This is a genomic window from Paenibacillus oryzisoli, from assembly GCF_050467285.1.
Classification (GTDB): Bacteria; Bacillota; Bacilli; order Paenibacillales; family NBRC-103111; genus Paenibacillus_E; species Paenibacillus_E oryzisoli_A.
Window position 1 is genome coordinate 1 of the sequence record NZ_JBCMUN010000020.1, and the last position, 115,343, is coordinate 115,343.

General features: G+C 54.8%; 86 protein-coding genes, 16 tRNA genes and 1 riboswitch (1 of these 103 running past the window's edge). Of the genes, 84 read left to right on the forward strand and 18 right to left on the reverse strand.

Annotated elements, in window-relative coordinates:
* Nucleotides 1–78: 78 nt before the first annotated feature.
* From ABE504_RS27645 to ABE504_RS27730, 18 genes are all read left to right on the forward strand, one after another.
* Nucleotides 79–154: transfer RNA gene (locus ABE504_RS27645), tRNA-Asn, on the forward strand.
* 3 nt (nt 155–157) lie between these two features.
* A tRNA-Ser gene (locus tag ABE504_RS27650) sits at nt 158–249 on the forward strand.
* Between the two features lie 43 nt (nt 250–292).
* A tRNA-Glu gene (locus ABE504_RS27655) sits at nt 293–367 on the forward strand.
* A gap of 15 nt (nt 368–382) precedes the next feature.
* Nucleotides 383–455 (forward strand) — tRNA-Val (locus ABE504_RS27660).
* 56 nt (nt 456–511) lie between these two features.
* A tRNA-Met gene (locus ABE504_RS27665) sits at nt 512–588 on the forward strand.
* An 11-nt stretch (nt 589–599) separates the two neighbouring features.
* Nucleotides 600–676: transfer RNA gene (locus ABE504_RS27670), tRNA-Asp, on the forward strand.
* Between the two features lie 16 nt (nt 677–692).
* Nucleotides 693–768 (forward strand) — tRNA-Phe (locus ABE504_RS27675).
* 16 nt (nt 769–784) lie between these two features.
* Nucleotides 785–857 (forward strand) — tRNA-Thr (locus ABE504_RS27680).
* Between the two features lie 10 nt (nt 858–867).
* Nucleotides 868–949: transfer RNA gene (locus ABE504_RS27685), tRNA-Tyr, on the forward strand.
* A 10-nt stretch (nt 950–959) separates the two neighbouring features.
* Nucleotides 960–1,033: transfer RNA gene (locus ABE504_RS27690), tRNA-Trp, on the forward strand.
* Nucleotides 1,034–1,047: 14 nt separating this feature from the next.
* Nucleotides 1,048–1,120: transfer RNA gene (locus tag ABE504_RS27695), tRNA-His, on the forward strand.
* Nucleotides 1,121–1,139: 19 nt separating this feature from the next.
* Nucleotides 1,140–1,211, forward strand: a tRNA-Gln gene (locus ABE504_RS27700).
* Between the two features lie 14 nt (nt 1,212–1,225).
* Nucleotides 1,226–1,300, forward strand: a tRNA-Gly gene (locus ABE504_RS27705).
* Nucleotides 1,301–1,312: 12 nt separating this feature from the next.
* Nucleotides 1,313–1,386, forward strand: a tRNA-Cys gene (locus ABE504_RS27710).
* A gap of 6 nt (nt 1,387–1,392) precedes the next feature.
* Nucleotides 1,393–1,481: transfer RNA gene (locus ABE504_RS27715), tRNA-Leu, on the forward strand.
* A gap of 19 nt (nt 1,482–1,500) precedes the next feature.
* Nucleotides 1,501–1,579, forward strand: a tRNA-Leu gene (locus tag ABE504_RS27720).
* A 159-nt stretch (nt 1,580–1,738) separates the two neighbouring features.
* Nucleotides 1,739–3,526 (forward strand): histidine kinase, encoded by a 1,788-nt coding sequence (locus ABE504_RS27725; RefSeq protein WP_430095102.1) that lies wholly within the window; start codon nt 1,739–1,741, stop codon nt 3,524–3,526.
* Nucleotides 3,501–5,102: a response regulator transcription factor gene (locus ABE504_RS27730; RefSeq protein WP_430095104.1), complete on the forward strand. Its 1,602-nt coding sequence runs from the start codon at nt 3,501–3,503 to the stop codon at nt 5,100–5,102. Before ABE504_RS27725 ends, ABE504_RS27730 begins: the two co-directional genes overlap by 26 nt.
* Nucleotides 5,103–5,161: 59 nt before the next feature.
* On the opposite strand, the gene ABE504_RS27735 is transcribed toward ABE504_RS27730, so the two are convergent.
* The 6 genes from ABE504_RS27735 to ABE504_RS27760 all read right to left on the reverse strand — a co-directional run bounded on the left by ABE504_RS27735 (nt 5,162) and on the right by ABE504_RS27760 (nt 16,845).
* The gene (locus tag ABE504_RS27735) at nt 5,162–7,378 is read right to left on the reverse strand and encodes a helix-turn-helix domain-containing protein (RefSeq protein WP_430095106.1); all 2,217 of its coding nucleotides are present in this window, start codon (nt 7,376–7,378) and stop codon (nt 5,162–5,164) included.
* A gap of 117 nt (nt 7,379–7,495) precedes the next feature.
* Complete coding sequence (locus tag ABE504_RS27740; RefSeq protein ID WP_430095107.1) at nt 7,496–9,163, reverse strand: extracellular solute-binding protein; 1,668 nt, start codon at nt 9,161–9,163, stop codon at nt 7,496–7,498.
* Between the two features lie 104 nt (nt 9,164–9,267).
* Nucleotides 9,268–10,143, reverse strand: a complete 876-nt coding sequence (locus ABE504_RS27745; RefSeq protein WP_430095109.1) for a carbohydrate ABC transporter permease — start codon at nt 10,141–10,143, stop codon at nt 9,268–9,270.
* A gap of 12 nt (nt 10,144–10,155) precedes the next feature.
* Nucleotides 10,156–11,151, reverse strand: coding sequence for an ABC transporter permease (locus ABE504_RS27750; protein WP_430095111.1), 996 nt, complete (start codon nt 11,149–11,151; stop codon nt 10,156–10,158).
* Nucleotides 11,152–11,269: 118 nt separating this feature from the next.
* Nucleotides 11,270–12,394: a glycoside hydrolase family 88 protein gene (locus ABE504_RS27755; protein ID WP_430095113.1), complete on the reverse strand. Its 1,125-nt coding sequence runs from the start codon at nt 12,392–12,394 to the stop codon at nt 11,270–11,272.
* Between the two features lie 851 nt (nt 12,395–13,245).
* Nucleotides 13,246–16,845 (reverse strand): polysaccharide lyase family 8 super-sandwich domain-containing protein, encoded by a 3,600-nt coding sequence (locus ABE504_RS27760; RefSeq protein WP_430095115.1) that lies wholly within the window; start codon nt 16,843–16,845, stop codon nt 13,246–13,248.
* A gap of 348 nt (nt 16,846–17,193) precedes the next feature.
* Between ABE504_RS27760 and ABE504_RS27765 the strand changes: the two genes are divergently transcribed.
* The 3 genes from ABE504_RS27765 (at nt 17,194) to ABE504_RS27775 (ending at nt 20,793) form a co-directional block, all read left to right on the forward strand.
* Nucleotides 17,194–18,177 carry an ABC transporter permease gene (locus ABE504_RS27765; RefSeq protein ID WP_430095117.1) on the forward strand — a complete coding sequence of 328 codons (984 nt, stop codon included), beginning with the start codon at nt 17,194–17,196 and terminating at the stop codon, nt 18,175–18,177.
* Between the two features lie 18 nt (nt 18,178–18,195).
* Nucleotides 18,196–19,149: a carbohydrate ABC transporter permease gene (locus tag ABE504_RS27770; protein WP_430095119.1), complete on the forward strand. Its 954-nt coding sequence runs from the start codon at nt 18,196–18,198 to the stop codon at nt 19,147–19,149.
* A gap of 87 nt (nt 19,150–19,236) precedes the next feature.
* Nucleotides 19,237–20,793, forward strand: a complete 1,557-nt coding sequence (locus tag ABE504_RS27775; RefSeq protein ID WP_430095121.1) for an ABC transporter substrate-binding protein — start codon at nt 19,237–19,239, stop codon at nt 20,791–20,793.
* Nucleotides 20,794–20,841: 48 nt separating this feature from the next.
* Here ABE504_RS27775 and ABE504_RS27780 read toward each other — a convergent pair whose 3' ends face one another.
* A complete protein-coding gene (locus ABE504_RS27780) occupies nt 20,842–20,955 on the reverse strand; it encodes a YjcZ family sporulation protein (protein WP_430095123.1) in 114 nt (37 codons plus the stop codon).
* Between the two features lie 236 nt (nt 20,956–21,191).
* On the opposite strand from ABE504_RS27780, the gene ABE504_RS27785 reads away from it, so the two are divergent.
* Both ABE504_RS27785 and ABE504_RS27790 read left to right on the forward strand, forming a co-directional pair.
* Entirely contained in the window at nt 21,192–21,917 is a 726-nt protein-coding gene (locus ABE504_RS27785; RefSeq protein ID WP_430095125.1) for a class I SAM-dependent methyltransferase, read from the forward strand.
* 80 nt (nt 21,918–21,997) lie between these two features.
* The gene (locus ABE504_RS27790) at nt 21,998–23,212 is read left to right on the forward strand and encodes an ROK family protein (RefSeq protein WP_430095127.1); all 1,215 of its coding nucleotides are present in this window, start codon (nt 21,998–22,000) and stop codon (nt 23,210–23,212) included.
* Between the two features lie 363 nt (nt 23,213–23,575).
* On the opposite strand, the gene ABE504_RS27795 is transcribed toward ABE504_RS27790, so the two are convergent.
* A complete protein-coding gene (locus tag ABE504_RS27795; RefSeq protein WP_430095129.1) occupies nt 23,576–24,376 on the reverse strand; it encodes an alpha/beta fold hydrolase in 801 nt (266 codons plus the stop codon).
* 175 nt (nt 24,377–24,551) lie between these two features.
* Here ABE504_RS27795 and ABE504_RS27800 point away from each other — a divergent pair, with 175 nt between their 5' ends.
* From ABE504_RS27800 to ABE504_RS27890, 19 genes are all read left to right on the forward strand, one after another.
* Nucleotides 24,552–24,929 (forward strand): hypothetical protein, encoded by a 378-nt coding sequence (locus ABE504_RS27800; RefSeq protein WP_430095131.1) that lies wholly within the window; start codon nt 24,552–24,554, stop codon nt 24,927–24,929.
* 300 nt (nt 24,930–25,229) lie between these two features.
* Nucleotides 25,230–29,591, forward strand: a complete 4,362-nt coding sequence (locus ABE504_RS27805) for an S-layer homology domain-containing protein (protein ID WP_430095133.1) — start codon at nt 25,230–25,232, stop codon at nt 29,589–29,591.
* Between the two features lie 447 nt (nt 29,592–30,038).
* Nucleotides 30,039–30,983, forward strand: a complete 945-nt coding sequence (locus ABE504_RS27810; RefSeq protein ID WP_430095135.1) for an ABC transporter permease — start codon at nt 30,039–30,041, stop codon at nt 30,981–30,983.
* Nucleotides 30,983–31,849, forward strand: a complete 867-nt coding sequence (locus tag ABE504_RS27815) for a carbohydrate ABC transporter permease (protein ID WP_430095137.1) — start codon at nt 30,983–30,985, stop codon at nt 31,847–31,849. The genes ABE504_RS27810 and ABE504_RS27815 overlap by 1 nt, the downstream gene beginning before the upstream one ends.
* Nucleotides 31,850–31,951: 102 nt before the next feature.
* Nucleotides 31,952–32,965, forward strand: a complete 1,014-nt coding sequence (locus ABE504_RS27820) for a response regulator transcription factor (protein WP_430095138.1) — start codon at nt 31,952–31,954, stop codon at nt 32,963–32,965.
* Nucleotides 32,962–34,818 carry a cache domain-containing sensor histidine kinase gene (locus ABE504_RS27825; RefSeq protein ID WP_430095140.1) on the forward strand — a complete coding sequence of 619 codons (1,857 nt, stop codon included), beginning with the start codon at nt 32,962–32,964 and terminating at the stop codon, nt 34,816–34,818. Before ABE504_RS27820 ends, ABE504_RS27825 begins: the two co-directional genes overlap by 4 nt.
* Nucleotides 34,819–34,854: 36 nt before the next feature.
* Complete coding sequence (locus ABE504_RS27830) at nt 34,855–36,867, forward strand: alpha-L-arabinofuranosidase C-terminal domain-containing protein (protein ID WP_430095141.1); 2,013 nt, start codon at nt 34,855–34,857, stop codon at nt 36,865–36,867.
* A 100-nt stretch (nt 36,868–36,967) separates the two neighbouring features.
* The gene (locus ABE504_RS27835; RefSeq protein WP_430095143.1) at nt 36,968–39,082 is read left to right on the forward strand and encodes a hypothetical protein; all 2,115 of its coding nucleotides are present in this window, start codon (nt 36,968–36,970) and stop codon (nt 39,080–39,082) included.
* Between the two features lie 17 nt (nt 39,083–39,099).
* The gene (locus tag ABE504_RS27840) at nt 39,100–40,656 is read left to right on the forward strand and encodes an extracellular solute-binding protein (RefSeq protein ID WP_430095145.1); all 1,557 of its coding nucleotides are present in this window, start codon (nt 39,100–39,102) and stop codon (nt 40,654–40,656) included.
* A 261-nt stretch (nt 40,657–40,917) separates the two neighbouring features.
* Nucleotides 40,918–43,806 carry a fibronectin type III domain-containing protein gene (locus ABE504_RS27845; protein WP_430095147.1) on the forward strand — a complete coding sequence of 963 codons (2,889 nt, stop codon included), beginning with the start codon at nt 40,918–40,920 and terminating at the stop codon, nt 43,804–43,806.
* A gap of 84 nt (nt 43,807–43,890) precedes the next feature.
* A complete protein-coding gene (locus ABE504_RS27850; RefSeq protein ID WP_430095149.1) occupies nt 43,891–45,333 on the forward strand; it encodes a LamG-like jellyroll fold domain-containing protein in 1,443 nt (480 codons plus the stop codon).
* Between the two features lie 162 nt (nt 45,334–45,495).
* A complete protein-coding gene (locus ABE504_RS27855; protein ID WP_430095151.1) occupies nt 45,496–46,209 on the forward strand; it encodes a response regulator transcription factor in 714 nt (237 codons plus the stop codon).
* The gene (locus tag ABE504_RS27860) at nt 46,206–47,429 is read left to right on the forward strand and encodes a sensor histidine kinase (protein WP_430095153.1); all 1,224 of its coding nucleotides are present in this window, start codon (nt 46,206–46,208) and stop codon (nt 47,427–47,429) included. The genes ABE504_RS27855 and ABE504_RS27860 overlap by 4 nt, the downstream gene beginning before the upstream one ends.
* Nucleotides 47,430–47,975: 546 nt before the next feature.
* Nucleotides 47,976–48,500 carry a stalk domain-containing protein gene (locus tag ABE504_RS27865; protein WP_430095155.1) on the forward strand — a complete coding sequence of 175 codons (525 nt, stop codon included), beginning with the start codon at nt 47,976–47,978 and terminating at the stop codon, nt 48,498–48,500.
* 133 nt (nt 48,501–48,633) lie between these two features.
* Nucleotides 48,634–49,986 carry a molybdopterin-dependent oxidoreductase gene (locus tag ABE504_RS27870; RefSeq protein WP_430095157.1) on the forward strand — a complete coding sequence of 451 codons (1,353 nt, stop codon included), beginning with the start codon at nt 48,634–48,636 and terminating at the stop codon, nt 49,984–49,986.
* A 120-nt stretch (nt 49,987–50,106) separates the two neighbouring features.
* Nucleotides 50,107–50,712, forward strand: a complete 606-nt coding sequence (locus ABE504_RS27875; RefSeq protein WP_430095455.1) for an MOSC domain-containing protein — start codon at nt 50,107–50,109, stop codon at nt 50,710–50,712.
* Nucleotides 50,709–51,341 carry a molybdenum cofactor guanylyltransferase gene (gene mobA, locus ABE504_RS27880; RefSeq protein ID WP_430095159.1) on the forward strand — a complete coding sequence of 211 codons (633 nt, stop codon included), beginning with the start codon at nt 50,709–50,711 and terminating at the stop codon, nt 51,339–51,341. Before ABE504_RS27875 ends, mobA begins: the two co-directional genes overlap by 4 nt.
* Before the next feature lie 75 nt (nt 51,342–51,416).
* Nucleotides 51,417–52,424: a GTP 3',8-cyclase MoaA gene (moaA, locus tag ABE504_RS27885; protein WP_430095161.1), complete on the forward strand. Its 1,008-nt coding sequence runs from the start codon at nt 51,417–51,419 to the stop codon at nt 52,422–52,424.
* Between the two features lie 22 nt (nt 52,425–52,446).
* Nucleotides 52,447–53,715: a molybdopterin molybdotransferase MoeA gene (locus ABE504_RS27890; RefSeq protein WP_430095163.1), complete on the forward strand. Its 1,269-nt coding sequence runs from the start codon at nt 52,447–52,449 to the stop codon at nt 53,713–53,715.
* A gap of 409 nt (nt 53,716–54,124) precedes the next feature.
* Here ABE504_RS27890 and ABE504_RS27895 read toward each other — a convergent pair whose 3' ends face one another.
* Both ABE504_RS27895 and ABE504_RS27900 read right to left on the reverse strand, forming a co-directional pair.
* Nucleotides 54,125–54,232 carry a YjcZ family sporulation protein gene (locus ABE504_RS27895; protein WP_430095165.1) on the reverse strand — a complete coding sequence of 36 codons (108 nt, stop codon included), beginning with the start codon at nt 54,230–54,232 and terminating at the stop codon, nt 54,125–54,127.
* Nucleotides 54,233–54,388: 156 nt separating this feature from the next.
* The gene (locus ABE504_RS27900; protein WP_430095167.1) at nt 54,389–55,180 is read right to left on the reverse strand and encodes a stalk domain-containing protein; all 792 of its coding nucleotides are present in this window, start codon (nt 55,178–55,180) and stop codon (nt 54,389–54,391) included.
* A 6-nt stretch (nt 55,181–55,186) separates the two neighbouring features.
* Nucleotides 55,187–55,340, reverse strand: a riboswitch (cyclic di-AMP (ydaO/yuaA leader).
* Nucleotides 55,341–55,497: 157 nt separating this feature from the next.
* On the opposite strand from ABE504_RS27900, the gene ABE504_RS27905 reads away from it, so the two are divergent.
* The 5 genes from ABE504_RS27905 (at nt 55,498) to lepB (ending at nt 59,416) form a co-directional block, all read left to right on the forward strand.
* On the forward strand, nt 55,498–56,151 hold the full coding sequence (locus ABE504_RS27905; protein ID WP_430095169.1) for a PspA/IM30 family protein: 654 nt from the start codon (nt 55,498–55,500) through the stop codon (nt 56,149–56,151).
* Nucleotides 56,152–56,402: 251 nt separating this feature from the next.
* Nucleotides 56,403–57,065, forward strand: a complete 663-nt coding sequence (liaF, locus tag ABE504_RS27910) for a cell wall-active antibiotics response protein LiaF (RefSeq protein ID WP_430095171.1) — start codon at nt 56,403–56,405, stop codon at nt 57,063–57,065.
* 25 nt (nt 57,066–57,090) lie between these two features.
* Nucleotides 57,091–58,155 (forward strand): histidine kinase, encoded by a 1,065-nt coding sequence (locus ABE504_RS27915; protein WP_430095173.1) that lies wholly within the window; start codon nt 57,091–57,093, stop codon nt 58,153–58,155.
* A gap of 44 nt (nt 58,156–58,199) precedes the next feature.
* Nucleotides 58,200–58,850 carry a response regulator gene (locus tag ABE504_RS27920; protein WP_430095174.1) on the forward strand — a complete coding sequence of 217 codons (651 nt, stop codon included), beginning with the start codon at nt 58,200–58,202 and terminating at the stop codon, nt 58,848–58,850.
* 17 nt (nt 58,851–58,867) lie between these two features.
* Entirely contained in the window at nt 58,868–59,416 is a 549-nt protein-coding gene (lepB, locus tag ABE504_RS27925) for a signal peptidase I (protein ID WP_430095176.1), read from the forward strand.
* Between the two features lie 731 nt (nt 59,417–60,147).
* Here the strand turns inward: lepB and ABE504_RS27930 are convergent.
* Nucleotides 60,148–60,843 carry a hypothetical protein gene (locus ABE504_RS27930; protein WP_430095178.1) on the reverse strand — a complete coding sequence of 232 codons (696 nt, stop codon included), beginning with the start codon at nt 60,841–60,843 and terminating at the stop codon, nt 60,148–60,150.
* A 129-nt stretch (nt 60,844–60,972) separates the two neighbouring features.
* Between ABE504_RS27930 and ABE504_RS27935 the strand changes: the two genes are divergently transcribed.
* Entirely contained in the window at nt 60,973–61,419 is a 447-nt protein-coding gene (locus ABE504_RS27935; protein WP_430095180.1) for a GNAT family N-acetyltransferase, read from the forward strand.
* Between the two features lie 36 nt (nt 61,420–61,455).
* Here ABE504_RS27935 and ABE504_RS27940 read toward each other — a convergent pair whose 3' ends face one another.
* The gene (locus ABE504_RS27940; RefSeq protein ID WP_430095182.1) at nt 61,456–61,836 is read right to left on the reverse strand and encodes a hypothetical protein; all 381 of its coding nucleotides are present in this window, start codon (nt 61,834–61,836) and stop codon (nt 61,456–61,458) included.
* A gap of 190 nt (nt 61,837–62,026) precedes the next feature.
* Here ABE504_RS27940 and zwf point away from each other — a divergent pair, with 190 nt between their 5' ends.
* The 3 genes from zwf (at nt 62,027) to ABE504_RS27955 (ending at nt 66,440) form a co-directional block, all read left to right on the forward strand.
* Nucleotides 62,027–63,562: a glucose-6-phosphate dehydrogenase gene (gene zwf, locus ABE504_RS27945; RefSeq protein WP_430095183.1), complete on the forward strand. Its 1,536-nt coding sequence runs from the start codon at nt 62,027–62,029 to the stop codon at nt 63,560–63,562.
* Nucleotides 63,563–63,713: 151 nt separating this feature from the next.
* Complete coding sequence (locus tag ABE504_RS27950) at nt 63,714–64,796, forward strand: metallophosphoesterase family protein (protein WP_430095185.1); 1,083 nt, start codon at nt 63,714–63,716, stop codon at nt 64,794–64,796.
* A 45-nt stretch (nt 64,797–64,841) separates the two neighbouring features.
* Entirely contained in the window at nt 64,842–66,440 is a 1,599-nt protein-coding gene (locus ABE504_RS27955; RefSeq protein ID WP_430095187.1) for a peptide chain release factor 3, read from the forward strand.
* 676 nt (nt 66,441–67,116) lie between these two features.
* Here the strand turns inward: ABE504_RS27955 and ABE504_RS27960 are convergent.
* Entirely contained in the window at nt 67,117–68,295 is a 1,179-nt protein-coding gene (locus ABE504_RS27960; RefSeq protein ID WP_430095189.1) for an ROK family protein, read from the reverse strand.
* Nucleotides 68,296–68,375: 80 nt separating this feature from the next.
* Here ABE504_RS27960 and ABE504_RS27965 point away from each other — a divergent pair, with 80 nt between their 5' ends.
* The 4 genes from ABE504_RS27965 (at nt 68,376) to ABE504_RS27980 (ending at nt 74,901) form a co-directional block, all read left to right on the forward strand.
* The gene (locus ABE504_RS27965; protein ID WP_430095191.1) at nt 68,376–69,167 is read left to right on the forward strand and encodes a glucosamine-6-phosphate deaminase; all 792 of its coding nucleotides are present in this window, start codon (nt 68,376–68,378) and stop codon (nt 69,165–69,167) included.
* Complete coding sequence (locus ABE504_RS27970) at nt 69,164–70,333, forward strand: N-acetylglucosamine-6-phosphate deacetylase (RefSeq protein ID WP_430095193.1); 1,170 nt, start codon at nt 69,164–69,166, stop codon at nt 70,331–70,333. Before ABE504_RS27965 ends, ABE504_RS27970 begins: the two co-directional genes overlap by 4 nt.
* Nucleotides 70,334–71,625: 1,292 nt before the next feature.
* The gene (locus tag ABE504_RS27975) at nt 71,626–73,659 is read left to right on the forward strand and encodes a hypothetical protein (protein ID WP_430095195.1); all 2,034 of its coding nucleotides are present in this window, start codon (nt 71,626–71,628) and stop codon (nt 73,657–73,659) included.
* A gap of 93 nt (nt 73,660–73,752) precedes the next feature.
* On the forward strand, nt 73,753–74,901 hold the full coding sequence (locus tag ABE504_RS27980) for a GNAT family N-acetyltransferase (protein WP_430095197.1): 1,149 nt from the start codon (nt 73,753–73,755) through the stop codon (nt 74,899–74,901).
* A 7-nt stretch (nt 74,902–74,908) separates the two neighbouring features.
* Here ABE504_RS27980 and ABE504_RS27985 read toward each other — a convergent pair whose 3' ends face one another.
* Entirely contained in the window at nt 74,909–75,790 is an 882-nt protein-coding gene (locus tag ABE504_RS27985; RefSeq protein ID WP_430095199.1) for an AraC family transcriptional regulator, read from the reverse strand.
* Between the two features lie 186 nt (nt 75,791–75,976).
* On the opposite strand from ABE504_RS27985, the gene ABE504_RS27990 reads away from it, so the two are divergent.
* From ABE504_RS27990 to ABE504_RS28000, 3 genes are read left to right on the forward strand one after another with little or no spacing between them, the layout of a single operon-like run.
* The gene (locus tag ABE504_RS27990) at nt 75,977–76,690 is read left to right on the forward strand and encodes an SDR family oxidoreductase (RefSeq protein ID WP_430095201.1); all 714 of its coding nucleotides are present in this window, start codon (nt 75,977–75,979) and stop codon (nt 76,688–76,690) included.
* 3 nt (nt 76,691–76,693) lie between these two features.
* A complete protein-coding gene (locus ABE504_RS27995) occupies nt 76,694–77,509 on the forward strand; it encodes an alpha/beta hydrolase (protein ID WP_430095203.1) in 816 nt (271 codons plus the stop codon).
* Entirely contained in the window at nt 77,509–78,846 is a 1,338-nt protein-coding gene (locus ABE504_RS28000; protein WP_430095205.1) for a hypothetical protein, read from the forward strand. The genes ABE504_RS27995 and ABE504_RS28000 overlap by 1 nt, the downstream gene beginning before the upstream one ends.
* Before the next feature lie 44 nt (nt 78,847–78,890).
* Here ABE504_RS28000 and ABE504_RS28005 read toward each other — a convergent pair whose 3' ends face one another.
* Nucleotides 78,891–80,291 (reverse strand): extracellular solute-binding protein, encoded by a 1,401-nt coding sequence (locus ABE504_RS28005; protein ID WP_430095207.1) that lies wholly within the window; start codon nt 80,289–80,291, stop codon nt 78,891–78,893.
* Nucleotides 80,292–80,543: 252 nt separating this feature from the next.
* Between ABE504_RS28005 and ABE504_RS28010 the strand changes: the two genes are divergently transcribed.
* From ABE504_RS28010 to ABE504_RS28040, 7 genes are all read left to right on the forward strand, one after another.
* Nucleotides 80,544–81,878 (forward strand): ABC transporter substrate-binding protein, encoded by a 1,335-nt coding sequence (locus ABE504_RS28010; RefSeq protein WP_430095209.1) that lies wholly within the window; start codon nt 80,544–80,546, stop codon nt 81,876–81,878.
* Between the two features lie 63 nt (nt 81,879–81,941).
* Nucleotides 81,942–82,823, forward strand: a complete 882-nt coding sequence (locus ABE504_RS28015) for a carbohydrate ABC transporter permease (protein WP_430095211.1) — start codon at nt 81,942–81,944, stop codon at nt 82,821–82,823.
* Nucleotides 82,820–83,635, forward strand: a complete 816-nt coding sequence (locus ABE504_RS28020; RefSeq protein ID WP_430095213.1) for a carbohydrate ABC transporter permease — start codon at nt 82,820–82,822, stop codon at nt 83,633–83,635. Before ABE504_RS28015 ends, ABE504_RS28020 begins: the two co-directional genes overlap by 4 nt.
* Before the next feature lie 36 nt (nt 83,636–83,671).
* Nucleotides 83,672–84,994: a neutral/alkaline non-lysosomal ceramidase N-terminal domain-containing protein gene (locus ABE504_RS28025; RefSeq protein ID WP_430095215.1), complete on the forward strand. Its 1,323-nt coding sequence runs from the start codon at nt 83,672–83,674 to the stop codon at nt 84,992–84,994.
* On the forward strand, nt 84,994–85,746 hold the full coding sequence (locus tag ABE504_RS28030) for a sugar isomerase domain-containing protein (RefSeq protein WP_430095217.1): 753 nt from the start codon (nt 84,994–84,996) through the stop codon (nt 85,744–85,746). The genes ABE504_RS28025 and ABE504_RS28030 overlap by 1 nt, the downstream gene beginning before the upstream one ends.
* A 29-nt stretch (nt 85,747–85,775) precedes the next feature.
* Complete coding sequence (locus ABE504_RS28035; RefSeq protein ID WP_430095219.1) at nt 85,776–87,890, forward strand: beta-galactosidase trimerization domain-containing protein; 2,115 nt, start codon at nt 85,776–85,778, stop codon at nt 87,888–87,890.
* A gap of 548 nt (nt 87,891–88,438) precedes the next feature.
* Entirely contained in the window at nt 88,439–89,275 is an 837-nt protein-coding gene (locus ABE504_RS28040) for a YheC/YheD family protein (RefSeq protein ID WP_430095221.1), read from the forward strand.
* Here ABE504_RS28040 and ABE504_RS28045 read toward each other — a convergent pair.
* Nucleotides 89,270–90,628 carry a putative bifunctional diguanylate cyclase/phosphodiesterase gene (locus ABE504_RS28045; protein ID WP_430095223.1) on the reverse strand — a complete coding sequence of 453 codons (1,359 nt, stop codon included), beginning with the start codon at nt 90,626–90,628 and terminating at the stop codon, nt 89,270–89,272. The genes ABE504_RS28040 and ABE504_RS28045 overlap by 6 nt on opposite strands.
* Nucleotides 90,629–90,900: 272 nt before the next feature.
* Here ABE504_RS28045 and ABE504_RS28050 point away from each other — a divergent pair, with 272 nt between their 5' ends.
* The 12 genes from ABE504_RS28050 to ABE504_RS28105 all read left to right on the forward strand — a co-directional run bounded on the left by ABE504_RS28050 (nt 90,901) and on the right by ABE504_RS28105 (nt 105,382).
* Nucleotides 90,901–91,947: a LacI family DNA-binding transcriptional regulator gene (locus ABE504_RS28050; RefSeq protein ID WP_430095457.1), complete on the forward strand. Its 1,047-nt coding sequence runs from the start codon at nt 90,901–90,903 to the stop codon at nt 91,945–91,947.
* 66 nt (nt 91,948–92,013) lie between these two features.
* Entirely contained in the window at nt 92,014–93,174 is a 1,161-nt protein-coding gene (locus tag ABE504_RS28055; protein WP_430095225.1) for a Gfo/Idh/MocA family protein, read from the forward strand.
* Nucleotides 93,175–93,197: 23 nt separating this feature from the next.
* Nucleotides 93,198–93,827 (forward strand): ThuA domain-containing protein, encoded by a 630-nt coding sequence (locus ABE504_RS28060; protein WP_430095227.1) that lies wholly within the window; start codon nt 93,198–93,200, stop codon nt 93,825–93,827.
* A gap of 101 nt (nt 93,828–93,928) precedes the next feature.
* A complete protein-coding gene (locus ABE504_RS28065; RefSeq protein ID WP_430095229.1) occupies nt 93,929–95,023 on the forward strand; it encodes a Gfo/Idh/MocA family protein in 1,095 nt (364 codons plus the stop codon).
* 1,186 nt (nt 95,024–96,209) lie between these two features.
* Nucleotides 96,210–98,075, forward strand: coding sequence for a 3D-(3,5/4)-trihydroxycyclohexane-1,2-dione acylhydrolase (decyclizing) (iolD, locus tag ABE504_RS28070; RefSeq protein WP_430095231.1), 1,866 nt, complete (start codon nt 96,210–96,212; stop codon nt 98,073–98,075).
* Nucleotides 98,076–98,091: 16 nt separating this feature from the next.
* Nucleotides 98,092–99,000: a myo-inosose-2 dehydratase gene (gene iolE, locus ABE504_RS28075; protein ID WP_430095233.1), complete on the forward strand. Its 909-nt coding sequence runs from the start codon at nt 98,092–98,094 to the stop codon at nt 98,998–99,000.
* A gap of 6 nt (nt 99,001–99,006) precedes the next feature.
* Entirely contained in the window at nt 99,007–100,017 is a 1,011-nt protein-coding gene (gene iolC, locus ABE504_RS28080; RefSeq protein ID WP_430095235.1) for a 5-dehydro-2-deoxygluconokinase, read from the forward strand.
* Nucleotides 100,018–100,053: 36 nt separating this feature from the next.
* Nucleotides 100,054–101,499, forward strand: coding sequence for a CoA-acylating methylmalonate-semialdehyde dehydrogenase (locus tag ABE504_RS28085; RefSeq protein ID WP_430095237.1), 1,446 nt, complete (start codon nt 100,054–100,056; stop codon nt 101,497–101,499).
* Nucleotides 101,500–101,545: 46 nt separating this feature from the next.
* Complete coding sequence (fba, locus tag ABE504_RS28090; RefSeq protein ID WP_430095239.1) at nt 101,546–102,421, forward strand: class II fructose-1,6-bisphosphate aldolase; 876 nt, start codon at nt 101,546–101,548, stop codon at nt 102,419–102,421.
* Complete coding sequence (iolG, locus tag ABE504_RS28095; RefSeq protein ID WP_430095241.1) at nt 102,422–103,465, forward strand: inositol 2-dehydrogenase; 1,044 nt, start codon at nt 102,422–102,424, stop codon at nt 103,463–103,465.
* Nucleotides 103,453–104,268 carry a 5-deoxy-glucuronate isomerase gene (iolB, locus tag ABE504_RS28100; RefSeq protein ID WP_430095243.1) on the forward strand — a complete coding sequence of 272 codons (816 nt, stop codon included), beginning with the start codon at nt 103,453–103,455 and terminating at the stop codon, nt 104,266–104,268. The genes iolG and iolB overlap by 13 nt, the downstream gene beginning before the upstream one ends.
* A gap of 100 nt (nt 104,269–104,368) precedes the next feature.
* Nucleotides 104,369–105,382: a LacI family DNA-binding transcriptional regulator gene (locus ABE504_RS28105; protein WP_430095245.1), complete on the forward strand. Its 1,014-nt coding sequence runs from the start codon at nt 104,369–104,371 to the stop codon at nt 105,380–105,382.
* Nucleotides 105,383–105,418: 36 nt separating this feature from the next.
* Here the strand turns inward: ABE504_RS28105 and ABE504_RS28110 are convergent, their stop codons facing one another.
* Entirely contained in the window at nt 105,419–106,294 is an 876-nt protein-coding gene (locus ABE504_RS28110) for an AraC family transcriptional regulator (protein WP_430095247.1), read from the reverse strand.
* A 152-nt stretch (nt 106,295–106,446) separates the two neighbouring features.
* Here ABE504_RS28110 and ABE504_RS28115 point away from each other — a divergent pair, with 152 nt between their 5' ends.
* Nucleotides 106,447–108,423 carry a beta-galactosidase trimerization domain-containing protein gene (locus ABE504_RS28115; protein ID WP_430095249.1) on the forward strand — a complete coding sequence of 659 codons (1,977 nt, stop codon included), beginning with the start codon at nt 106,447–106,449 and terminating at the stop codon, nt 108,421–108,423.
* Nucleotides 108,424–108,477: 54 nt separating this feature from the next.
* On the opposite strand, the gene sspI is transcribed toward ABE504_RS28115, so the two are convergent.
* A complete protein-coding gene (gene sspI, locus ABE504_RS28120; protein ID WP_430095251.1) occupies nt 108,478–108,681 on the reverse strand; it encodes a small acid-soluble spore protein SspI in 204 nt (67 codons plus the stop codon).
* 166 nt (nt 108,682–108,847) lie between these two features.
* Here sspI and ABE504_RS28125 point away from each other — a divergent pair, with 166 nt between their 5' ends.
* The 6 genes from ABE504_RS28125 to ABE504_RS28150 all read left to right on the forward strand — a co-directional run.
* A complete protein-coding gene (locus ABE504_RS28125; protein WP_430095253.1) occupies nt 108,848–109,513 on the forward strand; it encodes a potassium channel family protein in 666 nt (221 codons plus the stop codon).
* Between the two features lie 14 nt (nt 109,514–109,527).
* Nucleotides 109,528–110,355: a TrmH family RNA methyltransferase gene (locus ABE504_RS28130; protein WP_430095255.1), complete on the forward strand. Its 828-nt coding sequence runs from the start codon at nt 109,528–109,530 to the stop codon at nt 110,353–110,355.
* 985 nt (nt 110,356–111,340) lie between these two features.
* On the forward strand, nt 111,341–112,468 hold the full coding sequence (locus ABE504_RS28135) for an amidohydrolase family protein (RefSeq protein ID WP_430095257.1): 1,128 nt from the start codon (nt 111,341–111,343) through the stop codon (nt 112,466–112,468).
* 4 nt (nt 112,469–112,472) lie between these two features.
* The gene (locus ABE504_RS28140) at nt 112,473–112,847 is read left to right on the forward strand and encodes a Rieske (2Fe-2S) protein (protein WP_430095258.1); all 375 of its coding nucleotides are present in this window, start codon (nt 112,473–112,475) and stop codon (nt 112,845–112,847) included.
* A 112-nt stretch (nt 112,848–112,959) separates the two neighbouring features.
* Nucleotides 112,960–114,705: a sensor histidine kinase gene (locus ABE504_RS28145; RefSeq protein ID WP_430095260.1), complete on the forward strand. Its 1,746-nt coding sequence runs from the start codon at nt 112,960–112,962 to the stop codon at nt 114,703–114,705.
* Nucleotides 114,706–114,720: 15 nt separating this feature from the next.
* On the forward strand, nt 114,721–115,343 hold the 5' portion of the coding sequence (locus tag ABE504_RS28150; RefSeq protein ID WP_430095262.1) for a response regulator transcription factor. 121 nt of this gene lie beyond the right edge of the window; the window shows 623 of its 744 coding nt (coding positions 1–623); the start codon lies at nt 114,721–114,723; its stop codon lies beyond the right edge, outside the window.

Sequence of the window (115,343 nt, forward strand, 5' to 3'; positions counted from 1 at the left end):
CAATGTAAACCTAAAGTTAAAACAACGTTTCGTATCTAGTTTTCAAGGTGCAAGCCTTGAGTCTAATAGCATGTTTATTCCCTGATAGCTCAGTTGGTAGAGCACTCGACTGTTAATCGAGTTGTCACAGGTTCGAGTCCTGTTCGGGGAGCCATATGGAGAGGTGTCCGAGCTGGCCGAAGGAGCACGATTGGAAATCGTGTAGGCGTCACAAGCGTCTCGAGGGTTCGAATCCCTCTCTCTCCGCCACTAACTTCATATCAAAACGTGAAGTTTAGTTGTGAAATAATATGGCCCGTTGGTCAAGTGGTTAAGACACCTCCCTTTCACGGAGGTAACAGGGGTTCGAGTCCCCTACGGGTCACCATTTAGTTTAAATCATGGAGGCTTAGCTCAGCTGGGAGAGCATCTGCCTTACAAGCAGAGGGTCGGCGGTTCGATCCCGTCAGCCTCCATCATGTATCTTAAAGTAAAGCTTGATTTACTTCGATACATCACTTATACTTAACGACGCGGGGTGGAGCAGCTCGGTAGCTCGTCGGGCTCATAACCCGAAGGCCGCAGGTTCAAATCCTGCCCCCGCAACCAATAATGACTGTGGAGCCGTGGTGTAGAGGCCTAACATGCCTGCCTGTCACGCAGGAGACCGCGGGTTCGAATCCCGTCGGCTCCGCCATTATAATATCAAGTAAGGCTTTGTAGCTCAGTCGGTAGAGCAGAGGACTGAAAATCCTCGTGTCGGCGGTTCGATTCCGTCCAAAGCCACCATTTTTCAACTTAATAAGCCGTTGTAGCTCAACTGGTAGAGCAACTGACTTGTAATCAGTAGGTTGGGGGTTCAAGTCCTCTCGACGGCACTGTATGTATGGAGGCTTAGTGAAGTGGCTAAACACGGCAGACTGTAAATCTGCTCTCTCCGAGTTCGGTGGTTCGAATCCATCAGCCTCCATATCCTTTCTAGGGGCATAGTTTAAAGGTAGAACAAAGGTCTCCAAAACCTTTGGTGTGGGTTCGATTCCTGCTGCCCCTGCCAACTAACTTCATATGGCGATCGTGGCGAAGGGGTTAACGCACCGGTTTGTGGATCCGGCATTCGTGGGTTCAAGTCCCATCGGTCGCCCTCTATTGGTTAACCATAATGGGGATTAGCCAAGCGGTAAGGCAACGGACTTTGACTCCGTCATGCCAAGGTTCGAATCCTTGATCCCCAGTTTTATACAATTATGCGGAAGTGGCTCAGCGGTAGAGCATCGCCTTGCCAAGGCGAGGGTCGCGGGTTCGATCCCCGTCTTCCGCTCCAATGTTGCAATGAGGCGCCATAGCCAAGTGGTAAGGCAGAGCTCTGCAAAAGCTTTACCCCCAGTTCGAGTCTGGGTGGCGCCTCCAACACTTGCCGGAGTGGCGGAATCGGCAGACGCACAGGACTTAAAATCCTGCGGTAGGTGACTACCGTACCAGTTCAAGTCTGGTCTTCGGCACCATTGTTTTACAACTGAATATGCCGGCGTGGCGGAATGGCAGACGCGCTCGACTCAAAATCGAGTGGGAAACCGTGGAGGTTCGAGTCCTCTCGCCGGTATCAAAAAACGTATGAAATCATCAGATTTCATACGTTTTTTCTTTTTATACAATTGTCTCAAAAGTGCTATGTAAGTGCCTCTGACTGGTAGTAAAATAAGATTAGCTGCTCTACAATGGAAGCGCAGGCCCACTATACAGGATCGAGGCGGGGAACGCATTGCAACTGGTTAATTCGGTGAGATTTAAGATTTTTGTAGGCTTCGTGTTGGTGGTGGCGCCACTCGTCATTTTTTTGATTTTTAATAATGTATATTCGATGAATGTGGTGCGGGATCAAATCTCACAAAACTACAGCAAGCTGCTAATTCAGTACGTGGAGGACACGGATAATACGCTGAAAGAGTTTGATAACTATTTGTTCCACTTGTACAGCGATCCGGATGTCATCAATATGGACTTATATGCGATTGAGACGGATGATTATGTGCTGGCCAAGCAGCGGGTGTTTAATAAGCTCAGTCGGCAGCTGGATATTTACAACCTGGTGAATACGTTTTTTGTGTATTCGCCGGTGACAGGCGATTTACTGGTTTCGACGCGTGAGAACACGTACTACTATGATCGCGTACAGACAGTGAAGCAATTTATAAGCGAAAACGCTGCCACGCGGCCGAACGACAGTTCGAACGGGAACTGGCTTGTCATGACGGCGGCGAGCGGCGATAACTATTTGATGAAAATCAACAAAGATTTGGGAGCGGGCCTGTCCGGCGGCATTTTGATTAAGATGAGCAGCTTGGCGGAGCCGCTCAGCCGATGGAATACAGGGCAGGGCGGAGGCGCCCTGGTGGTTGCGCCGTCGGGGGAGCCGCTCACGACGATGTATTTTCCGCTGGAGCGCTATCGACAGTTTAGCGATCAGCTGCAGTTGGAGCCTTCACGCACACGCATCGTGAAGGATAAGGAGCAGGACGAACAATTCCTGATTGTTCGGGAAGCTTCTACGCATGCCGCGATGGAGTTTGAGCTGATCGTCGCGGAGAAAAATATGCTGCAGAATTTGCCGAATCTGCAGCTGTTGATTTATTTTTTACCGGTAGGCGGAGCGGTGGTGCTGGCCTTGTACTTGCTCTACTTGCAGCGGATTCTGGTGAAGCCGCTGACGCAGTTGATGCGCGGGATGCGCAGAATCGGGCAAGGGGAGCTGTCCGTGCGCCTGCATGAAGGGGGCTCGACGGAGTTTGCTTTTCTGATCACGACGTTTAACAACATGGTGGATCAGATCGAGCATTTGAAAATCTCCGTGTACGAGGAGAAGATACGGGTGCAGCAGGCGGAGTTTAAGCATTTGCAGGTGCAGATTAATCCGCATTTTTATATGAACAGCCTGAACATTATTTACAATCTCGCGGCGCTCAAGGATACGAAGGCGGTGCAGAAGATGGCGCTGCATCTGGCAGACTACTTCCGCTTCATTATGCGGACGAACCGGACGACGATGACGCTGGAGGATGAAATTGCGCATATTCGTAACTATCTCGAGATTCAGGCGATACGGTATCCGGATGATCTGGTTTTTCAGCTGGACATTCCTGAGCCGTATAAGCACGTTGAGATTCCGCCGTTGGTGGTGCAGCCCTTTGTAGAGAATGCGATCATCCACGGCTTTACGAAGGCGTACGGAGCGTTTGAGATTCGAGTGAGGGCGGAGAGGGATGCCCAGGCGCCGGAGGATTTTTTTCTGCTGCGCATTGAGGATAATGGGAAGGGCTTTCAGATGGAGCTATTGCCGCTGCTCAATTCGGCGCAGTATCTGGACCAGTCCGGGGACGAACATTTGGGGATCTGGAATGTCAGGCATCGGCTGCAGATGAATTTTGGGCGTGAGGTTGGCATACATTTTGGGAATCGCGGAGATCATGGAGCGGTCGTGACGCTCAGGCTGCCTTGGCTTAAACACGGGGAAGGGAAGAAGGATCATGATGAACTTGCTGGTCGTGGATGACGAGAAGTTTGCGGTCAAAGGCATTACGGTCGGTATCGACTGGTCGGAGATGGCGATTGGCGGCATTTATGAGGCGCTGGATGTCGAGGAAGCGAAGCGTATCTTGTCGACGCAGCGGATTGACATTATGATCTCCGACATCGAAATGCCGGGCGCGAACGGGCTGCAGCTGCAGGAGTGGGTGCGAGCGAATTCGGCGCATACGGAGACGATTTTTCTCACGGGGCATGCGAACTTTGAATATGCCCAGCAGGCGGTCAGGCTCGGGAGCTTTGACTATGTGCTGAAGCCGGTGGACCATGACCGTTTGCAGCAGATTGTTGGCAGCGCGATGGAGAAGATTCGGGCGGACCAGGAGCAGCAGGATTTCCACGAGACGTATAAGACGTATTATCAGCACTGGGTGAGTGAGCTGCCGGCGATTGTGGAGCGGTTCTGGCAGGAGCTGCTCGGCGGCAAGATACCGGCGAATCCGGAGCGGTTAATGCGGCATTTTCAGATGTATGAGCTGCCGCTCCAGATGACGAGCACGATTTTGCCGATCCTCATTTCCGTGGAACATTGGAAGGAGACGCTGAATGCCCGTGACGAGGAGATCATGGAGTACGCGATTCGCAAGGCGGCGGCAGAGCTTATTGTCGCGGAGCAGAAGGGCTGCGTGATCCAGGAAAGCGGATCGACGCTGGTGCTGCTGTACGATGCGGCGGCACGCTTGTCGCAGCAGGAAGTGAAGATGAGGTGCGAAGCGTTCATCGCGGCGTGCAATCGGTATTTTCAATGCAGCTTATCGTGCTACATGGGCGCGTATACGGCGCTGACGGATGTAGCGGTGCGGGTGGCGGATCTGTGGCAGGCGGAGCGGAATAATGTGACTCGGAGCAACTGTGTGCTGGCGGAAGCGGAAGCGGCGGATGGGGCGAGCGGCAGAAAGCGGGAAGCGCCGTCTTTTGGCGATTGGAGCGTTTTGCTGGAGGCTGGGAAAAAAGAGGAACTGATTCATCGCATTCAGGAAACGATTGCCCGCTATCAGGGGGAGGAGATCGGCTCGGAGACGGTGGAGGCCTTTTACTATGGCTTGCTGCATCTGGTGTACCAGGTGTGTCATAGGAAGGGGCTGGCGGTGCATGATTTGCTGCCTGCGCAGGAGCTGCAGGATTACGCGGGGGCGACACGTTCGCTCCATCAGTTGCTGAGCTGGGCGATCCGCGTCGCAGGGAGCTGCTGTGACTATATGAACGAGCATTTGAAGGACGTATCGGCGGTCACGATGCGCGTCTGCCAATATATCGAGGCGCATCTGCACGAGGAGCTGAGCCGCGAAGAACTGGCCGCTGCGGTGTATCTCAACCCAGCGTACTTGTCCCGGTTGTTCAAGAAGGAGACTGGGCTCTCGATCTCGGAGTTCAGCCTCAAGGTTCGGATGGAGCGCGCGAAGAAACTGCTCGCGGAGTCCAATGACAAGGTGAGTGCTGTGGCCGAGCAGACGGGGTATTCCCATTTTTCCTTTTTCGCGAAAATGTTTAAAAAGTATACTGGCTTGTCCCCGCAGGAGTATCGGAAGAGCTTTCAGGGGTAGAAAAAACCAGCAACCGCAGAGGGTTGCTGGTTTTTTGGCGTGGAGCGCGCGGGAGACGCTTACTGATGGACTTTGCGGTAGTCCCCGGGCGTGACGCCGACGGTTTTTTTGAACGTTCGGATAAAGGACATCGGGTGCAGGTAGCCGACTTTGCCGGAAATGTCCTGAATCGGGAGATCGGTGTTACGCAGCATGTCTTTGGCATGCTCCATGCGCACCTGGCATAGATAGACGACGAATTTTTCGCCGAATTCTTCTTTAAAGAGCGTGCTCAGGCTGGAGGTGTTCATGTTGAACTGTTCGCCCAGCATTGCGAGCGACAGATCGGGATTATCGAAGTGCGACTCGATATACTCGCGAACCCGGCGGACGACGGCGTGGTTGCCCTTCTCTTCGCGAAGGCTTCGCATGAGGCGTGTGCAAGCGGTCAGGCGTTCCTGATAGAACGATTCCAACTCATCGAGCGTTTCGAGCGAGTCCATGCGGGCTTCCCATTTGGCGCGGAATTCGGTGTTCCATAGTTCCTGGTACTCGGGCGGCAGCTCCATCATTTCTCTTTGGAAGAAGAAGTTCATATAGATGAGAACGCCGTCGATTTCTTCCTTCGGCAGCAGCAAGGAACGGAGGCCGTTAAAGAGCAGGGTCAACTGCTCCTGCCAGCCGTCGTTGCCGACGCGGAAGGACTGTGCGATGGTCCGCACGTACTGTAAGTACACGAACAGATCGTCGTGGGAGAGCACTTCGATTTCCCAATGGCCGATGACGCGGTTACTGCCGAGCGCCGATTTGTAGCTGAGTGCTTTATTGGCCGACTCATAGGACTGCGCAATGGCGCGGGCATCCGAAACGGCTGTTCCAATGCCGAAGGTGACGGTCAGCTTCAGATTCTCGAGCAGCCAGACGCGAATCTGCTCAGATTGCGCCAGGATTCGGCTGCCGCCGTGCAGCGGTTTCTCTTCGTCGGAGTCAAAATAGATAACGCACAGCCGATGATTGGTCACCCATTCCTGCCAGATGCGCAGGGAATCGGCTTTGGCGGTCTCGTCCACAACCTTGGTCAGGATGTATTTGAACAAGCCCTGATCTTCATGTGAATACTGCCGGATAAACTCCGGATATTTATCGATTTCGATGATGCTGACCGAGGCGCCTTTCAGCGTTCCGATCTTCATCTCGCTGAGCTCCTCGCGCCACTCGCTGTCGCTGAGCGAGCCGTTGCCTTCGACGAGCTCCTGAAACACGCGCAAGCGGCGATAGCGCTTGTTCTCTTGCGCGCGGTGCTCATAGTCCTGCGTAGCCTCGATCATATTGCTGAGCGTAAAGTCGATATAGCCGAGCTCGTCCGTGGAGGGCTCTTGAATAGCGGCATGTTGATGCTGCTGGTTGTACTTCTGAATGCGGGACATCATCGTCTCGATCGGCTTGTAGTTTTTACGGGAAATGTAGACCATCCACCAGATGCCTAGAACGAGCCCGAGGAAGCCTACAATCAGCCAGCCGCTGGTTAAGTAGCTGAAGAGGTTGCCGAAGGACTTCTCTTTTAATCCACTGTGATAGGTCCAACCAGTGTAGGCGGAGGTGAGGATGATGTCTTCGGTACCCGCAGGACCTTTGTCTTGATGGAACAGAGCGTTGCCTTGCTGGTCCGTGACTGAGATGTAGCTGACGTCAGAACTGGCGAAATTGCTTAAATACGACTGAATAGCTTCTATATTAACGTTGACCACCATCAGGGCAATCCCTTTGCCGCTGAGGGGAACGCCTTTGGCGATGGTAATGACGCTTTCTTTCTCGGTACTGTCAGGGAAAATCTGGAATGTGCGCGGACTACTCCAACCGTTCGGGCGCTCGCTCAGGTTGTCTTCGATAAAGGCGCGGTCAGCGAACTGATCTATGATGAGCTTGGTCTTGTCCGTAACGATCGCGCCGTCACCGGCGCGATAGATGTAGACCGAATCAATCCAGCTATTCGTGTTAAGCATGCTTTCCAGCAGCCGCGAGAGGTCGATGATGAATTCAGGAGAGCTCTCCATGCCGGCAAAATACGTCAATTTGGCGTTACGGGATATGGTTTCCATCATCATAAGCTCGATGGAGCGCAGTGTGGTGTCGATATTGTTTTGCAGATTTTGCGCATAGACGCGGCTTGATTTGGTGGCTTCCTTCTGGGAAAGCTCACTTAGCTGGACGATGCCGATAAAGGCAAACAGGCAAACAAGCAGAAGCAAGACGGGCAAATACGAGAGAAGCAGCCGGTGGAACCAATTTTTGCTCATAGTTGTAACACTCCTTCGAATAGGACCGTCTTCAGTCTACCACATAATTCTGCGTGCATAGAAGGCAGTGGAAATGAGAGAGAAGGCGAGTGAGGTGCTCGCCTTCGAGATGATGCTTTACTTTTTCATATATTGGTAAAAATCTTTGGTGAAGATGACGCCGTTATTTTTGTAGTCGGTATAAGCTTTCTGTTGGAAATCGTCAATTTTCTTGCCGCCGCTCTTGTCCCAAGCTTCTTTCGCGTCTTTGATCGCTTGCTCGGTCGTGTAGCTGCTTCCGCTGACGATCGCTTTCGTGATCGTGTTCGTGATCGTTGTTGTTGCGGTGTTATTGATGACAACGAGGTCATCGGTAAGTGTCACCGGCAGTGTCAGGTCGTAGTAGAGCGGACGATCCGGCGAAATGTAAGCATCGCGGCCTTGGGCGATCAGGTCGGCATACTGTTTGTCGATCGGCTTGCTCAAGTTGAGCGACGTGTTCACGAACTCGGCGCATTTGCCGAATTTATACGTTTGGCTAAGCATGGAGAAGTCGGCGTTCCATGTGAGCTCTTTCTTGTTCTTCTCGACATCGATCGGTTTCGGGCAGCCGGTTGTCGCGTCTTTCTGATAGTGGACGCCTTCCATACCGTACTGCAGCGTATTCGCTGTGGCATCGCTCATTAACCAATCGACGTATTTGATGACGGCTTCGACGTTTTTGGTCGTTGCGTTGATCGCCGCATCAAATTGGAACGGCGTTGCGCCTGCCGGGGAATATTGCCCGAATTCCGTTTTGGGCAGCGGGATGATGGAAACCTCGGCATTTGGATTGTTTTTCATTAGCGTATCGTAGATGCCATAACCTTTCGTGCCTTCCAGGCCATCGCCTACGTACATGCCCAGCTTGCCGTTGACCCAGTCCTGTTGGGCTTTCGCGCCAGTTTTATCTGCGAAAATATCTTTATCTACCGTTCCGGCATCATAGAGACGCTTTTTCAGCTCGGTAGAAGCTTGGAGACGGTCCCAAGAGCGAACGTACTGGTCGCCTTGAAGGTGGTACATCCAAGCAGGCGAGCTCGGCTCAAAGCCATAGAACATATCGATGTCTGTGAAAATAGAACCGAGTGTATCCTTCTTGCCATTGCCGTCTGGGTCCTGCTCGGTAAATGCTTTCGCGACTTGGAGATATTCTTCGGGCGTTGTTGGGGCTTTCAGGTTCAATTTTTTGAGCCAGTCATTGCGAATCATCAAATAGTGGTTCGTGGAAGCGGGCAGCAGGCGTCCGAAGAAGAACGTTTTGCCGTTATAAGATGTCAGCGTTTTAATAATCGGGTTATCTTTCAAGAACTGCTTATACGTTGTGGAATACTTCTCAATAGCGTCGTCGAGCGGGATGATTTGACCTTTCGCAGCAAGATCTTTCATATACGCATTGGAGAATTCTAAAATGAGATCAGGCGCATCGCCGGATGCGAAGAGCACGTTCCACTTTTCCTGCGAATTCGTTCTAGGGACCGGTACAAACTCGACGTCAACCGGCGCATTTTCATTAATCCATTTGGTCCAGCGGTTGTCGGTAATTTTACCTTCACCTTCAGGGACGTTATTGCGATCGTAGATGGACACTTTAATTTTCGGCTTCGGCCCTTTGGTCGCTGCTGCAGTTGCGGAAGAAGTGGAAGCTGCGCCGGATGTACTTGTCGCTTCATCGGACTTGTCACCGCATGCTGTAAGCAGTACACTTCCTATCAGCATAAGTGCGAAAGAGGTTGTAACGGTTTTGTTGAGCAGTTGTTTTTTCATTGTGTAGACACTCCCCTTGTCATATTGTCGCATATTTTGGACTGCTTTCAAACTGTCTTACACGGAATGTGTGTGATCACCACCTAGGCAAAGTATGGAAGCCATTAGCCTTTCACGGCACCGATCATAACGCCCTTCACAAAATAACGCTGCAGGAACGGGTATACGATCAGCATCGGAACCGTCATGACGATAATGCCAGCGGCTTTAACCCCTTCCGGTGTGAGCGAGAGGGCAAGATCAGGTTGAACGTTGGCCATTTCCTGCATGAGGCTGGAATTTTGAATCATTTGTTGGATCAGCACAGCCATGTTATGTTTGCTGGAATCGTTGATGTAAATCAGAACACTCATGAACGAGTTCCAATGGCCCACCGCATAGAATAAAGAGAGCGCTGCCAAGACTGGCGTGGAGAGCGGCAGCACGATTTGGGTGATCAGCCGCCATTCCGAACAGCCGTCAATTCGCGAGGCCTCTTCGAGTTCCTCGGGCATCCCTTCAAAAAAGCTCCGCAGCACCATCATGTTCCAGACGCTGACGAGGCCGGGCAGCCAAAGCGCCCAATACGAATTGATGAGGCCGAGGCTTTTGAGCAGCAGGTAGCTGGGGATGAGGCCCGCGCCGAACAGCATGGTGAAGATGATGCCGAACGAGTAGACTTTGCGTCCGATGAAGTAGCGTTTGGACAGCGGATACGCCGCCATAATGCTGGCGACCATATTGAGCGCCGTCCCAACGACGGTGATGACGACGCTGTTGCGGAACGCTTCCACAACCGGCGTTTCCTTCAAGAGCGCTTTATAGCCGCTGAGCTCCAGATTCACCGGCCAGAAGGCGATGCTTCCAGAGGCGATGGCGTGCTTATCGCTGAGTGAAACGGCCGCGATATGAATGAGCGGAAGCAGGCAGCTCAGCCCGACGAATGCGAGAATCAGATAGTTGACGGTGTAGAATATTTTTTCACCGGTCGTATGCTTCATGGTGGTTCCTCCTTACCATAGGCCTTGGCCGAAACGTCTGGCGATTCGATTAGCGATGACGACCAGCAGCAGGCCGACCAGCGATTCGAATAAGCCCATTGCGGTAGCGAGACTGAATTGCGCTTGCTGAATACCGGTTTTGTACATAAAGGTTGAAATGACCTCGGAAATTTCGGCAACGGTATTATTTTGCAGAACAAAGACTTGATCAAAGCCGACTTCCATCAGATGGCCGATTTTGAGAATGAGCATAATAATGGCCGTAGGGATGATGCCTGGCACGGTGATTCGTATGAGCTGCTGCCATTTGTTCGCCCCGTCGATGCTCGCGGCTTCGTACAAGCTTTGGTCGATGGAGGTAAGTGCAGCCAGATAGATGATGGCGCCCCAGCCCGCTTCTTTCCAGATGCCGGACGTCAGGAAGATCGTGATCCACGATACGTCTTTGTAGAGGAACGGGTACGTGAAGCCAAACAAGCTGTCCAGGACATGGTTGATAGCCCCTGTGCTTTGCGAGAAGATGGTCACGACGATGCCACCGATAATGACCCAGTTCAGAAAATGGGGCAAGTACACGAACGTTTGCACGATGCGTTTAAACCACATTTTCCGGACCTCATTCAACAGTAAGGCGAGAATAATCGGCATCGGAAAGCCGACGATGATGCTGAGTCCGCTCAGGCGAAGGGTGTTCCAGATAATGTTCGTCATCTGTTTCGTAGAGAAAATCAGCTTGAACATATCCAGTCCTGCCCAGGGACTGCCCCAGATGCCTTTGATGAACGTGTACTTTTTGAACGCGATCACAAGGCCCGTCATCGGATAGTACTTAAAGATGAGAAAGTAGATCAGAATCGGTATAAACATGATGTAAAGCGGAATGTTTTGTTTCAGTACCCGTTTGGTGTATTTGCGCTGCAGCCAACCGGTTCTGACAACTGGCTTCGCATCGGTGGCTGGCGGGATGGTGGTGGTCACGGAAGAGACCGAGTCGTCCATCGATTTCATTGCTGCTGTCACTTCCTCTCGGTTGAAGTAAGGCTATCGTATAGCAGGCGCGCCTTGGCGCTCAATATACATGATTTTGTGCGATTAACAGGGGGCGAAAAGCGCTCTGCTATGCGATTTATCTCGTCCATGGCCCCCAGAATCCGGACTTGCCTTTCAGCTTGGCCAGCGCTTCCATGTAGTAGTAGTCGCCGTAGATGAGCGGCCGGTCGACGTTCTGGTTCATCGGCAGGTTGCCGGTGCCGTGAAGCAGGATCGCTTCTTCGGTGTCGTCGGCCTGGTAGTTCGTATACAGCGAGTTCAGGATGCCGAGTGCCTGCTCGTGGTAGTAGCGGCCTTTCTCGCCGCCGACGATGTCGGCCAGGTCGAGCAGCCCGGACGCTGTAATGGCGGCGGCGCTGGAGTCGCGCGGCGCGCCTTCCTGCGTCGGCAGGCGGAAGTCCCAGTAAGGGACGACGCGGTCTTCCGGCAAATGGTCCAGGAAGAAGGCAGCGGCGCGTTCGGCGGCATCGAGGAATTCCCGGCGCCCTGTGTGCCGGCAGCCGAGCGTCCAGCCGTAGATGCCCCAGGCGGCGCCGCGTGCCCAGGCGGACCCTTCGGCGTAGCCTTGGCCGCCACCGGCACCGGTGCGTTCACCCGTCTCGGGATCGAAGAAGACGACGTGGTGGACCGAGCCGTCGCTGCGCAGGAACTGCTGCGCAGCGGTGAGGGTGTGCGCGACCGCTATGTGGCGGAAGCGGGGATCATGGGTCTGTTCCGTGGCCCAGTACAGCAGGGGCACGTTCATAAGGCAGTCGATGATGGCCCAGCCGATGCGCTCGGGTTGATTCCAGGCGCGGATGAAGCGGCCCTGGATGTTGAAGCGGCCGGCGAGATGGCTGGCGGCCAGCATGCCTCTGCGGTGAGAGGCTTCGCTCTCCGTGATTTGCCACTGCGCGAGCGAGCTCAGCGTCCACATAAAGCCGATGTCATGGCTTAATGCGCTGTAGTCCTGCAGCAGCGCGTCGAGCTGCGCTTCGCAGTCTTCGGCGATGGCACGAAGCTCTTCGTCACCGTGCTCGCGGTAGACGAGCCACAGGAGGCCGGTCCAGAAGCCGGCTGTCCAGTACACTGGCGGCATAAGGTGGTACTCGCCGTCGATGGAGCCATGCGGGAAGCGTGCGCCGATGCGCAGGCTTGCTTTTTTTATTTTGCGGGCACCTGCGTCCCAGGCTTGTTCGATCCATTCAGGTGTCGTATGCATAAGATGATCTCCACTCCTTCTCTTGTTGCGTTCCGCGGCTGTGCTTCTGTGTGAGCGGTTTGGCTTGCTGCGGGAACACGCTTAGCTTACTGCGCCTGGGTGGGAGCGCTCAATATACATGTTTTTGCAGGATATACAGCGGGGAGAGTACGGGGGGGATGGCGGGGCGTGCGGAGTGAATGGGGAGGGGGAGAGCTGTAGGCGTGGCAGTAGGTAAGGCTGTTGGGCGAGGCATATAGTGGGTAAATAGACATGTTAATTCCTGAAAAATTGTTAATCCCGGATACTTCCAGGGGATGGCCGGCTGGTGTGATGCGAGAGCTGTATTTTGTACAGTAAAGTGTGGGGAGGTGGAGGGAATTTTGAGTGTTTTCCTGCAGAAAGGTAGGCGTAAAATAGCCGACAGATTCCACCAGACGAGTTGCTGCCCGAATAAGCCGACAGACGAGTGCCACCCGAATGGTTCCTTACGAATAAGAGGGGTAAACCGCTACTATTCCTGCGAACTACGGCAAATCCGGAGAAATAAGAGTGGCCAACCACTTCTATTTGTGAAAACGCACTGGATTTACCGCCTATCTTCTCCCAATAGAAGTGGTTTAGTACCCTTATTTCCGGGAGACAGATGGATGCGAAAGAAATAGAAGTGGTCTACCGCTTCTATTTCGGGAAGCCTACACCGACTTCGCATCCACTAGCTGGAAGAGCTGCTCATTCGTCGTGGTCAACATAGGTCTTCCCCATCCAGTAAAAAAGAAGGGGGAGCCAATCCCCCTTCTTCCAACAGCAGTATCATGTTTCTAGCAACGCAACGCGTGCATCCGGTCTATCCCGTTAATGTAACGTGCCGCTCACGGTTTATAGCTGACCTTCACATCGTCGATGCTCATCGAGCTGGCGTTGCCGGCGATGGAGGAGATGAGTTTATCCACTTTCGTCAGTCCCGAATAGCGGTAGTTCCACTGCGAGCCGCGCAGTTCGCCGTTGATGTAGACGTCGAATTTGTGGGTCGCGGTGTTGATGACGACTTTCAGGCGGTACGGCTCCCCATTGGTGGTGGAGGTCAGCAGGTTCGTCTGTGTGCCGCCATTGTAGCCCCAAATCTTGCCGTTCTGCATGATGATGTGCGCGGCGTAGCCGTTCGAGGTCAGGCTGCTGTCGCCGAGGACCAGCGCATTTTTCCAGTTGTTATCGTCTGCGGTGACGGTCGCTTCTGCAATCAACGTGCTGCCGGCCGGCGCGGTAAACACTTGATACGCCTCGGCTTTGCCGGTGGTGGAGACGGTCGTCAGTTTGGCCGCTTTGTTCCCAGCGAGGCCGCTGGCATTCTGCACGACGCCCGTATTCCCGGAGACGCCGCCATTATCGAACGTCCAGCCCCCTTGCCCGTTCAAGTTGCCGAGCGCGAGGCCGTCAAAGTCCGTATCGATCAAGGTGTCCAGCGTTAGCGGCGCATACGAGATTTTCACGTCGTCCACGCTCATGGAGCTGGCGTTGCCGGCAATGGAGGTGGAGAACTTGTTCAGCGTGTTCACCCCCGCATACCGGTAGCTCCAGTTGGAGGCGCGGAGCACATCGTTGACGTAGACGTTGAATTTTTTCGTCGACGCGTTGATGACGACTTTCAGATGATACGGCTGGCCATTCGTCGTGCCTGTTAAAATATCCGTTTGGGTGCTGCCGTTATAGCCCCAAATTTTGCCGTTTTGCATGATCAGATGCACAGCCGAGCCGCCACTGGTCAAGCTGTTATCCGCGATAACCAGCGCATTTTTCCAGTTATTATCGTCTGCGGTAACTGTAGCCTCTGCGGTAATGTAGCCATCTTGCGGCGCGCTAAAGATTCGATTCGCGACTGCACCGCCGCTGGTGGAGGTGGTTGTCACTTTCAGCGACTTCGCGGCATAAGCGCCGTTTACCGGCGAGACGATAACGGATTGCCCAGTGGCGCCGCCGTTGTCGAAGGTCCAGCCGTTGTGCCCGTTAAGGGAACCCAGGGTCATGCTGTTAAAATCTTCGTTCACGGCATAGCCCGTGACCGCTCCGCCGACAGGCGCTGCGAAGAACGCCTTGATGCTTTTGCCGGCAGCACCGTTCACGTTAACGGTTAGCATCGTCGTGCCGCCGCTCGTGCTGACGGTGATGCGGGAATCTTTGTAAGCCAGCGGGCCAAGACTCTGCGTCAGCGTCAGCTGGATCGTGCCCGTGTTCTCCATCGTCGGGTCGGAGACAGAGACTTCGGTGCCGTTCTCGCTCGTACGAACCATGACTGACGCTTTTTTATTGGATGTAACGCCGCTCACTGTTTTCGTCGCGTTCTGCCAGAAATTGATGCCGAGGGCATTCAAATTATTTTCCCGGACCGCTTGCGCCTGCGTGCTGTTCTCGATGATCGTCACGTCCGGTGCCGCGGCGTAATTCGCAACTTGCGTCGTTGTTTTATTCGGCAGCAGCACATACGCATACGTTCCGGCCGTCGGTGCATTGCCGTGATCCAGCCATAAGGTCATAAAGTTCCGAGTGTAATTAACGAAATATTCAGGGGTCAGCGCCGGATCGCTGTAGTAGGTGTTGATGCTGTTCCAGTTGGCGGTGCGGGCTTGACGCAGCCCTTTCACGGTTGTCGCACTCGGGAAGTAGTAGCCGATGTCCGCGCCTGCCGTGTTGCCGGCAAGGTGCATCCAGTTTACGCCGGACATTGTCTCCGACCAGCCGAGCGAGGAGGATTTCGTCGTGCCGCCGACCGTCAGCGCGTTATTGCCGCTGCTATTCAGCTTGCGGTTCTCGATAATGGTCTCGACCGGCTTCGTCGTTACGGAAGATTGAATACCGGCGCCAAGGTTGACGATTTCATCGTCGAACTGGAACCAGGACTTGTAGGCGGACATGGACGAGTCCGGAGCGATAACTTGCATGCCGGTCACGCCGTACAAGCCGCCGACGTCGGTACCGCCGACCCAGTTAGAGCCGTTCTTCAGCTGTCCGCCGGGCTCGCTGTTCTGTACGACGGTCGTGCCTGCCAAACGATGGCTGTCGACTGTCGGCCAGAACGCATCGTGATACTGGGCGATGTCGGTATTATACAGGTAGGTCATCCCGTCGCCGGTGTGCCAGCCTTTTATATTCTCCGTATTGACATTCTCGTAGTTGCCGACACGCCCCGAGGACATGCCGACACCGAATGCAAAGCCAGGTCTGCGCTGCACGGCCCTCGCCATATTCGGATACTGTTTGTTCCCGTATAGATCGCCAGTGGCCACGATGGAAGCGTCATTCATAATCGCTTTCGTCTGCTGGATAAGCTGAATCGAGCCCAGACTCGCATAAGGCGTCGGGGACGTGGCATCGCCCATCCACTGCTTCACCATGGACTTATAACGTGCGGCGTCGGCTGGGTTTGGAGCGGAGTAGGCCAGCCGCACCAATGATGAGCCTAATGCGCCCACTGTCGTGACGCCCAGGTTGTCGTTGGCGACGCGGGCGATGTTCCGTCCGTTCACCATTTCCATCATATTATCTTTATAGAGGAGCGGCTCGTAAGCGTTGTAGATCCACTCATACACATGGCTGAGATCCGTATCGGTAAAATCCCAGGTCGAGCCGGCAATCAGGTACATGATTTGCGTCAGATTATCGAGCAGCGAACGACCGTAGCCGGCGTTATATGGAATTAGCGCCGTGTGCTGAAGGAACGAGCCGTCGCTGTAGAAGCCTTCGCCTGATGTGACATAGTCGAAGACAGGGCTCATGCCGTTCACGCCGTTCGTGATTTTGGTGCTGTTCTTGGCCAGAATGCCTCCGGTAATCATAATATTGCACGTCCAGACGCGGTTAGCGCCCGTGTTGGAGGAGGTGAACGGCAGGATCTGCCAATCGATGACGGCCTGCCAGTTATTGATTTGCGTCGTGCTCAAATAGGGATAGAGCAGGACGGAGATGGCATTGATCGAAAGGGGCGAAGAGATTTGCCAGTCGAACCAGTTGCCGTAACCGCGCTTAGGCACGCTGGTGTTGTAGCGGTTCGTGTACATCCAATCCATGGCGCTGATGATGTCGGCGCGCAGCGTCGCGTTCTGATATAGGGCGGAGCCGTTCGTACTGTATGCCGTGGCCATCGTTTGAAGCCGGCTGTAGCTGCCGGAAACGTGGGTGGAGTTCATGCTCGCGCCGAGCGGATCTCCGAGCTCACTCCACAGATAGGTGCGGCCTGCGGATTTGTTCATCGTGCTCCAGAACTGCTGAGCATTCGTATCCAGAGCCGTAATCTTCGGGGCAATATCGGGATCCAGCGGGTTAAACGAGGTGCCGCCGGTAATGACGTCATACAGCTTGAGGCGCAGCGTATCATACTCATCGCTGGCATAAGCGGTACGGTTTGGAACGAGCAGCAGACTGCATAATAAAGAAGCAACAAGCAGCATAGCGGTGATGGTGGACATTTTACCTTTCAAATTCCTTCCTCTCCTTCGCTTGGGTGTTGGGACAACTTGAAAGCGATTTCAAATCTAACGAATTCACCTCCCCAGACGCGATAGCACACAGCCAAATGTGCCCATTCAACATACAATTCGCCGTCTCGATCCGGCAATATACAAATTTTTGAGCCATATACAGAACGACAGCCATGTGACGATAACGCCTGCCTGCAGTACTCGTGCCTCGGAGCAGTTAGATCTGATCATTCATCGCCCATGTCACAGAACTGCTGATTCGGTCATTTCCAGGATAGAGATTTGGCTTGGGAAAATTTACAATAAGCTTACAGAACAGGAGCAAGCAGAAAGGAGCGCAAGAAGCAGATGGAACATACGCCCAAAGCGGCAGTGCAGACGATGCCTGCGAAAGCTGTGAAGCGGGAGCGGGTGAGATCGACTTTTTTACGGACGGTCCGAAGATACTGGATCTTCTACATCATGATGGCGCCGGCGGCTCTGCTGCTGATCATCAATAATTACATTCCCATGGCGGGCGTTCTGATCGCCTTCAAGAATGTCAACTACACGAAAGGCATCTGGGCGAGCCCTTGGATCGGTTTCGATAATTTCAAATATTTGTTCGCCAGCGAATCGGCCTGGGTCATTACGCGAAATACGATTTCGTACAATGTCGTGTTCATTGCGCTGAATCTGGTGATCGCCGTCGCCATGGCTGTCCTTTTTAATGAAATGCGAAGCAAGTTCCTGGCGAAATTCCACCAAAGCGCGATGTTCCTGCCATTCTTTCTCTCGATGGTGTGCGTGGCTTACCTTGTATACGCTTTCCTTGGGGCGGAGCATGGCTTCTTGAACACGGTGCTGCTTCCGAAGCTAGGGATTCAGCCCATCGATTGGTACACGGAGCCGAAATATTGGACGGTCATCCTGCCGATCGTGAACACGTGGAAAAACCTTGGCTACTACACGGTCATTTACATGGCGGCCATTCTTGCCATCGATCACGAGTATTATGAAGCCGCCTTAATGGACGGCGCGAGCAAATGGGCGCAAATCCGTCGTATCACCATTCCGCTCATTATGCCCGTCATGATTACGATGACGCTGCTGCAGGTCGGGCGCATTTTCTATGCGGACTTCGGGCTCTTCTTCCAAGTAACGAAGAATGCCGGCGCGCTGTTTCCGACGACGCAGGTTATTGACACGTATGTGTACCAGACGTTTCTGACGATGGGCGACATCGGGATGTCGTCTGCGGCGGGACTGTATCAGGCGGTCGTCGGCTTCCTGCTTGTCCTGGTCACGAACTTGTTCGTTAGAAAAGTGAGCAAAGAGAACGCCCTATTTTAAAAGGAAGGAGTGTCTGTTGTGCGTGAAACCTCCATCACAGCGACGTCCAGCCAGCCCCGTATCCGCAAGACGAGGGGGCCGAATGAGCTGTCCGCTCCGGCAAACTTGCTGGTGAACGTGTTTTTCTGGCTGTACACGGCGGCTTGTCTAATGCCGCTGGCCCTGGTCATCATCGTTTCATTCTCGGATGAGAAAGGCGTGCTCATTCACGGGTACAACTTCATTCCTGAGGCGTGGAGCTTGGAAGCGTATAAATTTATGTTTAAGGATTGGCATCAAATCCTGCGATCCTTTGGCATCTCGGTGTTTCTGGCGACCGTCGGCACGGCGATCTCCCTTATCTTGATGTCGCTGTATGCTTATCCGATTTCCCGAAGCGATTTTCCGCATCGTAATTTCTTTTCATTCTTTATGTTTTTCACGATGCTGTTTAATGGCGGACTCGTTCCGTGGTATCTTGTATACACCCAGCTGCTGGATCTGAAAAATACGCTGGCCGCGCTCATGCTGCCGCTGCTCGTCTCCGCGTTCTTCGTGCTGCTGCTGCGCACGTTTTTCGCCAGCTCGATTCCGATGCCGCTGATTGAAGCGGCCAAGATCGATGGCGCCGGCGAGATTCGCATCTTCTCCCGGATTATCCTGCCCTTGTCGATGCCGGTGCTGGCGACGGTGGCGCTGTTCCAGGTGCTTAACTATTGGAACGACTGGTTCCTCAGCCTCGTGTTCATCTCGGGCAGCAAGAACATCAATCTGCAGTTCATGATGTACAAGACGATGCTGGACATTCAGTTCCTCAGCTCTAATTTGCAGGCGAGCCAGGGGTTGTCGCAGGCCGGTGGGATTTTGCAGCTGCCGACGGAGACGGTGCGCATGGCAATGGCCGTGCTCGGCATCGGGCCGATCGTGTTCGCGTATCCGTTTTTTCAGAAATATTTTAAGAAAGGTCTCACGGTAGGTGCGATCAAAGGGTAATTTCCGCAAGGCTTGTCCCGGTAAACGGTCATCCCGCTTGCCGGATCAGCATACAGATCGATGATAAAAAAGGGAGGAACATGTTCCATGAAAGTGTTCAAAAAAGGCACGATTGTCGGTTTAACATCCCTGTTTGCACTATCGCTTACTTTGGCCGGCTGTTCGTCTTCAAACAGCAACGAGCCTACGACCAGCACATCTGCGGCTCCTGCCGCATCCGAGAAACCCGCTGCGACGAAAGCCGCAACAGGCTCGGACTTGAAGCCGTATGAAGTGAAGCTCGTCTATCCGGGGACGCCGCAGCCGGACCAAGCCAAGGTCGAAGAGGCGATGAACAAAGTGCTCAAGGACAAAATCAATGCGAGCATCAAGCTCATGCCGATCGATTGGGGGCAATGGGACAACAAGACGAATCTGATGATTGCGTCTCGCGAGGAATTTGACATTTTGTTCACGGCGCAGTGGAACGGACATGCGGTGAACGTCGGTAAAGGCGCGCTCATGCCGCTGAATGATCTGCTTACGCAGTACGGCAAAGGCATTACGGATGCGCTCGACCCTGCTTTTCTCGAAGGCGCCAAAATTAACGGTAAAAATTACGGAATTCCAACCAACAAGGAATTGGCCGCTTCCGGCGGTGTCGTGTACCGCGCCGACATTGCGAAGGAGCTTGGCATTGATATGGGCAAGGTTAAAACGATGGCAGATCTCGGGGATGTGCTGAAAACGGTTAAGGAGAAAAAGCCGGAAATGACCGCCCTATTCCTGCGAGACGGAGATAACCTTAATGCGCACTATATGGCACAGTACGATTATCTCGGCGACAGCACGATCCCGGGTGTGATTCTGAAGGATGGCAGCGACACGAAGGTTGTGCCGAAGTGGGATCAGCCGCGTTATAAGGAGATTTTGAAGCTGACGCGCGATTTTATGCAAAAAGGCTTCATTAATAAAGATGCGGCGACCACGCAACTGTCCGGTCAGGATGCCATGAAATCCGGCAACGTGTTTATGATTACCTCCTCGCTCAAGCCAGGCAAAGATGCCGAACTCGCGAATGCGACGAATCTTGTCGGCAAGCTGGGGCAAATCGAGCTGACGCCGCGCACCATTTCCACTGGCGATACGGCGGGTTCGATGCTGGGCATCTCCGTGACATCCAAAGATCCGGCGCGTGCGATGATGGTCATTAGCCTGCTGCATACCGACAAGCAATTGAACAATCTCATCAACTTCGGTATCGAAGGCGTGCATTACACGAAAGTGTCCGACAACATTATCAAAGCGACGGATGCAGGCAAAAACTATGCGCCGGGTGCGGCGTGGCAGTTCGGCAATGAGTTCCTGAACTATCTATACGACAACGAAGATCCGCAGAAGTGGGAGAAATTCAAGGAATTTAACAAGTCGGGCAAAAAGTCCCCGGGACTCGGCTTCACCTTTGACTCCGAGCCTGTGAAAACGCAAGTCGCCGCTGCGGTCAACGTCGGCAAAGAGTTTGATGCGACGCTGGACACGGGCTCCGTCGATGTCGATGCGTCCTTACCGAAGTATCAGGAGAAAATGAAAGCGGCCGGTATCGATAAAATCATTGCCGAGAAGCAGAAGCAGCTCGACGCGTTCCTGGCAGCCAACAAGAAATAGCCTTATGTAGAAGGAGCCGGGTTCCTCAGAACCCAGGCTCCTTTACGATTACCAAGCGTAAGTCATCGTTACGATAACGAGCAAGATGAACAATACAAGAACAGCAGCAGCGGATGTATATCCACCTCCACAAGCAGCACCAGTACCTACACCAACACCCATTCACGTCACCCCCCATCGCAAGGAATGCTCTCTGTCGGAATCGGATGAGAGACAATACTATCCTATGGAGATGATCCCTTGAATGTTTGGGTGTTTTGCCTATATGCGGGGAAGAAGATTTCCTCACGTAGGCAGGCGCCCTTTTTGCGCGAAAACGGGGAACGCGCCGAACCAGTGGCTGACGCCCTCCATATGGTAGTTAAAGAAACGTTATGCCATCATGGAGGTGTAGGGCGATGGAATATTTGGATATGCTCGCCAAGCTCGGCATCGGCAACGCCCATCCCGGCGGCTTCGGGGAGACGGTCGAGCAGCTCAAGCGGTATCCGATCGAACAGGGGAAGCGGGTGCTGGAGGTTGGATGCGGCACAGGCAGAACTGCCTGCTACTTGGCGGAGCAGGGCATTGAGGTGACCGCCGTGGACATCCGGCCGGAAATGATTGCGAAAGCGAAGGTTCGGGCAGAGAAACAAGGTGTATCAGTGAATTTTATCGTCGGCGATGTATGCCGCTTGCCTTTTGAGGACAGTACTTTTGATGTTGTGCTAGTGGAGTCGGTAACCAATTTCGCCGATGCGGAGAAAGCGGTCTCGGAGTACTATCGGGTGTTGCGTCCGGGCGGCAAGCTTTACGATCGCGAGGTCATTCGCATTAAGGAGATGAGCCCCGCCATTCACCGCGCGCTGTGCAGCTTCTACGGCGTAAATAAAATATACAGCCAGGAGGAGTGGCAGGCGCTGTTCGAGGGCAAGCGGTTCGATCCAGTCGAATCCTCGGGGGTTCACGCGTTCCCGCTGGCCATGTTTGAAGACCAGGTGCAGCATCCGGACCCTGTTCATTTATCCGACAAGCAATCGTTCATGGATCCGCGCATTTGGCAAATTACGGCGCGTTATGATGAACTGGTGAACAAATATCATGCCTATCTGGGCTATACGCTCATGATTGGCACGAAAGGGTAAGCGGTTTAGGACGGCCAAGCAGGAAATTCATTCGTGAATGGCGAACATGTGAGAAAGATTATCAATGGAGGCTGCTTCTTTTGAACGTAGACGTCATATCTGAACGTATTTCCAACCGCAAGGCGAAAGAGATTTATGAGCTGATTTGCAGGCAAACGACCGTTTCCAAAATAGAGCTGCTGGAGCAAAGCGGCATGACGGTTTCGACGTTAACCCGGCATCTGGAGGAGCTGACGGCGCAGGGCCTGATTCTCGAATCGGGCTTTGGCGTATCGACAGGCGGGCGCAGGCCGATTCTGTATGAGACCAATCCGGCCTATGCCTATGTCTTCGGTCTGGAGATTTCGCGAACGCTATCCAAGCTCGTATTGGTCGATCTCGGAATGACCAAGCTGGAGGCCAGAAGCTGGGCGATGACGGCGGAAATGACGCCGGAGGTGCTCATCGGCCTGATCGTGAGGGAAGCGCAGGCGATGCTGGCGCATCACGGGATTGCGATGGCCGACGTGCTCGGCATCGGCATCGGGTCGGTCGGCCCGGTCGACCGTCATTCCGGCGTGATCCTCGAGCCGTCGTATTTTCCGTCCAAAGGCTGGCAGCAGGTGCCGATCTGCAAGATGCTGAGCGAGGAGCTGGGCATTCCGGCGATGCTCGACAACGGGGCGAATACGGCGATTCTGGCGGAGTCGTGGCACCAGCGCTCGCAGAGCTTCAAGCATCTGCTGTACATCCATGCGGGTGTAGGCCTCCGTTCCTCGATGGTTTCCGAGGGGAAGGTCATTTACGGTGCTGTGGATATGGAGAGCTCGGTCGGTCAGATGATCATTCAGACCGACGGCGTCGCGCCTCGGGACAAGTCCGGCAATTATGGCGCGCTGGAGTCGTATGTCTCGCTGCATGCGATTGAAACGAGGGCCAAATCGGCGATCAAGATGGGGAGAACAACGCTGCTGACACAGCTGGTGGCCGATCCGGAGCAGCTGAGTTACGTACATATGATGGATGCTCTCCAGAAAAACGATCCGCTTGTCGTAGAGATCGTGACGGAAGCGGCGACGTACTTCGGGATCGGGCTGGCGAATCTGCTCAATATTTTGCAACCGGAAAAGGTCATTCTCGGGGGGCCGCTCCTGGCCGGCGGAGATTTGTTCTTCCAGACGGCGACCGCGGTCGCGATTCGAAAAGCGTACTACTACCCCGCGTATCAAGTGATATTCAGCCGAGGCGGGCTCGGCGAAGAGGCGCTCGCGATTGGCGCGGCGGTGCTCGTGATGAACCGGCTTTTTAAAGTGTAAGGGACTGCGTTGGAGCGCTCACTTGGTGGTGAGCGCTTTTTTGTGTGGGGTTGCCAGCACTCTCACACTGGCGCCGTCACCCCTTACTCACTCGATACGATCTTGTAAAAAGTACATGAAAATTTTGCGATAGAGGCTACTTTCTTGCGAAGACCTGCAAAAAGTGCAGCTAAATTCGGCCATCCAGTGCGTGAAAGGGCTTACATTCGAGTGCGAGCTTTATTTGGATGTAGGAAATGCAGGTTTTCATCTGATGTCAGCCTTTTTGGAGAGGATTTACTGTAGGTTCTGCAGGTTGTGGTAAGGGGGAAAAGATGCAGAAGCACCGAACGTTGGTCCGGTGCTTCTATTTGTGAGACGTTGTTAGCCTGCAACAACGTTACGCAGAAAATCAAGCAGCAGCGCGTTGAACGCTTCCGGCGCTTCCATCGGCGCGAGGTGCGAGGCGCCTGCGACGACCTCGAAGCGCGCGCCGGGGATTGCGTCCGCCATCTTGCGCATGACGTCGGGCGGCGCAATGGCGTCGTGCTCGCCGGCGATGACGAGCGTCGGCACGCGGATCTCGCCGAGCGACGCGGCGGAGTCCGGGCGGAACGCCATCGCCAACGCGGCGTGCACGAGCCCTTCCGCCGGCATCGCGTCCATCATCGCGCGCAGGCGGTCGACCAGCGCAGGCTGCGCTTCCAGCGTCGCCGGCGTCAGCAGCTTCGGCAGCATCGCGTCGCGCGCGGCCGCGGGGCCTTTCTCGTACAGCGAAGCCGCCATGTTCATGCGGTTCTTGCGGGCTTCGGGGCTGTCGGCCTCTGGCCGGGTGTTGGCCAGGATCAGCCCCGTAAAGCGGGTTGGCGCCTTGCGCATGAGCGCAAAGGCGACGTAGCCGCCCATGGAAAAGCCGCCGAGGGCGGCTTTTTCGATACCGAGGCTGTCCATGATGGCCAGCACATCGTCGGCGTAGCGCTCAATCGCGATCGCTTGCGCAGGTACAGCCGACTGCCCCATGCCGCGTAAATCCGGCGTTACGACGCGGAATGAAGTGGACAGCGCGTTCGCCTGCGCCTCCCACATGCCGTGATCCAGCGGGAAACCGTGCAGCAGAATAACCGCGGCTCCTTGCCCTTTTTCCTCTATAAACAGCTTTGCGCCTTCGACATCGATCTTCATCATTCAACAACTCCCTTGGCAAAATTGTGACAAAATCTTCTCCTCATACTTTCTATACGTGAACCTTATACTTACTTAACATTTGATTGCTATTCTTTGATTATACAGTGATTGCTTCGAGAGAAGAAACTGAGCAGGAAAATTTTTGACGATGAGTGTAAAAGGGAGTTGGTTGATGATGACCAAAAAACCTTGGTCGACACAAGAATTAGACAAATTGCTTCGTCTAGCCACGGAATGCCCACCGGTTGTCATCGCGCGAGAATTGTCTCGGCCAGTGACATCGGTCCGCAAAAAAATGAGGGAACTGGGCGTCAGCTACGTATCCGGCGAACAATGGAAAAAGAATCAGTTTCAGTTTTTGATTTCGGATGACGGTAACGACTACAAGCATCTTTGCAACCAAACACCAAAAAGCAGCGATTTTGATTCCCCGGTTTTGGACGAGTTCTGGACGACACTTGTGAAAATGGCGCGTGTGGCGAAAAGCAGAGGAAAGCGCGTGGATGTGCTCTCGTTTATCGATACATATCGGAAGATTCGGATTGGCGGATAGTTGACGGTGAAAGGGATTGCCTTAGGCGAGACTAAGGCGTTTGGATATAAGGCTGAGTACGCTCTTGGGGCGGACTCGGTCTTTTTTTTTATTTTTGCTAAAGCCTTTAGCTACCGCGGCCAGACGGGAAACGATCAAAATAGTCCAAGCCCTGCAACAAAATGCAAGGCCAGTTCGGCGCTGTGCAAGCGCAGTTAACACTGTTTTTTAGAGATTTGCCTCGGTTTATTGCATTGTTGCGAGGTTAGATCTGGGTGAATAATGAGGGAGTATTTTACATGAGAGAGAGGTTGAGAGAATATGAGCTTTTGGCGGAAAATGGCCGGGACGGCTTCAGTCAAACTGCTGCTTGCGGCGGCCATCGTTGTACCGTGGCTTCCTATGAAAGCGGTTCCTGCGTTCGCGGCGGATACGGCTATCGTCAGTGATGACTTCAGTACGTACTCGCTTGGTGCGCTTACGCTTGGAAGCGGTAACAAATGGGCGTCGGAGGGGGCGGTGCCGGCGGTTAATGTTGTGCAGGATTCTGTGACAGGCTTGACTTATGGAGCCGTTAGCTTCACCAGCGCAGCCGACAGTTCGTCCTATTTGGGGCAGCGTTTTGCTCCGGATAGCGGAGGAACGATTCTGCAGTTCGATGCTAATATGCCGACATCCACCAGCACATCGTTCTGGGTCATGGATGGCAAGGTCAATGCGACAAGTGCGCCAGCCGTGCGGCTTCAAATTGAAAACGGCACCATTAAGAAGATGATGACGAGCTCCTCTAGCGCGACGCTGGTTAATTACGATGCTTCTCACTGGTATCGGTTCACGATGATTATGAACGTGCCTAACCAGAAGTATACGCTGACAATTAAAGATTTGAACACAGGAACGGAAGTTGCGACAGATCAGGCTTTTTACAGCACCAGAGAGAGAATTAGCAGCTTTGCTTTCCATAATAATAAGAAAGCAAACGGAAAAATCAATATCACAAACGTCAAGTTGACGGCTTTGGATTTGATGTTAAGTGATCTAGGTGTAAACGCGGGCGACTATGTGCCTTCCTTCTCCTTCGATCCAGCCGTGCAAAACTATGCACTCGAGGTACCTAACTCGACGGCCAATGTTACGGTAGTGCCGTCAGCTAGCAACGTGGGGCATGTGTCGCTGAAAGTAGGGACTGAAAGCGTAAATAGCGGAGCCTCGACTACAGTGCCGCTTACAGGATTGTCCACGACGGTCCCTATTTCGGTTACTTCGCTCACGTACACAGACGTCGCAAGGACGTATAACCTAACGGTCAATAAGCTGGAGAAATCTCCGAAAGTGACGGATGTTGTCGCGGAAGGGCACGACGGCAAGGTGCAAATCGGCTGGAAGCCGCCTATCGATCCTGCGTATCAAGCAGCTCGGATTTATGCGGTGGGCAGCGATCAATCCTTGACGCTTGCGGCGACGCTGCCGAAAGGCACGTCGATGGCAACGCTGGACAACCTTGTGAATGGAACGGCCTACAATTACAAAGTTACAGCCGTCTATGCCTATGACGGTGAAGGTGAGTCCGAGTCTGCCGCGGTGGACGTGAGTGCGACGCCGACCCCGTTTCCGGCCAGACAGATGGAGAAGCTGGATCGCGGTCTGGTTGCGATTCAAGATGGCGGACATATTTTCGTCAGCTGGCGATTGCTGGGAACGGATCCTGCCGATACAACCTTCAATCTCTATCGTGATGGCGTGAAGCTGAACACTGCGCCGATTGCCGGCAGCACGAATTATGTAGATGCCGCAGGAACAGCGGATTCTTCTTATTACGTGCGTGCCGTTATGGGCGGTGTGGAGCAGAAGAAGTCTGAGACGGTGAAGTCTTGGGCTAGCAATTATTTGAACGTGCCGCTGCAAAAACCGGCCGACGGTGTGACCACAGCGGGCGAATCGTACACGTATCGTGCCAATGATGCATCGGTCGGTGACCTGGATGGCGACGGCCAGTATGAAATTGTTTTGAAATGGGATCCTAGCAATTCCAAAGACAATTCGCAGTCGGGCATCACAGGTAATACGTATGTCGATGCCTATAAGCTTGACGGCACGCGGTTGTGGCGGATTGATATGGGCGTGAATATTCGCGCTGGCGCGCACTATCTGGATCTGATGGTGTACGATCTGGACGGCGACGGCAAAGCGGAAGTTGCGCTGCGTACGGCTGACGGTACCATCGACGGTACAGGCGCGGTCATCGGCGACGGGACTGCGGATCACCGGAATGGCACGGGGTATGTTTTGGAAGGGCCGGAGTATTTCTCGATCTTTGAAGGCTTGACAGGCAGGGAACTTGCTCGTGAAGATTATGATCCCTCTAGAGGCGATGTCGGCGGTTGGGGCGATACGTACGGCAACCGTGTAGACCGTTTCGGTGCGGCGATTGCGTATCTGGACGGGCAAAAACCAAGCCTGGTACTGCAACGCGGATACTATACAAGAATGGCGATCGTGGCTTATAACTGGAGAGACGGTCAGCTTTCCAAGCTGTGGGCGTTTGACAGGCCAAACCCTGGCTATGGACAGGGGAACCATCAGTTGAGCGTGGCGGACATCGATGCCGATGGCAAAGATGAAATTGTGACAGGCAATACGGCAATTGACGATAATGGGCAGTTGCTCTGGGAAACGAAGCTTGGGCATGGCGATGCGATGCATCTCAGCGATTTGAATCCAAACCGTCTAGGCATGGAGCTGTGGACGATTCAAGAAGAAACGAGTGCGCCGACTTCGGCTACGATGATCGATGCCCGTACAGGCAAAGTGCTGTTCGGTCAGCCGCAAGTTGGGGCGGATACGGGACGCGGTCTTTCGGCCGACGTTGATCCGCGCTATCCCGGTGAAGAAGTTTGGGCGATTGATGCGACCAAATCAGCGGCAACCGAGAACAATTCAGACGGCTTCATGTTTACGAGTGCAGGAACTAAGATTTCGAACAAAATACCAACCTCCAACTTTGCGATCTGGTGGGATGGCGACTTGAGCCGTGAGCTGCTGGATCATAATTGGGATGGAAGCAACGGTGTACCGAAAATTGACAAATGGGATTACGCGAACAGCAGTCTGGTGAATGTAGTTAAATTTGACGGGACATATTCAAATAACGGCACTAAAGGCAATCCTTCGCTGCAAGCCGATATTCTCGGCGACTGGCGTGAGGAAGTCGTGGCTAGAACGGAAGACAGCACAGCACTTCGCATCTATTCCTCGACGGCTGTAACGGATTATCGCTTCGTCACTTTGATGCACGATCCGGTATACCGTCTGGGCATCGCATGGCAAAATACCGGCTACAATCAACCGCCGCATCTGAGCTACTATTTGGGTAACGGCATGCAAACGCCGCCGGCGCCAAATATGTATACAGTACCTGCGACGGAAGCACCGGATACAGGGAGCGGTTCTGATGGGGATACCGACTCCAACGGGAATGGATCAGGGACCGTTTCCGGCAGTGGGCAATCGGGCGCTGGGCAATCAAGCGGAACAACAACGTCCCCAACGATAAAAGAGGGCGAGCTTTCGCTGACGGCGCAGCCGGATGCAAGCGGTAAAGCCGCTGTGACGATCCAGAAGGATGATCTTCTAAAAGCTGCGGGCAGTCAGGCGGGCAGCGTACGTCTGCAAGTAGCGCCGGCGGCAGGTACGAAAGAAGTTCAGGTGGACGTCCCTGTACAAGATTTGCTGAAAACAGGTTCTGTGAAGCAACTGGTGATGAACGTCGGGTTGGCGGAGCTTGCTCTCGACACCGACTATCTGAAATCCGGAGTATCCAATCTGCAGCTCCAGGTTGCTAAAGTTGAACCAGCTTCCTTGCCTGCAGGCGCAGCAGCGATTGTCGGCAATCATCCGGTGTATGAGCTGAACTTGAAGGTTGACGGCGAAAAAGCGGCAAATCTTGACGGCAAAGTAACCGTCGGCTTCCCGTACGAGCTGCAAACGGGCGAAGATCCGAATGGCATTGTCGTGTATTACATCGACGGCAGCGGTCAAACGCAAGTCGTGAAAAACGGCAAGTGGAACAGCGCGACTGGCAAAGTTGAATTTAAACCGGCACATTTCAGTCTATATGCAGCTGCCTATGTGTCCGTAAACTTTAACGACTTGTCCGGCGCGGCATGGGCAAAAGACAGCATTGTGAAGCTGGCTTCCAGAGGCATCGTGGACGGCATAAGCGAGCATGCATTCAATCCGAATGCGCATGTGACGCGTGCCGAATTTGTTAAAATGCTGATGCAGGCGTTCGATCTTGCCGATGCGACAGCGACAAGCAGCCTGACAGACGTGCAGGCAGGGGCTTGGTACGCCAGCTCCATCGCGGCAGCGCAGAAGCTGGGCATTGTGCAAGGCAAAGCGGACGGCAGCTTCGGTGTGAACGATGAGATCACACGCGAAGATATGTCCGTGCTGATCTACCGCACATCCGAGCTGCTTGGCGTGAAGCTGGGCGGAACATCCACGGGCGGCGCGTTTGCGGATCAGGCGAATATTTCGCCGTACGCCGTGAAGGCGGTTGAACAGATGAAGGCAAGCGGCATCGTGAACGGTGTGGACGGCGGCAAATTTGCGCCGCAGGACGCAGCGAACCGCGCGCAAGCGGCGGTTATCATTGATCGGTTGTTTCAATTGAATGAATAAAAGAAGGCTGACCGAGGATTGCATCGGTCAGCCTTTTCTTTATTTTGGGAGGTGGGCACGCGAATTCCTGCGAAAGGGCAGGCTTTCTTCACAAAAAGGACAGCTTTCACAAAATGCCTGCGATAAAGCAGGTTTTTTAGGCCAAATTCCCTAAAAAAGGAGTTCTCGCCCCAAATGCCTGCTTTTTTGCAGGCATTCATCGAATCTAGGGAAGGAAGGAGGGAAATTCCTGCTTTTTTGCAGGCTTAATGCTCCATCCCCCGAACTCTTTTACGTTTCCGTCTTCCCCTCCGCAGCGCTGAAAATCAGCCTCCTGGCGCATGCTTGTTCCACCCCTCCCCGCCAACACAGTGAAATCGGTTAAGAAATCGAGAATCCGGTCAACGAAATCCGACATGCGAATCCGTATAATGAGGTCAAATGAACGCTCAACTACTGGAGGTAACCATGAGGAACGCCCTGACCGCATCGCAATCGACCGTACGACAGCCTCGCCGTAAAGCATGGAAGCTGCATCATCTGCCATTTTATATGATGATTATTCCGGGCTTGCTCTATTTTATCGTGTTCAAATATATTCCGATGTTCGGGCTGCTCATTTCGTTTCAGCGTTATGACCCGTTTGTCGGCATCCTGCAAAGTCCGTGGGTGGGGCTGGACAATTTCCAACGGTTTTTCACGGACGCGGACTTTCCGCTGCTACTCAAAAATACGTTCCTGTTCGCCGGACTGGACATTCTGCTCTTCTTCCCGGCGCCGATCGTGCTGGCGCTGCTGCTCAATGAGGCCAGAATCAAGTTCATTCGCAACACGGTGCAAACGATCATGTACGCGCCGCACTTCATTTCATGGGTGGTCATCGTATCGCTGACCATGACGTTATTCGCCTCAGAAGGGGGCGCGATCAATCAATGGCTCGTCTCGGCGGGCTTTGGACCGATCGAGCTGTTCACCAAAGCGGAGTGGCTGCGCCCGATGTGGCTCCTGCAAAACATTTGGCAGGGCGCGGGCTGGGGCTCTATTCTGTATCTGGCGACGATGGCGTCAATTGATCCGTCCCTGTATGAAGCCGCGAAGGTAGACGGCGCGGGCAGGCTGCGCCAAATCTGGCACATCACGCTGCCGGGCATCCGCTATGTCGTCGTTGTGCTGTTCATTCTCCGGCTGGGCAACTTCATGGACATCGGGTTCGAACACATCTATCTGCTGCAAAATCCGCTCAATACGCATGTCTCGGACGTATTCGACACGTATGTGTACCGGACGGGGATTCTCCAGCGGGATTACAGCTACTCGGCGGTGGTCGGCATGTTCAAGTCATTGGTCGGATTGGCGCTGGTGCTCGGTGCGAACCGGCTGGCGCGCAAATTCGGCGAGGAGGGTGTCTACTAATGGTAAAATCCTGGAGAGAAGGTCTGTTTAACAGCGTCGTTATTGTGCTGCTGCTGATCGCGGCGGCGATTGTCGCCATTCCCTTTCTGTTCACGTTCTTCAGCTCGTTCGCGACGGCGAAAGAGCTGCTCATGAAGGGGGTTGTCCTCTGGCCGGAGACATGGACGCTGGAGGCGTACCGCTTCCTACTCGATAATGAGCAATTTACACGCGCTTTTCGAAATGCAGTCGAGCTTGCCGTCATCGGCACAGCGATCAATATGGCGCTCTCGATCATGATGGCATACGGCTTGTCGCAGCCGGGGGTCAAAGGCCGATCCCTCGTCAATTTCCTCGTCGTGTTTACGATGCTGTTTCACGGCGGCATGATTCCGACGTATCTCGTCGTCAATAAGCTCGGCCTCATTAATTCGTACTGGGCCATCTGGCTAGTAACGGCGATCGCACCGTTCAACATGATTGTGATGCGGAGCTACTTTCAGACGCTGCCTGCCGAGATCAAGGAATCTGCGAGAATCGACGGCTGCGGGGAATTTAAAATTTTATGGCGCATCATCCTGCCGATTTCCTTGCCGGTGATCGTGACGTTCACGCTCTTTTACGCCGTGGCGAACTGGAATACGTACTTTCAGGCGATTCTCTATCTGAACGATTCCAAGGCGTATCCGCTGCAAGTGTTTTTGCGCCAGGTGCTGATCGTCAATCCTTCCGAGCTCGGACTTGCCGTGACGGATAACGGTTACGGATATACGCCGGCCGTCCAGCATGCCGCGATCTTACTGACGGCGCTGCCGCTGATTGCCGTGTATCCGTTTATGCAGAAGTATTTTAGCAAGGGGATGATGATGGGCTCTGTAAAAGGGTGAGGAAAAACTTTCAGCTAGCCGCCTCTATGCACAGCCAACTCGCTATAGTACGCTTGAAGGATAACACACCTTGAGAGAATGAATGGGCATAGGGGGATTCGCATGTATCATGTGCTGGTTGTCGAAGATGAATTATTAATCCGCGATGCGGTGGTCGAGATGGTGAATCAGCTTGACGGGTTTAAAGTGACCGGAGAAGCGGGGAGCTGCGAGGAAGGCTGGCGTCAACTTCGGGAGCTGTGGCCGACCGTGCTCATCACGGACATTCAATTGCCGGACAGCGACGGTCTGGAGCTCATTCAGCGCATCCGCAGCGATAAGCTGCCGGTCGTCACCATCATTATCAGCGGGCACGACAGCTTCCCTTATGCGCAAAATGCGATTCGGCTGCATGTTTCGGAATATTTGCTAAAGCCGATTTCCGAAGGGGAGCTGCACGAGGCGCTGGCCCGCTCAGTCAGCAGGTTGGAAGCGATTGCAGACAGCAATGTGCTGCTTCGCGAAATTCAAAGTTTTATCGACGACCTGCAGGATAACGCGTCCATCGCCTTGTTCGAGCAGGCCGACCGGCTGCTAAGCCGGATCTATCATCTGCGCGGCCTGGAGCCTGGCGTGAAGGCTAGTTATTATCGCATTTTTTTAAGCAAACTGGTTGAGGTTGTCAAAGTCATTCACCCTGACTTGCCCCAAGTGGACGTTCCCGAGGACGGTTCTGAGCATCAGGTGAAGCAGGTGTTTCGCGATGTGCTGCATGAGTGGATTCGCCGCTATCCGCATTTTGCGAACAATCAGATGCGGCTGGTCATTAAGCGGGCCTGTGACTATATTGAAGCGCACTTGCAGGACGAGCTCGGCTTAAAGCAAATGTCCGACTATTGCAATCTCAGCCCCTCTTATTTCGGCGTTCTGTTCAAGCAATATACCGGCAAAAGCTTCGTCAACTACGTCAATCAGATTCGGATGGACAAGGCGATGGAGCTGCTGCGCGATTCGGATATGAAAATTTACGAGGTGGCGGAAGAGGTGGGGTTCGCTTCGCTGCCTTATTTTAACCGTGTATTCAAAACGGTGACGGCTCTGACGCCGAACGAATACCGCAGGGGACTCGGCGTATGATCAAGGGCGGCTTGCTCAGCAGGTTCTCGATTCGCGTCAAGCTCATCGTCATTTTGCTTGCCGCTACGCTGACGTCCATTCTGCTTGCGGGCGCATTCTCGCAGTATTTCTATACGAAAGCGGCTCGCAACGATTTCTTCCAATTTGGCGAGGATGCGTCTTATCGACTCAACCGGCAAATTGAACTCTACATTCAGCAGATGAAAATATCCGTCTCTTCCATGCTCGCTGGTCCGCTCCCGAAGCGCAACGAGCTTAACTTGCAAACCGGCTCGGTCGGCGTCATTCAGCGCTGGCTGAACGATGAGAATTCCCTCCCACCTACGCAGCTTGCGGAGTTGGAGGACGTGCTGAACAATTACGTCGCGCTCAACTACAGCGAGGTCGACAGCCTGTTTCTCATGTCGCTGAGCGGGAGAATCGCTTCGAATATTCAGCATTTTGATGAGCTATCAAAAACGTATCTGAACGAGCCTTGGTACGCCATGCCGATGAGCGGCACGTTGACCGTGGTGCCGACGCACCGTTCGGAAGTGACGGGCAAGCAGGTGCTTTCGCTGTTGGTGCCGGTCTACTCGCTGGACGCCGTCAAGCTGGCCGGCCGCTTGGTCATCAATTTGCGTATCAACGAGCTGGAAAAAACGATTGTCCGTTCCTCGCTCGCGAAGAAAGGCTACTTCTTCATCGTGGCGAATGACGGGACGATCGTTTATCATCCGGATACGAATTGGATCGGCCGCCCGATCAAGGACACAGGACTCGCTTCCCTGCAGCTGGCCGAATCCTCTTCCGTGCAAAAGCTGATGGGCGAGGAAATGCTGGTATCCAGCAGCTATTCGGAGCTGGCCGAATGGAACGTCGTCGCGATGGTTCCGTTCGCGGAGATGGCGAGCGGCATGACCGTTGCGCGCAATGCGGCGTTGGTATCGATGTTTATTTTGGCCTTGTTCGTCCTCATTCTGGTTCCGCTCGTCGCCCAATGGTTCATTCGGCCGCTCCGCAGGCTCAAGAAGCTGATGGAGCATGTGGAAAAAGGCAATCTGGACGTCCGCGCGGATGTGCTGCCCGGCAAAGATGAGATTCAACTGCTCAGCCGCAGCTATAACCGGATGACCGATCAGTTGTCGCAGCTGATTGAGACGGTGAGCTCCATGAAAGTCAATGAAATGCATATCCAGCTGCGTCAGAAAGAAGCGAAGATTCAAGCTCTGCAAAATCAGATCAACCCGCATCTGCTCTATAACACGCTGGCCATTATCAACAGCATTGCTTATGTGGAGAAGAACGAGCGCATCGAGGTCATTACCAAAAACCTCGGCGACTATTACCGATACACCGCCTCGATTGTGGAGCCTTTTGTTACGCTAAGAGAGGAACTCGATCAGCTTCGAAAATATTTGGAAATTATTAAGATTCGGTTTCCGAAATATTTTCAAAGCCATTTTTATGTGAATGAGAAGTACCTGGATGCCAACATTGTCAAATGCTCGCTGCAGCCGATCCTCGAGAACGCCATTAAGTATGCGGTGGAGCCGAAAAGCGGGCATGGCACCGTGCTGGTCAGCGCCTACAATGAAGGGGAAGCGCTGATCATTGAAATTGCCGACAACGGGGACGGCATTGAAGCGGGGCGGTTGGCGGAGCTGCAAGAGAAGCTGGCGTGGATCTCTTCGGCGGAGAACAGCGCTTTAATGAAAAGCGAATCCGTCGGGATTGTCAACGTTCATGCCCGTCTGGTGTTGCAATATGGCCCGCCATATGGGCTTTCGATCACATCTTTTGAAGGTCGGGGAACGGTGGTTTCCGTTCGTATTCCTTTTCGGACGGCGAGCGGGGAGCTGCAAGAGGCATGACCTAGTCAACAGCAAGGATTGTAAAGGAGGATACCTATGAGCGAAGCACACATTATGATTGGGAGCGGCAGATCGCGTCATACGATTCATCCGTATATTTTCGGCAGCTTCATCGAAGATATTGATGATCATATGACGGCGATGCTGGCGTATCCCTTGCGCAGTATGGATTTTGAGGAAGAAGATCAGAATGGCGACGGTGTATCGGGGCCTTGGTATCCGCTGAACCTCGGCAAGCATACGCAGTATGCGCTAGAGCCGGCGGCCAAAGGACATGGCGGGCACAGCCAGAAGGTGCGCCTGTTCAATAAAGACCGCTGCCAGGCAGGCATTGGGCAAAAGATTCAGCTTGAAGCGGGCATTCCGCACAAGCTGCGGATCGTGATGCGGGCGACGCGCGAGATTGCAGGCTTGCAGGTGAAGATTATCGACACCGCGAGTCAGGAAGTGCTGGGTGCGGCGGAAATCGCTGTGACCGGGCACCGCTGGTTCGAGGCTGTGCAGCTCCTCGACGTCGCCGGCGCCTCTCGCTCGGCCGAGATGCAGGTATGGGCGGTGCCGCTTCCGGCAGCGGAATGGGAGGACTCCGTCTCGACAGGGATAATCTGGTTCGATCATATCTCGCTGCTGCCGGAACAAGATACGGGGCTGCTGAAAGGGGAAGTCTTCGCCATGGCGAAGGAGCTGAACAGCGGCATTATGCGGCTTGGCGGCAACTATATCTCCTTGTATCACTGGGATGATTTCGTCGGTCCTACCGACTTGCGGCCGAATTACATCAATGAGGCGTGGGAGCAGGCGGGGCACGTGCATAAATATTTTGGCACGGATGAATTTATCGCCTTGTGCCGGTTGCTGGGCGTCGAGCCGCAAATTTGTGTCAATATGGGTACCGGGTCGGCACAGGAAGCGGCGGATTGGGTGGAGTATTGCAATGGCGCTGCGGATACGCCGATGGGGGCGCTCCGGGCGCAGAACGGTTTTCCATCACCATATGATGTAAAATATTGGGAAATCGGAAACGAAATGTATGGCCCGTGGCAGGCCGGTGTTTGTTCGGCGGAGCAGTATGCGGAAACATATCTAGAATTCGCTGAAGCGATGCGTGACAAGGATGTGAGCATTCGGCTGCTGGGCTGCGGCACGGCGCGGGAAGACCTGGTGCCCGGATGGAATCGCACGGTGCTGGAGCTGGCCGGCCATGCGATGGATTATGTGACGCTGCATATCTATCAGGGGCAGAACTTCTTTCCGATACATGCTAAAACCCCGGCGGAAGAAAGATTTCGGGCGATGCTGGCGTTCCCGGAGGTTGTGCGGGAGCTTTTCGGGCAGCTGGCGAGCATGATTCAAAGCAATACAGGGCTCCAACATCTGAAAATCGCAGTGACCGAGTGGAATACGATGTATTTTCCGAATCCGGATTTGGCGAATGCGCATACGTTGGAGGCTGCCCTTGCGAATGCCTGCATGCTGCATGAAATGATCCGGCAAAGCCATCTCGTAGAAATCGGAAACTTTTCCGATCTCGTCAACGGCTGGGTCGGCGGCTGCATTCGCGTCGGCGATTCGTACGAGCGGATGAAAAAGCCCGGCTGGAGCGGGCGGGGCGATGTTGTTTTCGGCACGGCAACGTATCACATGCTGAAGCTGTATGCGAATTTGCTCCTCCATCGTCTGGTGGATACGACAGTTGATTGTGAATCGTTTCATCCCGGCACGGCCAAGGTGAATCTCGCATCCAAGTCGCTCAGTGAGCTTGATGTGGTTGCCTGTGTCTCGGAGACCGGCGATACCTTGACGCTGTGTATCGTCAATCGCAGCTTGGAGCCCGTCCCGCTAAGCGTAGATTACTCGGCTTGGCACACGCAGGGCACAGCACGGCTGCATATGATCGCAAGCAGGCACTATGAGGACTGCAACACGGTTGATGAGCCGGAGAAGGTGAAGACGGAGGTTCTTTCGATTGCATTCGCAGAGGGGATCTGGCAGTATGACCTCCAACCGCATGCGATCTATGCGCTGGAAGTAGCGTTATCCGCTTTCTAGCGAAATCAGATAACATTTCAAGCTTTTGTGTAACGAAAAAAAGACGCTTCCGCTGCATACTAGACATATCAACAAACCAGGCAACAAGAAAGGGGATCACATGGGACTGCGTATAGAGCTGAATCCGCATGCTGAAGCGGCAAGCGCTTGGCACGTGGATAAGCGGATTTTTGGGAAGTTTTTTGAAATGAACGGCAAGGACACGTATCCTGGCATTATCGACGATTGCATCGCCAACGGGTCGTTTGAACACTGGTTCTCCAAAAGAAAAAAAGACGGCACAAACCTCCCGTGGATGATGCGGACGGAAATTATGTACAGAGATGCGCCGGTCATCCCGGGCTTGGCGTATCCTTGGGAGCCTGTGGGCGCAAGTGAAGGGGCCTACAAGCAATTGCAAGATGGCGTTCATGGCAAAGCCGGCTGGAAAACGTACCAGCGGATGGCGCTGGCAGCGGGAGCAGGTTCGGTCGGCGTCGCCCAGCGAATTACGCTGGCGGATGAGCGGACGCTCGCCTATCAGCTGCAAGTGTATGCCCGCAGCACGGGCGCGAAGACCATTCTGCATGTGACGATCGAAGAGCCGTCGGGTGCGAAGCTGAGTGAAGGCACCGTCACGCTGACAGGCGAGTGGACGTGCTATGAGCTGGACCTGACGCTGGAGCGGGCCAGCACGGCTCGCTACAAGGCGTCGCCTTTTGGCGAATACAAGCTAAGTCTCGTGGCAGAAGGCGAGGGCGCCTGCGAGGTGGATCTGGACTGGGTGATGCTTATGTCCGCCGATCGTGTGGAGGGGTTATTCAATCCGACAACGATTGAGCTGTTGAAGCAGTATCATGTAACGTCCATCCGCTGGGGCGGCAATTACGCCAACGAGTATAATTGGAAGGACGGCATCGGTCCTTGGCTGACGCGACCTGTGAAGGACAATCAGAACTGGGGCGGGCTGGAGCCGAACTATTTCGGTACGAATGAGTTTCTGCGTTTTTGCCAGTTAGTGGGCGTAGAGCCGTTCCTGAACGTCGGATTCAGCTACGATCTGCCTCCGGAGCTGGCGGCGGAGTGGGTGGAATACGTGAATGGCGACGTCACGACGCCGATGGGCCGACTGCGGGCGGAACACGGGTATCCGGAGCCGTGGGGTGTGAAGCTGTGGCAAGTTGGCAATGAAAGCTACGGCGACTATCAGTTTGGCTATACGAATTCAATTGATTTTGCCAAGCGGATTCAAACGTACTACACGCTAATGAAAAAAGTCGATCCGTCCATCACAATTGTCATGGCCGGCGAGGATCCAATGTATGTCGATTATTCGGAAATTCCGGGAGAGCCGCCGATCTGGAATCAGCGGGTGCTGGCGCACGCCGGCCCGGCGTACATTGACGGGCTTGATATTCACCAGTACACGCGAGGCATTCGGGACGAGGGCTTGCGGCACGCGTGGCTGGAGAAGAATGAAGCCGATCCGATCTTTTATAATCAAGTGTTGGTGACATACCCCACGCAGTATGAAGTGCTCTTACAGGAGTTGAAGGCGCTTGCAAGCGAACAAGGCTTTGCTACCCTTCCGCTGGAAGTCGGGGAGTGGAATTTGGAGCCGGAGACGGACGCGAACTGGCCGAAGGCGGAGTACGAGACGATGGCGCATGCGTGCTACGTCGCTTCGATGCTGAATGCGTTCATCCGTCAGGGGGACGCTGTCAAATATGCGTACCAGCGCGACAATACGCTGTACTACCGGGCATATCCGGTCGATATGAGACCGGTCAATCCGGGCAACGAGACGTCCCGCTTTTACGCCGAGCCGTTCTTGCGGGAAGGCTCGAAATGGCATCATCTTCCGCTGCAGACGGAAGGGACCGGCTTCGACATGCCGCAAACCTGGGTGCGGATCAGATCTATGGCGTCGATCCCGCATGTCGATGCGGCAGCCGTTATCTCAGACCGTGGGGATGAGATTGTGGTGTTTGCTGTTAACCGTGATCTGCGCGAGGCGCATCGCCTTGACATACATGCTGGATCGTCAGGCGGAGCATCTGCGACGGTGCTGCTGCAATCGGCGGCCGATCCGCTAGCGAGACACGAGGATTGGTATGGGCAGACTGGCTATGGGATGACCGAAACGCAGCTGACTTTTGCCAGCGACGGGAAATTGGTTATCGAACTGCCTGCGGGCTCCGTGGCGCGCATGACGATTCACTTATCTCATAAATAAAACAAGGGGGAACTGGCATGAAAAGAACACTTGCAATTAGCCTGGCCGTTGTATTGTCTGCGGGCAGCCTGGCCGCTTGCTCCAAGGAAGAAACGTCAACGCCAAGCGCAACAGGCGCTTCATCAACCGCAGCTGCTACAGCCAATCCGGCGGGGATTGACGATGGCAAAGAACTGATGAATATTTCGTTAATGGTGCCGCAATATGCCGAAATTGGCCCATCGAACGATTCTCCGCTCATTAAGAAGCTGAATGAGAAGTTGAACATCAAGCTCGATCTCCAGTGGATTCCGGGCGCCAGCTACAACGATAAAATCAGCGTCTTGGCAGCATCGAACAGCTTGCCGGACGTATATCGCATCGCAACGCAGGATTACATGCAATGGCGCGATAAAGGCGTGTTCATGGATGTGAAGCCGTTCCTCTCTTCGTATCCGAACCTGAGTAAGGAGCTTCCGGAAGCGGGCTTGAAAGAACTGAACGGCAAGAACAATTATTACGGTCTTCCGTATTACGGCATTCCGCATCTGTTCTCGATGTTCATCCGGAAGGACTGGCTAGATAAGCTGAATCTCAAAATGCCTGAAACGATCGACGACTTCTATAACGTCGCCAAAGCGTTCGTGACGCAGGATCCTGACGGCAACGGCAAGGCGGATACGACGGGCTTTTCGATCCTGATTAATCCGAACGGTACGTTCGGCAATGCGGCTTCCTTAATGGGGGCGTTCGGTCTCGGCAACGAATGGGGGCTGCAAAAGGACGGCAAGCTCGTAGCCATGCAAGCGCAGACGGAGGAACTCAAAGGATTCATCGGCTTCCTGCGCAAAGCGTATGCAGAGGGCGTCCTGGACAAGAACTTCCTTGTCATGAAATCCGCAGATGCCAGAAACAAGCTGTGGAACGGGCAGGTCGGCATTCAACTGATCAATCCGAACGAGGCGCTGCGTCTGGATTTGCCGAATATTAAGAAGAATGCGCCGCAAGCACAGCTGGAACAATTGCTGCCACCGGCAGGTCCAACGGGCATTCGTGCGACGCAAACCGATGGCATGGGCCAGACGAAGGTCGTGATTAACAAGAACATCGATCCGAAGAAGCAGCAGCGCATTCTCAAATTGCTCGATTACATGCTCTCCGATGAAGGCTACGATCTGCTTAAAGAAGGTGTTGAAGGCGTCGACTACAAGAAAAAAGATGACGGTACGTTCGAGAAGCTCGAAACGAAGGAAACCGGCAATCTGCTTTCCATCAACTTCTTCCGCCGGGCGGATAAAGCGATTCAACTTCATAAATACAACGATCAAACTTACGTGAAGCAGGTTACGCAGTGGCTGGATAACAACGATAAATTCGACTATCCGAACTATGGGCTTGGCTTGGCGGCTGAGACCGATATTTATAAAAAAATCAATTTGACGCAAATGAATACAAAATGGATGTCCTCCATTGCCCGTGTCATTGCGAACGATGCAGGGATGGAAGAAATCGATAAAGCCGTCAGCGAGTGGCTGAAAGCAGGCGGCGAACAACTGACGAAAGAGGTGAACGACATCTATCAGCAACGGAAGTAAATCTGTAAGAGACAGGCGTATTTGTTTGAAGATACGCCTGTCTTTCCCCCTCAAGCAGCTGATGCTAGGGCGTGTCTGAATGCTCCGAGGGCCGCAGATTTTGCCGAATTTTCGTTCCATGCAAGGAACTTTTGTGAAGGCGTACCGGGGGTACGTCAAGCGAAAGTGACGCAGTAGGGGGCGAAAAGGTGGTGAAAGATGCCCCTGAGCGGGTTTTCAGACACGTCCTAGGCCGATTCGATCATAAAGGAGACTGAAATAATGAGGAAACAAGGGCTCAAACGTGCTGTTCTGGCACTTGCGGCAATGCTTTCGATTTCTTGGTCTTATCCAACGGCAACTCACGCAGCGAATACAGCGGCAACCATCGATATTGACTCCAGCAAGGTGACGACGTATAACCCCGATTTTCGAGGCATGAACAATGAGCCGGAACGAACGGCGATTTCCATGAACGACCCTGACTTTGTCAATGCGGCTAAAAACTATGGACACATCGGCTTCGTCCGCTGGCCGGGCGGAACGCCGACGAACAGCTTTTCGTGGAAGCTGGGGCTGACGGACACCGAGTTTACGGGGCAAGCGCAGAAGGAAGACCGTAGGTACTATAATCAGCTTTATGCGAAGCGGTATCAGATTGCCAAGGGGGATGAACGGATCTCCGATTATGTGGATTTTCTGCAGCAAACGGGGGCCAAGGCTGTGATCATGGTGAACGTGCTGCAGTATAACCCGGAGCAGGCGCGCGATTTGGCCAAATATTTGTATGACAATCATGTGCCGGTCATTTATTTTGAGCTGGGCAACGAGATTTCGTTCTATACCGCAGAAAGCGGTAATCAGCAGGCGGCGTTCACGAATGCGACAGATTACCTCGACCGGGTCAAACCGTTTAACGATGTGATCAAAAGCGCTTATCCGGGCGCCAAAACCGTGATTTCGATGAGCAATTTGCAGGTTCAAAATTACGATCAGGAAGTTTACAACTACAGCAATCCATACTGGGATGCCATTACGACTCATCGATTCCGGGGCAACGGTGCGAACTTGTCAGCCGCCATGTCGGACGCGAATGAAAATCTCAGCACCTGGAATTCGCTCATCACCGGCACGTACGCAGCGAATTTAACGAATCCCCAGGTGTTTATCGGGGAGCATGGCATTACGCTTGGTGGACTTTTGGATAACACGCAGTATGGCGGCATCTATGTGAGTGAATCCATTCTTCGACTGGTGACGAATCCGAATATATCGTATTTGGCCGGTTACCGGCTTACCAATGGCGTCTACACGCCTGGTACGGACTATGGCATGCTGCTTGAGGATGCCTTTCAGGACGGAGCCGAAGTCAATACGGCGGGCTTGAATTTCAATAGCTACTACAGTACCCCGTCCGCTTCCTTGAAAGTTTTGGACGGAGCTGTCAATCAAGGTACAGTGGCGTGGGGCACGACCGTAACCGGCAGCGATACGGTGAGCCGCACCGGCGGCACGATGCCGGCGCTTTTCGCTCAGGCGTTCAAAGGGGATAATGGCAAAAACTATGTCGTGATCACGAATAAATCGGCGAATGCGCATGATGTCACGATTAAGCTGAACGGCAGCCAGGTAGCGGCAGCCATGACCAAAACGTATACGTCCGCATCGGATCCGCTGACGACGAACAGCTCGTCTGCGCCAACAGCGATCAGTGTGCAAACGGCTTCCACATCCAATCCGGTTGTCGTGCCGCCGTACAGCGTCATGCGAGTCGAATGGACGCGCACGAGCACGCCGGAAGCACCGCGACCGCCACAGCTTATGACCACGGAGATCAACAATCAGGCGGTTACACTCAAATGGCAGTCTGCACTGAACGCGACCGGCTACAAGGTAAAATACGGAACTAGTCCGGGGACGTACACGACAACGGTAGATGTCGGCAATACGCTTACGAAGAACGTGACTGGGCTCACGAACGGCAGTACGTACTACTTCACTGTCACCGCCTACAACGCTTCCGGCGAGAGCGCGGTTTCCAATGAAACGACAGCGAGTCTGGCGGTTCCGGCAGCGCCGATGGCGAGACGCGCTTATGCCGAAACGGCCGGCAATATCGCCGTGGAATGGCAGAGTGTGCCCGGGGCGACCGGCTACAAGGTCAAATACGGCACAGCGCCAGGCAGCTACACCTCGACGATCGATGTGGGCAATAACCTCGGGCAGCTGGTTACGGGGTTAACGCCGGGGACGACGTACTATTTTGCGGCATTTGCGTACAACGGCCGAGGCGAGAGCGCAGCGTCGGCGGAAATGACGGCAGCGGCAGCCGGGTTCCTTCCGCTTGCGCCGCACGATGCGGCGGTGACGAGCCAGACGGCGACGTCGATCTCCTTGAGCTGGACGCCGACCCGCGCAGAGACGTATCACGAATATTTTGAAGATGGTGTCGCCAACAATTGGACAGCGACGAAGGGAACATGGCCGATTGTAACGAACAGCGGCAGAGGGGCGAACTTCTATCAATCGCCGCTCACGAGTACCGGCCTCACGTTCTTCAGCAACAGCGCGACCGGTGATTACGAAGGCGAGGCAATGGTGGAGCAGGTTGCATCGGCTTCCGGAAAAACTGCGTATGCGTATGGACTGGTCGCCCGCTATGTGGACGACAACAACTACTACAAGTTCGTGTACAACATCAACGAAGACAAGTTTAAAATCGTAAAAGTGCAAAACGGCACAGAAACGGTTCTGGCCAGCAAAACCCGCGCGCAGGTACTGACAGATACCAAAGCGACAGTGCTGGATTTGACGAAGCTGCTCATGTACTTCCGTGTCGAGGGCAACAAGCTGACCGCGTCCGTCAATCAGTTGGGGCCGATTCTCAGTGTAACGGACAGCACCTTTACCAGCGGTAAATTCGGCTTCTATACGCTCAACGTGCAGGCAAACTATAACTGGGCTCGCATTTATCGGGATAACGCCGACAGCTATACCGTGCTTCGAAGCACACAGCCGCACACGAATTTCACCGCCGTACAGAGTGGCATTACCGGCACAACGTTTACAGACACCGGTTTGACGTCCGGCACAACCTATTACTATCAAATAACGGCGCAAAACAGCAGCGGCTCCAGCTATCATCATTCCAATACGCTGCGTAAAAACTAACGGCATGCTGTCGGGACACCTCTGGCGAAGAGGTGTCCCGCTCGTTGTGCGCCCCAAACCAAAAAGAGAAGGAGTGGATGCATCATGCTGGCATCAAGCAAAAATAAAGAGCAAGCCTATCTTATGGGGTATTTTCGCTCTGGACCAGGGCAGACCCATAAAGTGGAGGAGCTACACTACGCGTACAGCCGGGATGGACTGCGTTGGTACGAGCTGAACGGCAATCGGCCGGTGTGGGCTTCGTCGCTGGGCGACGGTATTCTTCGGGATCCTTTTATCGGAAAAGGACCTGACGGCCGGTGGCATCTCGTGTTTACGATCAGGCCGATGGGGCCGGTCATCGGCTACGCCTCTTCGGCAGATCTGATTCACTGGGAAGAAGAAAAAGTGCTGCCTGTGATGGCCGATATTCCGAATACGGTCAACGCGTGGGCGCCGGAGTTCTCCTATGATGAGGTTCAGGATGAGTTTCTGCTATACTGGGCATCCAGCACAGGCAAGGATCTTAGCAATAGCAAGCATTATTGTACGAGAACGAAGGATTGGGAGACTTTTTCAGCGACACAGTTGTTCTACGATCCCGGATTTCAAACGATCGATGCGAGTCTGGCGGAGCATGACGGCAAGTTTTACATGGCGATCAAAGATGAGAGCTATGTCTATGAGCCGGAGAAGTACCCGCATCCACCGATGAATTTTATGGGCGTTGCGGAGCGGGTTGAAGGGCCGTATGAGAGGATACCGGGCATTCAAACGCCCGATTTTACGGAAGGGCCGGAATACCTCTGGATTGAAAGCCGGCAGAAATGGCTGCTCCTTTACGATTACTGGGCGTACGGCAAGTTCGGTGTCATGGAATCGTCCGATATGGTTCACTGGTCGTCCGAGCTGGAGGAGGTCAAGCTGCGGACGCCTTACCGGGCAAGGCATGCCGCCTTTTTCCCGGTTGGCGAAGCGGAGCTGGAGCGGCTGTTGGAACGGTATGCGCTCCTCGCGCATTACCGGACGACAACCTATGCGCCGGTACGCGTAGCGGCCGAGGAGACAGCGGGCTTTTTGCACGATGCTTTTGGACTGCGCACGATAGCCATGTGGATCAGGCCCGAGCGCTTGGAGGGCAGGCAGGTGCTGTACGATGAAGGGGACGCGGAGAACGGGCTTGCGCTGCGGCTGCAGGACGGTGTCGTGGAAGCTATTGTCTGCGGCAAAGGAAAGCAATGCAGCTTGCAAGGAGAGCATCCGGGCTTAGCGGCAGGGAAGTGGCACCATGTGGCGGTCAACTTTGCCGAAGGGGGGCTTCAATTGTTTGTCGACGGAAAAACGGCGGGCAGCATCACTTCAGCCGTTACGCTCGTTCACGGGCATGACTGCCCCGGCGGCTACGGAGGTCGATTCGGTACAGATGCCTTTGGTGACAGTGAGGGCAAAGACCTTTTTCAAGGCGCGATCCGGCATGTACGAATTTACAGTGTCCCACTGCAAAGCGAAGACGTTCAACAACTTTATCTCCGCGAGGTTCATTTATAGCACGGAATCATGTACGGAGAAGCCACCCTTCTGCAGCTTGCAGAGGGGCTTTCTGTATAAGGTCACAGCCGGGGATTTGTAAGGCTTTTGTAATCCTTTTCCTACTAGAATACGGTATAATCGGGGGAGGATAAACGGGAGCGGACAAGGGGGCTGAGACGAATGAGCATGCTTGTGCTTGTCGTGGACGATGAAACGAACATTACCGATGTGTGCAGCGTGTATTTTACCCGTGAAGGCTATCGGGTCATCACGGCGGCGAGCGGTGAGGAAGCGCTTCGGCAATGGCGGCTTCATAAGCCGCAGCTGATTGTGCTGGATCTGATGATGCCGGGCAAAACGGGCTGGCAGGTCTGCGAGGAGATTCGCAGCGAGGAGGACGTGCCGATCATTATGCTGACGGCGCTTGGAGATGAAATGGATCGTCTGATGGGCCTCACGATGGGCGCGGACGATTACTTGACGAAGCCCTTTTCGCCTCGCGAGTTGGTGCTCCGGGCAAAGGCGATTTTGCGGCGGCAGTTCCGCAGCCAGCCGGAGGACAGCAATCAGGCAGTGCCGGGTCATGTGCTGAGGTTTCCAGGTCTGGAGCTGAATGCGCTCTCGAGAACGGTGCGCACGGAAGGCAAAGAGATTGAGCTCACGGTGAAGGAGTTCGAGCTGCTGCATCTGTTTGCGTCGCATCCGGAGCAGGTTTTTTCGCGGAATCAGTTGCTTAATCGGATCTGGGACATCGACTACTACGGTGACACGACGACCGTGACGGTACATATTCGCCGGCTGCGGGAGAAGATCGAGCCCGTTCCTTCGCAGCCCCGATACATTAAAACGGTCTGGGGCATCGGTTACAAATTCGAAGGCAGGGAATCGTCATGAAGCTGCGGGGGTATTTGCTGGTTGCGAGCGGAGTCAGTACAGGCATGATTCTGCTCACCCTGTTTATCTGCTATCGAACGATGATCCTGAACTGGCGGGACGTGTTGATTCTGACGACCGTGACGTTAGGGGCTGCAGGCGTGTCCATGGTGCTTCATTACATCATGACGAGGCCGCTTGAAAAAGCGATTCGCGCCATTACACGGGAAACGGAGCAGTTGGCGGAAGGGCAGTTTGAGGGCAAGGCCCCGGAGATCGGCCCTGTGGAATTTCAAGGGCTTGCCCGGCAATTTAACGTGATGTCGGGGAAGCTGAAGGCTAGCTTTCAGCAGTTGAGGTCGGCTGAGGCTTCGCGCAGGGAGTTGATTGCGAACGTCTCTCACGATTTGCGCACACCGATGGCGTCGATTCAGTCCTATGTTGAGGCGCTTCAGGACGAGGTCATTCAGGACCGTCCGACGTTTGAGCGATATTTGCAAACGATCAAGCTGGAAACCGGACGTCTGGATGCGTTGATCCAGGAGCTGTTCAAGCTCTCGCAGCTCGAAGCGGGCGGAACAATGTACGATCCCGTGCCTTATTACGTGGATGTTCTGCTGATTGACAGCCTGCAAGGCTTGGCGCTGAAAGTGGAGGAGAAGCAGCTGCATGTTGAGGTTGACGTGCCGGATCGGCTGCCTCCTGTGGCTATTATGCCGCAGGAAATCAATCGGGTGCTGGGCAACATTTTGAGCAATGCCATACGACACTCCCCTCTCGGAGGCACGATAAGCATACAGGCGGAGCTTGCGGACGACGGCTTCGTGAAGCTGGCGATTCAGGATCAAGGGCCGGGCATTCCGGCGGAGGATGTCGCGAGAGTATTTGAACGCTTCTATCGCGTCGATCCGGCCCGGACGCGCGCTGGAGGCGGTGCAGGGCTCGGACTTGCGATCGCGAAATCGATCGTCGAGCTTCACGGCGGGGCGATCGGTGTTCTGAGCGGACAGAACGTTCAGGGGGAACTGGGTGGTCGGAGTGCTCAGGAGGAACGAGGCGGGCAGAGCGGACAGAGCGGACAGAGCGGACAGAGCGGTCATAGCGGTCAGGAGGAACGAGGCGGACAGAACGGTCAATGGGAACAGGGAGATCAGAGCGCTGATAGGGTTCAGAGCGTTCTGAGTCGGCCGCGTACTGGGAGCTGCTTTTGGTTCACGCTGCCTGTTTATAGAACGGAATAATGCACGGGAAGCCTTCTCCTGCCGCTGTTTGCGGTGGGGGAGGGCTTTTGTGGCGGCGCGGTGGGTTCAGGCGACGGAGGAAAGGTGCTGCAGAGCTTGTCAAAGCTCTTGGATACCTACGTCACTTATGGCTGGAGACTCTCACGCGTGCTCCGCAGTCGGCTTCCTGTAAAAACTACATCTGATTTGCAGAATATCGCAAAAATGACATGAGTACCTGTAAAACATACATCTATTTTTGGGGAGAGGACGGATTATCGCCTTGTTTCTAAGTAAATTGGGAGATTTACATGTACATTATGCAGGTAAGTCAGTCATTTAGCTGTTCGGATCACATTTACATGTACAGAATGCAGTTCATGACCTTTTGGGGGCCAGCAGGCATCTAGTTTTTGACCACTTCGGTACGGATTATACGGGCACGCTGCATAGTTCTGATAGGCTTTTGTAAGCCTTTTGTAAGGAACCCGTTAGTCATCGGTAATCTTTGTCCCTTAATTTTGTAGAGGAAGAACGAACGACTACAAATTCAGGAGGCTGGATACGATGAAAAATTGGAAAACGATGTTGATGACAGGCGTTGTAGCTTGTACGCTCGCTTTGCCTGCGCTGGCGAATGCGGATGAAATGATGAGCACGAAAAGCTACGACTACACGAGCGTGTCCACGATGATGAAGGATGGCATGGAGCTGGTGCCGCTGCGGCAAGTTGCAGAAAGCCTGGGCTACCAAGTATCGTGGATGGGGGAAACCCGTTCGATTACGCTGAGTAAGATGATGATGGACGATAAGGGCATGATGCAGGACAAATCGATGATGGACGATAAGGGCATGATGCAGGACAAGTCGATGATGGACGACAAGGGTATGATGCAGGACAAGTCGATGATGGACGACAAGGGCATGATGCAAGACAAGTCGATGATGGATAGCAAGGGGATCATGCTTCAAATTGACAGTAAAACGCTTCAGATCGGCGGCATGACGGAAATGGTGATGTATGCGCCTGTCCTCATTGACAGCACGACGTATGTGACGAAATCGTTTATTGACATGTATCTTTTAAAATAGGATTCGCCCCAAGCCTCTCCACACGAAAGTGCAGGAGAGGTTTGGCGTCTGAAGGGCAAAAATGTAAGCCTTTTTTAATATTTATGGGTTATGATGGGAGCATAAAATGTGGCTCAAATCGAGGAGGTACAACATGGACGGCAAACGGAGCTGGCTGAAGCAATCGTTTGGAAAGCGTTTAAATGCGATTCATAGCTGGAACGCCTGGATTTTGGTGGCGCTGACGGTGACGGGCATTGTGCTGAGCATTGGCGCAATTCGCGGAGACTTGGGCGGCTTTCGGGTAACGCTCAAGCAGCTGCATATTTACATTGGCCTCGCATCCATCCTGCTGATGCTGCTGTACGCGCCGATGCTGCGCAAGCATTGGCGGCAAATTCGCGCGCGGCGCGGTCAACGCGCGAACCTGGTGTTCGTCCTGGCGCTGCTCGCAGGATGGGCGGCTTCCGGCATCATCCTGTGGCAGTTCCGCCACATGCCGCCGGGGCTGAACAACACGGCGCTGCTCGTGCACGACCTGCTCACCTGGGTAGGCGTGCCATATGCCGTGTACCACGCCATCTCGCGCAGCCGATGGCTGAAGCGCCAGGCGCGGCTAGAGCGCGCAGCCGCCGCCAACCGCCCGCCGGCCGCGCAGCCCGCGCCGGCCGCGGAACCCGCCGCTGCCGCGTCAGCAGCGGCAGTACCAACACCGGCCGCCGCCGACGAGGCGGCCGAACGCACCGCCGCGCAGGCGCTCATCGCGGCGCTGAAACAATCGCCGATCACACGCGGCTCCTTCCTGCGACTTGTCGCAGGAGCGCTGCTCGTGATCGCGGTCGGCCCCGCCTTTTACCGGTGGGTAAAAGGCGCGTTCGACACCGGCGGGTCGCAGACCGCCGAGTACCTCGCGAGCGACGGCAACAAGATGCTGCCGCCGCCGTCGCCTTTGCCCGACTCCGCCGCGGTGGTCGGCGGCGGAGCGCAGGGAAATTTCCGCATCTACACCGTAACGGAAATCCCAGTATTTTCCTCGGATACGTGGCAATTCGCCATTTCCGGGCTGGTGGAGCGTCCCGCCACGTGGACGTGGGAGCAGTTTCTGGCGCTGAAGCGCACCGTGCAGGTGAGTGATTTTCACTGTGTGACGGGCTGGTCCATCTACAACTGCACGTGGGAGGGCATCCCGCTGAAGCAGCTGCTGGCTGCCGCAGGCGTGAAGCCGAGTGCGAAGTTCGTCAAATTTTACTCCGGCGACAAGGTGTATACCGATGCGCTTTCGCTGGATCAGGCGGGAATGGACGATATTCTCGTCGCCATGCTGCTGGACGGCAAGCCGATTCCGAACCAACTCGGAGGCCCGGTTCGACTCATCGTCCCCAAAATGTACGCCTACAAATCCGTCAAATGGCTGCAAGCGATCGAGCTGATCGACAAAGAGCACATGGGCTACTGGGAAGTGCGGGGTTACGATAACGACGCTTGGGTGGGCAAGTCCAATATGTAACGGAGGCGTCTATGCTTTATTTTTGAGCGGATTTTGGTATAGTAGAAACTAACCATCTCGCTCGGAAATGAGGGACGCAAATTGCAAATCGTATCGTTAAACATAGGTCTGCCGCAAGTCATGAAGTACCGTGGAGAAGAGCTGGTTACCGGGATTGTGAAAAAGCCGGTCAGCTCTCTTTTGCATGTAACCAAGCTTGGCTTGGAAGGTGACGGGCAAGCGGACTTGACCGTGCACGGGGGCGCCGACAAAGCGTTGTGCGTGTACCCGGAGGAGCATTACGCTTATTGGGAGGAGAAGCGGGGGCAGAGGATCGAACCGGTGACGTTCGGCGAAAACTTGACCGTTCGCGGCATGTTGGAGCAGGACGTATGCATCGGGGACATCTACGCGATCGGAGACGCGCTGGTGCAGGTTTCGCAGCCGAGGCAGCCTTGCCATAAGCTTGCTAAACGCATGGACTGGCCTCAAGCGGCGCTCTATGTACAGGAGACAGGCTATACCGGGTACTATTTTCGCGTGCTGCAGGAAGGGAAGATTGCACAGGCCTCCACGATCAAGCTGGTTCGTCGGGACGAACACGGCATCACACTCGGATACGCCAACCATACGAAGTATCACGATAAAAAGAACCTGGAAGCCGCCCGCAAGCTTGCGGATCTTGAGGTGCTGTCCGAGAGCTGGAAGGCGTCGTTCCGTAAACGGGTCGCGGAGCTGGAAGCGTGAAGCTCACGGGTGTCATTTTGGCTGGAGGGCTGAACAGCCGCATGGGCGGGAACCCCAAATATTTACTGCCTTGCGGTGACGAACCGCTGATCGGCAGGCAGATCAAGGAAATGTCGCGCATCTGTGAGCAACTGCTCGTTGTTACCAATACGCCGGAGCGCATGGCGCCCGTGCTCAAACCGTATCCGGGCGTGAGCTGCATCGAAGACCGCTACCGGCAAAAAGGCCCGCTCAGCGGCATCCACGCCGCCAGCTGCGCGGCAGCATCGCCGTTCATGTGGATCGTGGGCTGCGATATGCCCTGGATTTCGGCGGAAGCGGCGGAAGCGATGGCGCGGTACGGCATGGCCGAGAACGCGGATGCGGTCATTCCCGTCATTGCGGGGCGTACACATCCGCTGCACGGCATTTATGCCCGGAGCGTGAACGGTCCTGCGGAAAACCTTCTCCGGCAGGAGCGCTACCGGGTGATGGGTCTGCTGGATGCGCTTTATTGTCGGCGGGTGGACGAGCTTTTTTTTGAAGAAAAAGGAATCTCAACCGGGTTTGCGGTGAATGTGAATACGCCGGAAGATTGGATTGAAATGTCAGGTAATCTACCGCGATTTACTAGATGGATAGAAGAATAGACTGGGAATCAGAGGGTTTTTCTTTGAAAATGTCAGAAAATATGCCATAATGAACACAGAAAGAAGGTGGACGCCATGTCGAAACAGCTGTTGATGGATCGTTTTGGCCGAATGCATGATTACCTGCGAATTTCTGTGACGGATCGTTGTAATTTGCGTTGTGTGTACTGCATGCCGGAGGAAGGCATGGAGTTTGAACCGGATGAGAAGCTGTTAACGTTCGAGGAAATTACGGATGTCGTGCGTGTATTGGCCGGCTTGGGGGTTCGCAAGCTGCGGCTGACCGGCGGGGAACCGCTCGTTCGTAAAAATCTGGAACAGCTCGTCGCCATGCTGTCGGCGATTCCGGGCATTGAAGATATCGCATTGACAACGAACGGGATTTACTTTGCGTCGCGCGCCGAGAAGCTGCGTGCCGCAGGGCTAACCCGCGTTAATATAAGTTTGGACTCGCTGCGGGCGGACCGTTTTGCGCTGATCACCCGCGGCGGCGATATTACCCGCGTACTTGCTTCAATTGAAGAGGCTTATCGCGTGGGGATTACGCCGATTAAGCTCAACGTGGTGCTGATGAAGGGCATCAACGATGACGAAATTGCGGACTTTTTGCAAATGACGATCGATCGGCCGATTCAGGTACGATTTATTGAATACATGCCGATTGGGCACGCGGACGAGAATTGGAAAAATCGGTATCTCCCGCTGACCGCCGTCCTTGACGTGTGCAAGGCGAATGGGTGGGAAGCGGAAGCGTCCGAAGCTGTGTACGGCAACGGTCCCGCCCAGAACTTCCGCATCGCGGGAGCGAAAGGCGCGTTCGGCCTGATTCATCCGATCAGCGATCATTTTTGCGAGACTTGCAACCGGCTGCGCCTGACGGCCGACGGCAACATCAAGCCGTGTCTGTACTGGTCGGACGAATTCAACGTCCGTAAATATATCGGCGATGATGAAGCGGTCGAGAACCTGTTCTTTCGGGCGCTGGACATCAAGCCGCAAAACCACGAAATGGCGCAGGTACTATTAAATGAAGCGCAGTCGCATACGCCGACGCTTCGCCGAATGTCGCAGATCGGCGGGTAATGTTGAAAGGAGAGCGGGAGCAGTGAGTGGCGAATTGAAGCTCAAATTCGGACGAAAAATCGTTAGCGTCGAGGATGCGCGACTGCTCTTGGCTAAGCACGCGGCACCGCTTGGCGTGGAGCGCATCGGCCTTGCGGCCGCCATCGGGCGGCGGCTGGCCGTAGATGTGTATGCGGACCATGCGGTACCGCATTTTCGCAGATCCGGCGTGGACGGATTTGCCGTGCGCGCAGCGGACATTGCGGGTGCCACGCCGGAGGCTCCGGCGCAGCTTCGCGTCGTGGAGCACATCCCGAGCGGCACGATGCCTCAGCTCACGATTCAGCCCGGCACGTGCGCGCGCATCATGACCGGCGCGCCTGTGCCGGACGGCGCGGATGCCGTGGTCATGCTCGAGATGACCGACGGCGTGGAGGCTGAGGCCGCGACGCTCGTGCGGGTGAAGAAAAACGTCGAAGCCGGTAGCAACATCACGCCGGTTGCCGGCGAGGTCGCCACCGGGGAACAGTTGCTTGCTTGCGGCGCGCGGATCGGCCCCGGCGAAGCGGCCATCCTGGCGACATTCGGCTGCGCCGAGGTGCCGGTGTACCGCAAGCCGGTGGTGGCGATTTTCTCCACAGGTGCGGAGCTGCTCGGTATCGACGCGGCCCTGGAGCCGGGAAAAATCCGCAACAGCAACAGCTACATGCTGGCTGCGCAGGTGGAAGCGGCCGGCGGCACAGCCATGGTGAGGCCGGCGCTGTCAGACGATCCCGCAGAGGTCGAAGCGGCGCTCAAGGAGATCCTGCCTGCCGTCGATCTGGTCGTGACCTCGGGCGGCGTGTCCGTCGGTGATTACGACGTGCTGGTGAGTGTGTTCGGGCGCTTTGACGGAGAGCTCCTGTTTAATAAAGTCGCGATGCGGCCGGGCACACCGACGAGCGCGGCGCTCTGGAATGGCAAGCTGCTGCTTGCGCTCTCCGGCAATCCAGGGGCTTCGTTCGTCGGCTTCGAGCTTTTTGCGAAGCCGGTGATCGACTGGATGCTCGGAGGCTGCGAGCCTTCCGCGCCGAGTCAGACGGCGCTGCTGGACGTCGATTATAACAAGCCGTCGGCTTACCCGCGCTACGTCCGGGGTACAAGGACCGTCGTTGACGGCGTCGTCCGGGTTCAGCCGGCAGGCATTGATAAGTCCAGCATCATGGTGTCGATCAAAGATGCGGACTGCCTTATCTATTTGCCGGCCGGCGGGCAAAGGTTCCAGCGCGGCGAGCTTGTGACCGTGTATCCGACAGGTGACGCGCGGAGATAGGGAGTGTTGCCGCGGGCAGAACGTGAAGGCAGTTGGCGTCTAGGGATGCTTTCTTGCTGAAATTCCTGTGAAAAAGGTTACTACTTAGCTACTTATCGGGGCGTAGAGCGGCGGCAGACGGATTCCTGCGAAAAGGCAGGAACGTTCTACAAAAGAGGTGTTTTTTCTAAAATGCCTGCGATAAAGCAGTTTTTTTAGCCAAGCTCGCCATAAAAGGCGGTTCTCGCCAAAAATGCCTGCAGATTCGCAGGAATATGATCACATCACGAAGGGAAAGAGTAAAATTCCTGCTTTTTTGCTTTTTTTGCAGGCATTGGCTCCCCATCCCCTTTAAACCCATAGAAAAAGCCTGCGCAGCCCCAGCTTCACAGCCGGGGTGCGGCAGGCTTTTTCAGCATTATGCCGTGTATTAGTAGAATGTCGCCAGAATGATCACAAGCAGCACGTATAAAACAAGGATAACGCCAACGGATCCGTAACCATAGCCAGTTCCTGTACCTGTACCTGCACAACTCATAATGAAATCCCCTCCGAATGTGGATTGTGTTAGGTGCTTACATCATCAGCATATGGCGGAGAGGCATTCGTTGACTGGACATTTGCCCGCCCAGACCGCAACAAAAATCAAAAGGCCGACCACCTGAACAAGGCGGTCGACCTGCAAGCGTATCCGCTACTCGGACAGCTTGTACACTTTAATTTTTTGGATACCGTAGCTTCGCAGTGCTTGCTTCGAGCCCGGGATGAAAATATCGATGCGGTTGCCTTTAATCGAGTTTCCCGTATCTGTTGCGTAGGCGACCATGCCGCCTTGCGGAAGGCCGTTATAGGAATAACCTTCGATGTAAAGCTTCGTGCCGAGCGGGATGACCGAAGGGTCTACCGCGACGGTGCCGATCGACAAGCGATTGCCGAGAAAATCGAAGGCGCCGTAGCCGCCGTTTTCAGACGGATCTGCGGAGTAGGCTGTCGATTCGAAGACCTGATAATCCGGCGCATGATGCTGACCGTCATTGCTTAGAATCGCCAGCTTGCTGCTGGAGTCCCATTGAATCGGAATGCCCGCGGTATTCGATAGAAAGCGCAGCGGGACATAGACGCGCCCGTTTTGGAATTGAGGCGGCGTGTCGAGCGTTACAGGAGAATTATCGATTAGGGCTTCTTTTTGGCCGGAAATTAAGGTAACGGTATGTTTGTTATTACCGAGTGTAACCGAAATTTGATTTCCGTCTTTTTTCCAATCAACTTGGTAGCCGAGCTTTTCCGTTACAAAACGGAGCGGAACCTGCGTCGAATGGTTATTATCCAGAAACGGTTGCGCATCCGGAAATTGAATGAGGTCATCGTTGACCTGCACTTTCACGTCCATTTCGGCCGCTTTGGCCGTTAATGGGGAAAGAAAGCCAGCAGCCAGTACTGTCAAAGACACAGCAAGGCCCGTTAACCCTTTGGTAAACTTATGCAATTGGTAATCCTCCTTCATCGAAGCCTTCGAGGTTAGTTGACGGGTTCGGGAAGAAGGTTCTCCCTAGTCTGCGGCGGATGGCCGGCAAATATTCACCCCAAGTAAATCGTCCCCCGTACCAATACTTCAATTAATGCATCGGATTCGGCTTCAAATAGTTTATCATTCGAGGCATGGCGGAACAACGCCCAAAATGTGGTAACGCCGCAAAGCTACTGGACTTAGGTCTAGGTTAAAAACAGTCGCGGGTCCGTTTTGACCTTACTCGGAATCGGATACGATAAGGATACGATGAACGATAAAAAGGAGCGGATCGCATGAATAAGCATCGCGGCGGATTTGACTTTTCACATATGTTTGAACATGTAGGCAAAATGATGGACACCGTCTGGCAGGAGACGGTCGGCAAATTGGACCCTAACGCCCCGGGGAATCGCCGGGTGGATAAAGAGCAACTCGAAGAGCGCTATCAGGAAGCGCTCCACGAAATGATCGGGCTGCGCCAGCACATTGAGCGCGCCGAAGAAATGGCGCAGCTGCGCGCCGAGCAGGCCGAGCTCGCGATGCGAGCCGGCGAAGAGGATCTCGCGCGGCTCGCCCTGCAAGAGAAGCTGCGCGAGGAGGCCGCTTGCGAGCAGTACCGCGCGCAGTATGCGAGCCTGCAGGACGAGTGCCTGCGGCTCTCGGAGCAGATGCGCGCGGACGTGCCGCCACATGATGGCGGCGGCACCAGCTATGAGGACTCGCGCCGCGGCTGGCGCGAGCTGGAGTCGACCGGCCGCGAGCTCGGCCGGGAAGCCATGCAGGGGCTGCGCATCGCAGGCCGCCTGTCGAAGGAGACGCTGAAGGAGGCCGGCGGCAACCTTCAGCATGAACTGCGCGCGCTGCGCACCCGGCTGCAGCACGAATGGCAAGAAGAAGAGCGGCGTCGCGGCGCCGATCGGGATTCGCACGGCGGCGGTGTGAAGTAGCTGCCGCAGCGCGCCGTTAGCCGACCGTGGGCTTCTCGGCTTGCGTGGGCTTCGCAACTCCGCTTTGCCCCGCCGCAGCCGGGCAGCTTTCTTTTACATCACGACGCTTGATCTTCCGAGTCTCCCACACCGCTGCTCTGCATCCTAACCCCTAGAGCGGTAAGGAATTGCTTATTGGAGGCGGTGCAGACTTATGGTATGCTAAGAAGCGATTGAAGCGATGTGTACAAGCAACCAGAGGAGGTGCAACGATGGGAGAAGAAACCAAAAATAACCGCAGCCGCAACACAGCGCTCGTGCTGATAGCTGCCGGTGTTTTTTTGCTTCTGGATCATATAGTAGGCTTTTTCCCTATTCTTGCGATACTCCTCATTCTGCTCGGCATACACCGGGTGCGGTCCAAAAAGGAATACAAAGGCTACGTACTGATCGGGGCCGGCGCGGTGATTTTATTTGGCAATCATGTGACGATTGTGATAGCTGTTGTGCTGATTTCACTAGGATTATTTTTTATCAAATCCAGGCAAATGTATAAAGATGAGAGCTATACCCAGAAGCAGAAAATCGTGGACAGCGTTCGGCTCGGGCGCGAGCCTTGGATTTTGCGCAACAATTCGACGTGGTATCTGGTCGGGGAGACGTATATCGATCTGTCTCTGGCCATCCTGGAGCAAAAGGAAACGACGGTGATCCTGCAAGGCGTTGTCGGCGACATCGACATTAAAGTGCCGGACGATATTGGGGTATCGGTTGTATCTTCGGTGACGTTCGGACAGATTCAAGTCGCTGAGGAGCGGGAGACCGGCGTGATGAATAAGTTGACATGGCAATCGAACAATTATGATTATTGCGATCATCGGGTGAAACTCGTCCTTTCTTTTATCGTAGGAGATATCAAGGTTAAAGTACTGTAACACGCGTAGGGAGGTTCCTCACCCAGTGGACGGATATAAACGGCGGTTAACGAACATGATATGGCGCAGTATGGGAGAGGCGATCGTTTTCAGCTTCGTGGTTTTCGGTGTGGTGCTGTACTTTCTGAATTCCCGGAACATCATGCTCGCCTTTACGGACTGGCAGGACATCGTCACGTTTGCCTTTATGTCCTTGCTCATTTTGACGGTGGCCGGGGCTGTGTACGGTTATTGGAACTCCTCCCGCGTAACCCGGAGGCTCGATCCGATGATGGAGACGCTGCTGCTGCTTGAAAAAGGGACCTTCACCCGCGGCAGTTTTGCCAACGGCGAAGATGAGATTGGCCGGCTCGGCGAGCAATTGGAGCGGGTTGTGAAGCGCTGGGAGGAGCAGGTGACGAGCCTGCAGCGGCTGTCCAACCATAACGTGGAGCTGACGGAAAAAGCGAAGCTGACTGCGGTCATTGAAGAGCGTCAGCGGCTCGCCCGTGAGCTGCACGATGCGGTTAGCCAGCAGCTGTTTGCCATTTCGATGACGGCGACGGCGGTCGGCCGGACGTTGGACAAGGATTTTGAGAAAGCGAAGCGCCAGATTTACCTCATCGAGGAGATGGCTTCCGTCGCACAATCGGAGATGCGCGCGCTGCTGCTGCACCTGCGGCCGATTCATTTGGAAGGCAAGCGGTTGTCGGAAGGCCTGACCGAACTGCTCAAAGAACTTGCAGCGAAGGTGCCAATGGCGATAACATGGGATATGGACGAAGAAATTCGTTTGAATAAAGGAATTGAGGATCATTTGTTCCGCATTGTACAGGAAGCGCTGTCGAACGCGCTGCGGCATTCCAAGGCGAATAAGCTGGAAGTGAAGCTGCTGCACCGCTCTGACGGCATTCGGTTGGTGATTCGGGACGACGGCGTCGGTTTTGAACTCGATGCGAAAAAGCTGACGTCTTACGGCATCGTGTCGATGAAGGAGCGCGTCAATGAGATTGGCGGCTCCGTTGACATTATTACAGCGCCTGACCGCGGTACGCGGATTGAGATTCGGGTGCCGATTCTTGCGGGCGATCCCCAAGCCATAGAGGGCTAGTTGTCGCGGTCTCAGGCGGCGCTGGCGGACGGAAGGAGAAGCAAATGGACGACGACACTTTGATTAAAGTACTACTAGTGGACGATCACGAAATGGTGCGCATCGGTCTTGCCGCGGTGCTGGGCACCGAGGATGGCATCGAAGTCGTAGGTGAGGCCAGCAACGGGATGGACGGCATTCGTCTTGCCCAGGAGTACCGGCCTGACGTTGTGCTGATGGATCTTGTGATGGAAGGCATGGACGGGATCGAAACGACTCGTAAATTGCTGCAGCTTTATCCGGATTGCAAGGTGATTGTGTTGACGAGCTTTTTGGACGATGAGAAAATGTATCCCGTGATCGAAGCCGGCGCCTTCAGCTATCTGCTCAAAACGTCCCGCGCCTCGGAGATTGCGCAAGCGATCCGCGCCGCGGCGAAAGGGCAGTCGATTCTGGAGTCTCAAGTGGCCTCCAAAATCATGAACCGCTTCCGGCAGCCGAAGCAGGAAGCGCAGCCGCATGAGGAGCTTACAGAGCGCGAGATGGAAGTGCTGCGCTTGATTGCGCAAGGCAAGTCGAATCAAGAGCTGGCGGACGACCTGTTTATCGGTGTGAAGACGGTCAAGTTTCACGTCACGAACGTGCTGGCGAAGCTTGGCGTGGAGGATCGGACGCAGGCGGCCATTTATGCGTTCAAGCATGGACTGGCCGAATAAAGCGAGGAGCGAACCGAATGAAGGCAGTCAAACAAATCTGGAGTTGGGTCAGCTCCATTGCGATTTCTTTTGTTTTAGTTTTGATTCTAGGCGTGTTCGTGTTTCAATCGACCCGGGTGAGCGGACATTCCATGGACCCGACGCTGCACGATACGCAGCGGGTGTACGTTTCGAAGCTGTCGCACACGTTTCGCTATGAGCCGGATTACGGCGACATCGTCATCATCGACTCCCGCGTGAACCTGCGCCGGACGTTCAAGAACGACCTGTTGGACAGCCCGCTGCTCAGCCTATTCGTCCATGGCGACGACAAGCATATCTGGATCAAGCGCGTGATCGGGAAGCCGGGCGATGTGCTTGAGATGAAGAGCAACAAGCTGTACCGCAATGGCGAGCTGCTTGATGAGCCGTACTTGAATGAGGAAATGAAGGCGAACAGCAATAAGAAATGGACCGTCCCTGACGATAACATTTTCGTGATGGGAGACAATCGCAATAATTCAATGGACAGCCGGATTATCGGATTCATTCCGATGGATCATGTGCTGGGGAAGAAGCTATTTTAAAAGATATACGTGGATAAGCCGCACCTCTTGCGTTGGTTGCTCCCCTTTCGAATTCTCGGATGTGGGCGCGCGTGGGAGGGACGGCTTTTTGGTTTTGGCAGTCGGTTGACTGGCTGGTGAAATGCTTGATTGGGTTGCGAATACCTGGATATGGGGTGACCGAGTGCTGAATGTTACGATTGCCGCCCCTAACGGCGAAATGTCTCTCAATAGCTGCTGCCACGGGTGGTGGATATGTATTTTCTACATGTAATTCCGTAGATGATGGGGAAATGGAGCAAGATCCTGCATTTTATGCAGGTAAATTTCCTCGATTGGGTCGCTATGAGCTGAAATTGGGGTTCGGGGGGGCAAATTTGCTGTAGGTTATGCAGTTAATCGTGTGAAATTCGAAGATTTGCGGAAATCGCCTGCACATTTTACAGTTGTCTTAGGCGCGCGAGTCGGATCACGGGATGGCTGACCCCCAGCGACCCCAAGCAAGCAACCACGATCAACGAATCCACCACTACCTACCACTGTATTACTCACTAAGTAGTCTTGACAAGCCACATCCTGTATCTAAACGCACATCCATGATTGTCGAGTATAGCATACAATGGTAGGGGAAGCTTTCTCACCACGAGATAAACGAGCAGCTGTGGTATTCTGTGGAACAAGCTGCACATGAAAAAGGCCTTGGCCAACGCGCATGCGGGTTGGCAAGGCCTTGTCTTCATCGCAACGCGTCCTCACATCCGCGCGTCCAGCAGCATGCCGCGCAGCGGCACCGGCAAATACGCGTCCAGCTTGGCGCGGTATTGCCCGTACGGCTTCAGCGGCGATGCCGAGAGCTGAAGCAACGCCGCCGCTGGCATCTGCTGCAGCTGATCCAGCCGCTTCGCCATCGACGCCGCGAAGCTCGTCACGCGGGAGATCGCCGAGCCCGCGTCTGCGCGAAGCGCCGCGTCGCGGCCGGCCTCGAGCAGCTCAGGCTCAAGCGTGAGCTTGCCGTCCTCCTGCTCGGTGATGCCGATGTCGCCGAGCAGGTAAGGCTGCGCGGCGCGTTCGAGACCTCGGAGCAGCGCGTGGCTGACTTCGCCGCCGGCTTGCCCCAGCTCATCTTGTAAATCATTATAGGAATCAATAAAATGATGAACGGTTTCTTGGATGTCGCGGTTGGTCTCGGGCTGGCGCTCATCGCCCGCCCTCACCAGCGTCGCGGCGGATTGCTGCACGTTCTGGGCCGAAGCGAGTACGTTCGATACGCTTTTGGCTGCAGTTTGGGCATAGTGCTTGTACGGCAGCTTCTCGTAAGGCAGGTCCATCGCTCTGCGGATTGTGCTGGATTGTCCTCCAGCCGTCCGGCTCACCGCGGACACCCGGTAGTAATCCTTATGCGTCTGGTAGCTGCTAACAGCTTGAATCGGCGGATAGGCATTGATCATAGCCAGCCCTCCCTTCATATACTTTCATTATACCACTGGAACGAAATGGGGTAAATTGGCAGGCGCAGGGTCATTTCCGGCAAACGCGACATAAGATAGCATTATTGCTGCTTGTGGAGGCGGTGCTGCATGATTCGTAAACGTTTACCTACATCGGACGACGCCATGATCCATCGCATGGTCATCGAACAGCTAGTGCCTTACTCAAGACTCTACGATGCGGGCCAATCGGTGACGTTCGCAGAAATTCGATCCAGGCTGAATCGCAACAAAACCTACGTAGCCGCCCGAGGCTTCCGTAAGCCATACGGTTTTATTACGTTTGTACGCAAATCGAACGTGCTCTTTGTCGATATGCTGGCGATTGACGAGCGCGAGCAGGGGAGAGGCCTCGGCCATGAGCTGATGAAGACGGCGGAGGATTACGGCCGGAAAGAGCGCTGCAAATCCGTAGAGCTGTTCGTGGACGATAGCAATCCGAGAGCGATTCACTTTTATACGAAACGCGGGTATGCGGTGGAGACGTACATTCCTGAGCTCTACTGCTACAAAATGAGCAAGCGCATAACAAGATAAAAGGCTGGGATGTTTTGGGCATCCTCAGCCTTTTTTCTATACCGTCTCCGTAAACATCGCGCCTACGTTGTCCAGCGGGACGTCCCAGGAACGCGGAGCCGGCGCTTCTGGCGGCGGTCCCCAGAATCCGAACGAAATCAGCCCTGCAGGCGTTTCCTGCTCAGGGGCAGACTGCTCGGCAGGCGTCTGTTTCCTGGCTGTTTTTGCCGGTTTACTTTTGGTTGCAGTCGTTTTCTTGGCTGTTTTTTTCGGTTTCGCACTGACGCTCGCAAGCGTTTCTTCGCCGATCGTCAGCCTGTTGTTGTCAACGCGATGCAAGACGCCGAACAATCGTGAGCCGTCTTTCAAGACGAGGAACACGGGCTTTCCGAGCAGATGTTTGCAGCTTTTTGCCGAAATTGGGTGAATGGGTTGCATCTGATATGGCACCTCCGTGAGTTGTATGTATGATAGCCTATGCACCGTATTGCCGACTGGTATAGACGAATGTCTAGTTTGGTATAAGAAAATGTTATGGAAGAAATGTCGTAGAAAAGTTGAATCGTCTGACAAATTTCGGTATGCTATGCTTATTACCCTAATCTAATAGAGAAAGAATGATGCATAGATGAGTGGAGCTGTATATTATATTTTCGGGGCAACAGGAGATTTGGCGAAAAGAAAGCTGTTTCCGGCGTTTTACAGCCTGTATCGGGAAGGCAAGCTCGGCGAGAACTTTGCCGTCGTAGGGCTGGCGCGCAGACCGCGGACGAATGAGCAGTTCCGTGACGATGTGAAGCATTCGATTCAAGATTTTGCACGGTACAAAAAAGTGGATGATGTCGAATGGGAACGATTCGCGTCTCATTTTGAATACATGTCGCTCGACATTAACAATGTCGCGGGCTTCCATGAACTGAACGTGCTCACGGCCAGGCTCGACGACCAATTCCAAACCGGCGGCAACCGCCTGTTCTACCTTGCTTTGGCGCCGGAATTGTTCGGCAATGTGTCGCTCAACCTGAAAGAAGGCGGCCTGCTGAATACAACCGGCTGGCACCGCCTTGTGATCGAGAAGCCGTTCGGCTACGATCTGCCGTCTGCACAGCGTTTGAACGAGCAGCTGCGCCAGGTGTTCGAGGAGAAGGACATTTACCGCATCGACCATTACCTCGGCAAAGAAATGGTTCAGAATATCGAGTTCGTGCGCTTCGCGAACGCGTTCTTCGAGCCGCTCTGGAACAACAAGTACATTGCGAATATTCAGATTACGCTGAGCGAGACGGTCGGTGTGGAAGAACGCGGCGGGTACTACGATCACTCGGGCGCCTTGCGCGACATGGGTCAGAACCATATGCTGCAGATGATTATGATGATGGCGATGGAGCCGCCAAGCCGTCTGAATCCGGAAGATATTCGCGACGAGAAAGTGAAAGTGCTGCGCTCTCTGCGTCTGTTCGAGGACGGCGACGATGTGCGTGCAAACGTGGTGCGCGGTCAGTATACCGGAGGCTCCTCCAAAGGCAAAGCGCTGCCGGCGTATCGCGAAGAGGACAACGTGAACCCGCAGTCGGCGACGGAGACGTATTTTGCCGCACGTGTGCACGTGGACAATTTCCGTTGGGCGGGCGTACCTTTCTATATCCGTACAGGCAAAAGATTGCCGCTCAAAACGACCGAAGTCGTGGTCGAGTTCAAAAACATCCCGAACAATGTCTACCTCGCGTCCAAACATCAGATGGAGCCGAACCTGTTGGTGTTCCGTGTGAATCCGATGGAAGGCATCTATCTGAAAATGAATGCGAAGCAGCCGGGCTCCGAAGGCGTCATCGTGCCGATCGCGATGGACTTCTGCCAAAGCTGCCAAATCGGCATCAACACGCCGGAAGCCTACGAACGCCTGCTGTACGATGCGGCGCGCGGAGATTCCACGTATTTCACGCGTTGGGACGAAGTTGCGCTGGCGTGGGAATACGTTGACCGGATCGCTGCGGCGTGGAGAGAGACATCCCAAGATTTGAAGCAGTATCCTGCGGGCTCCTGGGGGCCTGAGGCAGCGTCGAAGCTGCTAAGCGACGATGGTTTCAAGTGGTGGCCGATCAACGGTCAAAACGAAGGCGAAGTCGATTGGGATGCAGTTCAAAAGACAACGGTGCTCGCTTAAAAGCGTACCTGCAAATCCAACAGGCGAAGGAGCCTGTTGGGTTTTTGTTTTTGTCGAATAGTTGGTCCGGGGGCATCGTAAGCCGTACATTTTTTTGGTATACTAAATCGTACGGAGCAGGCTTGAAGATCATATATTATGGGGTGTATCCATGTCGCGCAGGGCATTTATTCGATGGTTGGTGGCTATCGGCGGTATTTTAATCGGGGTTAGCGCCTGGTTCAGTTGGCTCGTTAAGAAAAAATTCATGACGGAGACCGTAACCGGAGCCGTTGTCTCGGCCGATACGCCCGAACCGTCAGCAACACAGGAACCGCCACAGCCTTCGGAAGAACCGCTGCCGCCGGGGCCGCTGATGTCGTTCTTTATTTTAAGTGACCTGCATGTGACGATCGGGGATCCCCTTACGATGACGAAGCTGCGGCAAGCGTTGGATGATGTTACTCATTTTGACGGACCTGTGGATGCGATCATGTTCACGGGCGATTTGACGGATACCGGAACGGATCGGGATTACAAGGAGTTGCGGGGGATTTTGAACGCGTATAAGCTGCCGCCGGTTCATGCCAACATGGGCAACCACGATTACTATACGATTTGGATCAACAAAGCGAATCAATGGGATCAGGACGCGGTGCCGAATGGCAAAAGCGATGCGATCAGCCGGGAGCAGTTCAAGCAGTTTTTTGGCTATTCTCATATTTATAACGATTTTACGGCGAATGGACACTCAATCGTGCTGTTATCGCAGGAAACTTATGTGCAGGAGAAGCCGGAAGTCGGTGAAGGCGCCTGGTATTCCGACGAGCAGATGGCGTGGTTCAAAGCGCGCGTGAAGCAGCTGTATAAGCCGGGACGTCCGCTGTTTGTCATGACCCACCAGCCGCTGCCGCCAGTCGGGACAGATGGCAAAACGCATCAACTGATGCGGGCGATTGAATTCCGTGACACGCTTGCGCCGTATAAGAACGTGCTCGTGTTCTGCGGACACCGCCACCAGGATTTCCAGAACGGCACGCCGCATTACATTCAGGAGACATTCCATTATTTTCATAACGCCTCCGTTGGCAGGACGCTGAATCGGGCGTACCAGCAGGAAGCGCGCAACAAGGCGCAGGGGATTTACGTGCAGGTGTTTGCCGACAAAGTGACTGTGCGCGGCCGCGAGTTCAGCAACCGTACTTGGATTGAAGAGGCGAATTGGACAGTGCCTTTGGAAAAAGTGAAAGTCTGATCCGCCATTTGATAAATGTTTAATGTAGAAGCAGAAGGGAATTTAATGACCACTATGAAAACGCAACTCAAGCAATTGCTCGAAACGGAAGTCGCCAAGCGGCGGACGTTTGCGATTATTTCTCACCCGGATGCGGGGAAAACGACGTTGACGGAGAAGCTGCTCCTGTTTGGGGGCGCGATTCGTCTCGCGGGAACGGTGAAAGGCCGCAAAGCCAGCAAGCATGCGACTTCCGACTGGATGGAGATCGAGAAGCAGCGGGGGATTTCCGTTACGTCTTCCGTGATGCAGTTCGATTATGAAGGGCATCGCGTCAACATTTTGGATACGCCGGGCCACCAAGACTTCAGTGAAGACACGTACCGTACACTGACAGCCGCGGACAGCGCAGTCATGCTCATCGACGTCGCCAAAGGTGTCGAGACGCAGACGAAGAAGCTGTTCCAGGTGTGCCGGATGAGAGGCATTCCGATTTTTACGTTTATTAACAAATTGGACCGTGAGGGGCGCGATCCGTTCGAGTTGCTCGAAGAATTGGAAGAGGTGCTCGGCATCCGTTCCTATCCGATGAACTGGCCGATCGGGTCCGGCAAGCAGTTCTGCGGCGTGTATGACCGCGGCAAATCGCAGCTGGAGCTGTATCATGGCGAGGATCATCGCGACATTCAAGTCCGCAAAGTCAGCGGCGTGGATGACCCGCTCGTGAAAGAGATCGCCGGCGACTTCCTGCATCAGCAGCTGTCCAATGATATTGAACTGCTGGACGTAGCTGGGGACCCTTTTGACATGGAAAAAGTGTTAAAAGGCGAGCTGACGCCGGTTTTCTTCGGTTCGGCGGTCAACAACTTTGGCGTGCAGACGTTCTTGGAGAACTTCCTGCAGCTGGCGCCAGATCCGGAGCCGCGCAACAGCTCGCTTGGGGAGATTGAGCCGACACGCGAGAAATTCTCGGGCTACGTGTTCAAAATCCAGGCCAACATGAACCCGGCGCACCGCGACCGCGTTGCGTTCCTGCGCATCGTGTCCGGCAAGTTCGAACGTGGCATGTCCGTGAAGCATGTGCGGCTTGGCAAAGACATCAAGCTGGCGCAGCCGCAGCAGTTCCTTGCGCAGGATCGGGATATCGTTGAGGAGGCTTTTCCGGGCGACATTATTGGCCTGTTCGATCCGGGGATTTTCCACATCGGGGATTCCTTGTGCGAAGGCGAAGCCCTCACGTTTGACGAGCTGCCGACGTTCTCGCCGGAGCTGTTCAGCAAGGTGTCCATCAAGAATGCGCTCAAGCAAAAGCAGTTCCTCAAGGGCATCGATCAGCTCACAGAGGAAGGCATGATTCAGGTGTTCACGACGATCGGCTTCGAGGACATGATTCTCGGCGTCGTCGGCCAGCTGCAATTCGAGGTGCTGGAGCACCGGATGAAATCGGAGTACGGCGTCGACATTATGCTGCAGCGGCAGAACTACCAGTTCGCGCGCTGGATTGTGGACGAGAAGATTGATCCGGGCAAGTTCCGTATCAACTCCACGCTTGTGAAAGACAAGAAGGGGAACTATGTCGGCTTGTTCGAAAGCGAGTATGCGCTGCGGTCTTCGATCGAGAAGAATCCGAACGCGCAGTTCTTGGACAGCGCACCGACGAATTAAAGGATGGAGAGGCAGGCCTTGGGGCTTGCCTCTTTTGATTTGTCTGGGGGAGGCGGTGGGCCGCGGTTCATCTCGGCAGTTGGCTAAGCAGCCAACCATGCCTCTGCACAGCATCACCACGAATGGAAATTCGCTGGGCGACCGTTCGATAGTGAGCTCGCGGCAACGAGCTATTTCCAGGGAAGGGAACGTGGAGGCGCTATTTGTGCGAATATCGTTGATATTCGCTTGTAAGGGAGCGTGAAGCCCTTATTTGTGCTTTTTCAGACTGCTATAGTGGCTTGGTGACCGGATAGCGTCGTCTCGTTCCGCATCGTGGTCGAAAGTCGAGAGATATGGTGGAATAGCGTCCTCTTGTTCCGCTTAAGCTTTCGAGGGCAGGCGAATAGGTGCTGTTGCACACCTCCATAGGATTAGGCAGGCCCGTGAGCCATGGCGCTTATTTAAAAATTGCTTGCTTATTTCGGTTAATTGGTATAAATTTTATACTAATTGGAGAGGAGGGGAGCTAGGGCCTAGAAAGTCGGCCGTAAAGCTTAGTGCCGCGGCTATCTCCGTGCTCAACACAGCCCGGGGCTGGATCCGTCAGTGCCCTGCGTAGCAGTACTGAGTTTGGCAGCGTTTAGCGTAACCGTGTCCGGCCCAGGCCATGCTCAGCCCCCAGTACCTTGGGCGCTTAAAGCGGATAGGTCGCGGCCTCCCACGTCTGGATGGCATCGGCGGCGGCGCCAATGCAGCTTGCGTAAGGGTACAGCTCTGAGCGCGTGACGCGGACAGGGATGACGGCTGACAGACAGCGGTGCTGGAGCTCGGATTCGATATGCGGGAACAGTATGGAGGAGGCCTGCATCAGCGGGCCGTCGCAGACGATGAGCTTCGGATTCAGCAAGTTGACCACATAGCTCAGCGCCTGTCCGATGGTGCGGCCCGCATCGCGGAGCACCCCCAGAACGACAGGGTCCTCGTGATGCAGCCTGTCCAGGACGGCATCCCAGCTGAGCTGTTCGCTGCTTGCGGCGCCATCCGCTTCGCTGATTTGGCGCAAAAGGGCAGGGAGACTGACCAAAGCCTCCAAGCAGCCGCGATTACCGCAGCCGCACAAGGGGCCGTCAGGCTCCAGTACGAAATGGCCCAGCTCGCCCGCGGCGCCCACGCTTCCCCTGACGACGGAACCGCTTGCCACGAGGCTGCAGCCGACGCCATTGCCGAAATAGCAGTAGGCGAAGTCATTGCTGCCGCTACCGCTGCCATGCCATTGTTCGCCGAGGGAAGCGAGCTTGACGCTGTTGTCCAATTTTAGCGGGATGCTCAGCCGATCCTTTAAAAGCGCCAACAGCGGCACATGCTGCCAGCCGAGATGGCTGGAGTGGATGACGCTGGAGCGCTGCTCTTCCATCAGGCCGGGAATGCCGATGCACATGCCGACGCAGGCGTCTGCCCCGTAGGTGACAAGCAGCTTGTCCGCTTCGGACAGCAGAGATTGCACAACACTGTCCGGCGACGCATCCCGCAGAGGGACGGAGTAGGAGGCAATCGGGTGGGCATACAAATCGGTCACGGCCCAATGAATGACATCCGAAGTAATCTGGACGCCGATCGCCCATTTATTGCGGGCCTGAAAGCGGATGACCGTCGCTTTTCGCCCGGCGCCGCTTTGCGCCTGCTGGCCGAGCTCCTCGACAAAGCCTGTCTCCACGAATTCGCCGATGATGGCATTCACGGTGTTTTTATGCAGGCTGAGTGTTCTCGCCAAATCGACGCGCGTCGTTTCGCGGCTCTGTTTCATTTGGCGGTATATGAGTTGGCGGTTGACGTCCTTGGCGATGGTCGGTCCGCGGCCTTTTGAAGTGCCCATGTGTGCTGCCCCTCTTCCTCTTGTGTATGCATTTATGATAGCAGGAACCAAAGATCTAGTAAAATTAGGGAGGAATATTCATGACAATCGATAGATTTGCCCCTGTAATTACCGCTAAGGCGGATCAACTCAACGTTCAAGTTTACGAAGACAGGGGGGCTTTAGGCAGAGCTGCGGGGCTGGAAGCGGCCGCGTATATGCGAGCCCTGCTGGAGACGAAGCCGGGGATTCGGATGATTTTTGCGGCGGCGCCTTCGCAGAATGAATTTTTGGAGACGTTGATTGAGGCGTCCGGGGACTTGGACTGGAGTCGGGTAACGGTGTTCCACATGGATGAGTACATCGGCCTGCCGCAGGATGCGCCGCAGTTGTTCAGCCGTTACGTTAGCGAGCGGTTGTTTGATCGGGTGAAGCCGGGCACGATTCATCTGATTGATTCAGGAGCCGAGCCTGAGACCGAATGTGCGCGTTACAGCCGTTTGTTGGCCGAAGCGCCAATCGACATCGTCTGCCTGGGCATTGGCGAGAATGGTCATTTGGCGTTCAACGATCCGCCGGTTGCGGATTTTAACGATCCCGCTTTGGTCAAAAGCGTCGAACTGGATCAAGTTTGCCGCCAGCAGCAGGTGAACGACGGGTGTTTTGCAACGTTTGAGGCGGTGCCGACGCATGCCGTCACGTTGACGATTCCGGCTCTGATGTCCGGAGCTAGGCTTTTCTGTATGGTGTCGGGCGTGCGCAAAAGAGAGGCGGTCCGCCACACCGTCGACCTCGAGCAGCTGGTATCGGTGGCATGTCCTTCCACGATTTTGCGTCAGCATCCGGACTGTACGCTGTATACAGATGTGGACGCTTACGGTGAAACAAGATGAGCGGGCAGCTTGAACTAACCGGTCTGCATTACCGGACCGGAGAGCCGCTGCGCATCGTCGTAGAGGATGGCTGCATCTCGGCGATTGCGCCGGGCAGCTTAAGCTCGCCTGAATGCGAGGCCGGCCTTTATGTCGGTCCTGGCCTGGTGGACCTGCAAATCAACGGCTACGGCGGCGACGATTTTAACACACTGCTTGAGGAAAATGGGGAGTTTCCGCTGGAGCGCATCGCCCGCCGCTTGGCTGCGAGGGGATGTACGACATTCTATCCGACCGTTATTACGAATGGCGATGAAGAGCTGTGTGCATTGCTGGCTGCCATCGATCGGGCCTGTCGGCTTCATCCTGAATGGGCAGATTTCGTCGGGGGCATTCATCTCGAAGGCCCGTTTATCTCGCCCGAGGATGGGGCGCGGGGCGCTCACCCGCTCGAACATGTGGCAGCGCCGGATTGGGCGAAGCTGCAGCGTTGGCAGGCGGCGTCGGGCGGCCGAATCCGGCTGCTGACGATGTCGCCGGAATGGCCGGGCAGCGACAGCTTCATTGCACGCTGTGCCGCCGCCGGCCTGGTCGTCTCGATCGGTCATACGTCCGCGACGCCTGAGCAGATTCGAGCGGCAGCAGCTGCAGGAGCTCGAATGTCGACGCACCTGGGCAACGGTGCGCATCGCATGCTACCCCGGCATCCCAACTACCTCTGGGAGCAGCTCGCGCTGGATGAGCTCAGCAGCGGTCTGATCGCAGATGGCTTCCATCTGCCGGATCAGGTGCTGAAGGTCATCATGAAGGTCAAAGAGGACCGGGCCTTCCTCGTCAGCGATGCGGTGGCGCTCGCGGGCATGCCGCCGGGCCGGTACGAAACGCATATTGGCGGCTGCGTCATCTTAACGCCGGATGGCCGGCTGCATATGGAGAGCAACGAAGCGCTGCTGGCCGGCTCGGTGACGCTGCTGCCGGACGCCGTCTCTCACCTTGCGGAGCGGGGACTCGCGGATTTGGGGATGGCGTGGGAGATGGCATCGCTGCGCCCGGCCCTTCAAATGGGCTTGCCTGCTGCGCAGGGGCTTGCGGTCGGAGCGCCGGCGGACCTGGCGACTTTCCGCAGGGCGGGGGCCCGCATTGAGCTGCATCAGGTGGTTAAAGCGGGGAGACTTGTTTCGGAGTAGTAGCGGTGGTTGGCAGCTGCCTTCTACCATTGACGAAGAGGGGAGGGGGTGCAAAGTGTAACGGTTGCCAGCGAGCTTATTTGGCCGAAAAGCTGGCCGTGCGGCCTGTAAAGGTTGCAGCAGCGGCTATTTACACGAAATCGGCGACATTTCGCCGGTATGTAGACAAATAAGCGCTGTGGCAACCGCAAAAGTTTGAAATGGCGCATTTTGCGGCGAATAGACGCTGTGGCGACCGTTACGATGCGTGGCCATTCCGTCTGCGGCTGCGCTCCACAGAGATAGATAACCTAGCGCTTATGAGCAAGGTTAAGGTCTCGACCAACCCTCCATGGTATCGGGATTTGGTCGGCAGACTGAAAGCTTGGCGAAAGCGCCAGGCTTTTTTTCACGTCGGAAGGTAGGCCGTCGAAGCGGCTCCGTGCTCCCCGCCCTACACAAATGCCGTTTTCTTTGAAATAGAAAGGAGCCTATAGATCGCCGCCCAAGAACAATGGATGCTTTCCGCTCCGAAGCTGCCGTCCTGGAAAGCTGACCTCCTAGCACTCTGGGCCTACCATCGCTAAGCATGATGCTATCCGCTCCACGAAGCTACTGTCGGGGGGCCAAGCCGTGTGCCTTTACAATAATGCTCGGGGAGAGGGGCACGGGTTTTATGATGCACGCCTGGGTTGTAGACGTTCTGAGCGCGGTTTTCAGGGTTTCTATTTTGCCGGCTCCTCATTTCGGTCCCCTTAAAATCCCGGGAGAATTGGGCGCATAGAAGATAAGGACACTCCCTTAGCTGTAAAACATGCAGGTAATTTCTCATAAACGGGCACATATGCGCAGCAATCATGTAAAACCTACAGTAAATTCTCGCCCTCATCCCTCTTTTTCACGAAAATCAGGGGACAAGCGGCGATTTACCTGTAGAAAATGCAGGATTCTTCGCAAAATCTGCCTATTATTCTAAATCTGATGTAGGAAATGCAGCTTCGCCTCGCAAGGCTACTCCAAGCACCTCCGCCCCCAATCCGCCCTCATTGCTCTCCCCCCGTGAGGCCGGAGTCCCCGCTACTCTCCCAAGAAACGCGTCAGTCTCTTCCTCTTTCACACAACGCTAAAATCCATATTGTGTAAAAACAAAACGTGTATTAAGATACAAGTATGATACATATACCTAAATTTCGAAGAGGGCATCGCCGAGAATAGAATGACTTTTGATCCATCCCGAAGCGGAGTTGGACTTGCCGATAGTTGAGACCATGGTCTTTACTATACAAATCCCAATGTAAAAAGGAGGAAATTAAATGGCAAGGAAGATGAAGGGCATTACGGTCATGGTTGTGGCGCTGGTATTTGTGTTTGCGTATGTCACTCCGGTAGCGGCATCGGGCAATCTCTGGTACGACAAGTATGTGGCGGCCGAAAGCACGCTGGGAAGTGCCAGTTATCAGAGCCCGTATTCCGGGGACCTGGCCTGGGAAGAAAGCTATTTGCTGGAGAGTTACCTGGATATGTACAACGTCACCAAAAGCACGACGTGGCTCGATAAAATGACGTCGCATGTCGACACGGTGATCGGCAACGCATCCGATCCGGACGGCGACGGCTATCTGGGCTGGGACACCGGCAGATATTCGCCGCCGTTGATCAGCAACGGCAGCTTTGAGACGGCTGTGTCCGGCGACAGCACGATGGCGGCAAGCTGGACGCGTTGGCAGTCGACGAGCAGTACGGCTTATCGTTTTGTATCTCCGACTCCACCAGCGGGAACGTATGGTTTCGCGCTGCTCACGAACGGCACGCAGTGGTTGAAGATTTACCAAAACATCACCAAATACGAACCCGGCAAGCGGCTTCACCTGATGCTGATGGGAAAAACGAGCGGATCGCCGGCAGGCGGCCAGGCGTATATCTGGGATGCGACTACGAGCAGCAAGATTTGTAACCTCGACATCAACAGCACGGCATGGGAATACTATCAGGCTTCCTGCACCGCCCCTGCACAGGCTGGACATCAGCTCCAAGTGTGGCTCGGGCACCAAAATTATACGTATACGAACGGCGTATTTCTGGTGGACGATGTACGGGTAGGGCAGGCGTACCAATTTGTCGTGCATGACGGTGCCATTACGCTGCCGATCGCCAAGTTCATCAAGCTGATTCATGAAACGCCTGCCCTGCAGTCTGCTTATCAGACCAAGGCGAATTCCTACCAAACCTTCATTGAAAACGAAGTAGTGCCGAAATGGGAGAACAGCTCATATTACGGGAACACCTGGGTCAACTCGGGCACGACAGAGGGCTATTATAAATTTTCTTCTCTCCGAGATACCTACGTGAACAACAATCCCGGCGACATTGTGCCGTACAACATGATGCTGGTGTTTGCCGACATGCTGCAGACGATGTACGATGTCAACGGCAATGCCAGTTACTTGGATAAAGCGAAGCGAATGAATACGTACTGGAAAAACAGGCTGACCGCCAACGGCACCGCCTATAACTGGAAGTACAGTGTGCTGCAGACCGTCGCTGAGGACACATCCCACGGCAATATCGATATTGCCTCGGCGATCAATATGTTCAACCGCAGCAGCAGTCTGGTTTTTGACGGAACCGACATGGAGAAATTTACGGATACGCTGATGTTAAAAATGTGGAACGGCTCGCTGACCAGTCCGACGGTTAGGCAGTATGTGGACGGAACGGGCAATACGACGTCCAATTCCAAGTATTTGTTCAGCTGGCTTGGCTTCTCCCAATTCAATTACGATGTATGGAAAATCGGTGCGGAGCAGTACAGAAGCTTCACGCCGACGCATCCGCTGCATCTGCAAACGTTGAGCCAACTGATGAAGTGGGATCCGCAGAAGATTGTCAACCAGGGATTTGAGCTCAAAACAAGCTTCGACAGCACGCAGCCGGCAAGATGGGTCAGATCGCTGTCCACGTCGGCCACGGCCTACCTCGATGCCGCCAACGCCTCGACTGGCAGTTACGGCTTGACGATCAAGGCAAATGGAAGCAGCGCGCAGCGCATCTATCAAACGTGGGGCGATTGGACGGCTTCCGCCTCCTATGAGGTAAGCTTTGACGGCAAGACGGATGGAACGGCTGCAGGAGGCCGGATTGAGATTTACAACGAAACGACCGGCACATCGATTGCTTCTTACGATTTTACCAATACAGCCTGGCAGAGCATGAGCTTTACGTTTACAGCCCCGGCGAACGCCGCCAACACGGTGAGGGTGTACATCGGCAACAAAGATTACACGGTGACGAACGGGAAAGCGCATGTTGACAATATCAAGATCAAACGGTCCGGCGACAGTTGGTAAACGTTACGCATCGACAGTTGGAAGCCCTCTGAGCGGTCAGAGGGTTTTCCTTTTGCCAGGAGACATCAATCAAAAGCGGAAGGTTGTGCAGCAATGCTGGAGATACGTTTTCTTAAAAGAGAAGAATTTCAGGACGCCGTTCGGCTTGCGGATGCCGTTTTTCAATTGGAGGGGCAAATGTCGATGGTTGAGCGGTTTCCGCTTGCTTTTTCAAGCGCGTTGGGACAATCCGTCGGCGGGTTCGTGGATGGCCGTCTGGTGTCCTTCATCGGCGTGGTGCCGTACATTGTGCAGATCGGACCTGCCACACTCCACGTAATGGCAATCGGATCGGTGTGCACGCATCCCGATTATTCGGGCCGAGGGTATGCGGGCGCCATACTCGGTTTCATTCAAACGCATGCGCGTGAGTCATCCGTGTCGCTGCTGCTTGTTTCCGGCGACGGGCCGCTTTATGCACGCCATGGCTGCCGGCCGTTCGGCGGCCTGCACCGTATGATTTTAAGGCAGCAAGCCCTCTCCAGCCTGCCTGACATAGAGAACGGGCTGCACGTCAGACCTGTACGGGAGAGCGACCTGTATCACATTCATACGCTTCATCGGGAGCGGGCTGTTCGGTTCGAGATGAGCTTGTGGGACTGGGCTACGGCGGTCGAGGCGGGAGGATTTGCCAGCAATAAGCGTTTGCGACATCAGGTGTGGGTGGCAGAGCAGGAGAGCCAGGAGAGCCAGAAGAGACAAGAGAGCCGCATCATCGGCTTCATCGCCGCTGCCGTTCCAACCGACGCCGAGCCGAAATGCGCGCCGATCGTCATTGAATGGGGCGGCGAGCCGGAGACAGTCCGCTCGCTGATGGCAAACGTGATAGGCCGGCACGGCCTGCAAGAAATGCATTGGTGTGTGCCGAGCCATGAGCAGCTGGGCGACCTGGGCATGGACAGCGCCGAAAGCAGGCAGCCTTGTACTGTAGGCATCGTCGACCCGGCACTATTGCTGCAGCAGGCAGAAGCTTACTTAAAGGGGCTATGCGGCGACAGCCCGCAAGCGTTCCGATGGAGCTGCGGGCATGACCGGGTTCGTCTGCACATCGAAGGGAGCCTCATCGAGCTTAACCACGAGGAGTTTCACGCGGTTGTCTTCGAGCCCGCAGCCGCATGGCCGGAACGCCTGCAAGCCCATCCGGAGCTTGGGCGATGTTTCCCACTGCCTTTTCCGTATACCGGCGGGCTTCAGTATCTGTAGGCTGAATTTACGAGGGCAGGGATTCTCGAAAAGCGGACGGCGTCATGCCGATGACGTTGCGGAAGGCGCCGGAGAAGTGCTGCACGGTCTGGAAGCCGCAGTAGAGCGCAATTTGCGACAGGCGCAGCTCGGGTGCTTGCTTCATCATTTCGATCGCGCGCTCGATTCTGAGCTCGAGTAAGTATCGGTAAGGCGACATGCCGTACATGTCCCGGAATACCACGTTAAAACGGGAAGGCGACAGATGCACGAGCGCTGCCATTTGCTTCACGGTAATCGTCTCGCTAAGGTGCAGAGACAAATACGCTGTGACCCGGTCCATCAGAGCGGACGGCGACTCGCGATTATCCGTCAAAGCCCCGGACATCCGCAGCAGCTCGAGAAGCAGCTCCGTTCCCAGGAGTTGGGCTTCAATTCTTCCGAGCAGGGTGCCTTCCATCCATTTGCCGATCATGCGAAGCAGCTTGTTCTTGAACCAGACGGGCTGAGGCGGTTGAAAGACGATCGGCAGCTTCATGCCGAGCAGATCGTTCAGACGCGGTTGCAGCAGATGGGCGAAAGGCTCCAGATTGATCATGCCCGTACTTGTGGGAAAGGACTGCTCGCGAACCGGATTGTAAAAGAAATCGAGATGCGCAAACGGCGTTCGCGTTTCGGTCAACCCTTCCAGCAGCAGCAGATCACCCGGCTGGACCAGGCAAAAATCACCTGCGCGAAGCTCGTATTGATGCCGGTTGACGGTGAACCGGCAAAGTCCGCTTTCGATGTAGACAAGCAAATAATCGAGAATTCTCCGCTCCCCGTACGACCAGGGCAAGCGAGAGGCGTAATCGGCTTGACGAATGTAGGGGACGATGACGGCGTCGCCGATGCTGGCGGGTTGTTGCATGCTAATCTGCCTCCGCAATTGAAATTTATAGCTCCATTTTAATTGGGAATGCTTCACATCGCAAGAAAATGCAGCATACGGATTACCAAAGCAATCGGAATTTATAACATTTTGACTGGAATATGCGACGATGATTCGCCTGCTTGTATCGTATGATGGAGACATCATCCGGGAGGAGGAATAGGTGTGGAACTATCTGGAAAAGTATGCGTAGTTACCGGCGCGGCAAGAGGCATCGGTTTGGCGCTCTCACGCCAATTGGTGGAGGCGGGCGCGTTCGTGGCGATGACGGATACGGATGCTGCCGCGCTGGCAGAAGCGGCGGGGGCTTTTCAGCCGGACTGCGTGCTGGCGGTTCCATTAAATGTAAGCAGCGAAGCTTCCGTGATCGCAGCTGTAGAGGCCGTTGAAGCCCGCTGGGGGGCCATCTCGGTTTGGATTAACAACGCGGGCATTGCCCGTCACCGCCCGATTGCGGACAGCAGTGAAAGTGACATCGACCACATGCTGCAGGTGAACGCGAAAGGCGTCATGCTGGGCAGCAAACATGCGCTGCGGCATATGCGGGAGCGCCGCTTCGGCCACATCGTCAATGTCAGCTCGACAGCGGGGCTCAGAGGAATCGCCGGTCAGGCCGTTTACTGTGCAAGCAAATTTGCTGTGCGCGGATTTACGGAGGCGCTTCAGCAGGAAGCCGCTCCTTATGGCATTCGCGTGACCGCAGTTTGTCCGGGCGGCGTCGATACCGCCTTCTGGAAGGCGGCCCGCGAGGAACAAGCGCCGACGGAGCTTTTTTTGTCGCCGGAGCAAGTCGCGAGCGGCATCCTGAGTGTCCTCAAGCTGGACGATGCCTGCGTCGTCCGAGAGATCGTCCTGCGTTCCGTGCAGGATGTGGACTAGGCCATGGGCGCTTTCGAATGGTCGTCCCATGTGCTGCAATCGCCGGCATTAAACGCGAGAGTGGTATTTCGGCTTGTTTTGCCGCGCGACTTCTCGTCCACATCGCTGCCGGACGGGGAGCGGTTGCCGCTCCTCGTGCTGCTGCACGGCGTCCACGGCTCGGAAACGGACTGGATCGATCAAGGTGAGCTGATTCCGACGATGAATCGGCTGTATGACGAAGGCGTCATCGGGCTGATCGCCGTTTTGACGCCGTCGGACGGATTGCATGGCATCGGAACGGGCTACTTGAACTGGCAGAGCGGCGAGCGCGAGCATCGCTACGAGGATTATTTGCTCGAAGATCTGCTTTCACATGTCGAGGCCCGGTGGCCGATTGGGGGAAGCCCGGGCAAACGCGCGGTTAGCGGCCTGTCCATGGGCGGATACGCTGCGATGCGTTTCGCCCTCACCAAGCCGCAATTATGGCGGAGCGCCTCAAGCATGAGCGGTTTTTTCATGGTGGAGGAGCTTGGCCATCTGGTCGGGGCCGACACGTATGCCAGAATCGTGCTGCCGTCCGTCCAACAGAGCGATGCGCTGTCGCCGCTTCATCTGCCTCTTCACGCAGGAGCGCGCTATCCCGAGCTTTTGTTCGATTGCGGGACATCAGACGCCTACGCCGCCCAGAACCGGGAACTGTCCCTCAAATTGGCGGAAGGCGGCATTCCGCATCATTTTGCCGAGCGGGAAGGCGCGCATACCTGGACCTACTGGCGTTCAAGCCTTGCGATGCATCTTGATTTTCACTACAAATCCAGTCAAGGAGATGAGATCTGATGAGCAATTTGAATTTTTTGCCCAAGCTCGCCGGTGTTTGCAAGATTACCGAAGCGGCCGTTCAAGGCGTGTCGGTCGATGAGAACGTCGATCGCCTGAAACGCATGCATTACTTGAAAAAAAGCATCTATGAGCTGATGGCCAGCTTCATGAACCGGACGCCCGAATGGGAAGTGAAGGGGGCGTTGGCGCTTCATATTTGGCTGGACAGCGAGCATGTCGCTTCGCTTCGCAAAAGGGTTTCCGAAATGAGGGAACCTCCGCTGCATCTGGATAAAATTCCGGACGAGCGGCTGCAGCGCTTGACCGATGAGGCAATGAGAGCAGCGACTACGATCGAGCTTTTGTCCGGCTTAAAGCTGCTGCGCACCGCTTTGGCGCAAGCTTACCAGGCCTATGTACGTGCGACGAATCCGCTTAACGATCATCCCTCCTGCCGCATGCTGAAGCTGATCAAGCTGGAAGAGGAAGAGATGCTGACGTGGCTTGGCGATGCGCTGGAGGTGCTGCTGGACACGGCGGAGAAGCGTGAGGAAGCCGAGCGCTGGGAAGATCATTTGAGTGCGTATCTCGCAGCCGCACAGGGCGTTCTTGGCGAACTTCCCGCGTTTGCCGGGACATTGCCGGCGGCGCGCAGCGATCAGCCGTTCAAGCTTGAGCTCGTGCCGCAGCGCGACGAGCGGTTTAAAGACTTGTACAACAGCGTATTAACGGCGGATGAGGTGTACCAGGACCGGAGCCGCGATCCGAAGGAGCGCGTGTGGGCGTTGTTTTATAAGCGTCTGCGTGAAATGGACGTGCCGGAGATGCAATGCTCGATTGTGGCCCAAACCAAGGGAAAGCCGTGGGAATATTACGCGGATATGGGAAGGCAGATCTGGGACGAGGCGCGTCATTCAATGATGGGCGAAGTAGGCTTCCTCATGAATGGCATCGACTTTGCGCAGCTCCCGATTCGCGTGAATTTTTCCTATGAGCTGAACACGATGTTGACGCCAGAGGAGCGTCATGCGATTCTGTACGCGATTGAATTCGGGTTGATGCCGGGTGATACAGGCAAAAAGTACGAGTGGGAAACCGCGATCGCAAGCGGCTATGATCTTGCCGTCAGTATTCAGGATTACGACTGGGCGGACGAAGTGCTTCATGCACAAATTGGTAGAAAATGGATAATCCCAGTATTTGGAGGCAACAAGGAGACACTGGAGATGGCCGACAAGGCGTGGGAGAAGATGGCGGCGCTGCGCGGGGCATACGTGAGCGAAAACCCGGATTGGTGGGAGCAGTTCTACGAGACGGTCAAGCAGAAGCCGTTTGTCTCCGTAACCGAATCCTGACCAAAAGGCGGTCCCTGAAGAAAAGGGGCCGCCTCTATTGCTGTCTATGACTTGCTGTCGGGCGTTTCCGACAAGTAGTGCTCGAGCCGTTTGATCAGCTGCGCAGGGTGTTCCAGGCCCGCCCAGTACAGCTCCAGCTCATTTTCGAGTTCCTCGGCAATATGGACTTCCGAGAATATTTCATGCAGGAAATAGGCGTCTTTGATTTGATCGTCGACGACGTTGATGGAGGCAAGGTGCGGCAATTCCCATAGGGATGAATTCACGGGATGGAGTGCGGACAAGAAGCGGGTTCTCGCCGTAAGACGCTCCTGCACGTCCTGCCGGTACATATGCTTCAAGAATAAAGCCGCGAGCTCCGGCTCAGCCGCCTCTTGGGACAGCATGAACGCGTTGGATACGAGCAGGGTCGACTTCAGTTCGCCAAAAGGGAGCGGAGCGATCTTGGGCTCGAAGGCCATGCCCTCGTTTCGCCAACCGGCGACTTCGATCGCGGTGGTCAGGACCATCGCGGCTTTGCCTTTCATAAAGGCGTCCGAGTTAATCCGGTAGCGGTACGGCTGATACAACGTCACGGCGCGATGGCGGTAGATCAAGTCGCGAATATAAGCGAGCGTTTTCTGGAACGGGTCGCTATTCGTCGTATTCGTGAAATCCACCTGATTTTGCAGCGCAATCACAGGCCAGCGGCTGATGGAAGAACTGAGCGAGAAGCCGTATTGATCGATAATGCCGTCGCCGTCCGAGTCGAGCGTCAACCGCTCGGCAGCTTCTGTAAACTCGGCCAGTGTCCATCCGGCATTCGGGGCTTCGACACCGCCTTGCGCAAACAACTCGGGATTATACGCCAAATAGACCGTAGAAAACGTCACGGGAACCGCCCGAACCTCTTCGTTCTGCGTAAAAGCGGACACCATTCGGGGATAGACAGATTGAAGCTCCTCGCCGAGAATACCGTTTAAGTCTATGAAATGGCCAATCTGATCCGCATCGTGAAACTGCCGGTCCGTGACAAAAATAAGATCCGGCTGCAGCCCCATATCGCTGCTGGAGCGAATCATATCCCAGAAGTTCAGATGCGAGATGTTCAGCAGCTTGACGTCGACATTGGGATGGGCCTGCGTGAACTCTTCTATTAAAAGCGGCATGCATGTATCTACGAAATGCGAGGGGGTCGTCGCCATGATCCGTAGCACTTTGCGATGATCGTCGGGGATGACGAGGTCCGGCGATACGAAAGTGCCCTGCCCTGGACGCTTGACGATCAGCCCTTCTTTCAGCAGCTCCAGCAGCGATTTTCTAACCGAGCTTCGGCTTACTTGATAATACCGGCACAATTCGTTCTCGGACATGAGAAATTCCCCCGGCTTAATAAACCCGGAATAAATCTGTTCTCTCAGAATGGAGGCCAGCCGCGAATAGCGGAATTCGCTTTGTCTTCTCATCTTGGTAACCTCTTTCAAAAAAATCCAAAATTAGCGTTCAAGATAGATAGTATCAAAGAATAATAACAAGTTCAATACAAGTGACAAAGAAACCTTTAAATATTTGAGAGCAATGGGAAAGTAAGGAGGATTGAGGAAAAGAGAAAAATTTGGATTGACAACTCACGCAATTGTATAGTAATTTGAAATTGTAATAGATACAAGTTACTTACAAGTACCTAAAAATTATTGATGACTTAGGGGGAGATTGTTTTGAAGAAACATGCAGGACGCCTTGCCGCTGGCCTGGCCACCGTTACCCTTGTGATGACCGCTGTCGGTTGCGGGAATGCCAACACTTCAACAAGCAATACAAGTTCATCCGCAACTGCATCCGCCACCGACAACGCTGCTAAGAAACAGATCGAGCTTGAGTTCTGGACCATTAATCTGAAGAAAAACTTCGAGGCTTACATTACGCAAAGTTTGATTGCCGCTTATGAAGCAGATCACCCCAATATTAAAATTAAATGGGTCGACGTTCCCGGCGCAGAAGTGACGAAAAAATTCATTACCGCGCTTTCCAGCGACAAGGTGCCGGACGTCGTCAACGAAACCGCGAAAGCGATTTCACAGCTGCAAGGCTATGACGCGTTGCTGCCGCTTTCGGACATTCTGGAGCCGGCCAAATTCGAGCCTTACATCGAAGGCATGCTCAAAGGGGTGACCTACGGAGGCAAGATTATGGGCTTGCCGTGGTATAACGGAGGTCCGCTTGTGCAGTTTATCAACAAGGATCTATACCTGAAGACAGGCCTGAATCCGGCGCAGCCAGCAAAAACGTATGACGAACTGTTTGCCAGAGGCAACTCGGTTCACGACGCGCTGAAGAAAGTGTATGGCTCCAACGATTTTCCTTTTATTAACGTTCTGATCTCCGAAGGACTGCCGATCTTGTCCGACGACCGCAAGCAGGCGGTATTCAATTCGCCGGAGCACGTCGCCTTCATCGAGAAGTTCGTGCAAGCTTACAAATCCGGGGCGATCGCACCGGGCGCCATCGGCAAAGACAATCGCCAATATCAGCAAACGCTCGATAATGAATTGATTGCCCAATCCGGACAGAACTTGACCACCGAGATCAACAACTGGGCCAAGAGCAACCCGTCCGTACTGGAGAAGCTGATCGTCGCTCCGGCTGTCACTGGTAAAGCAGGCACTATCGCTATCAGCGATTACCAAACGTTCGTAATTCCGAAAAGGTCCCAGCATCCTAAGGAAGCGGCGGACTTCGCTTTATTCGTAACGAGTCATCAGAAACAGTTGGAATTCGCCAAGCTGGTCGCGATTTTCCCATCCACGAAAGAAACGCTGAACGATGAATTTTTCACGAATGTCAAAGGCACGGATTTGCAAAGCACAGCCAGAAAAATTCAAGTTGAGTCCGCCAAGAAAATGACGCTCGGCTCACTGGGCATCAACAATGAGGTCACGATCACAGAGTATTACAATGAAAAAATCCGCGCCGCTTTCTTAGGCAATATGACGGTGAAACAGGCGCTGGATGACGCGAAAGCGTACTGGGACGCGGAGCTTGCCAAACAATAGACCGGCCTCGTCCAAGGCGATAGAGGGTTCCTTCTATCGCCCCTATTTTTCCCGGAAGGAAAGGTGATACTTATCAGAGCACGGCGGATCATCGGAGCGTACCTGTTTCTTCTTCCAAGCCTGATCTTGTTCTTCTCATTCGATTATTTGCCAACCTTCAGCGCGTTCTACTACTCGCTTACGGAATATCATATCTTCAACGCAGCGAAATGGGTAGGCTTTGCGAATTACAAGCAAATTATGAACGACGATATGTTCGCAGTATCGCTTGGAAACTCTTTGCAATATTTTATCATCATTGTCCCGTTGCTGGTTACTTTACCGCTGCTTCTTGCCATCTTGGTGAATCAAAAGCTGAAAGGCATTTATGTATTCCGAGTCGTGTACTACTTACCGGTGATTACAGCGATGGTCGCCGTGGCGATCGTGTGGAAATATATGTATCATCCGGCCGGCTTGCTGAACGCGGTACTGCATATGTTCGGCGTCAACACGGATAAGCTGAACTGGCTGCTGAATCCGCATACCGCGCTGCCAGCCGTCTCGATGCTGGAGATTTGGAAGCTGCTTGGCTACTACATGATTATTTACCTCGCGGGGCTGCAGAATCTGCCCAAGGATCTGGTGGAGGCGGCGAGAATGGACGGAGCGACCAGACTGCGCGTGCTATGGCACGTGTACTTGCCGCATTTGCAGCCGCTCATTTCGCTGTGCGTCATTATGGCGACCTTGGTATCCGTTCAAATTTTTACAAGCGTGTACATCATGACGGGCGGCGGACCGCTGAACAGCACCATCTCGCTGCCGGTCTACATCTATCAGAAAGCTTTTGTCGAACTGGATATGGGCTATGCTTCCGCGATGGGGATTGTGCTGTTCGTCATACTCATGGTGCTGACCGTCATTAACTTTAAAATCACGAAAGGAAAAACAGGGGCCGTATGATCATTCGAAAACTACTGATGTATGTGTTGCTGGTTGCCGTCGCTTGTCTCTTTATCGGCCCTTTCTTATGGCTGTTGGCGACATCTCTGATGTCCGCCGGTCAAGATGTGTTTACGTTTCCGCCGCAATTTATTCCGAAGCCGGTTTCGTTTGAGAATTACGTCACGGCCTGGACATCCATTCCGTTCGGGAAGTATTTGAAAAATTCTTTTTTGCTGCTCGTCATCATGGTGCCGATTCACCTGATGTTGACAGCACTTGCCGCGTATCCGCTCGCACGGATTGAGTTTCCGGGCAGAAAATTTATTTTCTACGCGATTCTCGGCACGATGTTTCTGCCGGAGGAAGGCAAGCTGGTTCCGCTCTTCATTATCATTCATAAGCTCGGCTTCGTCGATTCTTGGATGGGCATTGTAATGCCCGGCCTGGTGGGCGGCTTCTCGATCTTTCTCATGCGGCAGTCGTACATGGCCCTTCCGAAGGAGATGGAAGAGGCTGCGGTGATCGACGGCTGCGGGATGCTGCGGACGTGGTGGCATATTATGCTGCCGCTGGTGAGACCGACTTTTGCCGCTTTAAGCGTGTTTTCCTTTATCTCCGTATGGAATTCGTTTATGTGGCCGCTCATTGTGCTGAAAAGCGACGACCTGTTTCCGCTCGCGCTGGGACTCGCGTACCTCCTCGGAACGTTCGGGGGCGAGGTGAAGACGATGGCTGCCGGTACCGTCATCTCATTGCTGCCGGTGATCATCTTTTACTTGATGATGCAAAAGCACTTTGTATCAGGTCTGCAAGGGGCAGTCAAAGGCTGATGCGATATACAACAGAAGGATAGGAGATACAGGCGAATGAACAATCAACTGCTACTGGGAACGTCCAAAATGAACATTACACCAAAGAGTCCTGTTCCACTTGCGGGCTTTGAAAAGAGGAAAGGGGTATTCGAAGGCATTCGCAAACCTTTGTATGCCCGCTGCTGGCTTTTCCAGCAAGCTTCGAGCAACGGAAGCACGCTGCAGTCGCTGTTCGTGCAGGCGGATATTATTTGGTGGGGGACGGAAAGAGTGGAGGCGCTCAAGCAGCGAATTCAGCAGGAATACGGGATAGCGTCGATCGTTCTCCATGCTACACATACCCATACGGGTCCGCAGACGTCCGAGTTATTCATTCCTTCTCTTGGTGAATATGACGAAACGTATGTTCGTATGATGGAAGAGAAGCTGCTGCAAGGCATCTCCGCAGCGAAAGCGAATATGGACCCGGTTCACATTGAACGGGGTCGCGGCAGCTGCCGCATCGGCATTCACCGCAGAAAGCGCGTGAATGACCGCATTCTGATGAAGCCGAACGAGGACGGGGAGTTCGATCCCGAAGTGCACGCTTTCCGCTTCGTCAAGTACGACGGCAAAGTGAAGGGCGTCATGTTCCATTACACATGCCATCCGACCACTACGAAAGAAAATTATGTGTCCCCCGAATTCCCGGGGATTGCGATGGAGCTTGTGGAAGAGCGCTACGGCAACGCCGCCATCGCTTCGTATTTGCAGGGGTGCTGCGGTGACGTTCGGCCGGCTTTGATCCAGGACGAGGAATTTATCGACGGCACGTTCCAGGACGTGGATGAGCTGGGGCAAAAGCTGGGCCGCGAGGTGCTTCATATTCTGGAAGCGCCGATGGAACGGCTTGCGCCGAATTTGCAGGCACTGCAGCGCAAATCCATCGTGCTGCCGATCGCGGCGCTGCCGGATGAGCAGGAACTGGCGCGTGCGGAGCAGCGCGAGGGCGCGATTGCCGAATGGGGTCGGCTTCTGCTGGACCATCCGTCCCGCGTCCAGCCGCACGCGACGCTCGAAATGTCGCTGATGCGCATCGCCAACGGGTTGGCCTTTCTCGGTTTGAACGGCGAGCCGGTTTTGCGCTACGGCTTGACGGTCAAAGCGTTGTCCGGCGGACAGGTGCTCCCGCTCGGCTATACCGATGGCATGATCGGTTATATTCCGACCGCGGCGCAGTTGGAAGAGGGCGGCTATGAATCGATCGACTCCCATTATTATTTCGGGCTTGCGGGGCCGTTCGCTCCGGAGGCGGAAACCGTCATTATGGAGCAGCTTAGAGCTATGTTGGGCGGACCGGTATACGCAGATCCTTTACAGGAAGGCGGAGTGTGCTAATGACAGCCATGTCACAACTATTGTCCCATGTTACGGCCCATCTGCAGCAGCTTCACGACGAAGAAGCGGCGTCGGTTCAGGCTGCGGCGAGAGAGATAGCCAACCATGTCAAGGAAGATAAGCTCGTGTATGCTTACGGTCCCGGGGGACACTCGAACCTCGGTTCGCAAGAAATTTTCTTCCGCGCCGGCGGCTTAATGCATATCAGTGCGATTCTGGACGAAGGCACCTTGCTGAGTCAAGGGGCGCTGCGTTCGATGGCCGTGGAACGGACGCCGGGATACGCGCACATCGTGATGGATGACTATGGTCTGCAAGAAGGCGACTTGCTGATTATCATTAACGCTTACGGCATTAATTCGGCAACGATCGATACCGCCCTGGAAGCAAAACGGCGGGGCATCCGCACGATTGCGGTGACCTCGGTGGCGCACGCTTCCGCAACGCCTGCCGATCATCCGGCGCGCCACCCGTCCAAGCGGAACCTGCATGACATTGCCGATGTCGTATTGGACAGCAAGGTGCCTGTCGGCGATGCGATCGTGGAGATCGAGGGGCTGGAGCAGAAGGTTGCGGCAATCTCAACCTTCGCTAATGCTTATCTGCTCAACGCGCTGGTTGCTGAAACGGTGGAGCTGTTGGCCGCTGAGGGCGTGAATCCGCCGATCTGGATGAGCGGCAACGCTTCCGGCGGCGACGAAGCCAATCGGCGGTTTATCGACCGTTTTAAGGGACGCGTGAAAAAATTATAAACGCCCATGGCGATGGAGGAGCTTACCACATGACGGAGTTGAAATGGTATCAGAAACCGCTGCGCATCATTGATTTTATACCGCCTGACCCGGATCGTTACGAGACGCTGGACATCGGGGAGCAGATCCGGATTCGCCAAGCGCTCGGTTTCAATGTCGACCACGTTGAGGTGCATGATGTGACGGTGGGGGAGTCGGCGATCACCTTCTACCCCTCCGATTACGCGCATCAAACGCGAAGAAATATGTTGGGGGAATTGACCGAGGGATATAAAGGTTCCGGCGTCATGCCTGTTGTGTATTTTAACGTACACTGGCTCTCGCCCTCCTTATTGGAGCCGTGCCCGGACTGGTTCCAGCAGGACGATGCGGGGCAGATCATTCCAAGTGGCTACGGTCTCGGCGGCTACACCTGCGTCAATTCGCCTTTCCGCGAGTACGCGTTGGGAACGATCACTACGATTGCGCAGTATGCGATCGGCGGCATTTTTCTGGACGGCCCTATCTTTCGTATCGAGGGCTGCCGCTGCGCACATTGCCGCGCCCTCTTTGCGGAGCAATATGGCTATGAAATGCCGGCCACGTCAACGAAAGAGAAGCGGGAGCAAGCCGATCTGGCTGCGTTTAAAAAGCAATCCATCGCCGACTTCGTCCGCGTCTCCCGCGAAGCGCTGCGCCGAGTGCGCCCGGACGCCATTATATATATGAATAATTTGCAGCTGCTGCCTGACAAATATTGCTCCCGGGACAACCGATTGACAGGCGAGCATCAGGATATGCTGCTGGCGGAAGGCGGCTTCCTCCACGGCGATCTGCGCCAGATTCCAATCTGGAAGCCTGCTGCCACGGCGATGCTGCTGGAGACGCAAGCGAAGGGTAAGCCCTACTGTGTAGCCATTGCCGGCCGCCAGGCGCCGTGGTCGCGCTATTTGCTGTCGGTCAGCGAGACGTGGCTCGTCCACGCGATGGCTGCGGCGCACGGAGCGAGTACGTGGTACGGCACGTACAACGACAATAATTCGGATGCAAGAATGCGGACGGTGCAAGCGATTAACCGTTTTTTCTCGGAGAACGAGCCGTACTACACTCAGACAGCATCGGCCGCCAAAATCGCGATGCTCTGGTCGCGCACGACGGCGAATCAGTATCAATCGAGCGCGGATGTGACGGATTTTACGGACGAGCAGCGCGCGGCGGATGAGCAGCGCAAAGGCGATGCGCGCGCTTCCTTCCTCGGCATGTTCGATGCGCTTTCGAGAAGCCGCGTTATTTTCGACATCGTCGACGAGGAGGCCGTATCGGACGGCACGCTGGACCGGTATGAGCTGTTGATTTTGCCGAACATCAGCTGCATGTCCGAGCAAACGGCGGCGTCCATTCGCGCCTTTGTGCAGGGGGGAGGGCGCATTCTCTCTACGTTCGACACGTCTTTTTATGACGAGAGCGGGGAACGCTATGCGCAGCCTGTGCTCGCCGATGTCATGGGGCTGGCCCGAGTTCAGGACATCAGCGCGTGCGCCTATGACCATATTACGGTCAAGGCGGATGAGCCGCTGCTGAGAGGCATCGACCAATCGCAGCTGCCGGCTGCGGGGCTCGGTGCCAAAGTGGTGCCGCTGCCGACTGCAGCAACTTCGCTCGCGTACCGTGAACCGCAGGTGTCCAGGTACTCGGAGCTTCCGGATGAGACGGCTTACCCGTATATCGTCACGCATGCTTACGGATCAGGGAGTTCCCTCTATTTTGCCGGCAATGTCGATAAGTTTTACGGCGACTTTGCGCTGGACGAGTACAGAAAATTGCTGAGTAATGCCGTTGAGAGCCTGTCGAAGCCGCCGGTTGAGGTGACAGCCGAAGTTGATCTGACTTCGATCCATCTCTCGCTTCGCAAGCAGCAAGGCCGGATGATGCTGCATCTCGTTCACTATTCGGGCTCGCAAACGAGGCCGATCGGGGCTGTGATTCCGCTTCGAGACGTACGAATCCGTCTGCAGGTGCCGGTGGCCGAGGGCTGCGCGGGCGTTCAGGCTGTCAAGAGCTTGAGAAGCGGGGCGATGCTTCCGTTCTCGTATTCGGACGGGATGCTTTCGGTGACCCTCGAAGAGCTGCGGGAATACGAGGTCGTGGTCGTCGAGCTTGTCTAGATAGGCAATCACGTTTGAAGAAGAGACGCTTCTCCTGGGAGAGGTGGCTCTTCTTTTTTTTGTGGAGCGTGAAACGGGGCTGGCGGATGGAGCTCAACCTGGGGATCTCGACCAGCTAAGAGGGCCTGGCCCTAGCTAGCTGCGAGAAAATGGGTGATTTGAGCGAGTTAAGAGGGGCTGCCCCCTCTTAGAGTTGCCGGATGGAGCCTAAACCCGGGGATTCTGCGCGGCTAAGAGGGTTTGGCCCTAGCTAACAAAGCGAAAATGAGAGATTGGAGCCAATTAGCAGGGTCTGGCCCCCCTTAGAGTAGTCTATACCGCCGCCCCCGCCGCACATTTCCAATATTCCGACTACTTGGCGCTCCAACATGGTTTTCAAACTAGTTAGTTGGAGGGAGTAGGCGCTTAAATTTTGATCGAGCAGCCGATATTGTTAAGACTCCCACACACATGCGGACCACCCCTGGCTTGCAAAACAGCCAGTCGCCACTTGGCTCCCGCCTACATATGATGCAGGAGGAATATACGGAGGCTGGAGGCAGCAGCTCATGGTGACAACGTGGAAGAAGAAGGCGAAGAAGGGGCAGCTCCCCTCCAAGCGCCAGGCGGCAGCAACCACTGCAAATAAAGCCCGATATGTGGGCAGCAAAATGGGAAAAACGCGCGCGCTGGAGGCGAAGGCGTCGCTTCGCGAGTATGTGCCGGTGACGAAGAGGCTGGATGCGGTTGTTTTGCAGGAGATGCTGAACGAGCATCGTATGGTGTATGTGAAGCCGAACGCAGGAATGTGCGGGGACGGGGTGATCCGCGTGGAGAAGGTGGTGCCGGATAATGGGGCGACACCGCGCTATACGTTCCAAGTTGGCGTACGGAAAAAGTCGTTTGCCACGTTTGAGGGGATGTATGCATCGCTGCGCAAGGTGACCGGAAAGCGGCGGTATCTGGTCCAAAAAGGGATTCAATTGCTCAAATACAAAGGGAATCGCTTTGATTTGCGGGTCATGGTGCAGATGACGCCCGCAGCGAAATGGGAGACGACCGGTGTGATCGGACGTGTCGCACATCCGTTGAAAATCGTGACCAACTACCACGATGGCGGCAAGCTGAAAAGCGTCGATACGCTGCTGCGCAGGTATATGACGGCGAACGACCGCAAGCTGTACGTGAAGCGTCTGGAACAATTAGGGCGCAAGGCTGCGAAGGCCGTTGAGGCACGGTATAAAGGGGTTAAGGAAATCGGCGTCGATATCGCGGTCGATTATGAAATGAAGCCGTGGATTCTTGAGGTGAATACGAGTCCTGATCCGTACATTTTCAGAAAGCTGAAGGATAAGCGAGTTTTCGCAAAAATAAAGCACTACGCCAAAGCTTACGGCCGGTTATGAGATCATAACCGGCTGTGCGTTGTGCGCGCTGTATGTATGTTCAATTTCTGCGACGGAAATCGGCGGGCTTAACAAGTAGCCCTGAATCGTCGTGCAGGTGGTCTCCCGCAAGATGTCAAGCTGGCTGACTTCCTCGACGCCCTCCGCGACGACTTGCAGATTGAGCGCATGGCCGAGATTGATGATCGCGTTCGTGATCGCCAGGTCGCTCTGGTTCGATTGAATGTTTTGGACGAAGGAGCGGTCAATCTTCAGGCAGTGAATTGGAAACTGCTTCAAATAGCTCAGCGACGAATAACCGATGCCGAAATCATCGATCGAGATGGAGATGCCTTTTTGCGTCAGCTTATCGAGGACGGCGACGGTTTTCTCCATATTTTGCATAATCGAGCTTTCGGTAATCTCAAATTCCAGGAACGACGGGTCGACGCCGCTCCAATCAATGATATGAATCGCTTTATCGGCAAAATGTTCATCCTGGAACTGGCACGGGGAGACGTTGACGGCCACCTGGTAGTCAAGCACACCCGACGCATGCCATTTGGCACGCTGCAAGCACGCTTCCCGCAGCACCCATTCGCCTAGCGGCAAGATGAGTCCGGTCTCTTCAGCGAGCGGAATGAAATCGTTCGGAGGAATCATGCCGAGCTCCGGATGCTTCCAGCGCACGAGCGCCTCCAGGCACACAATGCGGCCCGAAGAAAGCTCCAGACGCGGCTGATAGTAGAGCATCAATTCATTATTCTCGATGGCGCTTCGAAGTTCGGCTTCCATCATGATTTGATTAGAACGATGCTGGTGAATATGCTCGAAGGGGACAAGTTTGTTTTTGCCGGAATGTTTGGCGGCAAGAAGCGCTTGCTCTGCTTGAATGAGCGCAGCCTCCGTCATGCTTGCGGACGAGATGGGTTCGCTGAGACCCATGCTGGCGTTCAAGTAGCAGGGCTGTCCGTTCCATACGAAAGGCGCGGTGAATTGCTGGCGAATGTGTTCGGCGCTGACCAGAAGTACTTCAGGCGAGTCGCCTGGAAGAAGCAAGGCAAATTCATCATCGCCAAAGCGGGCGAGAAAGAGACTCGTGCCTGAGGTCTGTAAGCGTGCGGTAATCTCCTGGAGAAAGCGATCGCCGGCCTCATAGCCGAGCGAGAAATTGACTTGCCGGAAGCGGTCGATATCCAGCACGAGCAGAGCGAGCAAGGTGTGAGAGGAGGCATGTAAGTTATGCTGAACGGCGTGCTCGAACGCTTCGAGCAACTGTCTGCGATTGGAAATACGAGAGGTCATGTTCCGGCTCCGCGGAGCCTGCCCGGTTAACGATGCGGCGAGGTGAAAAAGGCGCCTGATTGCTTTCATTGCTATCACACTTCCCACATCAAAGTAATTCATAGATATCTTTTAATCATAAATCGGCGGCGCGGTTAGGACAACCTAAACATTTGCCACTGTTTACAATAATTGTTTAATTCCTTGGCGATTCGCATGAAAATTTAGCGAGCCCTGTCGAAATGCGCTGAATCCTTGAAACATAAGGGGAATTTCAATTCGTTATTGACAGGAGGCCGGCTGCAATGAGAGAATGTACGCGTGTACATTTTAACGAAACAGGATGGAAGGAGCAAGGCGATATGGTAACGCGAAAAGAGGTTGCCGAGCTGGCAAACGTCTCGGAAGCGACGGTCTCCCGGGTATTTAACGGGGTTGGACCGATGAAGCCGGTGACGAAGGAGCGCGTGTTGGCGGCTGCGCAGACACTCGGGTACCATCCCAATGCGATCGCCCAAAGCTTTGCGCGCCGGCGGAGCGGCAATCTCGGCGTCGTGCTGCCGTATATGCCGAAGGTGCATCTGTTTTCCACGTATTATTTTGCGGAAATTCTAAGCGGAATCGGCGAGCAGTGCCGGAAAGAGGGCTACGATCTGCTGCTTTCCCTGCTGCCGACGGACGAGGAATTGGATTATACGCAGTTGTATCGCTCGCAAAAGGTGGACGGCTGCGTCATTCTTGGCGCAAGGGATACGCCGGAGCAGCGGAAGTCGTTGGCAGAGTTGAAAGCGCAAGGGCTGCCGTTCTGCCTCGTGAATCAGCGCTTCGAGGGACTCCCGCTGCTGGAAGTGGACGCTGATCATGTGGAAGGCAGCTATTTGGCGGTGCGCAGCCTGCTTGCAGACGGTTATCGACGCATTGCTTTCATGAACGGCTCGCCGTATTATTCGAACTCCATCGACCGGCTGGCGGGGTATCGCAAAGCGCTGCTGGAAGCGGGGATCGCCGCTCAGCCGGAGCTGCTGCTCGAAGGCAACTACAGCCGTACAAGCGGCTATAAGGCGGCTGAGCAAGTGTGGGCGATGCGTGATCGCATCGACGCGATTTTTGCGGCGAACGACCGCATGGCGATCGGGCTGATGCAGGGGCTGCGCGAGCGCGGCTGGCTTGCCGGGCGCGACTTCGCAATCATCGGCTGCGACGACTCCGATGCAGCGAAGCTGAGCGACCCGCCGCTCAGCACGATTCACGTGCCCTTCTTCGAGATGGGCAAGGCGGCGGCACGCGCGGTATTAGCAAGCATTGGGCACGGAGAGCCGGGGAGCAGTCAGCAGCTTAAGCTGCCGACGCAGCTCATTGTGCGGCAATCGTCCAGGTGCGCGACTGAAGCCGAGCATGGGCGCGAGTAGGGGAAGATGCGGGATTGGGTAAGGAAATAACGGGTTACATCACCATTATGGGAGGCGGTTCAACGCATGAAGTCGTTCAACATTGGGATGATTGGCTATAAATTTATGGGCAAGGCGCATAGTCACGCGTACAAGGATTTGCCGATGTTTTTTCCACAGGCGGCAAAGCCGGTGATGAAGCTGATCTGCGGGCGCGATGAAGCCGGCGTGAAGCAGGCTGCCCAGCAGTTCGGCTGGGAAGGGTATGTGACCGATTGGCGCGAGCTGGTGAATCACCCGGATGTCGACGTGGTCGACATCAATGCGCCGAGCGATGCGCACAAGGAGATAGCGCTAGCGGCGGCCAAGGCGGGCAAGCACCTGTTCTGCGAGAAGCCGCTGGCGCTGACCCTTGCGGATGCAAGGGAGATGCTGGAAGCGGCGGAGGCGGCAGGCGTGAAGCATATGGTCGGCTTCAACTACCGTTTTGCTCCGGCAGTGCAGCTGGCGAAGAAGCTCGTGGAGAGCGGCCGCCTCGGCACGATTTATCATTTCCGCGCCTGGTTCCTGCAGGACTGGATCGTCGATCCGACGTTCCCGCTCGTCTGGCGCTTGCAGAAGGAAGTTGCCGGCTCCGGTTCGCACGGCGACTTGGGGGCGCATCTCATTGATCTGGCGCACTTCCTCGTCGGCGACATGGAAGAGGTTATCGGCATGAGCGAGACGTTCGTGAAGGAAAGGCCGCTGCCGTCTTCGATGACGGGCCTCAGTGCCAAGGGCAGCAAAGACGCTCCGCACGGACCGGTGACGGTGGACGATGCGACACTGTTTATGGCGCGTTTTGCGGGCGGTGCGCTGGGCAGCTTTGAGGCGACGCGGTTTGCGCCGGGGCATCGGTGTACGAATTCTTTTGAGATTAACGGCAGTTTGGGCAGTGTGAAGTTCGATTTCGAGCGGATGAACGAGCTGCAGGTGTATTTTACGAGCGATGATGAGGATGTGCAGGGCTTTAGACGCGTATTGGCGACGGATGCGCCGCATGCGTACATGGATGCCTGGTGGCCTGCGGGGCACACGATCGGGTATGAGCACACGTTTGTGCATGAAGTTGTGGAGTTAATGAATGCGCTCGCAGAAGAGCGTCAGCCGGTGCCGAATTTTGTGGACGGCGTGAAGTGCCAGGAGGTGCTGGAAGCGGTGGATCAATCCATTGCGCAGCGCCGATGGGTGAAAATCAGCGAAGTGTAACGAGGGAGAGGGGCGTAAGCGCGATGGCAAAACAAGCACTCATTGTATGGGGCGGCTGGGACGGGCATCAGCCTGAGGAGGTTGCCGGGATTTTTGCGGGATTGCTGCGGAATGAAGGTTACGGCGTCGAGGTTTCGGATACACTGGACAGTTTCAGGGACACGGAGAAATTGGCGGGCATCGATCTGATCGTGCCGGTCTGGACGATGGGCAAAATCGAGAAGGAACAGCTGTCTCCGCTGCTCGCTGCCGTCAAAGAAGGCGGCACCGGGATTGCCGGCTGCCACGGCGGGATGGGCGATTCGTTCCGCAACGAAGTCGAATATCAGTACATGGTCGGCGGCCAATGGGTGGCGCATCCGGGCAACGACGGCGTCACATATACCGTGCGCATGAAGGATCGGGAGCAGCCGCTCACGCAGGGGATCGACGATTTTGTCGTCGTGTCCGAGAAGTATTATATGCATGTGGACCCGGCGATTCAGGTGCATGCGGTCACGGATTTCGGCGATGTGGAGATGCCGGTTGTCTGGACGAAAACGTACGGCGTCGGCAAAGTGTACTACAACTCGCTTGGCCATCAAGCGAACATCGTGCGCATGCCCGAGACGCTAGAACTGATGCGGCGCGGGTTGTTGTGGGCGACACGTTAAAGGGTAGAACGGCGCTGCATGTGAGTGCAGGTGCGAGTGCAAATACAAGTGCAAATGAAAAGAACGCAAGTATGCGGATTTTGAGGAGGAACCGAAGCGTCATGAGCAAGAAAAAAGTGGGTATTATCGGGTGCGGCAATATCAGCTCGATTTATATGAAAAATCTTCCGACGTTTGCCGGAGTTGAGCTAGTGGCTTGCGCGGACCTCGATGTGAGTCGTGCGAAGGCGCGCGCCGAGGAATTCGGCATTCCGCATGCGTATTCGGTGAGCGAGCTGCTCGCAGACCCGGCGATCGACATTGTGGTGAACTTGACGATCCCGGCGGCGCATGCCGACGTGTGTCTGCAAGCACTGGAAGCGGGCAAGCACGTATATGTGGAAAAACCACTGGCGGTGACACGCGAGGAAGGGCAGCGCGTGCTCGAGCTGGCGGCGCGCAAAGGGCTGCTCGTCGGCAGCGCGCCGGACACGTTCCTGGGCGGCGGCATCCAGACGTGCATCAAGCTGATCGAAGACGGCTGGATTGGGACGCCTGTGGCAGCGACCGCGTTCATGATGGGCAAAGGCCACGAGCACTGGCACCCGGATCCGGAGTTCTACTACGCCAAAGGCGGCGGGCCGATGTTCGATATGGGGCCGTACTATTTGACGGCGCTGGTTGCCCTGTTGGGGCCGATTCGCCGGGTGACGGGGTCGACGGGCATTTCGTTCGCGGAGCGGACGATTTCAAGCGAGAAGAAGCGCGGGCAAAAGATTGTCGTCGACACCCCGACGCATGTCGCAGGTGTGCTGGATTTCCACGGCGGCGCGATTGCGACGCTCGTGACCAGCTTTGACATCATGGAGGGGACGAAGCTACCGCATATTGAGATTTACGGCAGTCACGGCTCACTGAGCGTGCCGAATCCGAACAACTTCAGCGGCGAAGTGCTGCTGCGCAAGCATGGTTCGGATTGGCAGCCGGTGCCGCTGTCGCACGGCTACCACGCCAATACGCGCGGATTGGGCGTTGCGGCGCTGGCGAAGGCGCTGCTGACGGGCGACGCGTCGGAGCACCGCGCGAACGGCGCACTCGCATATCACGTGCTGGAAGCGATGCACGGGTTCCATGACGCGTCGGACAGCGGCCAGCACTACGTGATGGCGAGCAACTGTGAGCGGCCGAAGCTGCTGAATCCGGCTGAGGCGTTGTAACGGGGACGAATAGGCGCGCATTACTCGGTGCGGCGGTCGGTTGGTTGATGAACGCGCCGTTCCTCCACCCATGGGGAAGAGGACGGGTTGGATCTTGCTTTGGGGCGATACAGGTACCTGGCGAGGTGGATAGTTGATGCCCGCGATTATGGTAACTACTTAGTACTTGCTTGTGATGGAGATAACTGGCGAATTCCTGCGAATAAGCAGGAATTTTCCATGAAAATGGCACTTTTCTCAAAATGCCTGCGATAAAGCAGTTTTTTAGGCTAGACTCGCTCCCAAAGTGAATCCTTGCCCAAAATGCCTGCCTTTTTACAGGCTTTTCATTGAATCAGGAAGGTAGGGGGGGAAATGCCTGCTTTTTTGCAGGCTTGTCGCCCATTTGGAATGCCTGCTCGGCCCCCCACCCCCATCAGCATTGTCGAAATGCACCTCTAGGCGTACTCTTGTTCAGCTAGCATCCCACCAACGGGGTCACCTTTCCGCGTGCCTCTTGGCACCGAAGTAGTTACCGATTATAAAGGAATTCTAAGCAAAAATAGCGTTCCGCAAAAAGCCTGCGATCTAGCAGTTTTTCGAGCCGAGGAATCCACGCCAAAAGTGGGTTCTCGCTCAAAATGCCTGCAGAACCGCAGGCTTTTCTTTGATCTGGAGAGGAGGGAGGAAAATGCCTACAGATTTGAAAGCTACTCTCGGCCCCATATCCCTCACTCTCGCCATTCATCAGCATCTTCAGTTCTAACTTCACTTAAGCAGCCAAATCATGTCGCTGCACGGCAGCTCAAAGGATGAAAATTCGCCTTGGCGACCGCTCAGGAGTGAACGATTTCCAGGGGAGTAACTCCAGGGAATAACTAGATTTGCAGTCGTGGATTTGGATTTGGATCTGGATCTGGATGCCGATCCGATCCAGTCTGATCCGAATATGCCCCCGATAATCAAGGCAGCGGCATCATGATGCTGGCCGGCGCGGAGGCTGCCGAACTGAAGCCGGTGGTCGCGGACGGCAATGAAACACCAATTGGACAAAGCTGGGAAAAAAGGTGTTGTTGTAAAATCATTCCTGTAGTATGATCAAATCAATACTTGGATTAAGCGCTTAACCTCTGCGAGCGGGTTAGGCAATTTCCATACTGGGTTAAGCGCTTAATCCACAAAACTTTAAAAGGAGATGCCAGCCGCTATGAGCACGATTCGCTTAACGATGGCACAAGCTTTACTTCGATTTCTGGATAATCAATATGTTGCGGTTGACGGCGTGGAGACGAAGTTTGTTCAAGGGGTGATGGGCATTTTCGGCCACGGCAACGTCACGGGGCTGGGAGAAGCGCTGGAGCGCAGCGCAGGCCTTCTCACGTATGTGCAAGGCAAAAATGAGCAGGGCATGGTCCATGCGGCTGCGGCGTACGCGAAGCAGAAAAACCGGCTGCAAATCTACGCCTGCACGACGTCGATCGGCCCCGGCGCCTTGAACATGGTGACGGCGGCGGCGACGGCGACCGTCAACCGTATCCCGGTGCTGCTGCTGCCGGGAGATAACTTCGCTTCGCGGCAGCCCGATCCGGTGCTGCAGCAGCTCGAGGTCGCCGGCGATTATACGGTGTCGGCGACGGATGCTTTTAAGCCGGTCAGCAAGTATTGGGACCGGATCGTTCGTCCCGAGCAGCTGCTGACGGCCGCCCGGCAGGCGATGCGGGTGCTGACCGATCCGGCGGAGACCGGAGCGGTGACGCTTGCGCTGCCGCAGGACGTGCAGGCCGAGGCTTACGACTATCCACTTTCCTTCTTCGAGCGGAAAGTGCACTACATCGACCGCCGCCCGGCGGCGGCGGACGCGGTTCAGCGAGCGGCTTCGATGCTGCAGGGCAAGCGCAGACCGCTCCTCATTGCCGGCGGCGGCGTGCTGTACGCCGGCGCCACGCAAGAGCTTGCCGCTTTTGCGGAGAGGTTCGGCATCCCGGTCGCCGAAACCCAAGCAGGCAAAAGCGCACTGCCGTGGAACCATCCGCTCCAGACCGGCGCGGTGGGGGTGACCGGCACGCTTGCGGCGAATCGCCTCGCGCAAGAGGCGGATGTGATTATCGGCGTCGGCACGCGCTACTCCGATTTCACGACGTCGTCCAAGTCGGCCTTCGGCCATCCGGACGTGCAGTTCGTGAACCTCAACATCTCCGGCTTCGATGCGGTGAAGCTCAATAGTGTCGCGATTACCGCCGATGCCAGGGAGGGTTTGAAAGCGCTTCACGCGGCGCTCGCTGCCGCCGATTACCGCACCGGTTACGGCGAGGCGGAAATCGCCGGACTCAAGCGCGAGTGGGACGCGGAAGTGGATCGCCTCTACGCGCTCGAGCATGAAGACGGCCTCGCGCAGACGAGGGCGCTGGGCGTGATCAACGAGCGCATTGCGCCGTCCGCGGTGATCGTCTGTGCGGCCGGCAGCCTGCCAGGGGACCTGCACCGGTTGTGGCGGCCTTCGGAGCCCAAAACGTACCACATGGAGTATGGCTTCTCCTGCATGGGCTACGAGGTGGCGGGCGCATTCGGCGCCGCGCTGGCGGAGCCTGACCGCGAGGTGTACGCGCTAGTGGGGGATGGCAGCTACCTCATGATGCACAGCGAGCTTGTCACCTCCTTGCAGGAAGGGCGCAAGGTGACGGTGCTGCTTTTTGACAATCACGGGTTCCAATGCATTCATAATCTGCAGCGAAGCCAAGGCAGTGACGGTTTCGGCAACGAATTCCGCTTCCGCTCCAGCGAGACCGGGGGGCTGACCGGTAGCTTCATACCGATTGATTTTGCAGCCCATGCCCGCAGCTTAGGCGCGAAAGCGTACACAGCCGGCACGGCGGAGGAGCTGAAGCTGGCGCTGGAGGCGGCGAAGCAAGAAACCATCACAACGTTGATTGAAATCAAGGTTGTGCCCGGAACGAACACGGACGGCTATGCATCGTGGTGGCAGGTCGGCGTCCCGGAAGTGTCCGTCAGCGAGAAAGTCGTTGCGGCGCACGGAGAGATGAAGGCGCACATCGATGCTGTGAAGCTGATCTGAGGGAGGAGAACGACATATGGCAGAGCTGCCTTTTAAGCTGGGCATTCATCCGATTAACTGGGTCGGCGAGGACGTGCGCGAGCATGGCGCCGATACGACGTTTGAGCAAATTGTCGATGAGATTCAGAAGCTGGGCCTAACCGGCACGGAAATGGGACGGAAATATCCGACGGACCCAGTCGTGCTGCAAGCGGAGCTGTCCAAGCGGGGCATCCGGCTCGTATCCCAGTGGAAGTCAGTGCTGTTCTCCGATCCGGCTTATCGGGCATCCGAGCTTGCCGCTTACCGGAAGCATGCCGAATTCCTGCATGCGATGGGCAGCACGGTGATTTCGACGTGTGAGGTGGGGGGCTCGCTGCATTTTGACCCGCGCCGCAGTCCGAATGAGCAAGAAGTGATTAGGCTGGATGAAGCCGGCTGGCAGTCGCTGGCTGAAGGGCTGAATGCCGCTGGCGCGATCGCCAAGGAATATGGCCTCAAGCTGACGTACCACCATCACGGCGGCACGGCTGTGGAGCAGCCGGAGGAGATCGACCGCCTTATGGCGCTGACCGATCCGAGTCTGGTGTACCTGCTGTTCGATACAGGGCACGCCTATTATGGCGGAGCAGATCCGCTGGACGTGCTGCGCAAGCACTACGACCGCATCGCGTACATCCATTTGAAAGATATTCGTCCGGACGTGCTGGTGGAGGCGCGCGAAGCGAAGTCAGACTTCGTGACTTGTATCCGAAAAGGCGTATTCACGGTGCCGGGCGATGGCTGTATGGATTTTAAACCGATTCTTGGCGAATTGCTGGCACGCGGATATAACGGTTGGGCGATGCTGGAAGGCGAGCAAGATCCCTCAGAGCACCCTGCCTACGACTATGCGAAAAATGCACTGATCTACATTCATTCCCTCATTCCAACGGAAAGCAGGTAAAAGCTGATGACCTATGTTCAATTTCCGGCTGAAAAGCCGCTCGATTTTGTGGCGATCGGACGCTTGTGCATCGATTTGAACGCGAATGAAATTCACCGCCCGATGGAAGAGACGATGACGTTTACGAAGTATGTCGGCGGATCGCCGGCGAATATTACGATCGGCATGTCCCGGCTCGGGCTCCAGACCGCGTTTATCGGCAAAATCGCAAACGACCAGATGGGGCGTTTCATCGCCGATTATTTGCGCCGCAACAACATTGAAACGACGAACGTCGTGACGGATACGACCGGTGCGGTGACAGGGCTTGCTTTTACGGAAATTAAAAGCCCTACGGATTGCAGCATTCTGATGTATCGCGACAACGCAGCGGATTTGAAGCTGACGCCGGGGGAAGTGAGCGAGGCGCTGATCGCCCGGACGAAGGTGCTGCTGATCTCGGGTACGGCGCTGGCGAAGAGTCCGTCCCGCGAGGCGGTCTTCCAGGCGTTAAGCTATGCGAAAAAGCATGGCGCCGTCATCGCCTTTGATCTGGACTACCGTCCGTACACGTGGACATCGCCGGAGGAGACGGCCGTGTACTATAACTTGGCGGCGGAGAAGTGCGACATTCTTCTCGGCACGCGCGAAGAGTTCGATATGATGGAGGTTTTTGAAGAAAATGCGGCGCACGATGACCGCGTTACGGCTGCCAAATGGTTCGATTACAGGGCGAAAATCGTCATCATCAAGCACGGCAAAGACGGCTCCATAGCGTATACGCAGGACGGGGAAGGCCACAGTGCCAAAAGCTTCCCGGCCAAAGTGGTAAAAACGTTCGGTGCCGGTGATTCCTATGCGGCCGGTTTTCTTTACGGCGTGATGCAGGGCTGGACGCTGGAGCGGAGCATGGAGTTCGGCAGCGCTGCCGCTTGCATCGTCATCTCCAGCCACAGCTGCTCGGATGCGATGCCGACGGCGGAGGCGGTCCACGACTATATTGAGCGCTGCAATCGCGGTGAAATCACAGCTTCTTAAATCAAGCGAGGTAACGATCGAGAGGAGATACCAACGATGACGCAAATGTTGAAAAATTGGATCGGCGGCCAGTGGGTGGACGCTGCCACTGCACAAACCGAGCCGGTGTACAATCCGGCTACGGAGGAAATCATCGCCTACGTTCCGCTCTCTAGCCAAGAGGACGTGGCGCGGGCGGTTGAGAACGCCAAGGAGGCGTTCGCGGGGTGGAGCCGGACGCCGGTCCCGCGCCGGGCGCGAGTGCTTTTTAAATACCAGCAGCTGCTGGTTGAGCACTGGGAAGAGTTGGCCCGCCTCGTGACCCGAGAGAACGGCAAAAGCTACGCCGAAGCCTACGGCGAGGTGCTTCGCGGCATTGAATGCGTGGAATTTGCCGCAGGTGCGCCGTCGCTGATGATGGGCAAACAGCTGCCGGACATCGCAACGGGCCTTGAGTCCGGCATGTTTCGCTATCCGGTCGGCGTCGTCGGGGGCATCACCCCATTTAACTTCCCGATGATGGTGCCTTGCTGGATGTTCCCGCTCGCCATCGCCTGCGGCAACACGTTCGTGCTGAAGCCGTCCGAGCGGACGCCGCTGCTGGCGAATCGTTTGGCGGAGCTGTTTGCCGAAGCCGGCCTGCCGGACGGCGTATTGAATATTGTGCACGGCGCGCATGATGTCGTGAATGGCATTTTGGCGCATCCGGACATTCGCGCGGTGTCCTTTGTCGGTTCGCAGCCGGTCGCGGAGTACGTGTACAAAACCGCTTCCGCCCACGGCAAACGCGTTCAAGCGCTTGCCGGAGCGAAGAATCATTCGATCGTGATGCCGGATGCGGATCTGGACTTGACGGTAAAAGAAATCATCAACGCTTCCTTCGGCTCGGCAGGCGAGCGCTGCATGGCCTGCTCCGTCGTCGTCGCAGTGGGAGACATCGGGGACACGCTTGTGAACCGGCTTGTCGAGGCCGCCGACCAGCTTACGATCGGCAACGGCAACGATGATGGCGTCTTCCTGGGGCCGGTAATCCGCGGTTCTCATAAGGCGCGCACGCTGACCTACATCGAGACCGGCGAAAAGGAAGGCGCTTTGCTGCTGCGCGACGGACGCAAGGATGCGGCTTCCGCCGGCGAAGGTTATTTCGTTGGGCCGACAATTTTTGACGGCGTGCAGGGCGGCATGAAAATTTGGAAGGACGAAATTTTCGCGCCTGTTTTGTCCATCGTGCGCGTGGCGTCGCTGGAAGAGGCGATTGCGCTGGCGAACCGCTCCGAGTTCGCGAACGGGGCCTGCATTTTCACGGATAGCGGCAGCAGCGTGCGTCAGTTCCGCGATGGGATCGATGCAGGCATGCTCGGCGTGAATCTCGGCGTACCGGCGCCGATGGCGTTCTTCCCATTCTCTGGCTGGAAGAAGTCGTTCTACGGTGACCTGCATGCCAACGGGAAGGATGGCGTCGAATTCTATACGCGAAAAAAAATGGTGACAGCCCGCTGGTAAGGCAGGTGGCGGCTGCCCTCGATTGACAAAAGGAGTGTAACGAAAGATGGCGCTCGTTTCGATGAAGGAGATGCTGCACCAGGCGCTGGAAGGCCAGTATGCCGTTGGGCAGTTTAATTTAAACAACCTGGAGTTTACCCAGGCGATTTTGCAAGGGGCGCAGGCGGAGCACGCGCCGGTCATTCTCGGTGTCAGCGAAGCGTACATTCCCTACATGGGCGGACTCCCGTGCATTGCGGGTATGGTCAAGGCGCTAATCGCCCATTATGGCATCAACGTTCCGGTGGCGCTGCACTTGGATCACGGCTCAACCTTTGAGGTGTGCGTGCAGGCGCTTCACGCCGGCTTTACGTCGGTGATGATCGACGCCTCGCACCATTCGCTTGAGGCGAACATCGATGTGACGCAACGCGTGACACAGGTGGCGCACGTACTTGGCGCCACGGTGGAAGCGGAGCTGGGCCGCATCACCGGGCGGGAGGACGATCTCGTCGTCGACGAGGCGGAAGGGATGTATGCCGTGACGGAAGAATGCGTTCGCCTCGTGCGCGAGACCGGCATCGATTGCTTGGCCCCGGCACTCGGCTCGGTGCACGGCCCTTATCGCGGCCAGCCTAAGCTGGGCTTCGACCGGATGGGCGAGATTCAGCGGCAGACGGGCTTGCCGCTCGTGCTTCACGGCGGCAGCGGGCTGCCGGACGAGGAGATTCGGCAGGCGATCCGCCTAGGTACGTGCAAAATCAACGTCAACACGGACAATCAGGCGGCTTGTACGGCGGCGATTCGCAGTTTTTTGAATGCGCATCCGGATGCTTACGATCCCCGCAACTATCTGATTCCGGCGCGCGAAGCTGTACAACGTACGGTGCAATCGAAAATTCGTTTATTTGGTAGTTCAGGCAAAGCGGGAGGGCATGCATAGATGACGAATAGGGCGAAAGTGAAAGTCGGCATGATCGGCGCGGGGCGCATCGGGAAAATTCATGCAGACAATTTGCTGAGACTGCCGCAGGTAGAGGTTGTGGCGGTCAGCGATCTTTTTGCAGGGGATGAGCTGGAGGCTTGGGCGGCGGAGAGAGGCATTGGGCTGGTTGTCCAAGACAGTGCGGTGCTGATCGCGAATCCGGATATTGATGCGGTGTTTATTTGCTCCTCGACCGATACGCATGTGCCTCTGATTGAGCAGGCGGCGAAGGCGGGGAAACATATTTTCTGCGAGAAGCCGGTGAGTATGGCGATTGAGCAAACGGAGAAAGCGCTGGAGGCGGTGCGTGCAGCGGGCGTAAAGCTGCAAATCGGTTTTAACCGCCGGTTCGATCATAACTTCAAGCGCGTGCGCGAGCATGTGCAGGGAGGGACGATCGGAGAGCCGCATATCGTGAAAATTACGTCCCGCGATCCGAATCCGCCGCATCCGGACTATATCAAGGTGTCCGGGGGCATTTTCATGGACATGATGATTCACGACTTCGATATGGCCCGCTATGTGTCGGGCAGCGAAGTTGAAGAAGTGTACGCAGCGGGCGGCGTGCTGATCAATCCGGTGTTCGCCGAGCATGGCGATGTCGATACGGCGATTGTGACGCTGAAGTTTGCGAATGGGGCGCTCGGTGTCATCGACAACAGCCGCCAAGCGGTCTACGGCTACGACCAGCGCGTGGAGGTGTTCGGCTCGAAAGGCAGCGTGGCGGTCACGAACGATCACCCGAATACGGCGGAAATCTCCACGGCAGAGGGGATTACGCGCGATAAGCCCTTGCATTTTTTCCTGGAGCGTTACAACGCGGCTTATATGGAAGAAACGCAGCTGTTTATCGACAGTCTTTTGAAGGGGACGGCGCTGCCGGTGGAAGGCAATGACGGCCTGCAAGCCGAACGGATTGCGCTTGCCGCCAAGCTGTCGAGAGAGCTGGGACGTCCGGTGCGGCTAGATGAGATGAAGGAGTTGATGGCATGTCGAAGCTAATTGTCGGGCCTGCGTTAACGCCGGATCAGGAAGGTGTCGTGCTATCGGTCACACCGGCATCGGCGGGATGGACGTATGTCGGATTTCAAGTCGTGAAGTTGAAGGAAGGCGAGACGCTGCGCCGTGATACCGGCAGTCAAGAGGTGTGTCTCGTCCTGCTGAGCGGAAGAGCGGATGTTGCGACGAAAGGGGCGGCTTGGCGCGGGATTGGACAGCGGATGAGCGTGTTTGATAAGACGCCGCCTTATTCGGTCTATGTTCCGAATGAGGACTGGTATGGGGTGCGGGCGCTGACGGATGTGGAGATTGCCGTATGCGCCGCTCCCGGGCGCGGAACTCATGCGGCGCGCTTGATTGCGCCTGCGCAGGTCGGCGTCGAGACGCGCGGCTACGGCAATCTGGAGCGGCTGATTCATAATATTTTGCCGGAGGAGGAGCCTGCCGACAGTTTGCTTGTCGTGGAAGTGTTCACTCCCAATGGACATTGGTCCAGCTATCCGCCGCATAAGCATGATCGCGACGACCTGCCGAACGAGTCGCTGCTGGAGGAAACGTACTACTATCACGTTGAGCCGAAGCAAGGCTTTGCGCTGCAGCGGGTGTACACGGACGATCGTTCGCTGGATGAGACGCTGGTCGTGCGCGATGGGCAGACGGTGCTGGTCCCGGAGGGATACCATCCCGTGTGCGCGCCTCCGGGCTATGACGTGTACTACTTGAACGTCATGGCGGGGCCGACGCGTACGTGGAAGTTCCATAACGATCCGGACCACGCCTGGCTGATGGCGAAGCCGAGCGAATAGATGAGCTGGAAGCCCGCGGGTTATTGCAACTCGAGGGCTTTCTCCGCATAATAGAAGGAATGAATCACGATTCGGAATTGAAGCGGGCGGAGGAAGCAAGATGAAAGCAACGATTTATGATGTGGCGCGCGAAGCGGGCGTATCGATCGCAACAGTTTCGCAGGTCATTAACGGCAAGGGGAAAATCAGCGAGGAGCGGCGGAATGAGATTTTCGGCATTATGGCGCGTTTGGATTACCGGCCAAGCGTCATTGCGGCTGCGCTGACCGGGAAAAAAACGTACACGCTCGGGCTGCTTGTCCCCGATATTTCCAACCCGTTCTTCGCCGAGATGGCGCGCGCAGTGGAGGATCAGGCGCATCATGCGGGCTACAGCGTCGTCATTTGCAGCACGCATAACGAGGATGAGCGGATCGAGAGATACCTGATGCTGCTGCAGCAAAAAAGCATCGACGGCCTGATCATCGGGACCGGGATGGATAATAACGACCTGCTCACTCCGCTCGTCTCGAAGGACATTCCGATCGTTTCCATCGCCCGCGAAACGCGGAGTCCGCACACGCTGCCTGTGCTCGTCAATGATTATGCCGGCGGCCGGCTGGCGGCCCGCCATTTGCTGGAGCAGGGCCATACGCGGATCGCGGTGATTGCCGAGAGCCTCAAGGTCAGCTCCAGCCGGGAGCGGATTCGCGGGGTGCGCGAGGCGCTGCACGAGGCGGGGCTGGAGCTGCCGGACGCGTTCGTCTCCGCCGGCGGACACGATTTGCTGTCCGAGGGCAAGCGGCAGGCGCTGGCGCTGCTGCAGCCGGCGGAGCGGCCGACGGCGCTGTTCTGCTGCAACGATTTGCTGGCGATCGGCGCCTTGCAGGCCGCCAAAGAGCTGATCTTGCGCGTACCCGAAGAGCTGTCCATTGTCGGCTTCGACAATACGATCCTCGCCTCGGTGACAGATCCTCCATTAACGACGATTGCCCAACCGATCGAGGAAATGGGCAAGCTGGCGGTCGATCTGCTCATCAGCGAGCTCGGTAAGGCAGCGAAGAAGCGTACGCACGAAAGAACGGTTATCGAGCCGGAGCTTGTCGTTCGCAGTTCGACTGCGGCGCCCCAATAGGCACAGGATGCGTCCTGCGCTGCATCGTGAAGCACCTCACACATACCCATAAGCAGACCTTCGGTAAGCGCTCGGCGTGCTCCCGACGGTTTTGCGGAACATCCGGATAAAGTAGTTATAATCCTCGTAACCCACACATTCTCCGACATTTTGAAGCGATAGTTCGCTCGTGCGGAGCAAACGCTTCGCTTCCTCCATCCGCACCACATGATGATACTGCAGCGGGCTGAGTCCCGTATGCTTGCGCAGGCAGCGGGCGGCATAATCCTCATTGAAGTGCAGCTCATCCTCCATCTGCGCCGCATGATACGGCTCGCGAAGACGGGCTTCGAGATAGCGCATCACCTGTGCGGCGATGATGGAAGAGCGGCTGCCGAGCCGCTCGGTCCGCAGGGAAGCTTGCAGTTGCGAGAGCAGCCTTCCCAGCAGCAGCTGCTGATCAAGGGCAGCTTCCATCGTCAAGGAACGCCGCAGCCTGAGCATTTCCTCCAAAATGGGTTCCACCGCCACCCGATCGTACGTACCGAATTTAGGCAAATACATATATTGCTCCTGCGGCGCCAGATCGCTATCACGTCCTTCACGCACGCGGACCGACCAGGCGACTTGATGATCCGGGAGTCTGGCCGCCGGGGACTCGTGCTTGAAATGCACCCAGTAAATCCCGGTTGGCTCCGTGCAAGCTTTGTGGCCGATGTGGGGGACGCCGGGTTCCATCAGCAGCATTTCACCTGGACCGATCTCGTAAGCTTGTTCCCCTTCCGTCATGTACAGCGTCCCGCTGCGAACGAGCAGCAAGTCGTACACATCGAAGGTGCGTCCGAAGTGCTGGGCCTGGGCTGGCCAAGTGGAGTAGCCGATGGTGAGAAATTGCGGCAAAGGCGGGATGCGAAGCTGCAAACAGTCGGTCATAGATTGGGGCCTCCCTTAGGATGGAAACGGTATGTTCTCTCTCTCAAAAGTTAGTCGAAAATGTGCTATTTTTAGTCGATACTATGACTATATCACGTTCGCTTTTCAAACTATAGTTAAATTAACTACAGGGCCAGGAGGCGACAGTACTTATGCGTTTTCGTCAAGTTCATCTTGATTTTCATACGTCGGAAGCGATCCCGGGGATCGGGCGCGATTTTGATAAAGGGCAGTTTCAGGACATGCTTCGCAAGGGGCACGTGGATTCCATCACCGTTTTCTCGAAATGCCATCATGGCTGGGCTTACCATCCGTCCGAAGCCAACGAGATGCATCCGCATCTCTCCTTCGATTTGCTCGGGGCTATGATCGAGGCTGCACATGAGATTGGGGTTCTGACGCCGGTCTACCTGTCCGCAGGGCTGGACGAAAAGCTGGCGCGCCGGCACCCGGAATGGCTGATCCGGGACGTGAACGACAACACGAACTGGGTGGATGGCTTCATGAAGCCGGGGTATCACCAGTTCTGCATGAATTCGCCGTATCTGGACGTGCTGCTCAGTCAGATCGACGAAGTGGTTCGCCGCTATGACGCGGATGGCATTTTCCTCGACATTGTCGGCGTGCGCAAATGCTACTGCCATACGTGCGTCGGGCAGCTACTCGCCGAGGGAAAAGATCCGCGTGACACTGCCGCCATTGTAGAGCTTGGCGAGCGCACGTACGCGGCGTACACGCGCCGGGTTCGCGAGACGATTGACGCTGTGAAGCCGGGACTGCCCGTGTTCCACAACGGCGGGCATATCCGCCGAGGGCGCCGGGATCTCGCTGCGATGAACTCGCACCTGGAGCTGGAATCGCTGCCGACCGGGGGCTGGGGCTACGATCATTTTCCGCTGTCCGCGCGTTATGCGCAGGGGCTTGGAATGCCGTTTCTCGGCATGACGGGCAAATTCCACACGTCGTGGGGAGAGTTCGGCGGCTACAAGCATCCCAATGCGCTGCGTTATGAGACGGCGCTCAGCATCGCGAACGGCGCACGCTGCTCGATCGGCGACCAGCTGCATCCGGAAGGTCGGATGGATCCAGCGACGTACGCGATCATTGGCGCGGCTTACGCCGAGGTAGAGAGTAAGGAGGCGTGGTGCGCAGATGTGCGGAGCGTCGCGGACGTCGGTTTGTTCTCGGTCGAGGCCGCAGCGCTGCGCCAGGAGGAAGGCGCGGAGCGAACAGGCGATTCCGACGCCGGTGCGGTGCGCATGCTGCTCGAAGGCCACGTGCTGTTCGACGTGATCGATATGGGGAGCGATTTCCAGCGCTATCGGGTGATTATTTTGCCGGATCGTATTGCGATTACGGATGAGCTTGGAGAGAAGCTGAAGGCGTTCCTTGCGCAGGGAGGCAAGCTGCTGGCCACGGGGGCATCGGGGCTGAATATGGAGGGGACCGATTTTGCCATTGAGCTTGGCGTTCGTTATGCCGGGGTGAATCCGTATAAACCGTCGTATTTCCGTCCGTATTTTGCGTTGGAGAGCTTGCCGGAAGCCTCTTTCGTGTTCTATTCGAAGGGGCAGCAGATCGATGTGACCGAGGAGGGAACCGTGCTGGGGCACCGGGAAAATCCTTATTTTAACCGCGACGTGTTCACGTTCTGCTCCCATCAGCATACCCCAAGCGCGCTCCAGCAGGACGGTCCGGGTATGGTTGAAAGCCGCAGCGGCATTTATCTCGCGTGGAACGTATTTGAGGAGTACGCAAGCGTGGGCAGTCTCGTGTTGAAGGAAAGTGTGCTTTACGCACTGAATAAGCTGCTTGGCGCTGCAAAAACGCTCTCGACCAACTTGCCGGCACAAGGCGTCGTTACCCTCATGGAGCAGCCGGCGGAAGGTCGGTATGTGAATCATCTGCTGTATGCGGTGCCAGTCAAACGCGGGAAGGGCGTAGAGGTGATCGAGGATCTGATGCCGGTGTACGGGACGAAGGTGTCGGTGCATCTGGGCAAGCTTGTGAAAAAGGTGTATCTGGCCCCGCAAATGACGGAGCTCGCTTTCGAGATGGATGCCGAGGGGACGGTGCATTACGAGGTGCCGAAACTGCTGTGTCATCAGATGGTTGTGATGGATGTATAAAAATGTAAAAGCCTGCGGCTGCAGGCTTTTTTCATGTAGAGCCGCGGAACCCGCTTAGGCGAGGTGGCCTTTCAGCGTTTCCACGATCGTATCCTGTGTGCTTGCTTCGCTGTGCTGCCAAATAATTTCAAAAAGCACGCCGAGTCCGGGCAGCACCCGCTCTTCTCCACCGATGGAGTCCTCAATGATCTCTTTTAACTCATCATCCGATTTGTTGTTAACGCGCTGGAGAATGGCTTGTCTTAACGTGATGTTCATACGTCGACCTCGTTTCTATTGTCAGTATCGGAGTTAATATGTGCAAAAGGGAGCTGCTTCATCCTTTTTTCTAAAGGAACGGGAAAGGTCCTCATGGAAAAAGTGAGATCAGGGCATCATATATGGTATACTGAGGAAAATCTCGGGATATGGGGGCACAGACACGGTGAGTGTAAGAAAACAGTTTGCGGTAATCGGGATTGGCCGATTTGGCTCTGCGATTGCAAAAACGATAACGCAATTGGGGTTTGAGGTATTAGCTATTGACGAAGACGAGGAGACGGTGCAGGAAGTTTCCTCCTACGTGACGCATGCGGTGCAGGCGGATTCGACCGATGAGGATGCAATGCGGGCACTGGGACTCCGCAATTTTGACGTGGTGGTCGTCGCGATTGGAGAAGACATTCAGGCGAGCATTCTGACGACTATTATCCTCAAGGAAATGGGAATTCCCAAGATTGTCGTGAAAGCAGTCAACGACTTGCACGGCAAAGTGCTGAATAAAATCGGCGCCGACAAAGTCATTTATCCTGAACGAGATATGGGGCAGCGGGTTGCGCATCATTTGATCTCATCCAACATTATCGATTATATCGAACTGTCTGCGGACTATAGCATCGTCGAGATTAAGGTCTCCAAGCAAATGATCGGCCGCAGCCTGCGGCAGCTGGACATGCGGGCCAAGTACGGCTGCAACGTCATCGCGATCAAGCAAAATGAGCAATTGGTCATCCCGCCTAGTGCAGAGATGCCCTTGCGGGCCGAAGATGTGCTCGTGATTGTCGGGAAGAACGAAAGTTTGCAAAATTTTGAGATTACTTTTTCGGAGTAGGAAGTCGGGGAAAGATGCGTACATATTCAGAAATTTTGTCTGTGCAAAATGCAAGAGTCAAAGAGTGGGCCTCTTTACTCGAACGGCGCGGCCGCGACAAACAAGGCAAATACCTCATCGAAGGGTACCACCTGCTTGAGGAGGCGTTAAAAGCAGGGGCAGCGGTCGAAACGATCCTGTTCCTCGCGGAAAAAGGGCTGCCCGGCGAGCTCGCTTCGCTCGAGGGCGCCGCTGCAGTGGAATGGATCGGCGTCAGCAGCGCCGTGCTCGCGAAGTGCTCCGATGCGCAGACCCCGCAAGGGGTGCTGGCGATCGTCGCGAAGCCCGCGGTCGGCGCAGATACGCTGCTCGCCGGCGCGCATGATCTGGTCGTGGTGCTGGACGGCGTCCAGGACCCCGGCAACCTCGGCACGATCATCCGCAGTGCGGATGCCGTCGGAGCCAACGCCGTTGTGCTGGGTAGCGGCACCGTCGACCTGTACAACCCCAAGACGATCCGCTCGACGATGGGATCGCTCTATCATTTGCCGATCGTGGAGGCCGATCTGGCGGATCTGCTGCCGCGCGCGCGGGAGCGCGGCGTGCAGCTCGTGACCACGAGCCTGCAGGCGCAGCGCTCGTGTTACGAGACCGACCTGCGCGAGCCGGCGTGGCTCATCCTTGGCAACGAGGCCAAGGGGGTGTCGCCGGGTGTGGCCGCGCTGTCGGACGTACAGGTGATCATTCCGATGCAGGGGCAGGCGGAATCGCTGAACGTCGCGATGGCCGCGACGGTGCTGCTGTTCGAGGCGATGCGGCAGCGGATGTATCCCGCACAAATAAACTCATCACAGAGCAAATAAACTCGTGTGGGAGTAAATAAAGTCGTCTCACCGACCTATCCACCGATTATTTCCCGACCAAAACCCAGGCAAATAGCCGGATATGAAGCCGGAGAAATTGGAGTGAGATTAGCCGCGGCGGTGATTTGATGTAAATTCAAATGACTGGCATTTTTTCGGGTTCTTCACCGATCAATTGCCCAGTCATTTTCTTTTACGTGAGGGTATTGAATGGGCTTGTGGCGGCTTCAGGATAGGGTTTACAGCGGGGGAGATGTAGGAGCAGGCTTTTCCTTGCCGGATGATTTGAATGCAGGAGAAAGCCAGTAGGGAGTCGAAATTATGTTGAAATGAGACTGGGAAAGTGGATCGGGAAAGTGCTCAAATCCCAACCCAACCTTAACCTTATTATTACGACTTTATTTTTATTTCCCAAGCTCTACCTCAAGCGATTTACCCTGTTTTGACCTGATCTTATGATACGACTTTATTTTCTCATGTTGTGGGGGAGAAAGCCTGAGAATGCTGGTCGGACAAGGGATTGCGGCGTTTTGGTGAGTGCTAATGAAGTAAGATGACTTTATTTTCGGTGCATAGGATGTTTAACAAATAAATAATTTCTGTCCAGGAATAAAAATTCATATCCACCGACGGACTAAAGACTGGAAACCGCACGGGCATTTCCCCAAGCGATTCTCCAGTCTTTTTTCTCTGACGCAGCGAACAGGGCAGGCATTAAGTTACCGCAGCTAACCGGTCTGCTCCTTGAACCCTCTCTGCCCTGGTCCGGGAAAAGTAATCACGAAACATCTAACCTGGCGTTATTTCAAAAATCCATTCGCAAGTGTGGGGATCGCCAATGTAGGCATCGATCTTAAAAATTCGTACCTTTTCACAATATCCGGTGATTTCTGATTCCCACTAGAAATATTATACTCAGTTTATTGAAAGCGCTTAAGGGGGCTTTTAACTTAACTAAGTGAACATGGAAAGGGGTATCGAACCAATGCTCCAAACGAAAAAAAGTAAGAATGAAAGTGGAACTGCTGCCGACAAGAAAGGCATCGGTGTGATCGACTGCGACATACACCACAATATCCCGAATATCCAAGCCATTTTTCCTTATTTGCCGAGGAAATACAAGGAGCAGATCGAACTCTGGGGGCCGCTTCATGGAGGCTTCGGAATGAACGGCGGTCTGCATGGAAGGCGGTTTGATGCGTTCCCCGAAGGGGAACGGCAAGCGGGATCCGATCTGGCGTTCATGATCAAACAACATTTTGAAGAATATAACGTTAAGTACGGCATTTTGACTGGCGAATTTGTAGGATGTACGATGGTTCCCGACCCTTATTATGCAGCAGCTCTGTGTTCCGCATATAATGATTATACGATTGAGCATTGGCTGGAAAAAGATTCGCGTCTGCGCGGATCCATCAACATTCCTTACCACGATATTGCCGCTTCCGTCAAAGAAATAGAACGGGTTGGCTCACATCCTCAGATGGTACAGGTTTATGTCCAGGGTGGAGCAGCACATCCGTACGGCCAGAGGAATTATCATCCGATTTATGAAGCGTGCATAAAGCATAATTTACATTTCGCCATTCATGTTGGTGGAGAAGGCGCAGGCCGCAATGCGTCGACAACTGGAGCGGGTTATCCCTCTTATTACATTGAAGGGCGCGCGGCTCGCCCGCAAGTATTTATGGCTCACATGGCGAGCTTTATATTTGAAGGCGTGTTTGAGCTGTTTCCGCAATTGAAAGTGCTCTTCATCGAAGCGGGCGTTTTCTGGATCGCACCTTATTTTTGGCGGCTGGATCAGGATTGGCGTGCACTTCGCCCGCAAACGCCTTGGGTGGAGAAGAAACCGAGCGAATATTTGCAAACGAATATATACTACGGCTCGCAACCGCTGGAGGAAGTACCGAATAAGGCGCTGTTCGATCTTATGATGGAGGCGTCCTATGCCTCAGAGCGGATGTTGTTCTGCAGCGATTATCCGCACTGGGACTTCGATTCGCCGAAGCTGACATTTCCGAAGATGGATAAAGCGGTGTCGGATAACATTTTTTACAACAATGCAGCCAAATTGTACGGATTGCCGCTGCATAAGCCTACGGAGGAGTAAAGGCATGACGCGACATTATATCGGAACGACCGATCAATTTCCCATTGGGGAACCGAAGCTGGTTCAGCTCAACGGCCGCAATATCGGAATTTACCGCTTAAGCGGCAACCGTTTTCATGCACTATTGAATTACTGCCCTCACCAAGGAGCGGAGCTATGCAAAGGTCCAGTCACTTCATGGATCAAGTCGTCGAAACCAGGGGATTTCCAGTATGAAAAAGATGGTGAAATCGTTCGCTGTCCTTGGCACGGCTGGGAGTTTGACATCCCGACCGGCTGCATGGTTGTGGATCGTAAAGTGCGGACACTGACGTACGATGTCACTGTAGAATCGTTCGACGTATCTGTCGACCAAGGCAACGTATATATAGAAATGTAATCATAGGTTATAATTGCAGTATCCCCTTCAGGTAGACAGTGTTAAGAATTAACACTTATGTTTACAGGGAGGGGATTTTTTGCGAATAAGCTCCGGAAAGGAAAGACCACGAATGGCCAAACAACGTTATTTTTTGCCCATGCGTATGAAATTTCTCTTGTTTTTTATTTTATTAATTACGGTTCCGTATTGTATAAGCGGAATATTTACTTACCGTAAATATTCTGCGGATGTCGACCGCAATATGCGCGATTCCACGCTAAAAATTATGGAGCAAATGAATGTGAATATGGATCGGTATGTCAAAGATATTGACCGAGTGACACAGGCTCCCCTGTATGATCAAGAAGTTCTGGGCATTCTTCTCCAACATGGCGGAAGGTATAATCCAGAACTTTATTTATCTGTTGAAGAGCGAGGTAAAATCAATTTGTTCTTATCTTCTTCAACGAGCGAGAGACCGGAAATTAACGGCATTATGATTTTTACAAAAGACGGCGGCCTATTCAGCAGTTCGGTAAACAGCATCAAAACTTATTGGAATTATGAAGAGAACGATTGGATGGCGGGAGTAGAGAAATTAGGTGGCGGGCTTGTGATCGTTCCGCCGCATTCGGCGGATTATTATTTTCAACCGCTCAAGGTTGTATCCATCGCCAGGGTGATCGTTCATCCAGAGACCCGGGTTCCTATTGGTATTATTAAAGTTGACCTGACTATGGAAGGGTTCCAGCGAGTGTTGTCGGTAGTCGATTTTACACCTAACAGCCGTTTTTTTGTTTATAACCGCGATAGGGTGCTGCTGTATCCGTTTGAGCTTAGCGATTCCCCGGAGCTGTCTTTTGAACAAGTAACCCGCAATACGCCGGATTATATCGTTTCTAATGTTTTTTCTAATTATAGTAAATTATCGTTAGTCGGACACATCCCGCTTGCCGATTTGCGCAAGGATGCGCAAGAACTGACAACATTTACCGTTATTATATCTGTCATTTCATTGATTGCCGCTTACGGAATAGCCGTCCTTATCTCCAATCGTTTGGTTAAGCCGATTCGTCATCTGCAGAGTCGGATGAAGTTGGTGCAAAGCGGGGCGTTTAAAGCGAAAGCTGCAGTAGTTGCCCACGATGAAATCGGTCAATTAACGATTGCTTTTAACACCATGGTGGATGAGCTGAACCGGTTGGTGCGGGAAGTGTATGAGACCCGAATCAGGGAAAGCGAAGCGGAATTGTCCGCTCTGCAGAGCCAGATCAATCCACATTTTTTATACAATACCTTAGAGTCGATCAATATGCTGGCGCTTCATAATCAACAGCTGCAAATATCCGATACGGTAACAAGCTTAGGCAAACTGCTGAGATACACCGTTGAGAAAATGGAAAGGCCGGTGACCTTGAGAGATGAACTCCTGTTTGTAGAGCATTATTTGCAAATCCAGTCGTTTCGCTTGAAAGACAAGCTGCATGCCGAAATCGAAATCGAACCTTCCTACGAAGATTGTTGGGTGCCAAAGTTGATTTTGCAGCCGCTGATTGAGAATGTAATCGAACATGCTTTGAAAAAAGAATCGGTGACGATTCGAGTGTCTGCCTATTTTCAAAATGATGACCTGGTTATTACGGTGAAGGACAACGGGATCGGATTAACAGAGCAGCAAATTCACGAAATCGAGCAGCGAATAAACCGTAAAAATCCAATGCAGCAAGAGCTTGACCATTTTGATAAAGTGAACAAAGGCTTTGGTCTTAGAAACGTGCACCAGCGGTTAAAAATAATATATGGTGACCAATATGGCGTGTTTATCGATAAAGGCGTGGAAGAAGGGGCATCCTTTATGCTAAAAATACCTGTTTAAAATGGAGGGGTTCTTGTGTACAAAATCATGATTGTCGAAGATGAAGAACAGATTCGAACAGGCCTGAAGAAGACAATTGAAGCCGTTATCGGCGGTTTTAAGATAGCAGCGGAAGCGGTAAATGGAAAAGATGCCTTGGACTTAATCAATGCAACGTCCCCTGATATTCTCATTACGGATATCCGTATGCCGGAGATGAACGGATTAGAAATGATTCGGCGGGCCAGAAGCAATTTTCCGCATTTATCTATCATTATTGTGAGTGGATACGGCGATTTCGATTATGCCAAGCAGGCCATCAAGTATCAGGTCGCGGAATATTTATTAAAGCCCGTGAATCGTGTTGAGTTAGCGGAGGCACTGCAAAGAATCAAAATTAAGCTGGATGATCACAGGCAAATGGACTCCAATGAAAGCGTAATTACCGATGAGGGAAGCGAAGGAAGGTATGTGATTCGCAAAGTCAAGGAGATCGTTCTGCAAAATTTGGCCGAAGACATCTCCTTGCAAAGAGTGGCCGAGCAAGTCAATCTAACCCATCATTATTTGTCGGGGCTGTTCAAAACAGTGGCGGGACAAAATTATTCTGATTTTGTTACGGACAGCAGGATGAATAAAGCGAAGCAGTTGCTAAAGGA

Excerpts from the sequence above, each read along its gene's own strand:
- ABE504_RS28130 (WP_430095255.1), top strand. The coding sequence starts at position 109,528 with ATGCGTACATATTCAGAAATTTTGTCTGTGCAAAATGCAAGAGTCAAA.
- ABE504_RS27935 (WP_430095180.1), top strand. The coding sequence starts at position 60,973 with ATGATTCGTAAACGTTTACCTACATCGGACGACGCCATGATCCATCGC.
- liaF (WP_430095171.1), top strand. The coding sequence starts at position 56,403 with ATGGGAGAAGAAACCAAAAATAACCGCAGCCGCAACACAGCGCTCGTG.
- iolE (WP_430095233.1), top strand. The coding sequence starts at position 98,092 with ATGGCAGAGCTGCCTTTTAAGCTGGGCATTCATCCGATTAACTGGGTC.
- ABE504_RS27960 (WP_430095189.1), bottom strand. The coding sequence starts at position 68,295 with ATGGGCACTTCAAAAGGCCGCGGACCGACCATCGCCAAGGACGTCAAC.
- ABE504_RS27780 (WP_430095123.1), bottom strand. The coding sequence starts at position 20,955 with ATGGGTGTTGGTGTAGGTACTGGTGCTGCTTGTGGAGGTGGATATACA.
- ABE504_RS27840 (WP_430095145.1), top strand. The coding sequence starts at position 39,100 with ATGAAAAGAACACTTGCAATTAGCCTGGCCGTTGTATTGTCTGCGGGC.
- ABE504_RS27955 (WP_430095187.1), top strand. The coding sequence starts at position 64,842 with ATGACCACTATGAAAACGCAACTCAAGCAATTGCTCGAAACGGAAGTC.
- ABE504_RS27830 (WP_430095141.1), top strand. The coding sequence starts at position 34,855 with ATGAGCGAAGCACACATTATGATTGGGAGCGGCAGATCGCGTCATACG.
- ABE504_RS28035 (WP_430095219.1), top strand. The coding sequence starts at position 85,776 with ATGACGGAGTTGAAATGGTATCAGAAACCGCTGCGCATCATTGATTTT.
- ABE504_RS28110 (WP_430095247.1), bottom strand. The coding sequence starts at position 106,294 with ATGACCGACTGTTTGCAGCTTCGCATCCCGCCTTTGCCGCAATTTCTC.
- ABE504_RS27750 (WP_430095111.1), bottom strand. The coding sequence starts at position 11,151 with ATGAAATCGATGGACGACTCGGTCTCTTCCGTGACCACCACCATCCCG.
- iolB (WP_430095243.1), top strand. The coding sequence starts at position 103,453 with ATGTCGAAGCTAATTGTCGGGCCTGCGTTAACGCCGGATCAGGAAGGT.
- ABE504_RS28085 (WP_430095237.1), top strand. The coding sequence starts at position 100,054 with ATGACGCAAATGTTGAAAAATTGGATCGGCGGCCAGTGGGTGGACGCT.
- ABE504_RS27835 (WP_430095143.1), top strand. The coding sequence starts at position 36,968 with ATGGGACTGCGTATAGAGCTGAATCCGCATGCTGAAGCGGCAAGCGCT.
- ABE504_RS28135 (WP_430095257.1), top strand. The coding sequence starts at position 111,341 with ATGCTCCAAACGAAAAAAAGTAAGAATGAAAGTGGAACTGCTGCCGAC.
- zwf (WP_430095183.1), top strand. The coding sequence starts at position 62,027 with ATGAGTGGAGCTGTATATTATATTTTCGGGGCAACAGGAGATTTGGCG.
- ABE504_RS27875 (WP_430095455.1), top strand. The coding sequence starts at position 50,107 with ATGAAGTACCGTGGAGAAGAGCTGGTTACCGGGATTGTGAAAAAGCCG.
- ABE504_RS27785 (WP_430095125.1), top strand. The coding sequence starts at position 21,192 with ATGGAATATTTGGATATGCTCGCCAAGCTCGGCATCGGCAACGCCCAT.
- ABE504_RS27905 (WP_430095169.1), top strand. The coding sequence starts at position 55,498 with ATGAATAAGCATCGCGGCGGATTTGACTTTTCACATATGTTTGAACAT.
- ABE504_RS28050 (WP_430095457.1), top strand. The coding sequence starts at position 90,901 with ATGGTAACGCGAAAAGAGGTTGCCGAGCTGGCAAACGTCTCGGAAGCG.
- ABE504_RS28025 (WP_430095215.1), top strand. The coding sequence starts at position 83,672 with ATGAACAATCAACTGCTACTGGGAACGTCCAAAATGAACATTACACCA.
- iolC (WP_430095235.1), top strand. The coding sequence starts at position 99,007 with ATGACCTATGTTCAATTTCCGGCTGAAAAGCCGCTCGATTTTGTGGCG.
- ABE504_RS27740 (WP_430095107.1), bottom strand. The coding sequence starts at position 9,163 with ATGAAAAAACAACTGCTCAACAAAACCGTTACAACCTCTTTCGCACTT.
- ABE504_RS27940 (WP_430095182.1), bottom strand. The coding sequence starts at position 61,836 with ATGCAACCCATTCACCCAATTTCGGCAAAAAGCTGCAAACATCTGCTC.
- ABE504_RS27920 (WP_430095174.1), top strand. The coding sequence starts at position 58,200 with ATGGACGACGACACTTTGATTAAAGTACTACTAGTGGACGATCACGAA.
- ABE504_RS27800 (WP_430095131.1), top strand. The coding sequence starts at position 24,552 with ATGACCAAAAAACCTTGGTCGACACAAGAATTAGACAAATTGCTTCGT.
- ABE504_RS28140 (WP_430095258.1), top strand. The coding sequence starts at position 112,473 with ATGACGCGACATTATATCGGAACGACCGATCAATTTCCCATTGGGGAA.
- ABE504_RS28115 (WP_430095249.1), top strand. The coding sequence starts at position 106,447 with ATGCGTTTTCGTCAAGTTCATCTTGATTTTCATACGTCGGAAGCGATC.
- ABE504_RS27730 (WP_430095104.1), top strand. The coding sequence starts at position 3,501 with ATGATGAACTTGCTGGTCGTGGATGACGAGAAGTTTGCGGTCAAAGGC.
- ABE504_RS28020 (WP_430095213.1), top strand. The coding sequence starts at position 82,820 with ATGATCATTCGAAAACTACTGATGTATGTGTTGCTGGTTGCCGTCGCT.
- ABE504_RS27795 (WP_430095129.1), bottom strand. The coding sequence starts at position 24,376 with ATGATGAAGATCGATGTCGAAGGCGCAAAGCTGTTTATAGAGGAAAAA.
- ABE504_RS28045 (WP_430095223.1), bottom strand. The coding sequence starts at position 90,628 with ATGAAAGCAATCAGGCGCCTTTTTCACCTCGCCGCATCGTTAACCGGG.
- ABE504_RS27975 (WP_430095195.1), top strand. The coding sequence starts at position 71,626 with ATGGCAAGGAAGATGAAGGGCATTACGGTCATGGTTGTGGCGCTGGTA.
- ABE504_RS27745 (WP_430095109.1), bottom strand. The coding sequence starts at position 10,143 with ATGAAGCATACGACCGGTGAAAAAATATTCTACACCGTCAACTATCTG.
- iolD (WP_430095231.1), top strand. The coding sequence starts at position 96,210 with ATGAGCACGATTCGCTTAACGATGGCACAAGCTTTACTTCGATTTCTG.
- ABE504_RS27820 (WP_430095138.1), top strand. The coding sequence starts at position 31,952 with ATGTATCATGTGCTGGTTGTCGAAGATGAATTATTAATCCGCGATGCG.
- ABE504_RS27805 (WP_430095133.1), top strand. The coding sequence starts at position 25,230 with ATGAGCTTTTGGCGGAAAATGGCCGGGACGGCTTCAGTCAAACTGCTG.
- ABE504_RS27810 (WP_430095135.1), top strand. The coding sequence starts at position 30,039 with ATGAGGAACGCCCTGACCGCATCGCAATCGACCGTACGACAGCCTCGC.
- ABE504_RS27845 (WP_430095147.1), top strand. The coding sequence starts at position 40,918 with ATGAGGAAACAAGGGCTCAAACGTGCTGTTCTGGCACTTGCGGCAATG.
- ABE504_RS27855 (WP_430095151.1), top strand. The coding sequence starts at position 45,496 with ATGAGCATGCTTGTGCTTGTCGTGGACGATGAAACGAACATTACCGAT.
- ABE504_RS28065 (WP_430095229.1), top strand. The coding sequence starts at position 93,929 with ATGAGCAAGAAAAAAGTGGGTATTATCGGGTGCGGCAATATCAGCTCG.
- ABE504_RS27865 (WP_430095155.1), top strand. The coding sequence starts at position 47,976 with ATGAAAAATTGGAAAACGATGTTGATGACAGGCGTTGTAGCTTGTACG.
- ABE504_RS27985 (WP_430095199.1), bottom strand. The coding sequence starts at position 75,790 with ATGCAACAACCCGCCAGCATCGGCGACGCCGTCATCGTCCCCTACATT.
- iolG (WP_430095241.1), top strand. The coding sequence starts at position 102,422 with ATGACGAATAGGGCGAAAGTGAAAGTCGGCATGATCGGCGCGGGGCGC.
- ABE504_RS27970 (WP_430095193.1), top strand. The coding sequence starts at position 69,164 with ATGAGCGGGCAGCTTGAACTAACCGGTCTGCATTACCGGACCGGAGAG.
- ABE504_RS27825 (WP_430095140.1), top strand. The coding sequence starts at position 32,962 with ATGATCAAGGGCGGCTTGCTCAGCAGGTTCTCGATTCGCGTCAAGCTC.
- ABE504_RS27765 (WP_430095117.1), top strand. The coding sequence starts at position 17,194 with ATGGAACATACGCCCAAAGCGGCAGTGCAGACGATGCCTGCGAAAGCT.
- ABE504_RS27895 (WP_430095165.1), bottom strand. The coding sequence starts at position 54,232 with ATGAGTTGTGCAGGTACAGGTACAGGAACTGGCTATGGTTACGGATCC.
- ABE504_RS27735 (WP_430095106.1), bottom strand. The coding sequence starts at position 7,378 with ATGAGCAAAAATTGGTTCCACCGGCTGCTTCTCTCGTATTTGCCCGTC.
- ABE504_RS27860 (WP_430095153.1), top strand. The coding sequence starts at position 46,206 with ATGAAGCTGCGGGGGTATTTGCTGGTTGCGAGCGGAGTCAGTACAGGC.
- ABE504_RS27965 (WP_430095191.1), top strand. The coding sequence starts at position 68,376 with ATGACAATCGATAGATTTGCCCCTGTAATTACCGCTAAGGCGGATCAA.
- sspI (WP_430095251.1), bottom strand. The coding sequence starts at position 108,681 with ATGAACATCACGTTAAGACAAGCCATTCTCCAGCGCGTTAACAACAAA.
- ABE504_RS27980 (WP_430095197.1), top strand. The coding sequence starts at position 73,753 with ATGCTGGAGATACGTTTTCTTAAAAGAGAAGAATTTCAGGACGCCGTT.
- ABE504_RS27995 (WP_430095203.1), top strand. The coding sequence starts at position 76,694 with ATGGGCGCTTTCGAATGGTCGTCCCATGTGCTGCAATCGCCGGCATTA.
- ABE504_RS28040 (WP_430095221.1), top strand. The coding sequence starts at position 88,439 with ATGGTGACAACGTGGAAGAAGAAGGCGAAGAAGGGGCAGCTCCCCTCC.
- ABE504_RS28055 (WP_430095225.1), top strand. The coding sequence starts at position 92,014 with ATGAAGTCGTTCAACATTGGGATGATTGGCTATAAATTTATGGGCAAG.
- ABE504_RS27950 (WP_430095185.1), top strand. The coding sequence starts at position 63,714 with ATGTCGCGCAGGGCATTTATTCGATGGTTGGTGGCTATCGGCGGTATT.
- ABE504_RS28060 (WP_430095227.1), top strand. The coding sequence starts at position 93,198 with ATGGCAAAACAAGCACTCATTGTATGGGGCGGCTGGGACGGGCATCAG.
- ABE504_RS27850 (WP_430095149.1), top strand. The coding sequence starts at position 43,891 with ATGCTGGCATCAAGCAAAAATAAAGAGCAAGCCTATCTTATGGGGTAT.
- ABE504_RS28105 (WP_430095245.1), top strand. The coding sequence starts at position 104,369 with ATGAAAGCAACGATTTATGATGTGGCGCGCGAAGCGGGCGTATCGATC.
- ABE504_RS27755 (WP_430095113.1), bottom strand. The coding sequence starts at position 12,394 with ATGCATACGACACCTGAATGGATCGAACAAGCCTGGGACGCAGGTGCC.
- ABE504_RS28000 (WP_430095205.1), top strand. The coding sequence starts at position 77,509 with ATGAGCAATTTGAATTTTTTGCCCAAGCTCGCCGGTGTTTGCAAGATT.
- fba (WP_430095239.1), top strand. The coding sequence starts at position 101,546 with ATGGCGCTCGTTTCGATGAAGGAGATGCTGCACCAGGCGCTGGAAGGC.
- ABE504_RS28005 (WP_430095207.1), bottom strand. The coding sequence starts at position 80,291 with ATGAGAAGACAAAGCGAATTCCGCTATTCGCGGCTGGCCTCCATTCTG.
- ABE504_RS28030 (WP_430095217.1), top strand. The coding sequence starts at position 84,994 with ATGACAGCCATGTCACAACTATTGTCCCATGTTACGGCCCATCTGCAG.
- ABE504_RS28145 (WP_430095260.1), top strand. The coding sequence starts at position 112,960 with ATGGCCAAACAACGTTATTTTTTGCCCATGCGTATGAAATTTCTCTTG.
- moaA (WP_430095161.1), top strand. The coding sequence starts at position 51,417 with ATGTCGAAACAGCTGTTGATGGATCGTTTTGGCCGAATGCATGATTAC.
- ABE504_RS27775 (WP_430095121.1), top strand. The coding sequence starts at position 19,237 with ATGAAAGTGTTCAAAAAAGGCACGATTGTCGGTTTAACATCCCTGTTT.
- lepB (WP_430095176.1), top strand. The coding sequence starts at position 58,868 with ATGAAGGCAGTCAAACAAATCTGGAGTTGGGTCAGCTCCATTGCGATT.
- ABE504_RS27870 (WP_430095157.1), top strand. The coding sequence starts at position 48,634 with ATGGACGGCAAACGGAGCTGGCTGAAGCAATCGTTTGGAAAGCGTTTA.
- ABE504_RS27815 (WP_430095137.1), top strand. The coding sequence starts at position 30,983 with ATGGTAAAATCCTGGAGAGAAGGTCTGTTTAACAGCGTCGTTATTGTG.
- ABE504_RS27930 (WP_430095178.1), bottom strand. The coding sequence starts at position 60,843 with ATGATCAATGCCTATCCGCCGATTCAAGCTGTTAGCAGCTACCAGACG.